The organism is uncultured Salinibacterium sp., from assembly GCF_963974405.1.
GTDB lineage: Bacteria > Actinomycetota > Actinomycetes > Actinomycetales > Microbacteriaceae > Rhodoglobus.
The window spans coordinates 57,672-170,570 of sequence record NZ_CAXBBH010000004.1 but is presented as its reverse complement, the minus strand read 5'-3'; the positions used below and the strand labels follow the sequence as shown (position 1 = coordinate 170,570).

Below are 112,899 nucleotides of genomic sequence, written 5' to 3'. Positions count from 1 at the left end.
GTACTGCAAGGGGGACCTTGTGGGAGAGTAGGACACCGCCGGACTTAAATTGTGAAATGGCCACCACTGTGTTTAATAGACACAGCGGGTGGCCATTTTGCGTTAAGTTTCATCCCTAATTCAGGAGCAACAGTGAGCGATTCGTCAGGAAACGACGGCCGGCGAGACAGCCGACCCCACGGAAGCCGTTCAGGCGCGCCGCGATCCGGAGGACGCCCCACAGGCGGTCGACCCGGCGAAGGTCGCCCCAGCGATGGAAAGCCGCGTCGCGACAACGCCGCTGGCGGACCCGCACGAGGCAAGCCAGCATCCGGCTCCGACCGCCCCTGGCGTAACAAGCCAGAAGGCGACGACCGCCGACCCCGCCGCGACGGCGAGAACAGCAGTGACCGTGCGCCCCGCCGCGACTACTCCGCAGGAGACGATCGCCGTCCGCCACGCTCCAACGACCGCGACCGCGACAGTCGCCCACCTCGCAGTGGGGACCGCGACGGTCGCCCGGCGCGTTCGGGCGACAGAGACTCGCGTCCACCCCGCTCTGGCGATCGTGATGGTCGCCCGCAGCGTTCCGACGATCGCCCCGATCGGGGAGATCGTCCAGCACGTCCGTTCCGTTCCGATGGCTCAGGGCGCCCCGAGCGCGGCGGACGTCCCGACCGTGGATCCGATCGCCGCGGAGGCGCCGACGAGAAGCGCTTGTGGACCAAGGGCGGTGCCCCCGCGCGTGGAGACCGCAATGCGAGCGAACGGGAGTCTGAAGAGGATCGCGACCCCTTCGGCATCCGGTCAGTCCGTGCCTTCCACCAGGCACCCGAGATTCCCGATGGGGTCACGCCCAAAATGCTCGACCGCGTTGCATCCAATGAACTCAAGACACTCAGTAAAGAAAACGCTGAAGGCGTCGCTCTGCACCTGGTGATGGTGTCGCAGCTCATTGAAGAAGACCCTGAGCTCGCCCACCAACACGCCATCTCCGCTGCGCGTCGTGCTGGACGCATCGGTGTTGTGCGCGAAACCCTCGCGATCACGGCCTACGCGACCGGTGACTACGCACTCGCCTTGCGCGAACTGCGGACCTACCGCCGCATCACTGGCCGTGATGACCAACTGCCGATGATGGTCGACAGCGAACGCGGACTTGAGCGTCCAGAGCGGGCTCTTGAACTCGGGCGTTCCGTGAAGCGCAGCACGCTGTCCATTCCCGTTCAGGTTGAGCTGGCTATCGCAATGTCTGGTGCTCGCCTCGACCTGGGGCAGGCTGAAGAAGCGCTCGTTGAGTTGCAGATTCCGCAGCTCGACCCCACAACGGCCTTCAGCTACAGCCCAGCGCTCTTCGGCGCCTACGGCACTGTTCTCGAGGAGTTGGGTCGTGACGAAGACGCCGCCACCTGGTTTGCGCGAGCGGATGTTGCGGCAGAAGCACTCGGCGATGATGACGACGACATGATCGAGGTCATCGAAGAGGACATTGAATTCGAAACTGAGGGTATCGATGGGGCTGTGGAGATCGTTGAAGACGCGGACGGGAACGACAGCGAAAGCACCGCACGTGACGAGTAAGACCCCGCTGACCGGGATCTCTCTCGTGTTGGCTGACCTCGATGGAGTGATCTATCGCGGCCCGCACGCTATTGAGCATGCCGTCGAGAGTATTAATGCGATTGAGGGCGCCCAAGTGGCGTACATCACCAACAATGCCTCGCGCACCGACGCATCCGTTGCAGAGCATTTGAGCGAGCTAGGGCTGCATGTCGAAGCGCGCGACGTTGTAACGTCGCCGCAAGCGGCGATGGGCCTGCTGCGCGATCTCGTTCCCGCTGGTTCAACAATCATGGTTGTCGGTGGCGACGGGCTCACGAGCGAACTCGAAAAGTCGGGTTTCGTGGTGACGCGGTCAGCGGATGATTCACCCGCCGCCGTTGTGCAGGGTTTTGCTCCGCACGTGGGCTGGAAAGATCTCGCTGAAGCATCGTTCGCCCTGGCTGGTGGCGAGAATGGCATCCCGTGGATCGCGACCAACACGGACTGGACGATTCCCCAAGCCCGGGGCACCGCTCCCGGCAACGGCACTCTTGTCTCCGCCGTACACTCCGCCGTCGGCCGTTTGCCGATCGTCGCCGGAAAACCCGAAGTTGCGATCTTCGAAGAAGCCTTCCGCCGCTACGAGTCGCGTTCCGCGATCATGATCGGCGACCGCCTCGACACCGACATCCTCGGAGCAAACCGGGCAGGCATCCCGTCGCTGCTCGTGCTGACAGGCATCGACCAGGCGAAGCAAGTGCTTGCGTGCATCCCGGAAGAACGCCCGACAATGATTGTCGACGACCTACGCGGGCTACTTGAGCCCTATCCGGAAACCGTGGTCACGCACGACGGCGCCGCCGTAGTGACGACAGTGGGGACGGCGACCGTGCGCCTCGAAGGACAGCGACTGACAGTGACGGCGGCCGGAACATCCATCGATCGTCTGCGGGCCGGAGCAGCAGCAATTTGGAATTCGGGGAGCGCCATCTACGCCCTTGAAGTGCCAGCGGAGCTATATTCGTGAGCATGGATGACGAATCGCCCGTTGACGGACTGATGTCACGACTCAGCCTGATCGAGGATCAGCCACTCGAAACTCGTGCTGCTTCGTTCGCTCAGATCCATGACCAATTGCAGCAGCAGCTCGAGGGCAAGGACGCGTTCTCGCGCAATGGCTAGCGTGCGGCTCGACGCGGCACTGGCTGCGCGTGGACTCGCGCGCTCTCGCACGCATGCCGCAAAGCTGATTGCCGATAATCTCGTGACCGTTTCGGGCGTCGCTGTGCCCAAAGCATCAACACCAGTGACCGATGAACAGACCATTGAGGTTGCGCAAACCGATCACTACGTCAGCCGCGCGGCCCACAAACTCGTTGCGGGTCTTGAGGCGTTCGCTATCGACCCCGCGGGGCGGCTAGCGCTCGATGTTGGCGCATCAACCGGTGGCTTCACGCAGGTATTGCTCGAACGTGGAGCTCGCGAAGTTATTGCGCTCGACGTCGGTCATGGACAGCTCGTTGATCTGATCCGGTCGGATGCTCGCGTGCGCGTTATCGAGCGAGAGAACGCCCGGTATCTCACCGCCGAATCACTCGCCGAACTGAGCGGGACATCCGAAACCCCGTCGCTTGTTGTCTCCGACCTGTCGTTCATCTCTCTGCGCACAGTGCTGCCTGCGTTCTTTGCAGCGGTCGGGGAGGGCGCTGACTATGTGTTGCTCGTGAAGCCGCAGTTCGAAGTGGGGCGCACAAACATTCGCGAAGGAATAGTGCACGGCTCGGCGCTGCGCGATGAAGCGATCATGGGCGTGTTGTGGGCCGCCTGGGATCTCGGACTCGGTACCGCTGGAGTCATCTCCTCACCAATCGCCGGTAACGCAGGAAACCGTGAGTATCTTGTCTGGTTGAGCGCACGATCAGGCAGCAATCCGACAGAATGGTTAACGCAGGTTTCTGCTATCGCCTAAAACCGTTACCCGGTGGCGATGAATCGAACACTCACTACGAATGAGAGGTGCACGGTGCAGTCCGAGAACTCTCATGCTTCTGACCGCCACATCCTGGTCATCGCTCACACGGGGCGCGCTGAGTCGCTCACCGCTGCCATTTCTGTGTGCCGTCAACTTATTGGTGCTGGCATTGTGCCTGTGCTGTCTCCGGATAGCTACGAAACTATCTCGCAAGCCGAACCTGACCTCTCGCCGGTGCGGCGCTTGGGCAACGAGGTTGAGACCGGAGAGCTTGAGCTCGTGATTGTGCTCGGCGGCGACGGCACCATCCTCCGCGCGGCTGAACTCACACGAGGCTGCAGTGCACCTCTGCTCGGCGTCAATCTGGGCCACGTGGGGTTCTTGGCTGAGAGCGAGCGCGAAGAACTCACCTCTACTGTTGAACGCGCTCTGGCGCGCGACTACCTCGTCGAAGAGCGCATGACTCTGTCCGTTCGGGTGAAGGTCGATTCCGAGGTCGTCTACGAAACGTGGGCTCTGAATGAAGCGACTGTCGAAAAAGCGAGTCGCGAGCGGATGCTCGAAGTGGTCATCGAGGTCGATGGTCGCCCGCTCTCGTCCTTCGGTTGTGACGGCGTGGTCATGTCCACGCCAACAGGGTCGACCGCCTACGCTTTCTCCGCGGGCGGGCCAGTCGTGTGGCCGAGCCTCGATGCTTTGCTTCTTGTGCCGCTGAGCGCTCACGCTCTCTTTGCGCGACCCCTCGTCGTGGGGCCTGATTCGGCGCTGGCCGTCGAAGTGCTTGGTCGCAACATGGGAACGGGTGTCTTGTGGTGCGATGGCCGGCGTGCCTACGATCTTCCCCGTGGCGCCCGCGTCGTTGTGCGCCGCTCGCCCGTGCCGGTGAGACTGGCCCGACTGTCGCAAGGTCCATTCACTGACCGTCTCGTCAAGAAGTTCAATTTGCCCGTCAACGGATGGCGTGGGCCAGCATCGGAGGAGGGAACCCACTCGTGATCGAAGAGATCTCCATTCGCGACCTCGGTGTTATCGCCTCGGCCCGGCTTCCGCTGAGCCCCGGATTCACTGCCCTCACCGGCGAGACCGGCGCCGGAAAGACAATGGTCGTCACCGCGCTTGGGCTGCTGCTGGGGGAGCGAGCTGACCCCACCGCTATTCGCGCTGACAGCGACCAAGCATCCGTCGAGGGCCGATGGGTCATCGATCCGGAATCGGCCGTTGCCGACCGTGTTCGCGATGCGGGTGGCGACGTCGATGAGGGTGAGCTTCTTCTCGTACGCACCGTCGCTCGTGAGGGTCGCAGTCGTGCCGTTGTCGGCGGCCGTAGTGCTCCCGTGGGTGTGCTGACCGAACTCGGAGATCAGCTTGTTGTGGTGCACGGGCAGTCCGAGCAAATTCGCCTCAAGTCGTCCACTGCCCAGCGCAATGCGCTCGATCGTTTTGCCGGTTCCGAATTGGCGACAGTTCTCGAGCAGTATCAAACCGTGTTCCGGCGCTGGCAAGCGGCTCAAGGAGAGCTCGATGTGCTGATCGCAGAAAGCGATCTGCGCAGTCGCGAAGCCGAGGAACTCCGGGTTGCTATCAACGAGATTGAAGCAGCCGAGGTGCGTCGCGGAGAAGACGTCGAGCTCACTGAGCGCGCCGACCGACTGTCAAATCTCGAAGGGCTACGGCTCGCGGCTGAAAGTGCCCACGCGGTCTTGTCTGCGGATGCCGCGGAGGAGGGGTCCGACGTGGTCGCGTTGCTCTCCAGTGCCCAGCGAGGGCTTGAGCGGGTCGCCGAGCATGACGCCCAACTCGCCGCCATTGCCGAAGCCTTGGCGGCAGCATCCATCACTCTGGGCGAAATCTCGACCGATCTCGCCGGCTACCTTGCGGGCTTGGATGCTGACGGCAGTCGAGAACTCGAACAGGTCGAAGAACGCCGCAGCCAGCTTTCCGCTCTCGTGCGCAAGCACGGCATGAGCCTCGACGATGTCGTTGATGTGCTCGACACCGGCAGCCAGCGACTTCTGGAACTCGATAACGACTCCACGCGCATCGACGAGCTGCGGGCGCAAGTCGAAGCTGACCAGACAGAGCTTATTGAACTTGCCGCGCGCGTCAGCGAGGTACGAACGACGAGTGCAGCACGACTGGCAGCGGATGTCAGCAACGAGCTGACTCATCTGGCGATGGCGAACGCCGAAATCGTCGTGACCGTCGAAGACCGCAGCGACTATTCGCTCAGCGGAAAAGACGAAGTCGCGATACTGCTGCGTCCTCACCCCGGTGCACCTCCGCGACCACTCGGTAAGGGCGCTTCCGGGGGCGAGCTTTCGCGTGTGATGCTCGCGATCGAAGTTGTTATCGCGGGCAACGACCCCGTACCGACGTTCATCTTCGACGAAGTGGATGCCGGAGTCGGCGGTGCCGCCGCAATCGAGATCGGTAAGCGCTTGGCTCAGCTCAGTCGCACCGCGCAAGTGATTGTGGTGACGCACCTAGCCCAGGTCGCCGCGTTTGCGGACAACCACCTCAGCGTTATCAAGGGCGACGACGGATCGGTCACGGCATCCAGCGTTCACAAGCTTGAAGGGGAGGCGCGCATCTCTGAAATGGCACGACTGCTCTCGGGCCTGCCCGACTCCGAATCTGGCCTTGCCCATGCTCGCGAACTTCTCCAGACAGCCAGTGAGCGTGAGACTGCGAACCGCTAAACCTCACGCAAGCTGTTAAGCCGATAACGAAACGCCCCAAGGCGGCGACAAATACGTCGGTCGTGGCATACGATAGAACCCCGTGGTGGACAATCAAAACGCGGTCGTAACAAAGCACATCTTCGTCACCGGAGGAGTTGTCTCTTCTCTCGGTAAAGGCCTCACGGCGGCGAGTCTCGGAAACCTGCTGACAGCACGCGGGCTCCGCGTCGTCATGCAGAAGCTGGATCCCTATCTGAACGTGGATCCCGGCACCATGAACCCCTTCCAACACGGTGAAGTCTTCGTCACCGACGATGGCGCCGAAACCGACCTCGACATCGGACACTACGAGCGCTTCCTCGACATCAAACTCAACCAGGCAGCCAACGTCACTACCGGACAGATCTACTCCGAAGTGATCGCCAAAGAGCGTCGCGGTGAATACCTCGGTGACACCGTGCAAGTCATCCCGCACATCACCGACGAAATCAAGCGCCGCATGCGCCTGCAGGCCGCTGGCCCGTTTAACGACGAGAACCCGCAGCCCGACGTCATCATCACTGAAATCGGTGGAACCGTCGGCGACATCGAAAGCCTGCCGTTCATCGAATCGGCCCGCCAAGTTCGCCACGAACTCGGCCGCAAAAACGTCTTCTTCGTTCATGTATCGCTTGTGCCCTTCATGGCAGCATCCGGCGAACAGAAGACCAAGCCCACCCAGCACTCCGTTGCCGCCCTGCGCTCGATCGGCATCCAGCCCGACGCGCTCGTGCTGCGCAGCGACCGCCCCGTCTCCGAATCAAACAAGCGCAAAATCGCGCTCATGTGCGACGTCGAAGAAGACGCCGTCGTCAACGCCACCGACGCGGCCAGCATCTACGACATCCCGGAAATGCTGCACAGCCAAGGTCTCGACGCCTACATCATCAACCAGCTCGGTCTCGAAGCTACCTCGGTCAACTGGGATGGCTGGAGCGAACTTCTCGAAGCCGTCCACAACCCCAAGCACGAGACCACTATCGGACTCGTCGGCAAGTACATCGACCTGCCCGACGCGTACCTGTCAGTCACCGAAGCGTTGCGCGCCGGTGGTTTCGCCAACAACGCCAAGGTCAACATCCGCTGGGTGCCCTCCGACGAGTGCGAAACTCCCGAAGGTGCAGCCAAGCACTTGGCCGACCTTGACGGCATCATCGTGCCGGGCGGCTTTGGCGTGCGCGGCATCGAGGGCAAGCTCGGCGCCCTCAAGTTTGTGCGTGAGAACGGCATTCCCGCTCTCGGAATCTGCCTCGGCCTGCAGTGCATGGTGATCGAATATGCGCGCGACATGGCTGGCCTCGAAGGCGCGTCATCCACCGAGTTCGACACGCACACGAAGTACCCGGTTATCGCCACGATGGCCGAGCAGGTCGACATTATTGCGGGCGGAGACATGGGCGGCACGATGCGTCTCGGTCTCTACAACGCGAACCTCGAACCCGGCTCGATCGTCGAAGAGATCTACGGCGCTCCCACCGCTGCCGAACGTCACCGCCACCGTTACGAAGTGAACAACGACTACCGCAAGCAAATTGCGGATGCCGGACTGACGTTCTCCGGAATCTCGCCCGACCGCACTCTCGTCGAGTTCGTCGAATTGCCGCGCGAAGTGCACCCCTACTACGTGGGAACGCAAGCACACCCCGAGCTTCTCTCGCGTCCCAACCACGCGCACCCGCTCTTCCGCGGCCTCGTCGCCGCTGCGCTCGAGCGCCAAAAGTCCAACCGCCTCTTTGAGGTGACCGAGCAGGATGATGCATAACCAACTCAGCGATGACCACGTAACACCCGAGCTTGTCGGCACCGAAACGGTGTTCGCCGGGCACGTCTGGAATGTGGACCGCGAGCGTTTTCAGCTCGGCGGAACCGCCATCACGCGCGAGTTCGTCAACCACACTGGCGCCGTTGCGGTGCTGGCCCTGGATGAGCGTGACCGTGTTTTGCTGATCAAGCAGTACCGGCATCCGGTGCGCTTGCGCGATTGGGAACTTCCGGCAGGGCTGCTCGACGTGCTCAACGAGTCGCCGCTCGTTGCGGCTCAGCGTGAGCTTGCAGAAGAGACTGACTTACAGGCCGAGTCGTGGCATGTGCTGAGCGAAATGTTGACCTCGCCCGGCGGCAGCAACGAGGCCGTGCGCATCTACCTCGCGCGCGGCGTAAGTGCGACAGGTGAAGTGTTCGATCGCTACGCCGAAGAGGCAGGGATCGAGTTGCGTTGGGTTCCGCTCGAAGATGCTGTGGAGGCGGTGCTAGAGCGTCGCGTGCAGAACTCGATTCTGTGCCTGGGACTCTTGGCGGCGCAATTGGGGCGCGACCGGGGCTGGAGCACGCTCGGTGACGCCAACGCGCCGTGGCCGCGGCATCCGCGTAACTACTCTGAGTAGCCTCTCGCGGTAGGTTGAGCGACATGACCGAGTCGACGCGTCCCGCAGCGAAGAACGCTATTGCGGTGGCTGCTGAGCGCTATCTACGGCATCTCGCGATCGAGCGCGGGCTATCGGCAAACACTCTTGCGGCCTATCGTCGCGACCTCGACAGGTATCGAGCGTTCTTGAGCGACCGCGGTCGAGCCGCTCCCGACATCGTGACAGCGGATGACGTCACCGCTTTTGCGCACAGTTTGAGAGCCGACACTGAGAGCCCACTCGCGGCATCGTCTGTCGCGCGCATGCTCTCGACGGTTCGCGGTCTCCACACCTTTTTTGTCGACGAGTCTCTTGCTGTCGAGGACGTTGCTCACACGGTGGCAATCCCGAAGCAACCCCTGCGCCTACCGAAGGCGATTTCGATTGAACAAATGACGGCAGTGTTGGGCTCGTTTCCCGGTGACGAGAGCATTTCTCTCCGCAATACCGCGCTGCTTGAGCTTCTCTATGCGACCGGCGCTCGAGTGTCGGAGGTCACGGCGCTCAACGTCGACGACATGATCGACGGCGATATTGTGCGCTTGCTGGGCAAAGGCAATAAGCAGCGAATCGTTCCCGTGGGTAGTTTTGCGCAGGCAGCGATTTCGACGTATCTGGTTCGTGCTCGCCCGGCGCTCTCAGTGAAGGGGGCTTCGACGCCAGCACTGTTCTTGGGGGCGCGCGGGGCTCGGTTATCGCGCCAGAATGTGTGGTTGATCATCCAGTCTGCGGCAGAGCGGGCTGAACTGGGGATCGATATTTCGCCCCACACGTTTCGACACTCGTTCGCCACCCATTTGCTCTCGGGCGGTGCGGATGTGCGTGTCGTGCAAGAGCTGCTGGGACATTCCTCGGTGGCGACGACCCAGATCTACACGATGGTCACCGCCGACACCCTGCGCGATATGTATACGACCGCGCACCCCCGAGCACGCTAGCGATGCCCGACGGGTTAGGGCGTGTCGCGCGTTCAAACCTTCAACCTTTGGTAGAGGCGACCCTGTCGTGTTCGCGCGTGGGAGCGCAGGCTGCAACGAAAGCGCGACGTAAACTTTTCGCATGAGTACACAGCGTGAGAACGAATCGACGCTGGCAGGGTTGGATGTTCAGGCAATGGGTCCAACCGGCCGGCCGATCACCAACTTTCCGGAACCGCCGCCGCTCGACGGTCACGGCCCGGCACGCATCATTTCGCTGTGCAACCAGAAGGGTGGCGTCGGCAAGACCACGACGACCATCAACCTCGGTGCTTCGTTTGCTGAATACGGTCGTCGCGTACTGGCAATCGACTTTGACCCCCAGGGCGCGCTCTCGGCAGGTCTCGGTGTTCCCACGCACGATGTACCGACCATTTACGACCTACTGCTGGGCACCATCAAGAACCCGGCAGAAGCGATCGTGCACACGAACGTGCCCGGTCTCGACGTCATCCCGGCCAACATTGACCTGTCGGCCGCTGAAGTGCACCTCGTCAACGAGGTTGCGCGCGAAACGATTCTGGCGCGCGTACTGCGCAAGGTCAGCGATCAGTACGACGTCATCCTGATCGACTGCCAGCCCTCGCTCGGCCTCCTCACGGTCAATGCGCTCACCGCCGCTCACGGCGTGCTCATCCCGCTCGAGTGCGAATTCTTTGCACTGCGCGGTGTTGCCCTGCTTGTCGAGACGATCGAAAAGGTTCAGGATCGCTTGAACCCCGCGATCAAGCTCGACGGTATCCTCGCGACGATGTTTGATGCGCGCACCCTTCACTCGCGTGAAGTGCTCGAACGCGTCGTGGAGAACTTCGGTGACGATGTTCTCGAAACCGTGATCGGTCGCACGGTGAAGTTCCCCGATGCGAGCGTCGCCGGTGCGCCCATCACGACCTTCGCCCCCGACCACTCTGCGGCGCACTCCTACCGCCAGGTGGCGCGAGAGCTGATTGCCCGTGGCGCCGTCGCCTAGCGACGTTGAGGCGCCGGCCGTCAGCGGTGCCGACGATGCCGAGACCCCGGCGACAGGATTCTCTGTTTCTCTCAGCAACTTCAACGGGCCCTTCGATCTGCTGTTGTCGCTCATCACGAAGCACGAGCTCGACATCACCGAGGTGTCGCTCTCCAAGATCACCGACGAATTCATTGCGTACCTGCGCGACTTCGAATCTCCCGATGGTGGGGATGACATCGACGAACTCGATCAGGCCAGCGAATTCTTGGTTGTCGCGGCCACGCTGCTCGACCTCAAGGTGGCCGGGCTCCTTCCTCAGGGAGAGCTTGTAGATGCCGAAGACGTTGCGCTTCTCGAAGCCCGAGACTTGCTCTTCGCGCGACTGCTGCAGTACCGAGCGTTCAAACAGGCCAGTGATTGGTTTGGTTCGCACTTTGAAGCCGAAGCGACCCGAACGGTGCGTTCGGTGCGGTTGGAAGAGAAGTACCGCTCTCAAACTCCGGAACTCGTGTGGACGCTGAGCCTCGACGATTTTGCTGCACTCGCGACTCTCGCGTTCACGCCGCGAGAGATTCCGAGTGTGGGACTTGACCATTTGCACGCACCGCTCATCAGCATCCGGGAACAGGCCGCTCACGTCGTCGCGCTGTTGCGCGCGGGGGAGCCGATGACGTTCCGCCAGCTCGTTGCCGGCGCCGAGCTCAAGGGCGTTGTTGTGGCGCGCTTCTTGGCCGTGTTGGAGCTGTATCGCGGGGCGAATGTGGCCTTTGAACAGATTGAACCCCTGGGCGAATTGACTGTCCGCTGGACCGCTGAGCACTGGTCAGACGATAGCCTCGCTAATCTGGGAGCTGATTATGGAAACTGAGACTGAGCAACCCGAGACTGAGCAGGCAGAGGCAGAGGCGGAGCAGGCGGCAGAAGAAGTCGCGGCTGGTCCCGTTGTCGATCTCGCCCGCGGGCTCGAAGCGATTTTCATGGTTGCCGATCAGCCGCAGAGCCTCGTCAGCTTGGCGACAGCGCTCAACGCTCCCGTTGCCGAAATCCGCGCGACGATAACAGCGTTGTGCGCCGATTTTGATGGTGAGGGCGATGGCCCACGTCGAGGTTTCGAACTGCGCGAGGTGGGTGGCGGATGGCGCATTTACGTGCGTGCCGACTACGACGCTGCTGTGCGCGATTTCGTCTATACGCAGAATCCAGCCCGCCTCAGCCAGGCTGCGCTCGAGACTCTTGCGGTGATTGCGTACAAGCAACCGATCAGTCGCGGGTCGATCGCTGCCGTACGCGCAGTGAATGTTGACTCGGTAGTGCGTACACTGCTGAGCCGAGGACTTATTACGGAGGCGTTTACCGACAACGAGACGGGCGCCATCCATTACGAAACAACGGAGCTCATGCTCGTGCAATTGGGGATCAACTCCATTGCCGAGTTGCCTCCCATCTCGCCACTTTTATCTGATGGTTCGGACGGTTTTGATGAACAACGCTAATGGCGCAGGCGCCGCTCACCCCGAAGGCGAACGCCTTCAAAAAGTAATGGCCGCTGCTGGAGTTGCCTCCCGCCGTGTGTCAGAAGATTTGATCTACCAAGGCCGCGTTGCCGTCAATGGCAAGGTCGTCGAAGAAGCTGGTCGTCGCGTGAAGCCGAGCGACCGTGTCACCGTGGATGGTTCGGCCATCCAACTCGACACGACTAAGCGCTACGTCATGCTCAACAAGCCTGTGGGTGTTGTGAGCTCGATGGCGGATGAGAGTGGTCGCCCCGATCTTCAGCAGTTCACCGGCAACTACGACGAACGTTTGTTTAACGTCGGTCGCCTCGACGTTCAGACCTCGGGTTTGATCGTTCTCACCAACGATGGCGAGCTCGCCCACGTCCTTGCGCACCCGTCGTTCGGTGTCACGAAGACCTACATTGCCAAGGTGGAAGGCATCGTGAGCGCGCAGACAATCGCGCAGCTCACTAAGGGCATCGAGCTCGAAGATGGCCCGATCGTCGCTGATAAGGCTCGCGCGATTGGTCGCGCTGTTAACGACGAAACGATTGTTGAATTGACCCTTCACTCGGGCCGCAACCGCATCGTGCGTCGGATGATGGAAGCTGTTGGTCATCCCGTGATTGATCTGGTTCGTCGTCAATTTGGTCCCCTCAACTTGGGCAGCCTCGGAGTGGGCAAAACCCGCAACCTCACCAAAGTGGAGCTGGGTGCGGTCTTGACGATCGCCCGTGACGCCGAGGAGCGCTCGTGAATCTAGGCCGCATCACTGGGCAAGTGCGCATCGTGGGTGCTGGACTTCTCGGTGCCAGCATCGGTCACGGTCTGCGGGCCAAGGGTGTTGACGTGATTCTGCATGATGCGTCGCGCACCAATTCGACCCTCGCAATCGACTATGGCGCCGGCCGTGCACCACAGCCCGACGACAAGCCTTCGCTCGTGATTGTGGCGGTTCCGCCGGATGTCACGGCTGACGTTGTCGCGAGCGAACTGCGAGCCTGGCCGCAAGCGACGGTCACGGATGTCGCCAGCGTGAAGGTCGGCGTGATTGACGAACTCATCGCGCTGGGTGCCGACCTCGATCGCTATGTCGGTTCGCATCCGCTGGCCGGACGCGAGCGCGGTGGGGCCATTTCGGCCCGCGCAGATCTTTTCATCGGTCGCCCGTGGGTGATTGGCAGGGGAGAACCCTTCCGTCGTCGCGCCATTGAAGATGTCGTGATTGAGCTTGGTGCTATTCCTGTCACAATGTCTGCCTCCGAGCACGACGACGCGGTGGCTCTGATTTCGCACGTTCCCCAAGTGGTGGCGAGTTTGCTCGCGCACCGGTTGGCGGGAGCATCCGATGCCGCTGTCGCTCTTGCCGGTCAAGGACTGCGCGATACGACCCGCATTGCCTCGAGTGCGCCCGAACTGTGGGTGCAGATTTTGGGTGCCAATGCTGGCCCCGTTGCCGAGGTTCTTCGTGAACTTCAGGCCGAGTTGGGCGTTGCTATCGAGGCGCTCGAGAATCCGGATGCTCCGGGCTCGCGTCGCGCTCTGGCCGAAGTGCTCGCGGGCGGCAACGCCGGGGTTTCGCGCCTTCCTGGCAAGCACGGAACGAGCAAACACTTCAGTCAGCTCGTCGTGATGGTCGATGACAAGCCGGGCGAGCTCGCACGACTGCTCACCGAAATCGGCGAAGCGAATGTGAACATGGAAGACTTGCGGCTGGAGCATTCACCGGGAGCCCAGTTCGGCCTCGCCGAAATCTCGGTACTGCCCGAGAAAGAAGCCACCTTGTTGAGCGAGCTCGAAGCTCGCGGATGGAAGATTGCAGAGACCTTCGCGTGAATAAGAACCCCTCCTTTGTTGTTGTGGCCGTCGACGGGCCGGCCGGCAGCGGAAAATCGAGTGTGTCGAAAGCGACCGCTCGCGAACTCGGGTTCGACTATCTCGACACCGGTGCCGCCTACCGCGGTTTCGCGCTGCACTGCCTCGAGCGCGGGGTGGACACTCTCGGTCCCGGTGACGTGATCGAAACGCTCCCGCGGTTCGAGTACATGATCGGCATCGACCCCGACAACTACTTTGTGAAGGTCGACTCGGAGATCGTGACCAACGACATCCGCGAGCCTCGCATCACGAGTGTTGTGTCCAACATTGCACGCGTGCCTGAAGTGCGCGAGTACATGGTGAACCTGTTCCGCAGCATCATGGCGAGCAGCGACAAACCCGGAATTGTGGTCGAAGGCCGCGACATTACGACGGTTGTTGCACCGGACGCTCAGGCTCGAATTCTGCTCACAGCCAGTGAAGAAGCTAGGATGGGAAGACGTGCGGCCGAACTCTCCGGAGAATCGAGCGCGACAACGGCGCAACAACTCAGTTATCGAGATGCGCAGGACTCCAAAGTCGTGGACTTCATGAACGCCGCCGAGGGAGTCATCACCATTGACTCCACCAATCTTGACTTCGATCAAACCGTGACGGCCGTCGCGAGTTTCGTTCGCTCCAGCATGTAAACAAAGGACTACCCATGGCCGATCATTCGCCCGCCGACGACGACTTTCCCGAACTAAACCCGGACCTCGTCGAGCGACTCTCCGGCATGAACGAAGAAGAGGCAGCCCAGCGCACCTCTGCTCTTCGTGCGGGATTGAGTGACTACGACCTCGACGACGACGATATTCAGGTTCTGGAATCGGCATCCGATGACCCGGATGCCATTTACTACCTGCCCGCCCTTCCCGTTTTGGCGATCGTTGGTCGCCCGAACGTCGGCAAGTCGGCTCTCGTCAACCGCATCATCGGCCGCCGTGAAGCTGTGGTGGAGGACACCCCCGGCGTTACTCGCGACCGCGTCAACTACAAAGCCGAGTGGAACAACCGTCACTTCACGATCGTCGACACCGGTGGCTGGGAGCCCGACGCTAAGGGAATCGACGCGTCTGTTGCTGCCCAGGCCGAGATCGCGATCGACCTCGCCGACGCTGTGCTCTTTGTCGTGGATGCCACGGTTGGCCCCACCTCGACCGACGAGCACGTCGTGCGCATGCTGCGTGCTACCAAGAAGCCCGTGATTTTGGTCGCTAACAAGGTTGACGACGTTCACCAGGAATCGGATGCCGCAGCGCTGTGGAGCCTCGGCCTCGGTCAGCCGTGGCCCTCCTCTGCGGTTCACGGCCGTGGTGTTGCTGACCTGCTTGACCACGTGCTCACCGTTTTGCCGGAGATCTCGACCGTTGCCAAGGAAGAAGTGGGTGGCCCTCGCCGCGTCGCTATTCTTGGTCGCCCGAACGTCGGCAAGTCGAGCCTGCTGAACAAGACTGCTGGCGAAGAGCGCGTTGTCGTCAACGATCTCGCCGGCACGACTCGCGACCCCGTCGATGAGCAGATTGAGCTCGGCGGCAAGTTCTGGCGCTTCGTCGACACCGCCGGCATCCGTCGTCGTGTTGCTTTGGCGCAGGGTGCTGACTTCTACGCAACGCTGCGCACGAGTGCGGCACTGGAGAAGGCTGAAGTTGCTGTTGTCATCTTTGACGTCAGCGAGCCGCTCAGCGTTCAGGACCTCAAGATTGTCGACCTCGTGCTCGAATCGGGCCGGGCGCTCGTATTGGCCTTCAACAAGTGGGACCTTCTCGATGACGAACGTCGCATGCTGCTCGAGCGTGAGATCGACAAGGACCTTGGCCACGTTGCGTGGGCTCCGCGAGTAAACATCTCGGCCAAGACTGGTCGTCACATGGAGAAGCTCGTTCCGGCTCTCGAATTGGCGTTGGAGTCGTGGGATACCCGCATTCCGACCGGTAAGTTCAACGCGCTGTTGGCAGAACTCACGCAAGAGCACCCTCACCCGCTTCGTGGTGGCAAGCAGCCGCGCATCCTCTTTGGTACGCAGGCATCGAGCCGCCCGCCCACGTTCGTGCTCTTCACGACCGGATTCTTGGACCCGCAGTACCGTCGATTCATTACGCGTCGGCTGCGCGAGATCTTTGGCTTCGATGGCAGCCCCATCCAGGTCAACATGCGTGTGCGTGAGAAGCGCAAGCGCAAGTAGGTTCGGCACAGTGGCTTCGGCGCACAAGCGAAACGGCGAGTCATTCTCTGAGGAGAGTGACTCGCCGTTTGGCGTTAACGCCTAGGTCGACGTGAGCGGGTGACGAGCGAGAGCTGCTGGGCTCTCGCTCGCACCGTTTCGTTAGTGCGCGATGGGGGCGTCGCTGGGCGCTGTCTCTGTGCTGTTGCGCTTGACGAAGAACGTCAGCACGATCGCGAAGAGCGAGATGATTCCTCCCGCCATGAAAGCGAGCTGCACGCCTCCGGCAAGGGCATGGGTTTCGCTTGACTCGTCTGCCGCGAGGGCGACGGACTGCACGGTGAGCAGGGCGATGAACAGTGCGGTACCGGCGGCACCGGCCAGTTGCTGCACGGTGCCGATGGTGGCGCTGCCGTGCGAGTAGAGGTGCGGCTTGAGGGCACCGAGCGCTGACGTGAAGAGCGGGGTGAACATGAATGCCAGTCCGATGCTCATCGGGATGTGGATCGCAACGACCATGAACGGCGAGCTTGTTTCGGAGAGCATCGTGAAGCTCCAGAGCGAGGCACTGACGACGATCGCGCCGGGGATCATGAGCGGCCGCGGGCCGACCTTGTCGTAGAGGCGACCGACGATCGGGCCGAGCACTCCCATGACAAGGCTGCCGGGCAGCACGAGCAGTCCGCTGAGGATCGGTTCAAGGCCGAGAACGTCTTGAGTGAACATGGGGAGCAGGATGATCGTGCCGAAGAGCGCCGCCATCATGATCATCATGAGAGAGATCGACACGGCAAAGCCGGGCGCGGCAAAGGTGCGCAGGTCGAGCAGCGCGCGATCGGTTTTCTGCAACGCGAGCTGGCGGATGATGAACAGCACGAGGCTCACGGCGCCGGCGGCAATCGGGATCGCGGGAGCAATCAGCACGTCACCGCTCGCAGATTCGCCCAAACTCGAGAGCCCATAAATGAGCCCTGAGAAAGCGATAGCCGAAAGGATGACGGACAGAATGTCAATCGAGACCTTGCGGGGGTCGGTGACGTTCCTCACCTTGGTGATGCCGAGCACGAGTGCGGTAACGGAGATGGGGATCATGACGATGAAGACCCAGCGCCAGTCAAAGACCGCCAACACGAGACCGGCGACCGTAGGGCCGACGGCGGGTGCCATCGACATGACGATAGACACATTGCCCATGGTCTTGCCGCGCGTAGCCGGGGGCACGAGAGTCATGACGGTGGTCATGAGCAACGGAAGCATGATTGCGGTGCCCGAGGCCTGAACCACGCGTCCCACAATGAGCAGCACGAACGTGGGAGCAATAGCTCCCAACAGAGTGCCAGCGGTGAAGAGGGACATCGCGGCGATAAAGATGCTGCGGGTCGTGAACCGTTGGATGAGGAATCCGGTTATGGGAATCACGACCGCCATCGTGAGCATGAAGGATGTCGACAACCACTGAGCGGTGCTCGGTTGGATGTTGAGATCTTCCATAATGCCGGGGATTGCGACAACAAGCGACGTCTCGTTGAGGAACACGACGAAAGTTGCCGCGAGCATGAGCGCGATAACGAGACGGTTGCGACCGCTGTTATCGACCGAGCTCGTTGAAGACCCCTCAGCCGAGCTGGGGAGGGGAATGCTGCCGGTGATCGGCGCGGTGCTAGTCATTAAAATCCTGTCGTGTTCTCAGCGGTCGGACGAAGCAGCAGCCGGTGTCGAATGGGCGCACAAATCAGTCGTCATCTTTATTCTTGCTCAGTGCAACGACATTCGTCAGCACAATAATTCCCATTTCGTGCTGAGCGGGGTGAATGGGAGCCCAATTCGGGGTGGATGCGCTCGCGCACTGCGCGCCCGCACGGAGCGGAAGGCCGATGACTCTGAACAGTCTGGTGCCCGTGTCCGAGCATCCGCCCGAACCGGTATGTTGGAAGAAATAACTTGTGACACGGGGTGCCCTGCGGGGCTGAGAACACACCCGTCGAACCTGATCTAGTTAGAACTAGCGAAGGGATGTCGCGCATGTCGCGTACGCCAGAACTGCTGTTGACCGCCACTCAAGACGCGCTCGAGGCGGTGAGATCGACGTCGCCACTCGTGCAGTGCATTACCAATAACGTGGTGGTGGGCTTCACCGCTAATACTCTGTTGGCCGTGGGGGCGGCACCAGCGATGGTGGACATTCCCGAAGAGGCGGGCATGTTCGCCGGGGTGGCCTCCGGAGTGCTCATCAATTTGGGCACGTGTCGCGAAGAGCAGCGCGCTGCCGCCCTCGAAGCTGCGCCGGCCGCCAATGCTGCCGGAACGCCGTGGGTGCTTGACCCGGTTGCCATCGGTGCTTTGCCGGTGCGCACGTCGCTGGCTCATCGTCTGCGTGATCTCGGTCCATCGCTAGTGCGAGGCAATGCCTCGGAGATTCTGGCGCTCGCCGAACTCGGAACGGGCGGTCGAGGCGTCGACAGTACGAGCAGCGTGGATGACGCCCTCACCGCCGCCCAGATGCTCGCGCGCGCGACGGGAGGCGCCGTCGCGGTATCGGGAGCGACCGACATGGTGACCGATGGCGTGAGTGTCGTGAGGCTCACGAACGGGCATCCGGTACTCACCAAGGTGACGGGCGGCGGTTGTGCGCTCGGGGCGATCATGGCGGCATTTGCGGCGGTGACTCCGGATGCGCTGACAGCGGCTGTTGCGGCGACAAGCGTCTACACGGTGGCGGCCGATCTCGCGGCGGAGCGTTCGGCGCTGCCGGGCAGCTTTGCGGTGGCCCTCTTGGATGCGCTGAGCGAAGTTTCGGCGGACGACATTGCAGCACGGGCGGTGATCGCGTGAGCTTCGACCTGTCGACATATTTGGTGACGGACTCAGCCCAGGCTCGTGCCGCTGGCCACGACCTTGTTGATCTCGTCTACGAAGCGGTGGCCGGGGGAGTGACGCTCGTGCAGTTGCGTGAGAAGAACATGCCGGCGCGCGAATTTCTCGATCTGGTGTTGCGGGTGTCGACGGCGGTAGCGCTGAAGGTTCCTGTGCTCGTGAATGATCGGGTAGACGTCTATCTGGCTGCCCGAGAAATGGGAGCCCGGGTTGCGGGCGTGCATGTGGGGCAGGGCGATCTGCCCGTCGCGTCGGTGCGTGCTCTCGTGGGTCCGCGAGCGATCGTGGGTCTGAGCGCGTCGACGGAAGATCAACTGTATGCGGCCAGTGTGCGTTCTGCCGGAGTCGACTATGTCGGCATTGGTGCGCTGCACCCCACGACGAGCAAGAAGGATGCTCCCGAACCGCTCGGGCACGCTCGTATGGCCGAGCTCATTGCGCTCAGCGGGTTGCCCGCCGTAGCTATTGGGGGAGTTGGTCAGGACGATCTCCCCCTGCTGCGGGCCAGTGGCGCTCGCGGTGGTGCGGTGGTTTCCGCAATTTGTGGTGCTGCCGATCCGCGCGAGGCGGCGCGGGCGCTCGCCGCAGCGTGGGCTGCCGACGCGGAGGTGACGGCGTGAGCGGGAGCGCTGTGGGCGGAGCCGGTGGGAGTGTCGTGCCGAGCGTGAGCGGTGTGGGTAGCGCGAGTGGGGTACGGATTCCCCGGGTGCTGAGCATCGCTGGCAGCGACCCGTCGGGTGGGGCCGGTATTCAGGCTGACCTCAAGTCGATTGCGGCCAATGGTGGCTACGGGATGGCGGCGATCACGGCATTGACGGCCCAGAACACTCTCGGGGTGCGTGGTGTTCACGTGCCGCCCGCTGATTTCTTGCGCGAACAACTCGATGCCCTGAGCGACGACATCGCTATCGATGCCGTGAAGATCGGCATGCTCGGCACCGTCGAGGTCGTGGACGTCGTTCGTGCGTGGCTTGAAAGAGTGCAGCCACCCGTGGTGGTGCTTGACCCGGTGATGGTCGCCACAAGTGGTGACCGACTGTTGGATGCCGAAGCCGAGCAGGCGCTGCGCGACCTCGTGCGGGTGTGTGACCTGGTGACGCCCAATATCCCCGAGCTCGCGATCATCGCCGCGGAACCTGCCGCCGAGACGTGGCCCGAGGTGCTGGAGCAGGCGCGGCGAGTCTCTGCCTCCTACGGGGTGCGCGTAGTGGCCAAGGGCGGACACCTGAGCGGGGCGGAGGCTCCGGATGCGCTCGTAGATGCGCGCTCGGGGAACGCACCCGTAGTGACCGAGTTTGGCGGCATCCGGATAGAGACCAGCAACACCCACGGAACAGGGTGTTCGCTGTCGAGTGCGCTCGCGACCCGGATTGCGGCCGGCGGTGATTGGGCTGCCGCTGTGGGGGAGTCGAAGCGGTGGTTGAGCGAGAGCATCCATGCCGGTGCATCGTTGCAGGTGGGTGGCGGGCGTGGACCCATTAGTCACTTTGCGGGGGCGTGGCACCGTGGGGGTGTGGAGACGGCGCCGACCGCGGCTGAGGTGCGGGAGCAGTGGTGGGCTGAGATCGCCTCTGTGCGGGCCCGGATCGATGGTGGTGACTTTGTGCGGGCGCTAGGGGATGGTTCTCTCGACCGGGGTGACTTCGTCTGGTACCTAGCTCAGGATGCCCTCTATCTGCGCGATTATGCGCGGGCGCTCGCCGAAGCCGCCCGACTGGCACCCACAGCCGCAGAGCAAGCCTTCTGGGCATCGAGTGCTGAGGGCTGCATTGTGACGGAACTGCAGTTGCACGAGTCGTGGTCTGAGGACGGTGAGCTGTTCGCAGCCGCCCCCAGTGCCACCACTACCGCCTACCTCAACCACTTGCTCGCGACAGCAGCCCGCGGTGACTATGCGGTGCTCGCTGCGGCCCTGTTGCCGTGCTTCTGGGTGTACCACGACGTCGGCTCAAGGCTGCACCCGCTGGCGCACGCTGCGCATCCTTACGCTGATTGGTTGACGACCTATGCCGATGAAGCATTCGCGGATGCCACACAGCAGGCGATCACGATAGTGACGGCGCTCGCGGCAGGCGCCACCCCGCAGGTTCGGGCTGCGATGCTGACCGCTTTCGTGGCATCCACGGAGCATGAACGCGAGTTCTTCGCTGCCGCACACCGGGTTACTGCGAACTGATTTCGTTTCTGTTGCCGTTTTGGCCCGTTTCGATCGCAATGTGAACATTAGCGCCCCGATTTCACGGTAAGCTATTCGAGTTGTCACGGGCTGTGGCGCAGCTTGGTAGCGCACTTGACTGGGGGTCAAGGGGTCGCAGGTTCAAATCCTGTCAGCCCGACCGAAAAGCCCTGATGAGAAGCAATTTTCATCAGGGCTTTGTCGTGTGAACAGTGGGTCAAAATGGCCAATGTACCCGCAAATGTACCCGCAAGGTTTTTTGCGAACTATCCCGACACTCCAAGCCTGTACGTGGCGCGCTCGCAAGGCAGGTGAGGCGAAGACCCTCGTGATTCTGGGGTTTATCTGCTCGCTGTAGTACTGGATTGCCCGGCGACTGGCCTATCGAATGACGTCTAACGACGGCGCAGAACCTCAGGTTTACATCCAATCGCTAGGCATGACGGTCCTTGTCAGGTGGGCATAGCCCACCTCGAGTGAATACTTGTCATACTGCCTAGGCAGCGCGCGTCCGACACGTAGTCGTATCCCGAGAGATCCCGTCAGATCCTGAATGATCCCGACCGACGTCCTGCGAAGCCCTGCGCGATCCCGAGAGATCCCGACGTATCTTGATCTCCATCCGGACCCTCGATGTGGTCCGCTCCATGAACCTGAGCCTAGAGCGAGGACGAGCTTTGTAGTGGCGACCGTAGCAGGGGGTTAAGCGATGCGCAGCTTCCAGCGATCTCTGGGCTGTCCACCCTGCTGCAGCTTGATGACGCCGGCGAGCTTCAGCCGGTCTACAACGGCTCTCAAGGACTGCGTATTGCCAACCTCGAACGCCTGACCCGCAGCCCCTGCGAATCCGGCGAAGTCGCCGGACATCGAACCGAGGATCCCCATGACCGTCTGCACGCTGATCGAACCAGCCTGCTCCTTCAGTTGCCACACGACATCCTCGTGGTTGCTGACAGCAGCGGCGCTTCGGCTGCTCACGTCAGCGTCGAACGTCGCATTGGCGAACCCGGAGGAACAGGTCTTCAACGCGATGATCGAGGGCTGGCGGAACCAGCAGTTGTCACGCGGGCTCCGCGAGCAAACGATTCGAAATCGGACGGCGACGGTGTCGCGGTTCCGTGATTTCGTGGACAAGCCCCCGTGGAGGTGGACGGTCGCCGATGTGGATGAGTTCACCGCGGAATCGGGCGGACGCACTCGCACGCTGTCGACGATGCGCGCCAATCACGGGTCCATCCGGGGATTCTGCGACTACCTCACGAACCCGTTGTACGACTGGATGGAGATCTGCGACCGGGAGTTCGGTGAGGTCCCGTCCCAGGTGTGTCTGCCGTGGAACACGGTCGCGCACCGGTTTGAGTTCGAGGGGGACGGGAAACGCCGCCCGTTCACGTACGACGAGATCGAGCGCCTGTTCGACACCGCCGACGCTCGCGTCGAGCTGCTCGTGGCGTCGGGCCGGAAGGGCGCTCTCGGGGCGTTGCGTGACGCACAACTGCTGAAGACGGTCTACGCGTTCGGGTTGCGCCGCACGGAGGCGGTGATGCTCGACACCGTCGACCTGCACCACAACGCAAAGATGCGCCAGTGGGGGCGTTACGGCGCGATACACGTGCGGTGGGCGAAGGCTGCAGGAGGTGGTGCGCCGCGGCGGCGGACGGTGCTGCTGGTGCCGGAGTTCGACTGGTGGGTGCCGGGCATGCAGCAATGGCTCGAGCAGGCCCGGGAACGCTTCGCGCCCGGAGTTGACCTTGACGCGCTCTGGGTGACCGAGCGTCGCACGCGTCTGTCCGCCGGGTATCTCGACCGGAGGTTCGCGGAGCTGCGGGACGAGGCTGGCCTGTCGAAGGATCTGACGCTGCACAGCCTCCGGCATTCCTACGTCACGCATTTGCTGGAGTTCGGCTATGCCGATCGATTCGTCCAGGAGCAGGTCGGGCACATGCACGCCTCGACGACCTCGATCTACGCCTCCGTCAGTTCGGACTACAAGAACCGGGTGCTCGCGGAAGCACTGAAGGCCCTCATCGAAGGAGAAGCTGATGACCGTTGAGCTCGACACCGGATGGAATCTCCGCAGAGTGATGGCTTCGCGCGGGATCTTCCAGACCTCCAAGCTGAAGCCACTGCTCGAGGAACGCGGGATCGACCTGTCCAGGGAGCAGGTGTATCGGCTGGTGACGCAACCGCCTCAGCGGGTGCGTCTCGACGTGTTGGCGGCGTTGTGCGATGCGCTGGAGTGCTCACTCGACGATCTCGTGACAATCGCTCGCCGAGAGGCATCGACCCCGGTGGCCGTGGGCGAGGAAGCGACGCGCGGGTCGATCGGTGATCTCCGTCCTGTCCGCGCAACCATCCGCCGTCCGCGTACGAAGTAGCCACGGTGGCCAAGCCTCCGCAGCAGCCGAGAGTCACGGAAGTTATCGACCTCGTGCGTCCCCTCGTTCCCGAGATCTTGCCCGAGCGTCTCGCTGAGATCGTGCATTCGGTTGCGCCAGTGCCCCTCACGCAGCGGCTTCTTGAGCTCGCGCTGATCAAGCAGCCTGGGGTCCTCGAGGGGCGGCATGCGAATGTGCCGGTGACCGTCCAGGATCTGGCCCGCGCGCTGGTAGAAGAAGGAGCAGACCGGGTAGTGCTGCCGACGTGCGAGTCCTGCGGCCGCTCGGTGAGAATGCCCCACAAGACGCCGAGCGGTGGTCGGCACTGCTCTCGTTGCGAGCGGAACGCCAGGTCCGTCTCCTGCGCTTCCTGTGGCCGGGTCCGACCCGTGCAGCGCACGATCGACGGACAGCGCTTCTGCCGCGAATGCTGGCGAGCCGACCCTCGATCGTTCGGTGACTGCTCGCGGTGCAGGCAGCACGCGACCATCATCGTCCGCCGCCCGGAACTCGTCTGCCTGGCCTGTTATACCGCACCGATCAAGACCTGCGGTCTCTGCGGAGAACCTGGCCGGGTCGCCTCCCACCTTGACGGGCGACGGGTATGCGCACGCTGCTATTACGCGATGCGTAGACCGCAGCCCTGTCCCGAGTGCGGGCGCAGGGTGTTCTTGACCGGTTTCATGAACGGTCAGAAGGTCTGCGCCGACTGCGCGGGCGCTCCGGTGACGATGGCCTGCCCTGGGTGTGGCTCGATCGAGGAGATCCGCAAGCATCATCTCTGCGTCGAGTGCCGCCGGCCCGTCGCGATCCAGCAGTTGCTCGCCGACGACGCGGGAGAGATCCGCGCGGACCTCCACCCCCTTGCGGACTATCTGCTCACGCACCACAGCAAAGCCGCATCGTTCGAACGCTGGATGCACAAGAGCAAGTGCGCGATGGTGCTCCGCGAGATCGCGGACGGAACCCTGCCACTCACCGCCGAGGCGATCATCACCCGAGCCCGGTCGGGACAGTCGGTAGCGTTCCTCCTCTCGCTTCTGGTCCGCTCAGGAGTGCTTCCGGAGATCGATGTCGAAGGCACGCGCTTCGACCACTGGCTCGATGGATGGTTGGCGGGCATCGAACATGCCGAGGACCGGCTGGTCCTGCGCCGGTACTGCACCTGGGAGCTCCTCCGGTCCACCCGGGCTTTCCGAGCGGTACCCCGCAGTACATCGAGTCCAGCCGCTGGCTTCCAAAGGCAACGGGCCGCGCTGAAGTACTGCGCCGCGCTTCTTCGAGAGATTCGGTCACAGCAAGAGACGCTGGCAACCTATCCGCAGCGCCGGCTCGACGCATATCTGACTGATTCACCGAGCCAGCGTGACGCGCTGGCACCATTCACTCGCTGGCTACGACGGCACCGGATGAGCACCCTCCGAGTCGAGTTCCGAGCCCATCGCCTCGAAGGGCGAAGCTACGCCTCCGACCACCGATGGCAGATGGCTCGCAAGTTCCTGTCGGATGCCGGCATGGACCCGAAGACCCGGGCAGCCGGGCTCCTCGTACTGCTCTACGGCATCCAGCTGACCCGCATCGTCACGATCACCCGGACACAGATCGATACGAGCTCGCGGCCCGTCACGCTGACCGTCGGGGCCGAGCCGATCGGGCTCCCCGAGATCCTTGGCGACGCCATCAGCGATCTCGCCGACGCCGCGAAGCACCATCCTGAAGGATGGCTGTTCCCCGGCCGGAACCCAGGCAATCACCTCACCCCGGGCCCGCTGAGCCGTCGTCTTCGCGCCGAAGGCCTGCTCGCGGGAAGCGCACGCACCACAGCGCTCATCGAGCTCACCCGGCAAATGCATCCCCTGATCGTCTCGGATCTCCTCGGCATCACGACCTCGTCCGCCGCCGCATGGTCGCGTCTCGCCGGCGGTGACTGGTCCGACTATCCGGCACTCCGTTCCGACCACGCCTGAACGAGCATCACACGTCAGCGCCCGGGCCGGAAATCGCTTCGCGTAACTGCTCGACGGTCGGCGACCCGGCGATCCCAGCTGGCGTGCGGAACATCCGGCAGGCGAGCCCGACGTGGGTACGCTCGTCGGCGAACGGGTCGATGCCGTCGACGAGCACGGTTGGGGAGCCGTGGAACCCGAGGCGCACGGCGTCCTCGGGGGTCTCGACCAGCTGACGTATGACCCTGACATCGGATCGGTCGTTGACTACTTCAGCGAGCCGCTGGTCGAGCACCTCCCAGTTGGGGCAGCCGTTGAAATACTGCAGGATGATCTCCATGATGGTCCTCTCAGTTCTCGTTGCCGCGGATCATCAGAAGCGCTCCGGCGATCGCGGCGGTGACGATCACGACGTCGGCGACGTTCCCGATGAACCAGTTCCCGTAGGCGAGGAAGTCCACGACGTGCCCCTGGGCGAACCCTGGAGCACGGAAAAGCCTGTCGCCGGCGTGGGAGGCGGCGGCCCCGCCAAGCGCGCCGATCACGATCGCCCACCCGGGGTGTCGGACACGGAACGCGAACACGATCGCGGTGACGGTGGCCGCGACGGCCACCAGCGCGAACACCCAGGTGGAACCCTCACCGAAGGAGAACGCCGCGCCGGGGTTGTAAGCGAGTTGCAGGCCCAGCAGGTCGCCGATCAGCGGGAGGCGCTCACTTACTGTGAGCGTGGCCTCCGCCCATGCCTTCGTCCCCTGATCGATCAGGAGGACGAGCCCGCCGAGCGCGAGTGCCCCCGCCGTGAGCCGCCAACGCCCCCTCTGCTGCCGCTCTCCCGACGTCAGCTCAGCATCGGCAGCCGCGTCCGGGGTCATGCGAGGACCTCGACGAGGCGGACGATGACGCCGGAATCGATCAGGATGAACAGGCCCAGGCCGATGAACACGACGGGTACGAGCCAGTGCTCGACGCGTTCAAGCGTTTCGGTGACGGCCTTGTGGGTTCCGATCAGGCGTCCAGCAGCGCACCAGACGGCGACGAGGACGAGGAACACCGCGATCATGACGACGACGTCGCCGGGCGAACTGGTGCGGAAGATCGGCGTGTAGAGGGAGATGTTGTCGGCCCCGTTGGCGATCGTGATCCCGGCGACGCCCCACAGCCCGACCGCGGTGATCTTCTCGTCGTCGTCATCGTCGTCACCGTTGCGTCGCAGGCCCCGCACGAGGGTCCAGATGCCGATGCCGAGCGGGATCAGGCCGAGGAAGCCCACCCATTCGTCGGGGACGATGGTCAGGCCGAGCGCGGCGATCACGCTGATCACGACGAGGGTGATGAACCCGAGGTACTGGCCTGCGACGATCTGCCACGGTCGCGGCTTCCCTCGGCTGGAGGCCAGGAACAGCACGGTCAGCACGACGATGTCATCGATGTTGGTCGCAGCAAACAAGCCGATCGCTGAGCCGATGGTCGCAAGCATCAGCTCTCCAGCCGTGGGGTACGCGTGCGGGCGGCGCGGAGTCCGTTGAGGATCACGACGACCTCGGCGATCTCGTGGACCAGCACCACAGCGGCGAGTCCGAGGACGCCGAACAGCGCGAGCGGCAGCAGCGCGGTGATGATCAGCAGCGACAGGACGATGTTCTGGTTGATGATGCGGCGTCCGCGGCGGGCGTGGTCGAACGCGCGCGGGATGAGGCGGAGGTCGTGGCCGGTGAACGCGACGTCGGCGGACTCGATCGCCGCGTCCGAGCCGGTCGCGCCCATCGCGATGCCGATGTCCGCGGCGGCCAGAGCGGGGGCGTCGTTGATGCCGTCGCCGATCATTGCAACCGACCCCGCCTTTGACAGCTCCCCGATCGCGGTCGCTTTGTCTTCGGGACGCAGTTCCGCGCGCACGTCGCTGATACCGGCCTGCGCTGCCAGCGCCCGTGCCGTGCGGGCGTTGTCGCCGGTGAGCATCGTCACCCCGACGCCCTGCGCCGCGAGAGTCCGCACCACTTCGGGGACCTCGGGACGCAGCTCGTCGCGGACGCCGATCGCGGCGACAGGGGCCCCGTCGCGGTGCACGATCACAACGGTCATGCCCTGCTCCTCCAGGCCCGCGACCTGGTCGCCGAGCACCCCGGCGTCGAGCCAGCGGGGGCTGCCGACGGTGATCCGAGTCCCGTCGATCTTGCCCTCGATGCCGTGCCCGGCCTGCTCGGTCACGCCCTCAGCAGCCTGGGCTCCGGGGGCTGCGGCGGTGATCGCCGCGGCCAGCGGGTGCGTGCTGTGCTGCTCCAGCGCAGCCGCCCAGGCCAGCGCCTGGGCGTCGGTCACGCCGTCCGCGGCGAGGACCGCGGTGACGGCGGGCTCGTTGCGGGTGAGGGTGCCGGTCTTGTCGACGGCGACGTGGCGGACCGTGCCGAAGCGCTCGAACACCGCGCCGGACTTGATGATCACGCCGAACTTGCTCGCCGCGCCGATCGCCGCGACCACCGTCAGCGGCACCGAGATCGCCAGCGCGCACGGGGAGGCGGCGACGAGGACGACGAGGGCTCGGGTGATCCACAGCTCCGGGTCCCCGAACAGCGAGCCGACCAGGGCGACCAGGGCCGCGAGGACCAGCACGCCCGGGACCAGCGGGCGCGCGATCCGGTCCGCGAGGCGCGCTCGCTCGCCCTTCTCCGCCTGCGCCTGCTCCACCAGCTCCACGATGGTCGTGAGCGAGTTGTCGGTGCCCGCCGCCGTCGTCTCGACCTCCAGCGCACCGGCGCTGTTGATCGCGCCGGCCGACACGGCGTCGCCGGGCTCGACCTCGACCGGGATCGACTCGCCCGTGATCGCCGAGGTGTCCAGGCTGGAGCGCCCCGCACGGACGACTCCGTCGGTCGCGATCCGCTCGCCGGGACGAACCACCATGACCTGCCCGACCGCGAGGTCCTTCGCCGCAATCTCCACCGAAGCGCCGTCGCGGCGCACGGTCGCGGTGTCGGGGACCAGCTTCAGCAGCGCTCGCAGCCCGCCGCGGGCGCGGTCCATCGCCTTGTCCTCCAGCGCCTCTGCGATCGAGTAGAGGAACGCCAGCGCCGCAGCCTCTTCGACGTAGCCGAGGACGACTGCGCCGACCGCGCTGATCGTCATCAGCAGCCCGATGCCCAGCTTGCCCTTGAACAGCTTCCGGATCGCGCCCGGCGTGAACGTCGACGCGCCCAGCAGCAAGCCGACCCAGAACAGCACCAGTGCCGGGATCTCCATGCCGGACCACTCAAGGATCAGACCAGCGAGGAACGCGACACCGGAGAAGACCGGCACCATGATCCCGCGGTCCCTCCACCAGGGCCGCTCCTTCTCCTCGCTCTCATCGACTGCCGTGGTCGTCGGCTCGTGCTCGCAGCCGCATGCCGCGCTCACGCGTCTGCTCCCGCTCCGCAGCAACCCGGAACGGTGCACGACGAGTCCACGCACGGAGCGTGCTCGTCGACAGCCAGAGTCACATCCACCAGCGCGATGAGAGCGGCCGCGAGGTGCGGATCAGCGATCTCATACCTAGTCTGGCGACCCTCCGGCTCAGCGACCACGATGCCGCAGTCGCGCAGGCAGGTGAGGTGGTTCGACACGTTCGAGCGAGTCAGCTCCAGCTCACGCGAGAGCACCGCCGGGTAGCTCGGTCCCTCGAGCAGGGTCATCAGGATCCGGGAACGCGTCGGATCCGCCATGGCCCGGCCGAGCCGGTTCATGACGTCGAGTCGAGAAGCAATAGTCAGCATGCACTGAACTATACAGCACAGGCTGATCAATCGCCGGATGCATCAGCCTCCGCCACAAGGCGAAACAGCAGTCGACATCTGATGAATACGCGACTCAGCAACAATCGGTGCTACCAGTACGTGCCAGCTCCTTGTGGAGCGCTCAAGCCCAAAATCCATGTACCCGCAAATGTACCCGCAAGCTCCGGGCTTTTGCCGGTTTTGACGGGATCTGACGGGTTGTGGGATCTCCCGACTTGCCTACTCCCGCAAGGGATCTACGGCTATCAAGCGTGACGGAGGGAGAACCCTTCTTCGACTCAAGGGGTCGCAGGTTCAAATCCTGTCAGCCCGACCGTGTGATCTCGCAAGACATAGGAAACTCTCGAACCCTCAGGGGTTCGGGAGTTTTCTTGTTTGTGGTTGGTAGTCGCGGGTGGTGTCGATTGTTAGCTCCCGGAGCAGTTCTCCGGTTTGAGCGTTGACGACGCGGACGTGGAGGTCGTGGGCGAGGATGATCACGGGGGTTCGGGCGTGGGGTCGGCCGATGCCGATGTGGTGAAGTCGTCCGTTGACGCGCAGGGTGATGCTGCCGGCGTCATCGACGCGGTCGCGTCGGACTCGTTCGTGGGCGTCGGTCTCGCGTGTGCCTGTTGGTGCTGCTTTGGGTAGTCGCTGGTAGATGGTCGCGGGGGTCGCTCGGTGGGGCAGGGAGCGGTGAGGGCGGTCGTGGTTGTATTCCTGCGCGAACCGGTCGAGCAACTGCTGCAATTCAGCGATCGTGGTCGGCTGCGCGTTGGCCGCGCGGAGCCAGTTCTTCATCGTTTGTTGGAATCGTTCGACCTTGCCCTGGGTCGTGGGGTGCCCGGGGCGGGAGTTCTTCTGGTCGACGTTCAGGTGTCGTAGTTCGGCTTCGAACGCGTTGCGGCCTCCTGCTCTGCCTATGCCGGAGAGACGGGTGGTGAATACCATGCCGTTGTCGGTCAGTGTTGAGGCGGGAATTCCGTGCTTTTCGACGACTGCACGGAATTGAGCGAGCACGATCGGGGTAGTGATTCGGTGGTGAGCGGTGATGTTCAGGGCGTAGCGGGAGCAGTCGTCCAGCCAGGTCAGGATCTCGACGTCGCGGTCGCCGGCCAAGCGGTAATGGGTGAAGTCGGACTGCCACGTTTCGTTGGGCATTGCGGCTTCGAAGCGGATGTAGGAGGAGCGGGGCTTCTTCTTCGGCTCAGGGGTGATCAAGCCCGCGCGGGTCAGGTAACGGCTGATCGTGGCCGGTGACACGGTCACCTTGTGGTGCTGGGTGAGGTGCCAGGCGATCGTGTCAGGGCCTGCGTCGTGACCGGCAGCGGCCAGCTGTGTGCGCAGAGAGATGATCAAATCGATCGTTCCCTGAGGCGTCTGGTTCGGGCTAGTGTGTGGTCTTCGGGATCGTGCGTCGAAGGCCGCTTCCCCCTCCGCCCGGTAACGCGCGACGAGTTTTGACACCCACCTTTTCGAGACCCGATAGTTGCGGGCAACGTCGGCTTGGGTTCGTCCCTCGAGTACAACGGCAGTGATGACAAGACGAGCTTTAGACACCCCATGAGCGTGGCCGAAAGTTTCCTATGTCCCGAGAGATGCGTTTCCTATATACTGAAAGAGAACACTGTCAGCCCGACAGATACGCAAAAGGGGCCGTCCTTAAGGACGGCCCCTTTTGCGTATCTCGAGGTCTTGCAGGTGGGGTCCCCGTCGCGCCGGTTCCGGCGCATCGCTGTCGCGAGATGCTCGTGATTTGGGTGTTGCTGCGATGTGACGGCCGTGCCGATGGGGCGCAGCCCGACAATCGTGAAGAAGGACCGCACTGAATGTGCGGTCCTTTTCGCGTTAACCTTGCGGTCTTTCTTCACGATTGTCGTGTTGGTTCGGACGCGAAGCTGCTCGTGGGCCCCCGCTGAGTAGTCCAGAAAATCGCGCCATCCCTTCTGCCAAGCACCAGCGCTTTGCTGCGCGGTTTTCTGGAGGCTCAGTAGGGGCGTCAAATCCTGTCAGCCCGACAATAATGAAGAAGGACCGCACTGAATGTGCGGTCCTTCTCGCTTTAATCTGGCGGTTGTTCTGCACGATTGGCAGGCCGGTTCAGACGCGAAGCTGCTCGTGGACGCCCGGTGAGCACTTCAGAACACCGAACGCGTCGTTGAGTCTAATCGCCTTGGTTCGGGGTCCACCCGAACCAACCGTTCGTCGCCTTCAGCACGGTCCAGTCATCGCAGACCTGGACTGTGCTGTTCTTCGAGTCGTAGACATCCGGGGCGCCGTCAATGGTCAGCAGGGGTGCGGAACTGCGTTCGGCTTCTGCGCACGACTCGGGCAGCTCCGAGGCTGACGTGAGGAGCACTACCGCGACGTCTCCAGCGTCATCCGCCGGTGTGCGCAGCGTGATGGCTGTGGCGTCCGATGGAATCCAGTCGGCATCCACCGAGGTCTCGGCGTCGAACAGCTCTTTGGAGTCGTAGGTTTGGGTCTCTTGACGGTGCACTAGATCATCGATGGCCGCGCATCCGGAGAGCGCTAACGTAGCCGCCGCTAGAACGATGACGGCAGCGGTGTGGGGTTTCTTGTTGTTCATTTTTGTTCCTTGAGTGAGAGTGTGAGACGACGACTGGGTTTGGGCGTGTGACGATGGGGTCATTCGCGACCACTGCTTTCTGCGGATCGAGTGATCCGATCGCCGACGCATGCCGAGAGCATGATCGAGACGACGACCATCAGGCCGGTGGCAGCGAGCGCTATACCGAGGAGGGAATCGGGCCAGCCGATGGAGCGATCCGAAAGGCTCGTGATGAGCATGTGCGCGGTGAGCCATCCGAGGAGGATGGCGGGCGCCAGAATGCTGAGCAGCGGCAGGAGGGTTTCCCACGACACGATCTTCGTCAACGTGGTGCGATGCATGCCGATGAGTTGCAGCAAACTGAGCGTGCGTTTGCGGTCGTAGAGCGCGGCGATGGTTGCGATAGCGAGCACAGCAGCAGCGAGGAGGGTGACGATCACAATCGCCAGCCGACCAATCTCGGCGAACTGCGATGCGAGGTCACTGTCTGCGTCGCCCACAAATTCGGCACGTGTCCATGCTCCCGCCGAACGATCAACGCCCTCGATGGTCAGGAGTGCGGTTCTGGTTGCTTCGATCGACGACGGTTCACCGTCGGTGCGCGCAATGATGTCGCTGATGCGCATGCCGTCGAGAGTGGGAACGTTTGCGTTCTGAAGTGCCGGTCCTTCGGGGGCGAGTGAGTAGACCCCGCCAGTCAGTTCGCCGATGTCGGCCGTGAACGCGTCAATGTTCAGTTTCTGTGCGTCGTCGCCGGCAATGTAGGCGCCATCGCCATCGGTGTACGTGAAGTACACGCCCGTAACGCCTGAGATCTGGCCGAGGCTCTCGTTGACTGAGGTAGCTGCGATGTCGGCGTCGGACCGGATGTTCGCCGCGAGAGCGTCTTCCGGTAGGAGCGGGTCTGCGGTGAACGAGCCTGCACCAACGCTCGCGGATGCGGAGAAAGCGAAGACAGTGATCACGAACGTTGCTGCGACGAGTCCGGCGACCGACCGGAATCCGGCGCGCGGTGTGCGCACCATCCGACGAGAGGCGATTACAGCGGCACCGGTACGAGCTAGTCGCGCAAGCGCCAGTGCCGCTAGCCAGGTAAAGTACGGGCCCGCGATGAGGAGACCGATCGCGATCAGGGCGAAGCTTCCGACGACCGGGATCGCGAGCGGCAGCGGGATCTGATCGGCGAAAGTGCTTACGAGGAAGAACAGCCCCACGCCTGTCAGCAGGGGGAGCACTCGAACAAAACGGGGCATTTTCTCAAAGACCGACTGGGTTGTTGCGTTGCTGCCGGTGCGGCGAGCGCTTCGTGACGCTGCGAATATTGCGCCGATGATCACGGCAACCGCGACGACGACAACAACCGTCGTGGACACGGTGAGGTCGCTCGCGACGAGTCGTTCGCCCGCGACGGGGAGGAACGCGAGCAGAGGGCGCAGGGCAAAGAACCCTGCCACGCCGAGAGCGGCACCCAGAATGGCGGTTCCTGCAGCTTCGGCCAGTGCGACGCGTTTCACCAACGCTCGGGAGGCGCCGATTGTTCGTAGCGTTTGCCACTGTTCTGCCCGTGCTGAAGAGCCCAAGGTCGTGGACACGGCGACGAGCAGGAAAGCGGGGGTCAGGATTGCCAGCGCACCAACCAAAGCGAGCGTCTGGTAGTTCTGGTTTCCGCCGAACGCGGAGGTGCCGAAGCTCAGTGCGACACCGGCAGACGAGAGCGCTGCAACATCCTCGGGGGTTGCGCCCACGACAACGACGAGCGAATCCGGGCTGGCCAACAGCTCATCGGGGATCGTGCCTGCCGGAGTACCGTAGCGGTTTCGCAACTGCGTGGGCGTCGAGGTTGTGATGAGTTCTTCAAGCGCTGGCGAAGCCACGTAGGTGCCCGGCGCCGGTGCATCCATTCCGGGAATTGTCGCGCTCTTACTGGTGGGCACGGCGATGTCGAGGCGGTCGATGCGTTGTCCGTCGAAAATGTCGCGAGACAGCGCGGCAATAGTGTCATCGTCCGTGGCGGTGCTCAGTTCGCTGAGCGACGGTTGGATCCACGAAGAGCGAACGTCGCGCGTCTCTAGCGCGTTCGCGCCTGCGACAAGCAATAGCGCGAGTAACACGCCGATGCCTACTCCGGCAGCGATTCCCGCGAGACGCCCCCAGTTGCCGCGTGTCCCGAAAATGAGGAGACGAAGCGGTTCCATTACTGTGCTCCTTGCAGGGCAGGGTTCGTCACTTGACCGTCACGAATAAAGATCTCTCGGTCGCTGTACGAGGCGACGCGTGCGTCATGGGTAACAATCACTAGCGTGGTGCCCGTGCTGCGCACCACGTCGGTGAGGGTTTCCATTACTCGCTCTGCAGTCAGCGAATCCAATGCGCCCGTTGGTTCGTCGGCGAAGAGCACGGCCGGGGCATTCACGAGGCCTCGAGCGAGGGCAACGCGTTGTGCTTGCCCGCCCGAGAGCTCAGAGGGTAGTCGCCGTTCCATGCCCTCGAGACCGAGTCGTTCCAGCCACGAGTGCGCCTGCACTAGAGCTTTCGCGCGCCTGGTGCCGGCGAGCATAAGTGGCAACGCGACGTTGTCCTCGGCGCTCAGTTCTGGCAGAAGCTGCCCGAACTGGAACACGAACCCCAGCCTGGTCAGGCGGAACCGAGATCGTTGATCTTCTTTCAGGGCGCTGATCTGTGTGCCATCAATAGTCACCTCCCCGCTATCGGGAGTGGTAACACCCGCGAGGCAATGGAGGAGGGTCGATTTGCCGGAGCCCGACGGGCCCATCACGGTCACGATTTCGCCCTGACGAATGGTGACGTCCACACCGCGAAGAGCGTGGGTCAGCCCGTGATGCTTATCAAGCCCGCGGGCGGTGATGAGTGCTGGCCCCGGGTTCGTCGCATCCGTGGGTATGAGGTGGGTCATGACAGAGATTCCTTTACATTGGTGAGTCGTACTTCTGCCATGTCGATCCAGCGGATGTCCGCCTCGATGCGCAGGAGGGCGTGGTCGTAAGCGAGCACATCTAGCAGCGCAGCCTGCTGTTTTGCTCGGGTGAGTTGTCTCATCGATTCGAGCAGAGCGCTGCGCTGCACGTTCAGGATTCGGGCGGCATCTTCGTCGAGCAGGAGGGCGATGACGACCTTCGCGAAGAGGTTGGTGCGGGAGGCGCTTGTGTCTTCGTCAGTCGTCGTCAGCCACTCGATGACGCGCTTTCGTCCTTCAGGTAGCCCGCGGTATTGCTTCCGCGATGGCCCTGATCCGTCTTCAACGCCCACCATTTCGACCAAATCGTCACGGGCGAAGCGGGCAAGCATCGCGTAGACCTGGCCATAGGCGAGAGGCTTTGAATCGCCGAAGTGTTCGTCGTAGAGCTGCTTGAGCTCATAGCCGTGTCCGGGCCGTGCCTCGATCAGGCCCAAGAAGGCCAATGAAGTGTCCATGTTTTTAACTATACACTCCGCGTATACGCAAGATGTATAGACGCTGTGAGCGAACGCGAGCGGATTGCTAGGATGGTTTTCGGAGTCAGCAGGCCCGACCGCTGCGGCTCGTCTAGTGACCGTGATCTGGCGCGAAGCGTGCTGAAAGGGCCCTGTGCAAACTCCTGCGAAAACCTCTGGCCCGAAAATTCTGACCGGGACCGCCGCGGTGGCGTGTGCCACAATGCTGCTCAGCGGCTGCACGGCACCGGCGAATGACGAGCTGTCCTCTGAGATTCAGGCGGTTATCGATGACCCGATGTTCACCGGGGGCGGGTGGGGCATTTACGCCGTGGACCTTGAGACGGGCGATCCCGTCTACGAGCTCAACTCCACGATCCCGTTCGTTCCTGGTTCGATTCAAAAATCGTTTACGACAGCGGCCGTGCTTGAGATCCTCGGCGGCGAAGAGCGACTGACAACTCCGGTGTATGGCACCGGCGAGATCGTCGATGGCACGCTTGACGGCGACCTGGTGCTTGTCGGAAGCGGCGATTTCAGCTTCGGCTTAAGAGACCTGCCCGATGACTCGCTGGAGATCACATCCTTCGATCACAACGAAGCGAACACCGGGCTTCTTCCTGTCGAGCTGAACTCGGGGGACCCGTTGAGCGCCCTCCGCTCGTTGGCGGGCAGCATCCTTGAGTCCGGCGTGAGCTCGATCACGGGTGACGTCGTCGTTGAGAATCAGTTGTTTGATCCGATGCTCGACTGGCCCGACGGTCGGATTGATTCCATCTGGGTTAACGAAAACGTGGTGGATGTCGAACTGACGGCCAACGAGGTCGGTGAACGCCCCGACATCCGGGTCATTCCCCATCTCGACGCCCTTTCGGTTGTCAACGATGTCACCGTAGTTGCTGGCGACGCCGTTGAGGTCGCGATCTCGATGAACGACATGACGGTGACCGCGAGTGGCACCATCGGGATCGACGCTGGCGTGACCGTGCGTAATACGCAGGTCCCCGACCCCGTGGCCTTCGCGGCAACGGCATTCCGGCAGGTACTCGACGAGGAAGGGATCGTCGTCAACGGTTCCGGTCTAGAGTCTAAAATTCCCTTCGATGAAGCGGCAAGCGAGCCGCTGGCCGAATGGGTCTCGCCGCCGCTGAGCGAGTTCGCTCGGGTGGTTCAAAAAATCAGCTACAACCGCGGGGCAGATCTTCTCGCGTGCTTGATCGCGGTCTCCGAGGAAAGTACGGACTGTGTGGATGGCGCTGCCACAGTTCTCACGGCTGTTGATGCGCGCAACGGCGAAAACGCGGTGAGACTGTTTGACCCGGCGGGGAGTGTCGACGAGAACCGGTCGAGCGCGCAGGCGCACGTCGACTTCCTCCGCAGTGTGCACGACGAGCCGTGGGGTGATCAGTTCGTTGATCTTCAACCCATCGCCGGCGTCGACGGCTCCCTCGTGTCCTTGGGAGTAGGCACGAGTGCCGAGGGCAACATTCACGCCAAGACCGGAACGCGCATCCACTGGTATCCGACGACGAAGCAACTGTTCTATTTGGCTCGTTCGTACTCGGGGTACGTCACAACGGAATCGGGCAGGGACCTCGCCTTCACCGTGATCTTCAACTCGACGACCGTGGATGACATTGATGGCGTCTTCGAAATCAACGACCGCATCGCTGACATCATTCTTGCCCTGCAGAAAAAGGGGTAACGCTTCTCGCGGTATCCCCAACCTAAGGTGCGATCTCTCGTAGAGAGTTGCCTATTCGGTGCGAACCGAGAACTGCGGTTCTGGGCGCTGTGCAACGTGGAACTTATAGGGCCGTCAGGTTAGCAAAAATCGACTTTTGCGGTCTCTGCGCGTCCGAGCAATGGAGGCATCCTTTGGATGCCGTGCCGTGTATGCTGATTCGGTAATGGATCGCCATGTTCACTGGCGCAGACGAGGGGTCACGGCGACATGCTCACGGTCGATTCGAATAGGCTTTGCCCTGATGTGCCGAGCTCGGTATGCGTGACATCAGGCGCACTTCTGGAGTCTCAGCAGTGAGGCGTCAGAGTCGCGCACTCGGCGCACTTATCGCCATTGTGACTCTCGTTGTCTCGACACTTTTCCTTGAGCTTCCGACAGCAGCCCAAGCGGCAGAAGCCGAGCCAGAGCTTGTCGCACACTGGACATTTGACGATGCCACGTTCGCGTCCGGTGCCGCTGACTCCTCGGCGAGCAATACTGCGACACTCAGTCCCAACTGCACCACTCCGACCCCCTCGACCAACGTGCCGCCATCGCTCGGGTCTGGTGAGTCGCGCAGCCTCAATCTCGATGGTCAGAGTTGCCTCGTCATTACCAATCCTTTCCGTGCCGTCGACGGCGGCCACGGCGTCATCAAGGACTTCTCAATTTGTGCATGGATCAACACGACCAGTCAGGGCACCGGTGTGAACCACTGGAATTCTGCTCCGATTCTGGACGGTGAGGTTAGCGGTGTGACGAACGACTTCGGTTTCGGCCTCAGCCAGACCGGCAAACTTACGTTTGGCACCGGGAGGGCGAACCGAAGCAATGACGAGCGGATCGACGGTGCTACTACCGTTAACGACGGCAGATGGCACCACGTTTGTGTGACGCGCGATTCCACAAAAGCCAGCGGTAACGTCGTTCTTTACGTTGACGGTCTCCGGGAGCAGAGCACGTCGAACAACGGGCGGGGCGGCAGCAATCAGGATGCCCCCACCGCGAGTCCGTTGGCGCACATCGGATGGGGTCAAGACGATTATCACAACCGCTTCGTCGGGTTCATGGACGAACTCCGTGCCTACGACGGTGTGCTTGACGACGCCGAGATTGGCAACCTGTACTCCGGTAGTGACGACTTGCAGTCGACCGCCGACGGCGAGGCAGCCGGTACGGGTGACGGCGTGGCCGCGTCGATCGAAGATGCCGCCCCCAACGGTGGCGATGCTAATGCCGACGGCATCGCCGACAGCCTGCAGCGAAACGTTGCCAGCCTGCCCAACGCCGTTGACAGCCAATACACCACCCTTGTGATGTCTGCAGTGAGTGGCGACTGCACGCTTTCGTCGGTCACGGGCCTAGAAGCGCCAGCTGATGAAGGGTATTCGTACCGCGCGGGGCTGACCACTCATGTGGCCGACTGCGACAACGGTTCGACGGCGCGCATCACGCTCTACCAGTATGGCGAAACGTGTAGCCGACTAGCGGTGCGCAGCTACGACTCAACGAGTGGCACCTACTCTACGGTCGACACTGCGACAATTCGGCAGACGACGATCGATGGCACAGTGGTAGCGGTCGGAACCTTCGAGGTTCCTGCGAGCGGAGAAATCACGGGTACTTTCGGCATCGCGCAGTCGACGAGTGCCTGCCCGGTGAGTCCGCTCAACCCGTTGCCGGTAATAACGATCGACAGCGCTGCCGCTCCTGACAGCCTGAGCGACCACACCGATACCAACACGGCCTGGAGTCTGGCGTTGGCCGCCACCGAATCTGGCCCATCGCCGTTCACGTGGAGCGTGAGCAGTCAGCCGGCGTTCGGGACAGCTTCGACCAGCAACTCGAGCGGAAGCGACGTTACGATCGACTACGTCCCGCAAAGCGGTTTCGTCGGTACCGACTCCCTGACCATCAGGCTCGCCAACGGCTCAGGCGGGTTCGACTATCTCATCGTGGAGCTCGCCATCGGCCCGCAACTCGCAAACGTCAGTGCGCCGGCGATCTCGGTGTCAGGCAGTCTCTACGTCTCAGACACATTGTCGATGGCATCCTCGGGCTCTTGGGATTTCTCGGGCACCACCGGTAGTGGAACCAGATACCAGTGGTACAAGATTCGCGGAGACAGTCGCACTGCGATCAACGGAGCCACGGGCCCAGAGCTCGTCTTGACCCCCGATCTGGTCGGCGCAAACATACTCGTCGAGGTGACCGCCTGGGCGAGGTACTACGCGCCCGCGAGTGTGGACAGCGACCCTGTCGGCCCCGTGTTGGCACTACCCTTCTCCGTTCTCGGAGCTCCGACGCTGAGCGGGACTGCGCAGGCAGGCGAGATGCTGACAGCTAACCCCGATTCTGCTGGTTGGTCGCCCAGTGCGGATACCTTCGCATACCGGTGGTACGCGGATGGGGCCGCAATTGCAGGCGCGACGAGTGCCGGCCTCGTCTTGACTGGCGATATGGTCGGCGCTGACGTGCTTGTCGAAGTCACAGCTGTTGCTTCGGGTTACGCGGCTACACGTGTGGCCAGTGCTCCGGTCTCTGTGCTGGCTGGGCGCTTTTCCGCTCTGGGCGCTCCGACTGTGAGCGGCACTGCGCGGGCTGGTGAAACTTTGACCGTTGATACGGATCCTGATGGGTGGACGCCGGTTGCGGATGGTTTTACATACCAATGGTATGCAGACGGTAGTGCAATCAGCGGTGCGACTGGCTCGTCGTTCCTCATCACGCCGAATCAGGTCGGTAGGCACCTCACTGTTGTCGTCATTGGCTCAAGGTTGGGCTGGTTGGACGCCAATGTGACGAGCGCCCCATCACCGATTGTCACAGCGCAGGCGACGGCTCTCGCTGTCACCGGCTCATCGATTCCTGCCCTCGCACCAGTCGCGTCCGCGCTCGCTCTGTTGGTCGGTGCACTCCTCCTCCTCCTCGGGCGGCGACGCCGGCGAGCGGATGCCGAACTGACGGCCGCACAGGCGCTTACGCGCGGATCGAACCTCGGGGCCTAGCTGCACCGATCGCTGGGCCGGAGAGGGTCACGGGCCCCTGCGCGGGGGAGGTGGCCGACGGGACGATGCCTCCGATCGCCGGCCCCGCGCCACCGCCCGACTTTAGTCCTTGCGCTTGTTTGCGGCCTTGTCTTTCTTGTCGGCGCGCTTCTCCTTGAGAGACTTGCTGGCTACAGTCTTGCCGCTGGATTTCTTGGGTGATTTATCGGCCATGACGTTGTCCTCCTGTGAGCCGAGTGGCTCGTGCCCTGAGCGTACCCGCTATTGCTGGTGGCGGGCGAGTCGCCGCAGACCCTCATCGATACTCACGGCGGGCGACCAGTTCAACGCTTCGCGAATCTCGCGCTGATCGAACCAGTGCGCGGTAGAAAGCTGCTCGGCTAAGAAGCGTGTCATGGGCGGCTCGTCGACTCCGGGGCGCACGGCCCACACTCGTTCGACGAGAGAGCCCGCGGTGCGCCCGAGGGCGGCACGGATGCTCCAGCGCGGAGGCTGAACACCCGAAGCAATGCAGATCCCGGCCAACATGTCGCCGACGGGGCGGGGTTCACCATTGGTGAGAACGTAGGCCTTGCCGTGGGCGACATCGGCGCGGTGCAGGGCGGCCACAATTCCGGATGCCGCATTGTCGATATAGGTCGTGTCGATGAGGGCGGTCCCGCCATTGAGCAGGGGTAGGCGTCCACGGCGAGCTCGATCGACGATGCGGCCGACGAGCTGGGTGTCACCAGGACCCCAGACAAGGTGCGGGCGAATGGCGAGGACGCGCATCCGCTCAGAATCGCACGCGAGGGCAAGCAATTCTGCTTGCGCCTTCGTGCGGGCATACTCGCTGCGGGCATGTTCGGGCGAGGCGGGTTCGGCACCAACGCCAGCTAGTGCAGAGCCCGAGTGTGCCACCGATGGTGACGAGACCTGCACGAAGCGGGAGACGCCCGCGGTCTCAGCCGCGGAAAGCACGAGACGAGTTCCCTCGACGTTGACGGTGTGAAATGCGCGTGGGTCGCCCGCGAGCGACACCTTCGCGGCGAGGTGGATGACGCCCTCGGCGCCCTCCATCGCAGTCGCGACGTGATCTGGGTCGGTGATCGAGCCAAGCATGTCGGTGACGCCCTCAACGCCTGACGGCCGTCGTTGCAGCGTGCGCACCTCGTGCCCCGCGGCGACGAGGTCGGTCGCAACGGCACGACCGAGAAATCCGGATGCTCCGGTAACGAGCACGATCACGGTGCAGTCGACTTTCCGCCGGCCAGCAGTCGCTCAGCCCACTTCGACAACCGCGAGCGGTCGATCTTGGAATTGTGGCGGATGTCGGTCGGAAGCTCAGGAACCGCAAGCACGGCCACGAGCGGAAGCGTCGTGCTCGCGCGAACAGCCGACGTCAGTTCGGGGCCGGCGAGCCCAGGCTTGCGGGTCGGCGAGATTGTTTCCACGACAGCGACGGCTTGGCGAAGCTGGTGCGGGCCAACACCCACAACGGCAGCACGGCGCACGGCGGTAACGCCCTCAACATCCTGCTCGGCGCCAACCGGAGCGATGGGGCCCGTAGCGGTCACGATCACGTGGGGCAGCCGGCCCTCGACCCAGAGGCGACCGAGTTCATCGAGGTGTCCGACGTCGCCGGTGCGGTGCCAGCGCGTGTGGGGTGCGGCCGGTGCAGCCGTCGCATCCGCAGCCGCGGCATACTCCGTGGCAGAACCCGCGGCATCCGCCTCGACTGACGTCTCGCGAGCAGCTTCGCGGTCGGTGAGCCACAGCCGGTCGTAGTGGTCTTTCAGGTGCGGTGCTGAGACGACGATCTCGCCGAGAATGCCGGGCTGCGAACTGGGCGACCCGGTCGCGGCACCGTGCTCATCGAGCGCGCTGATGCGGATACGGTTCTCGCCGATCGGCGTTCCTACGCAGACGCCGGTGTTGGCATCGCTGGCGGCGGCGCGGATGCCGTCGAGGGTGATGTCGGTCACGAGGAGGCACTCGGTCATGCCATAGGGCGAATGCGCCTTGGAGTTCGGCATGATGGTGCCGGCGGAGGCGAGCAGTTCCGCCCCGATGGGGGCACCGGTGGAGAGGAAGGTGCGCACGCGTTCGAGTTCGCTGCGGTCGTGCGGCGTGAGGTCTCCCGCAGTCGCCACCACATTGAGAATCGCAGCAGGGGAGAGGAAGACCATGCTGGCGCCGGATGCTTCCACTGCAGCAGCGACAGCGCGAGCGGTCAGCGTGCGGGGAGCCGAGACATCCATGTCGGGTGTCACCGATCGCGTGCCGAGTGCCGGACCCAGCAACGCGAAGGGCGCGAAGCCGGTGACGAGGCCGGTGTCGGCGGTGACCTCGAAGTGGCTCGCGAGCACATCGCGCAGGGCAGAGAGCTGACCGTGGCGGTAGACGACACCCTTGGCGGGGCCAGTTGAGCCCGACGTGAAGAGGATCGCTGCGTCATCCGCAGACCGTGGTTCGGTGGGCAGGGGAGTGTCAGCGCCGAGGGTGATGAGATCGCGAAGGCTGTAGGAGACGCCGAGAGCCACGGCGGAAACCTTGGGCAGTTGCGCGGTGGAAATGCGCACGCCAGGCCAGCCGAGGGTGCGGGCGGCGGCGAGGCCGGGGGCTTCGCCGATCACGAAGTCGGGGCGCGATCCGCGCACGGCACGGGTGAGTCCCTTGATGCCGAGTCCGGCATCCGCCACGACAACGACCGCACCAATGCGGAGACAGGCATAGACGACAGCGGTGAGGGTTGGCCCGGGCGGCACGAGCAGCGAGACCCGCTGGCCGGTGTGCACGCCAATGGCGGTGAGTCCGGCGGCGATGTCGTTGACGCGCTCGGCGAGCTGGTGCCAGCTGACCTGAAGCGGGCCGCGCGAGCCACGCGTCGACATGTCGATGACGGCGGTGGCCCGGTCGTCGCGGTGTTCGTCGAGCTTGCGCCACAGGGGGACGAAGTTCGAGTCAGGTGACTCGGCAGAATCGGATGCTGCAGCGATCGCTTCACGGGGCGACGACGAGGCGGTGCCGGGGCTAGCGAGATGCGCGGCGTTGTCGCAGACCCAGGTCAGTATCGATTCCGCGTAGGGCGTGTCTTCGGTGACGAGATGTCCCGCGCCCTCGAAGCGGTGCACGTTCGCGTGCGGGAGTCGCTCGATGAGATCGTCGAGGTAGTAGTCGCTGAAAATCGGATCGCGCGGACCCCACAGCATGAGTGCCGGCAGATCGAGCTGGGCGACACCCGTGGCGATGCGATCGAGCTCGCTGAAGCTCTCGTGCCGTGCGTCGACGGGGATGTCGGCAACGAAACCGCCAATGCCCCCGCGTCGCGATGCCGTGCGGTACGGCGCACGGTAGGCATCCTTCAGCGCTGGGTCGAGCGGATCGGACGTGAGCGCCAGCGTGGTCTCCAAGAACGCACTGGTGCGCACGGTGGATGCTGCCAGCATCCCGCGCGCCCGTGCCAGTCGCAACGGTGCCGGGATTGGCTTGCCGGCCTCGTGATGCACGGCCGTGTTGAGCAGCATGACGCCCGCAAGCTGCGCCGGGTGATCGACTGCCCAGCCGAGGGAGACGACGCCACCCCAGTCGTGGCCGAGCGAAATTATGGGTCCGTCGAGCGAGAGTGCGTCGGTGAACGCCGTCAGATCGGCGACCCGCTGCGCGAGCGGACGGTGGATGCCGGTGCGCTCCGAGAAGCCCATGTCGAGTTGGTCGACGGCGATGATCCGCCACGCCGGAGTCCCAGACTCAGCTCCAGCCTCTGCGGCTTGCAGCGATTGCGTGAGCAGTTCGCGCCAGTAGTACGACCAGGTGGGGTTGCCATGGACGGCCAGGATCGTGCCGATGACAGGGACGCCGAGCTGCGCCAACTCGTCGCCGGTGTCGAGGTAGTGCCAGTCACGGGTGAGTCCCGCATCCGCACCGCTTCCGGGCACAGAAGTAACTCGGCTGAAGCGCGGGTCGAGCCCGGGCAGGTCCGCTGGAGGGTGAGATGCGGCTTCGGTCACCATGCGAGTTCCATCATTGCCGTGTTGAGGCCGGAGCCCACACCCATGAGCAGAACGCGGTCGCCCTTCTTAAGGGAACCCTGGGCTTCAGAGAGGGTGATGGGAATCGATGCGGGGCCGACGTTGCCGTATTGCGGGAACGTGGTGGGCACGCGATCGCGGTCGAGTTTCGCGGCTTTGACGATGGCGTTGGTGTGCACTGACGACACCTGGTGGGTGACGTACAGGTCCATCTTCGACCAGTCCCATTCGGTGGATGCTTCTTTCCACGCCGAGACGACGAGGTCGAGCCCGCCTTTGAGCAGTGCTTTCGCGTCGGTGAACATGCCGTCGACGCTGCCGACACAGAGTTCGTGGAACTGGGTTGCCGCGCGCGTGACACCGCCGAGAATCGGATGACCGGCCGGATGTTCGTCGGTGCGGCCAAGCACCGCAGCAGCGGCCCCGGAGCCGAGCGTGAGTGACGCGAATTCGCTCATGAAGCCGTCGCGGTCACCGTCTTGCTTCAACAATCGGTCGATGGTGTTGGTCTGAATGGCGTCCGCGTCTTCGCCATTGACGATGATCGCGTACTTGATTTGGCCTGATTCGATCATGTTCGCGGCAAGATTCATCCCGCTCACGAAGCCGAGACACGCATTCGCGACATCGAAGTTGATGGCCGAGCTTGGCAGGTTGAGCCCGTGGTGCAGACGCACCGCCACCGACGGTTCGAGGTGTTTGCGACTGACAGACGTGTTGATGAGGAGGCCGACTTCTGAGGCATCCACCCCGGCGGCAGCCAGCGCACGTTGGCCTGCTGAGACGGTCGCGTCGTCGGATGTTTCGCCGTCAGCCCAATTGCGACGCTCGAGTACACCGGCCACCCGTTGCAGGAGTCTGCTGGGCAGCGCGAGGCGCGAGAACGCCGGAGCGAGACGCGACTCGAGGTCTTCTGATGTCGTTACCCGGCTGGGTAGTGTGCTCGCGACCGACAACAGTGACACGTTGGTGAAGCGAGTGTTGGCATTTCCGGCCACGAAACCTCCGTCGAGCGAGCCTCAGCGGCTCGATAAGCAAGAGGCCTAGTTTACGCCAGTCAGCGTGCCTTGCTTTCTGATGGCGGGAGAAACGCTCGCAAGCGCGGCGGATTAGAACGCGTTCTGGAGCTCGCAGACGACATCCGCTTCGATAGGGGTGCCATCTTCAAATGCACCGGTGAAGCGCACTTCGACGATATCGCGGCTGCCGTCGGCCGTTCGCGGGCCGAGCTCTGTCAGTGTGGAGATCGTGCCCTTGGCACTGCTGCCGACGCCCGCAGCTGCCTCTTGATCGCGGAATCTGAATCTTTCTTCGCTGGTCGCGATGTAGTTCATCAGCATGTCCTCGTGGGCTTTGACATTGTCGACAGCAATGATCGCCGAAATGTCGCCTTCGTTGAGGTCTCCGACGTCTTCTTTGCCAGCGAGTCGGCTGATTTCGCAGTTGCCGGTGAAGTCGGCAAATTCGACGCCGTTGATGCGGAGCGTGGCGTTGCCGACATCGTCGGAGCTGAGGCCACCAGCGGCGGGTTCCTCTGACGTCTCCTCGTCACCTGTGGTCTCATCCGTCGTCGTGGATTCTTCTGTCGTGCTTGAATCTGCGGGCGCGTCGGCGGCGGGGGAACAGGCGGCGAGTGTCGCGCTGACGGCGAGAACGAGTGCCGCGATCCGCGCTTTGCGCGCCCAGAGGAGCGACGAGGGCATGAGGGAGGAGCGCGCAGTAGTCATGGCATCAAGGTTCCTCGCCTGCAGCGCGGTTGGGCAATACGTCTTTCGGCGTAGCCGCGCGGGTAGGGTGTTGGAGCATGGGACTGAGCGATACTGACGCGCAAGCAGTGCTTCGGGTTGCCGGGCGGCTCACCGAGCATCCGCCGCTCGAATTTGCGGATGTTCTGGATGCTGTGCGCGAACTAATCGACTGCGACAGCGCATCCTTCAATGACATGGTGCTCGCGACGCGCGACTTTCGGTACGTGATGTCGCCCGCCGGCGAGATTGCGAAAGCGACCCGGCTGAAGCCGCAGTACGACAAGTACTTTCACGAGCACCCGCTGATCACGGCGGCGACGTCTACTCGCGGTCTCGGCGCCATCCGTTTCTGCGACGTTGACGGTGGCGCGGACTTCACCTCCACAGACTTGTTCCGCCACTTTTACGGGCCATTCAACGTGCGTTTTCAGCTCGTGGTGGAGCTGCCATCGCCGCCGGATGTCGTGGTCGGGTATGCACTCAACCGCAGGGAAGCGATGGGGGAGTTCAGCGATCGCGACGTTGCCGTGATGAACGCCCTGAGCGGTCATCTCGCGATGCATCATCGTTTTGCGCTCGATGTCGAGCGCTCCCGCCTCGTGGATGCGGAGATGGATCGCTACGCCTGGGCGGTCGTTTCGGTGCGCTCGGATGGTGTGGTGGAGGCGTCGTCGTCGACGGTGTTGGATGCCGGAGCCCGAGTTCCCGACAGCCTCGCGTCAATTATTGCCGACACCGCGCACGCGCCCGGCAGCGATTCTCGTCACGAGGTGATGATCGGCACACAGCGCTGGCATTGCATTGTGCATGCGGTGCGGATGGGGCCCACGGTTCTGTTGCTGCGTCGGCAACAAGATGTTGCAGCGGATACGGATGTGCTGATGGATGCCGGGCTCACCCCTCGCCAGGCCGACGTGCTGATCGCGCTCGCGCGCACCGGAGGCTCGAACAACGAGCTCGCGCAGGAACTTGGCATGTCAGAGTCGACCGTGAAGAAGCACCTCGAAGGGGTATTTCGGGCGCTTCAGGTCACGAGTCGTGCTGCGGCGGTGCTGCGGTTGCGCGAGCTCACGGAGTCGTAATCGTTGGTCCCTCGTTGACTCGGATGGGTGCGCCGTGGGTGATCGCCACGAGTTCGTCGAAGGTCAGCGGGAATACGGTGCGGGGTGTTCCGCCCGCAGCCCAGATCGTGTCGTAGTCGTTGAGAGACTCATCGACAACCGTTCGCACGCGCGAGGGGTGACCCACGGGGGAGACGCCTCCGATTGCTTGGCCGGTCACGTCGCGCACGAGTGCGGCGGGTGCCATCGCGACGGAGGTCGCGTTCAGTTGCTGCGCGAGAAAGTCAGTATCAACGCGGTGGCGACCGCTCGTCATCACCAGAGTCGGTTCATCGTCGACGAGGAAGAGCAGGCTGCTGGCGATCGCTCCGACCTCGCAGTTGAGGGCGGCAGCGGCGTCTGCTGCGGTTCGCGTGGAGTCAGGAAGTTCCCTCACCTGGCCGCTTATGCCCGCATCCGCGAGGTGTTGCTGAACGATTTGGCTGCGTTCGGGCAGTTGCTGGTCACTGGTCATGATGGGCGCCTTTCTGATTGACGGAGTGGGGGTAATGCATGATGAGGATGGCCTCGGCGTCGTTGCCGACGGCGGCGAACCCGTGCGGCTTGTCTCCGCGGTAGCGGATGCTCTCACCGGGCCCGAGCTCACGCTCCTGGCCCTCGACCCCGGCCTGCACGCGGCCGCTGATGACGGTTATCGTCTCCTCGACGCCGAGGTGGTGGGCATCGGAGCGCTGTCGATGCGTTGACACGGTTGTTCGGTACGTCTCGATCGTTCCCGCGCTGCTGGCCCATTTTCCGATGAGGGTGGCGGTGACCGACGTGCCGGAGACAACTGCGGCTGTCTCGTCGGCACTGTTCGGGAGCAGGGTGCCGAGAGGAACCTGCAGGGCAGTGGAGAGGGCGAAGAGGGTATCCAGCCGTGCCCCGCGGAGGCCGTTCTCCAGCTCCGATACCGTGCCTTTGCCAATCCCGCTCCTGCGGGCAAGCTCCGACAACGACAGCCCTCGGTCTTCGCGTGTCTGTCGGAGTTTGGTGGCGAGCGAGTCATCCATAAACATATTATCGTTCTGCTAACAGAACGATGCAAGAGGCGTGCACAGCGCACAGTAGAGGGACGGATGCCGTAGCTGTGCGCTGTACAGTGAAGACTGGCTATGGTGCGGCGGGCGCCACCACGCTGAGGATCCAGGTCACGCCGAACGGGTCGGTGACCATGCCGAATCCGGCGCTCCATGCGGAGGCAGCGAATGGTTCGACGATTGTCGCGTTGGCCTCTTGGAAGTCAACGAGTAGTGCTTCACGAGCTACGCGTCGCGCGGCTCGGGCTAGGGCTCAGGATCAGGATCAGGCTCAGGCTCAGGATCAGCGATGATCTCGGGCGAGAGCATCCGCCGCTTCACAAGGGCAGCTTCTGCAGCCAAGATACCCAGCACGACCACGGCACCGATGGCGAAGAGCAGCAGCACGAATCCGAAGTCGGATTCGGGAGCTAAGACTTCGCCCGACTCGGTTTGCCAGGGCCAGAGGGCGCGGAGTGAGCCGAGCATGAGGCCCGTCATGATGACGAGAGTGATGCGGCGGCGGTTCTTCAGGAGCCACTGCAGCCCCGAAACGAAGAGGCCAAGACCGACGATGGCGCCGATCACGAAGGCGCCGAGATAGCCAAAGTTGCGGTCATTCACGGCGGCGAGAGTGGGGGCATACATGCCCAAGATCAGTAGCAGGTAAGAGCCCGAAACTCCGGGCAACACGAGAGCGCAGACCGCGAGGGCGGCAGCGAGCGAGACGATGATGAGCGTGGGATCCGCATCGTTACCGCGCGGCAGGCTCGTGAGGGCAACCGCGACACCGGCAGCCAGGAGGCCGATCAGCACCTCGGGGGCCGTCCAACGACCGCCGACCATGCGAGCAGGCACGATGAGCGACGCCGCAATGAGTCCGGCGGAGACTGCACGCGTGCCGGTCGGGTATTGCTCGATCAGGGGAGCGAGCACCGCAGCGCCCGCAAGAATAGCCAGCAGCATCCCGCCACCGATCGGCAGTACGACGTTCCAGCGCACCGAACGGAAATGGGCGACAGCGCGGGAAAGCCCACGACCGCGAACGCCATCAGCGATCGTGAGAGCGACACCACGCGCGAGATGCCCGGCGCCATCGATGAGGGTGTCGTAGACGCCGACGAGGAGGGCGATGGTTCCGCCGCTGACTCCGGGAACGATCTCAGCGAAGCCGATCAGCATGCCGCGGAAGGCATCGCCAACAGTGCGTATGACGGGGTGAACTCGGGTCATCGCTTACTCGTTCTCATCTCATTGTGTCGTGCAAAAGGCCATGATCCTGCACTCCGCAACCCTAGATTGAGCGGCAATTGCCACCCGCAGAATTAGCCAGCACAGCAGCGCCGTGCAGATCAGTCGATCTAGTTTAGGTGGCCGCAACAGAATGAACAGCCGAGTATCGAATCCGGTGCTGTAGCCCTTAGCCTTGATGAGTGACTATGGGCAACAACAACCGACTTCGGGCACTCCAACAGCGACTGAGTCGATCCCTCATCACTATGGCCGGGGGAGCCCTGCGCACCAACAATGCGCCCACCCAACTCCTCTCGCTACCGGGCAACGAACAACAACTCTCGCAGCGTCACGCGCGCTCCGTTATCGACCTCTGCTTGCGTGCCGGCGAAGCAATGCTGGCGACCGGGGCATCCGCAGCCGACGTTGTTGCAACAGTGCTGCGCATCAGCAACGCCTACGGCGTGAGCGGGATGCACGTCGACATCACCTTCACATCGCTCACCGTCTCGGTGCACCGCGGGATGAACGAAGACCCCATGTCCATCATGCGCATCGTGAAAGTGCGCACCATCGACTACACGCGCCTGCAAAACGTGTATTGGCTTATCGACCAGATCACGGGCCCCGACGGTCCAGGCGATGTGGATGAAGCGCGCGAACAGCTCAGCGTCATCCTCACGACGCCGCATCCGTATCGCCGGTGGGTTGTGACCGCAGGCAAGGCAATCCTCGCGGCCGGTGTCGTCGTGATCTTCGGTGCCAGTTTCGTGCTGGTACTTGTGGCTGCAGCATCCGCCGCCATCTCCGACGTGCTCACGCGCCGACTCGAACGCCTGTCGGTTCCCGCCTTCTTCGCCCAGATCGCGGCCGCTGGCGTCATTACCGTGATCGCGGTCTTCATGTTTTGGCTGCGCTCCGTCGGCATCGACATCCCAGGTTCGAACAGCCCCACCGTCATCGTGATCTCCGGCATCATCATGCTGTTGTCTGGGGTGGGGCTCACTTCAGCCGCCAGCGACGCGATCGGCGGCTACTACGTCACCGCCACCGCCCGAGGCCTCGAAGTAATGATGATGACAGTCGGCCTAGCCGTCGGCATCTCAATCGTGCTCAGCATCTCTCTGCGCCTCGGCATCCCCGTAGCGGTCGGTGACTCGCTCGGTGACAGTCGCAGCGTTATCTCCGGGATGATCGGCACAGCGATCATCGCCGTCGGCTTCGCCCTGGCCTCCTATGTGCGGATGCGATTGCTGCCCATCATGGCAATGGGTGCCGCCCTCGTGTTTGCCGTCTACTGGTACGTGCTGCCCCTGATCTCCTCACCCGGACTCGCCCCCGCCGTCGCAGGAACCGCCGCCGGCGTCATCAGCTACCTCCTCTACCGCTGGCTGAAAGTGCCAGAGGGTGCCACCAACATGGTCGGCATCATCGCGCTGCTGCCCGGACTCGCGCTCTACCGCGGCATCTACGCGCTCATGGACTCCGAATACGGAGTCACCGAAGCGTTGCCGTCCATGGTCATGGCGCTTGCCACGGGGCTCGGCCTTGCCGCCGGCACCACGATTGGCGGCTTCATTGCCCGCCGCACGTTCGGCTTCGACCGCGCGGCCATGCTTGCGCTGAAGCGGTCGCGCACGCCGCGGTAGCTGCGTGATGACCAGTTAGGCCAGCTCATCCGCAACACTGGGATGAAGGTGCTTCGACTCCAGCGCGACCACCGCCTGCGATGCAGCCGCGGCAAGCGCCTCTTCGATTGTCGCGCCCGCCAGCGTTGAGTGCAGAAACCCGGCGAAGAACGCATCACCGGCACCATTCGAATCGCGAACGCGGGCAGGCTCCGCCGCTACCCTGTGGAGCCCCGCAGCATCGAACGCCACAGCGCCTTCAGCGCCCAGGGTGCACACTACCGCCGTGGCGCCCGCGTCGACTCGCGCACGCATGAAAGGCAGAGGGTCGGGCATCCCATCGGCGTTCATAAAAAGATACGAGGCGGCCCGAACAAACGGCTCATGGAAGTCTGATTTGTCGTCGTAATCATGCAGATCGGTCCAGATCGGAATGCCCAGTGTTGCCGCGTCAGGCAAGAGGGCTCTCGATGCTTCCGATAAATCCATCACCAGCGCATCCGCACCATGCCCCAAGTCGCGAAATCGTGCAGCATCCGGTTCAGCACACTCGGGCGTTGATAGGTAGAGAGACACTCGCTGGCCGTCTCGGGTCATCAGATTCAGGTGTTGCTCGCTCGCACCGGGTACGGAGTCGCTGTGAACATTGATCCCGGCCGCCTCAAGCACCGAATGAAGCCGCACAGCAGCGTCGTCGTCGCCGACCACAGTAAGGCAGGTGACTTGCCGCCCCAGCCCGGTCAGGTGCAGTGCCTTGCCAGCGGATGTCCCACCAACGGTCTCAAAATTCTCCAGCGCAAATTGCATGTGGGGGTGCGGTTCCGGCAAGTGATCGAGATAGACGATTCGGTTCCACGACACGGGGCCCGAGATGAGGATCTGGTTCGGCATCCTCACACAGTAGTGGCGTCAGACGCGTCGCTGAGTAGTAGCCGTGCGTTCGACTGGATTCGGAATTTTGCAAGCCCCAGACTGCTTGTCGTTTGTGTAACTTCGCGTCACACAACAATGGCGCAGCGAAACTCGCAATACTCTCGAAAGGTGACCGCTGTGGAAATCTTGCTGGTGCTTCTCGGCCTCGTAGCACTCGCTACGGTGCTTGGTCTGGTGTGGCGTGCTCAAACAGGCCGCGTTAAGCGCACTCGCCAGAGCGGCTTGAAAGACTCGACCGCTGCAGTTGACGACTCTCGAATTACGATTGACGGCGCCGCCCCCTTCGGTAGCCGCGTCACTCTGCTTCAGTTCTCCACCGCAACCTGCTCGATCTGCCCAACGACTCGTGCACAACTGAGCGCGCTGGCCGCCGAGCTCGACGACGGAACCGGCGCCGTCGTTCACGTCGAGGTGGATGTCACCTCTCGGCCCGAGATCGCCAACAAGTTCAAACTGTTGCAGTCTCCGACCACGTTTATCCTCGACGGCGACGGTGTGCTGCACGCACGCATCGGCGGAGCGCCCAAGATCAACGACGTCCGTGCCGAACTGCACCGGATGCTCGCGCCAGCGCTGGTCTAACGACTAGCCACCGCGGCCGCTAAACGTCCGACAGCGCCGCCAGCGCCACCTACCCCTCAGCCCCGAGACAGCACAGCACACCCGAGACAGCACAGCACACCCGAGACAACACAGCGAGAGACCCATGACGAACCAGAACAACGCGACCCCTGCGAGCCAGCTCCCTGCATCCAAGGCAGCACTCGCCGCCAAACTTGGCCAGCCCGGAATCGACCCTCGCGGGCCTCGTTTCGGCGCAGGCATCACCGCTGTGCTCTTGCTCACCGTGATCGGGCTGGGATTGGATTCCGCAGCGGCGCTCCCGGCCTCGATCGCCGACCGCGCCAGCCAGCCCGCCTTCATCCTGTTCGCGGTTATCGCCGCGCTCTTCGCGTGGGGCGCGTTTGCTGGTGTGCACCGTCACCCCTACGGTCTCTTCTTCAAGGCGGCCATTCGCCCCCGATTGAGCGCACCGAGCCACCTCGAAGACCCGCGCCCACCCACGTTTGCGCAGGGCATCGGCCTCCTCATCGCGGTGATCGGCCTCGCGCTACACCTCGCCGCCGTTCCCTACGCCCTCATAATTTTTGCAGGGATGGCGTTCATCGCGGCGTTCCTGAACTCGGTGTTCGATTACTGCCTCGGCTGCCAGCTCTACGTGCTGCTCGTGCGTGCCGGACTGGTGGGGCGCGGGCGCTCTGCGTCGTAGGTGTCACCTAAGTCGTGGCTGGCGAGCGGATGCCAGCGGTAAGTTGGAAACATGCAGCGCACGAGCATCGCCCTCCGCTTGATCATTCCGGCAGTCTGGCTGGGGCTGATCATCGCGATCTCGTTTTTAGAAACTCCGCTGAAGTTTCGCGCCCCCGGAATCACTCTCGAACTGGGGCTCGGAATCGGTCGACTCGTGTTCTTCGCCATGAACCTCACGGCGTTGGCGCTCCTCGTGATTCTCACGGTCGCGATGCTGCGTCCGCGCGCCCGGCGATTGCAATGGGGACTCCTTGCGGGGCTTTGGGTGACACTGTTGACCGAGATTTTCGTCATCCGCCCGCCGCTCAATGCGAGAACGGATGCACTCCTAGCTGGTCACGAATCTGCCGGCTCACTGTGGCACTACTTCTACATCGCCGCTGACGGAACCATCTTTGTGCTGCTGATCATTTTTGTGGTTGTGACTGCTCGTCAATTGATTCCTGCGGTTGCGTCGAGTCGTTCCGTCGACGACTGACACCCCACACGGTGAGAGCGATCGCGGCAACCGCAATGATCGCGACCACGTCGATGAGGGGGTTCGAGAGCACGCTTCCGCGCTCCTGGAACCACACCAACACATCGGTCGGGATGAGACTCGGCAGACTGACGAGACCGTTCGTGAACCAGAAGAGGGCACCAACGGCGACGATGAGAACCCCGGTGATGACCGACGTGCTGTGAAATTCGCGACCGAGCACGCTGAATGTGCGGCCACGCAGCACACCGCGACCTCGAACGCTCAATTTTTGCCACAGTGCCGCGATAACCACTAACGGCACGACCATGCCGAGGCCGTAAACAGCGAGCAGCGCACTCGCGTTCCAGAGGTTGGTCTGGCCGAAAGCAAGAGTGAGAATTGCGCCCAGAATTGGTCCGGCGCAGAACCCTGCGACGCCACCCAGAGCGCCAAGGAGCAGAGTGCGAAGCAGACCCGTGCGCGCGGATGCCGACTCCTGCAGCTTTGTGGCGCCCGGAAGGAGGCGGGATAGATCGAACCCGAATCCGAAGATCTGGGCGACACCAAGCACTACGAGCACGACTGCCGTGATCGCAATGATGAGGCCACGTTCGCTAATGAAGAATGATCCGAGTGCGCCCAGACCCAAACCGAAGGGCACGAGGGTGAGGGCGAGGCCGAGATAGAAGACCCCGCCGTGCACGAGCAGCTGAAGCTTGGTACCCACCGTGGAAGCGAAGAAGGCAGGCAACAGCAGTGCGCTGCAGGGGCTCAGCAGCGCAAGCATCCCGCCAAGGAACGCGGTCAGTAGCCCGATCTGCACGGCTTAGCCTTTCTGGGCTGTGTCGAGCGCCGTCTCAATGGCGTTGACAAACATGTCGGTCGGTTGCGCGCCAACAATGGGTAGCCCGTTGAGGAGGAACGAAGGGGTGCCGGTAACACCGAGCTGTTGCGCTTCAGCAGCGCGGGTAGCGATCAGCTGTGCCACAGCAGGAGAATTCATGTCGGCCACAAATTGTTCAGCATCGAGCCCGAGCTCGGCTGCGGTTGCCACAAGCGCCTCTTGGCTGAGTTCGGCCTCTGTGCGGTGGTTCCCGTCTGGATAGAGGGCGGTGTGGAACTCCCAGAACTTGGACTGGAGTCCAGCAGCGTGGGCGGCACGAGCGGCGCGATCGGAGGCCTCGCCATACATGTTGATGTCGCGCCACTCGATGCGTAGATCGCCGGCTTCGGCGAATTCCAGCATGACGGGCAGTGTCTGAGTGGTCCACTTTGCGCAGAATTGGCATTGGTAGTCCGAGAAAACGATGAGCCCGACGGGAGCGTCGACGGGGCCGGCAGCGTGAACATCGTTTGCGTCACGATACTCGTAGACCGTGAGATCGGGCGCTTCTGTGGGCGCTGCGCTACTCTCCGCTGACTCGTTGGCGGGAGCTGCTGCGGGCTGGTCCGGTCGCAGCTGCAGGAGCACGTTGGCCAAAAGGAGGCCCGCGATCACAATGATGCCGATCGGAACAAGCCACCCCCGCTTTCGACGTGGTTTCGTTTCGGTGGGGTTTGCGTGGTCGCTCATTCATGTTCCTCTCGGCGTGACACCAACTTCTAAACCTAGTCGACTATGCGGGATAGTAATGAAACGGGCATCATAGTTACTATGAATAGAATTCGTCGCTGGGCTCAGGCCTCGAAAGAGTCTCTAGTCTTCGCGGGGCAAGCGCTCACGACGTGGAATGCTCGACAGATTCTGGCCGCTGCCGGGGCGACGATTCTCGTGGGTCTTGTCATCGGAATCGCCACGGTTCTCATTCCGAACAGTATTTTCTCGCGCGACATCCCGCCCGTCTGGTGGAACTATCCCGTGTGGATCATCACCTCAGCCATGACTGGCGTGCTGATCGCTACTTACGTTCGCCCGTCCGGCCACAGCACGCAGGCAGCCGCGTCGCGCACACAACCCACCCAAGCTACTGATGTGGATGCCGCTGCCGACGGCCCCGTGCAGGCATCCGGTGATCAAGAGGAACGCCGTACGAGCCGGTTCGCCCTCGCCGGCAGCATGCTGGCCTGGTTCGCAGTCGGTTGCCCCGTGTGCAACAAGATCGCACTGCTTGCGCTCGGCTACTCGGGAGCCCTCACGTGGTTTGCGCCCGTGCAACCCTTTCTCGCGGTGGGCGCCCTCGTGCTCTCAGCGGTCGCGATGGTCTGGCGGCTCCGAGGACAGGTTGCGTGCCCGGTGCCCGCCCAGCCTGCCCAGCGCGACCTGGCGACCGCATGAGTGAGCAGCCGCTAGTGGATGCACCCTGCCGACCGTTACCGCTCGGAACGCTTGAGCAGCATGTGATGGACGCGCTCTGGGATTCGGGGCCTTGCACTATTCGCGAAGTGATCACGGCGCTGGGCTCTCGGCATGCCTACACGACGATCGCAACCGTGCTCGCAAACCTCGATCGCAAGGAGCTCGTCATCTCTGAGCGCGACGGTCGCTCTGTGACCTACTCGGCACGGTGCACGAGAGAACAGCATGCGGCACGACTGATGGAAATTGCCCTCGCGACAAGTCGTGATCGTGCGACCGCGATTCTGCACTTCGTCGCGACTCTTGAGCCGCACGAGCGCGAGCTGCTGCGCAACACGGCCCACGCCGAAGCGCGAAGCACGAGCTACTAACTACTGCTCGATGAGCATCGGGCGAGTCGCTTGACAGCACGTAGGCTCAACCCATGGCTATCTCCCGCATCGAAGAGCTCGACTTTCAAGAGACCCCGATGGGGGAACTCACGCTGCGGCGTCGACGTGAACCCATGCTTGAGGTTGATGTCTACGAGGTGAAGCTCGGCGAGGAATACCTTATGTCGAGCCTCTTCACCGTCGCCGAAATTGCGCTCTCCGACCTCGGGCTTGCTGCCGCCACGGGCGAGAAGCTGCGCGTCGTCAACGGCGGTCTCGGCCTCGGCTACACCGCGGTCGCCGCCCTCGCGGATTCGCGGGTCGCGTCGCTCGAAGTGATCGACGCCCTGCCCACGGTTATCGACTGGCACAAGCGTGGCCTGCTCCCGGCATCCGCGGAGCTCACGGGTGACAGCCGCACCACGCTCACGCACGCCGACTTCTTCGCCGTCATGCGAGCCGCGCCGACAGAACCGTACGACGTGATTCTTTTGGATGTCGACCACTCGCCCCGCCACCAGCTCGATCCCAGCCACGCCGACCTCTATACCGTCGACGGTCTTCGGCGTGTGCGGGCGCACCTCACCGACGGCGGCGTTTTTGCGCTCTGGTCAGATGACCCGGCCGACGACGAGTTTATGGAGAGCCTCGGGCAAGTCTTCGAGAATCCAACGGCCCATGTCGTCGACTTTGACAATGCTCTAACGGGCGGGGTGTCGTCCAACACGGTGTACGTCGGGACGCGGGGCGCTACTGTTCGTCAGCAGTAGGGTCTACATCGATGTTCAGCACATCGTTCATCGGGTTCAACTGTGCCAAGAGCACAGCAGCATTTTCGGCAACTCGACGGGCTGAAGCGCGGACAAGGTCGATTGCTTCTTCATCCACGCCTAGTAAGACTTCGGTCGCAATTGAGAACTCAATGTGGCCAGAGGCTTCCAAGTGACGAACTATCTGCTTATGAAGCCGTCGGCTTGTGCGCTGTGTGCTCTTTTCGCTGGCCGCATTGCGGTATTGCGACACACGCCTACGGAGGTTCTTCGACTCCCCGATGTAGACCTCATTTCGTCGGACGCCCTCACCGCCGACGAACGTGAATCTGTAAAGCCCTGGTTGGCTGGGGAGCGCAGGAAACTGAGGTCTGAGGTTGTCGTCCAACGACAATTGGCCCGCTGAAAGCCACGTGAATTGTAGAGCGGCGGTGACAGTGTCGGACTCGACCAATTGATCCGCATCGAATGTGATCGCACTTGGCGAAGTCGATCGCGTGACGGGGGAAGTTAGCTCCGCTCGTTCGTCGTGATCGATCGCGAAGCCGAGTCGCTTCAATTGTCGCCGCGCAGTCTGTGATTGAAACTGGCTATGAGAGAGTCCAGTTGCAATGCTGAAGGCCTGTTTGACGGGCCAAACCTGCGAATCGATAGTGACGGTGTACTGGTGCAACTTTGCGGGAGCGTGGTTCTTTGACTTTCTTCGAACCTCATCTGGAGACAGTGAAAACTCAGTGCCGTTTACCGTGAACTCCATAATTTCCCAGCTTCCTCAAGTGTGCAGGTGCTCACGAGGCTATCGGCTGCGACTGTCATCGCGACACGTCACCAATTCCAGTCGCGCAACGCAGCTAGGCCTTCATGACAACACGAAAAGTGGCGCCCAACCCGTAGGTTGAGCGCCACTCGTTCAGTTCATCGCGTTCTGGGGAGGTCGCGATGAGCTGCTCCTGCTGGCTCTACAAAATGCTGCGGTTAGACGCGTCCACCGGTCAGTTTGCGAGCGAGGAAGACGATGACTGCGAGCACTGCGAGGACGACTCCGACCCAGAGGAGGAAGTTCAGAGACTGAACCAGTCCGCCCGTGAGGAGCAGGATGACGGCGATGATCGCGACAATGATGAGGAGGGTGTTCATAGTGTGCCTTTCGGGACGAGAGTAGGGGGAGTGTTCCAGAAGCTCTGGAGGCTATTCTGAGAGTGCGTCCTTGACGTTCTCGCCGGCCGTCTTCAGGTCTGCCTTGGCCTGATCGGCTCGACCCTCAGCTTCAAGTTCTTCGTTGTCGGTAGCTTTTCCGGCTGCCTCTTTAGCCTTGCCCGTGACGTCTTCGGCAGCGTTGTCAAACTTGTCTGATGCGCTCATGTGAGTTCCTAATCGTGTGGGGGAGTTGGGTGGCGTGGCGTGCCTGCCAGCGCTGGCGTAGAGCGGCCGGCACGCCACAGGCTGAGAATATTCTGGATGCACGCTGCGGGACTTCACCCCTAGGGGTGAACTTTCCCCCACGGTCCCACGCAGGGACTTATCGTTGAGACATGAATCCTCTGCGCGTTGCTCTCGTCAACGATTACGAAGTCGTCGCGAGTGGCGTCGTGGGGATGCTGCGCTCGTACACCAACCGCATCCGCGTGGTGGAACTCGACCTTAATAAGCAAGTCGACGAGCATGTCGACATTGCGCTTTACGACACGTTCGCTGGCACTCAAGGCGACAGCGCGGCAGTGCATCAGCTTGCCGAAAACTCATCGGTTGGTTCGGTCGTGGTGTACTCGTGGAACCTCGACCCGGCGCATGTCACCGCGGTTCTGCGCAATGGCGCCGACGGCTACGTCTCGAAAGGGTTGCCCGCAGCCAAGCTCGTGGCAGCGCTCGAGGCAATCCACGCGAAGAGCGAACCGGTCCACCTCGGCCTGAACGCTCGCCCCGTTGTGGCCGGCGACTGGCCTGGCCGCGAAGAGGGCCTTACCGAACGCGAAGCAGAAGTGCTTGCCCTCATCACGCAGGGCCTGTCGAACTTGGAAATAGCCGAACGCACGCACCTCTCGATTAACTCCATCAAGACCTACATTCGCAGTTGCTACCGAGCGATTGGAGTGACAAGCCGCACCAACGCGGTGCTGTGGGGCATCGAGCACGGCTTTAGGCCCGATCGCGTGAGGGTCGAGCATCCGGAGCCTTCGCCGGGAACAGCCGAGATCGCGGTTAATGCGTGAAACAAGCCAAGCGCTCAGGATCGCAGACGACAGAATGCGCCCAATGAAAGACCGTGTAAAGCCGGTCACGGCAACAGCCAGGTGGTTGAGGTCCGGCGTGACGAGAACCCGCATCATGCAGGCCGCCAAGACCGGCCTCGCCGTCGCCATAGCCTGGATGCTTGCACCCTACCTTCCTGGCGTCGCCGATAACTATCCCTACTACGCACCCCTCGGTGCAATCGTGGCGATGTACCCCACGCTCATGGGGTCAATGAAAAACGCTGCCCAAACGCTCGGAAGCCTCGCCGTTGCAATCGCCTTGGCCGGTGCCGTCATCATCTTTAGTTCGCCTAGCGTTCTCACAATGTCGCTGGCAGTCGGCCTCGGGGCCCTCATCGCCGCTACGGGCTGGTTTGGTGCCAACCGTGAATACATTCCCGTCACGGTACTTTTTGTGCTGATCATCGGTGGACCGGATGCTGACGACTATTCGCTCGGCTACCTCGAGCAGGCCACCCTAGGCATTGTCGTCGGCCTACTGGTCAACCTGCTAATTTTTCCGGCGCTCACCCACAACGCGGTCGATCAACAACTCTCGAATTTCCGTCGTGTGCTTGCCGATCACCTCGCTGACATCGCGGAGGCTCTCGCCGAAAGTTGGCCGCCAGAACGTGACGGCTGGGCCTCTGCCAAAGACTCGCTCGTGGCAGTCTCGCGCCAGGTGCGCGAAGCAGTGCTCCTCGCTGACGAAAGTCGCAAAGCAAACCCCCGTGCCCGCCGCTACCGCCGAGATGTGAAAGCGGATTACGATGAGCTTGCTGCGCTCGAGAATGTGACCTTCCACGTGCGGGACATCACCGATGTGTTGACGGGAGCAGTGTGGGGAACCCCCATTAAAGTGCAGTTGAGACCCGAACTGCGGCCCGCACTGAGCGAGGCTCTGGCGGCCACCGCCGCAGTGCTTCGCGACTGGAATTCCGAAGACGCACGAAGTGCTTCCCACTCGGCCGCGACCGATGCCCTTGCTGCGCTCACTGCGGAAATCGACGACCGCAAAGACACTGCGTCGGCAACGACGATGGGCGCCTCTGCCGCGATCTCGATGGATCTTGCGCGCATTCTGGCGGCGCTCAACGAACGAATCGAACATGCTCAAGCGCTCAATGCGGAGGCTGCGGAATAGTACGGAGGTGGGCTCTACGATGATCTGCGCACCCACCGCGTGCAGGAGCAGCCCAGTGCTTGCAGCAGCATCCCAGCGTCGGAGGGAAGGATGAAGCCATGACTCCCGCAGGTTTTCCGCGTTCGTTGCCCCGCCCGAAGCCCATCACGCCCAAAGCCGGGCAAGAATCTGTGTGGGACTACCCGCGACCTCCTCGAGTGGAGTCGCGTTCCGAGCGCGTAGTAGTGCGGCTCGGTGGGGAAGTGATCGCCGATACCAGTGGTGCCGTCCGCGTGCTCGAGACGAGTCATCCCCCTGTCTACTACCTCCCGATTGAGGCGTTCGTCGACGGCGCACTTCGACCGGTGGAAGGGACAAGTTTCTGTGAGTTCAAAGGAGAAGCCCACTACTTTGACGTGCTCGGTGGGGGAGCCGTGGCCGCCCGTGCGGCATGGAACTATCCCGAGCCCGCTCGAGGATTCGACGCATTGGGCCCCCGCATTGCGCTCTATCCGGGGCAGATGGATTCGTGCGAAATCGATGGCGAGCGTGTGACGTCTCAAGTCGGCGACTTCTACGGCGGCTGGATCACCACCAACATCGTTGGTCCGTTCAAGGGCCCGCCGGGCACGATGGGCTGGTAGCTCACACCGGCGCTGCTTCTCTGCGAGGGTTACTGCGCGCCCGATCCGCACGGCCTCTCGCATCCCCTAGAGTGTGCAGAAAGGTGCTCCGCCAGAGCGCGACAGTGATGAGGCTCACGCCGGCTTTGCTGCTGCGCGAACGTGACTTCTCCGGGCGCCGCTACCGAGAAGAGTGACAATGAGCGACGCGGTTCCCATCGCCCCAGGCTGGTACCCCGATCCCGCGACTGGTGGAACGAGATATTGGGAGGGGTCGAGATGGACCGGTGATGTGCGACCGCGCCGTAAGCCGTTTGCGGCCTCGTCCAAATCCGGAGTAGCAGCGATCATTGCGATTTGGATGGGTGTCGGCTGGCTTCCCCTTGGAATCGGAGCGTATTCAGAGACCGGACAGGGAGGCTACATCGTTGCCGCGGTGCTAATTCCGCTCGTAGCGGCCGTAGTTGCCGTCTATTTCCTGCGGGGAAAGGGCCCGTCTACTCAAGAAGTTGAAGCGCGACTGGCTCAAGAGCGAAAAGAAGCGAAGGCAAAGAGGCGAGACGCAAATATCGCTGGCTTCGCGGCAAACATGTGGAGCCTAGTAAAACCGCGCCCCGAAGCGGCGCCGGCCAGTGGCGAATCAGCGGCAAGCGCTCAAATCAATGCGATCGCTGACCCCGAAACGGCCAAGGCCCTTCTGAAGCTGCAGAATTTGCAGTACACCCGCACGATCACTGACGACGAGTTTCAGGCGGCGAAAGATAAGCTGCTCGGCCCCGTGACGGCATTCGACTCGTTCTCGCAGATTGAGAAGCTTGCGGAATTGCACGAGGCAGGCATTCTCGGCGACGTTGAGTTCGCTTCGGCGAAGGCGAAGGCTCTCGGGATCTAGTCGCCAGCACCGTGCCGACTGCATCTCCGCCAGGATGTCGGTGCGCGGTCTCTGGTCTAACTCCTGACATAGCGCGCTGCTTTGTGGCTAGGATGCTGTGTGATCGTCACCCGCTGATGTGCTGACTTCTGCGGTGTTGAACTCAACACTTGCCGAGCGCTCGAACAGCAGTTGACCTGAACAACGACTCGATGGGGAAAATAAATGGGTTTCATTAAAGCTTTCGCAGGAGCAATCGGCGGTACATTCGCAGATCAGTGGAAAGACTTTTTGACCCCGCCGACCCACTTGGCCCCGACGGCAGCAATCTTCCCCGCAGTTGCGCAGGGAACAAATGCCGGTCGTGGTTCCAACACCAAGGCTTCTGAGAACATCATCACGAACGGTAGCCGTATCGTCGTGCCTGAGGGCTACGGGTTGGTCACGTTCCAAGATGGCCAGCTCACCGGATTCGTCGGCGAGCCTGGCGGTTTCATCTTCACGTCAGAAGACCAGAACGCCGAGTCTTTCTTCGCCGGCGACGGCATTATCAGCTCGACGGTGAAGACCTCGTGGGAACGCTTCAAGTTTGGTGGCCAGCCTGGATCACAGCAGTTGGCGTTCTACGTAAATCTCAAGGAGATCCCGAACAACAAGTTTGGTACCCAGTCAGAAATCTACTGGGATGACGCCTACCTCGGAACTCAAGTGGGAGCCATCACTCGCGGTAGCTACACGCTCAAGATTGTTGACCCCATCCTGCTGGTCAAGAACTTCGTTCCCCTTACCTACCTCAACAGTGACGCCAAGGTGTTCGATTTCTCTGATCTCGACAACGATGCAGCTAGTCAGCTCTTTAACGAGGTCGTCGGGTCGCTTGCTTCTGCGTTCTCCTATTACACGAACGACCCCAGCAAGGGGAACCGTATGGCGCGCATTCAGGGCGACGCCGTTGGTTTTGCTCAGTCGCTCAGCGCGGCAGTCGACGACGGCTACCAGTGGACGACTGACCGCGGTCTCACGATCGAAAAAGTCGCGCTTCAGTCAATCGAATATGACGAAGACACTCGCGCGCTGCTCAGCGATGTGAAGAAGGCGGATGCCCTCGGTGGTGCCCGCGGAAACTCGTTCATGCAGCAAGCGGCAGCCCGCGGTTTCGAAGCCGCCGGATCGAACGAGGGTGGCGGCGGAGGCGGCGCAGGAATGGCGTTCCTCGGCATGGGTATGAACGCTGCTGGTGGTGCCGCGGCTGGGTTCCAGCAGCCCAATGCTGCCCCAGCGCCTGCTGCGGCAGCTGCGGCCCCCGCGGAGGAAGATCCCATGGAGAAACTGCAAAAGTTCAAGTCGATGCTCGACCAGGGCTTGATTAGCGAAGCTGATTACGAGGCGGCCAAGGCTAAAGTCCTCGGGTTGTAGTAGGTCGTGGCAATGGACAACCTCAACGCAGACAGTCCACACACTGGCCACGCGGCTCCGGTGCCGGAGGCTGCTCCCTCCGCAGCGGAGGTTGCTCCTCCTGCAGCGGCAGAAGCGCCTCCAACACCGCCAGCGTCCGTTGACGCTGGCGGCAGCGCACCGGTAGCGCAGGAGGATGCTGGTGGCGATACTCCCCGCATCGTCCGGACCGATGAGGGAGCTGAAGACGGCCTCACGAAGTGCGCCCGTTGCGGTTCAACGGAGATTTCGCTCAACGTTGCCAGCGGAAACCTCCGCTGTGGTTTTTGCCGCTTCGAGTGGACCGCGGAGAATGCGCTGGAAGCCTTCGACCTCAACGGTGACATTGGCAAGCTTTCGGGAATTGTTGTGGGTTCCGGATCCAGTGACATCATCCCTTCGGTCGAGGAAGTGCTCACTTTCAAGTGCAGTGCGTGTGGCGCAGAGGTTGTCATTGATACCAACAACAGCACGCAAGCGCGTTGCCATTGGTGTCGAAACACTTTGTCGATGAACCAGCAAGTGGATAACGGTGCTGTCCCCGACATGATCCTGCCGTTCACGATTGAGAAGGCGTCAGCCGTCGAGCGCATCGCGAAGTTTGTCGGCAAGCGCAAGTTCTTCGCCCACCCGGAGTTCAGGCGAGAGTTCAACGCCAGCAACGTTATGGGGGTCTATCTGCCCTATATGGTCGTGGACATTAACGCGCATGGCCGCTTCACGGGTCAAGGCGAACACCAAACTCGCTCCTACACGGTGAAAGTCGGCGACAACGACCAGAGAAGATACGACGCTGATCGGTATAGCGTGATGCGCGAATTCGACATCCACGTCAACGACCTCACCGTTGAGTCATCGAGCGACCGTCTTGACCAGGACACCTCAAAGAACTCGAACAACATCATCAATACGATCATGCCGTTCGACATCGAGAACTCGGTTCGCTACGACTCGAACTACCTGTCGGGGTTTACCTCAGAACGTCGAGACAGCAACCTCGACCAACTGACTCCCATTGCCCACACTCAAGCGGCGGATGTCACTCGTCATCGTGTGAACGACACTCTCAAGTTTTACGACCGCGGAGTTCGTTGGGACTCAGAAGAAGTCGATGTGCGTGGGCAGCGCTGGGTATCGGCCTATTTGCCGGTCTGGCTTTACAGCTACCAGCAGAAGAAGTCGGGCGGCAAGACGTTCCTGCACTACGTTGCGGTCAATGGGCGCACGGGGGAAACAATGGGCAGTGTTCCTGTGCACCAAGGCAAGCTGCTGCTGGTGTCGGGAATCGTTCAGCTATTTGGCACCGTGATTGGACTGGTTTTAGTGGCGGTGGGAGTGTGATGATCAACTACACGCTGATGGTTGCCGCGGGCACCGAGATCTTCGCGGCAGGATCATCCGATGATGACTCCGGGGGACTGGGGCTCGTTTTCTTGCTCTCGGGTTTTGCTTTCTACACCGTGATCTACCTGCGATACCGCAACGTCGATAAACGTCATCGTCATGAAGCTGAAACCGAAGCCGTTCTCCTCAACCTTGAAGAGCAAGACGTCTTTGTCGCGTCAAAGAAGGGACTGACGAACTCTCGGATGTCAGGAGCGAATAGCACCAAGGTTCACGGGGCTCTGAGGAAGTTCTTCTAGCAGCGCTGGCGGCGCTGGCGGCTTCCGAGTCAGTCGAGTGACGAGCGGTTTTAGTCGCGCCCCTGGTTGCGGCGACGGACGGCTCGTGGAGCTCGACCGCCGAGGAACGACGCGCTTGAGTCAATGAGGAACCCCTGGCTGAGCGCTTCGCGGCCGATGAGCATCCGGAACCCCATATCGCTGCGGTCGGTGAGAGTCGTTTCGGCTGTGACGGTCTGCCCAAAGAGCTCAACGTGTAGAAGAACAACGATGCGGTCTTCGCTGTGACCGGAGGAACTGCGCACGGCGCGACGATCGTGAATCTGTCGTTCCACGATAGTGGCGTCGTCACCGGATTTCTGCCACGGCACGACCGTAAACCTCACCCAGTCGGTTTCGTCAGCTCCGACGAATTCTTCAATTTTCGTCGCGTGGATGGCAGAACTGTGCGCGCCAGTGTCGAGTTTGGCCTTAATCCACGAAACGCCGAGTTCGGGCAGGGCAACCCACTCACGCCAGCCCGCGACCGTGTTTGAATGGGTAGGTTCTATCACCCCCATATCTTGACAGGTCGCCCCATGAAACTCGCTATCCTCTCCCGTGCGCCGCATGCATATTCCACGCAGCGACTTCGCGCGGCTGCTGAGCAGCGCGGCCATACCGTCAAAGTTCTCAATACGCTTCGGTTCGCTATTGATCTCACCGGCGATGAACCTGACCTCCAATATCGCGGCAAGCTGCTTTCGGACTACGACGCGATCCTTCCGCGCATTGGAAACTCCATTACTTACTTCGGCACCGCCGTTGTGCGCCAGTTTGAGCAAATGGATGTCTACACCCCGAACACCTCGAGCGGAATCACGAACTCGCGCGACAAACTCCGGGCAACCCAGATCTTGTCGCGCCACGACATCGCTATGCCCGCGACTACTTTTGTGCACAACCGGGCAGACGTGGAGATGGCCATTGAGCGCGTCGGCGGCGCACCTGTCGTCATTAAGTTGCTCGAAGGCACGCAGGGAATCGGAGTAATTCTTGCTCCGGACACTCAGGTCGCGAAAGCGATCATCGAGACACTGCATTCGACGAAACAGAACGTGTTGATTCAGAGTTTCATTTCGGAAAGTAAGGGCCGCGACATCCGCGCTCTCGTTGTTGGCGACCGCGTAGTTGCGGCGATGCGCCGGGTGGCTGTGGGGGATGAGTTCCGCTCGAACGTGCACCGCGGTGGCAACGTTGAAGCTGTCGAGCTTTCGCCCGAGTATCACCGTGCTGCCGTGAAGGCCGCACAGATCATGGGCTTGCGGGTTGCCGGCGTCGACATGCTCGAAGGTAAAGACGGCCCTCTCGTTATGGAGGTCAACTCTTCGCCAGGTCTCGAAGGCATCGAGCGAGCAACAGAGTTGGATGTCGCGGGCGCGATCATTGACTACATCGCCAATCAGGTCGCGTTCCCCGAGATCGATGTTCGCCAGCGTCTCAGCGTGTCAACGGGCTATGGCGTTGCCGAAATTGTTGTCGGAAGCGACGCGGATTTTGTCGGCAAGCAGCTCGGAGAATCTGGACTCGGCGAGAAAGATATCACCGTGTTGACTCTGCACCGCGGTTCCGCCGTCGTGCCCAACCCGCGGCGCAGTACCGTGCTCGAGTCCAACGATCGTCTCTTGTGCTTTGGCAAGCTCGAAGAGATGCGCGCGATGATTCCGGCACGTCGTCGCCGTCGCGCGAAAGTGCGCAAGCTGCCGCCTGAGCCCGTTGCTGAAGACTAAGACTGACCCCGATCGCGCGCGAATCAGCGAATGACGAGGTGCGTACGCTCATGACAGGTGGGTGTGCATCCGTTCGCCCTCGCTATTGAAGATGCTGAGCACTTGGGCGGGCGCCGAGCCTGCCGCGCTGAGGGAATGGGGCACACGGGTGTCGAACTCGGCAGCCTCGCCACGGGTGAGCACGAGATCTTGCTCGCCTAAACGCAGTCGCAGTTTGCCGGTGAGCACGTAGACCCACTCGAAGCCGTCATGCACTCGCAATTCGGGGAGGGTGTCCATCGGCGGGTAGGTGATTTTGTAGGTTTGAATTGCCGAGCTATCGGGGGCAAGGGGGGCGATTGTGATTCCGTGGCGTGTAACAGCGGTGCGACGCACTCGCGGGTCGCGCACTTCGGGCTGGAGCAAATCATCGATTCGGATGCCCAATAGCCGTGTCAGCGGAACGAGAAGCTCTAGAGACGCCTGACGTTTGCCTGATTCAAGCCGCGAGAGCGTGCTCAGCGACATGTTCGCGCTGCGTGCGGTTTCTTCGAGCGTCAAACCGCGGTCTCTGCGGGCGGCACGGAGCCGCGGACCAACTTGGTCGAGTTCTTCGGGCACACCGCATCCTTTCTCAACGCCCGTCACGGCAGTGCCGCCACGAGTGCATATTTGCCAATACTGCAAACTAGATTGCTAAAATCATACAGTGTTCCGCAGACTGCTGCTATGAAACAGAATCAATGGGATGTCATCGTCATCGGCGCTGGGCCGGCTGGGCTGAGCGCAGCTTTACTTCTTGGCCGTGCGCGTCGCCGCACCCTCGTAATTGATGCGGGGGAGCCCCGTAATCGATTCGCTGATCACATGCACGGCGTTCTGGGCAATGAGGGAGCAACGCCACGAGAGTTGCGCGACCGGGGTGAGCGTGAGCTCGCGCTTTATGGTGGTGAAGTCGCTCACGGGCGTGTGGAGCGCGTCGACGACGAAGCAGATGGCATACGAGTCACACTCAGCGATGCAACGACTCTCGCCGCTCGCGCTCTCATCGTCGCGACGGGTATTACGGATGTGCTTCCCTCAATTCCAGGGCTGGCCGAACACTGGGGCACAGCCGTGTTGCACTGTCCGTATTGCCACGGTTGGGAAGTGAGCGACAAGCGGCTTGGTGTGGTTCCCACCTCCGCTCTCGGAACGCATCAGGCATTTCTTGCGCGTCAGTGGAGCGACGACATCACGGTCTTCACGGCAGGGCTCGGCGAGCTGTCGGAGGAAGCGCGCAACCGATTCCGCGCCCGCGGCGTGAAACTCGTTGACTCGCCGGTGGCAGAAGTGCTGGCGCAGCGGGGTCAGCTGACTGGAGTGCGCACAGTTGATGGCGAACATTGGGCACTCGACGCGATCCTGACTGCTGGAGCGCCGCATCCTCATGATGCCTTTCTTGAGCATTTAGACCTCGAACGCGCAGACGTTGTTGGCAGCAGCTTTCTGGCAGTGGATGCAGCGGGAAAGACCAGCCACGACCGTATTTGGGCTGTGGGCAACGTGGTGAACCCAATGCTCACGGTGCCCATGTCAATCGGGGCGGGCGCGATGACCGGTGCAGCTGTCAACGGCGCCCTGATCGGTGAAGACTTCGACATAGCAGAACGAAGTCAATCGCCCGCAGCCTTTTGGGAGACGAGATACTCGGGCGAGGCCCGTGTGTGGTCGGGGCGCGTCAATGCTGTACTCGCCGATGTGGTTCCTGATCTAGAGGACGCGACCACGCACGCCAGAACTGCGCTCGATCTCGGCAGCGGTGAAGGCGGAGATGCGCTGTGGCTTGCACAACGTGGCTGGGCGACCATAGGTTTAGATATCTCGCTCACGGCGATTGCGCGCGCGCGAGAAGCGGCGGCCCAACTGGGATTTTCGCATGATCGCCTCCAATTTAAGGTCGCAGACCTCTCTGACTTCGACTGCGTTGACACATTCGACCTTGTGACTGCGAGTTTCTTGCAATCGCCGGTCGAACTTGCGAGGACAGATATCTTGAGGAAGGCAGCGAGCATGGTTGCGATCGGTGGACACCTGCTTGTCACAGCGCATTCTCCTGTTTCCCAAAGAGCGACTGAGCATTCCAGTTGTGAGCCTGACTTGCAGCAGCCAGATCATCCCACGCCGGAGCAGGAACTTGAGATGCTCGACTTGAACCCCGCTGAGTGGACCGTCGTGCTGTGTGAGTTGCGTCCGCGTCAGGTCACACGATCCAGCGATGAGTCGTTCACGGTAGAGGACTCAGTGGTGCTCGTGCGACGCAACTAGAGGCGAGTCTCTGCGGAGCACAGCCTGCTAGGCGGCAAGATGGGTTCGGCGACGCCCGGGACGCGCTGTTGATGCAGCGACGAACGATTCAATGTGGGCGAAGTGTCCAGCGCCCCACGAGACTTGCTGGGTGGCGTGAGGAATGACCTCGTCGAACCAGGTCGTATCCGAAGCGCTCACGAAGACATCATGTTCGCCGCGCACGAGTGTGACGGGGCACTGGATGCTCGCCCACCGCGTTTCGTCGTACCGTCCTGCCGCCTTCGCTGCTCGCACGAAAGACGACGGTCGAATTTCAACGGCAAGGGAGTTGAAAACCGAGTAATCGAGCGCGCGCGTGTCGGCGAAGAGCGGTGAACTGAGGGGGTCGAGCAGGCGTAGGCGATGAAGGCCACGAACGAGGGCAGTTCCTCCCTTGCCGAGTGCGCGCAGAAAGTGCATCGCTCCCAGCATCCCCGCGAGCAGCGGCAGTGCGCCGAAATTGCGAACCGGATGCCGCAGCACCGACAGCGCTGCCGGGCCGGTTGCCGAGATAGCGGTGACGCTCGCGGTCTGGTCGGGGTGTCTGGAGGCGATCGTGAGTCCGAGGTGTCCGCCGAGCGAGTGACCGAACACGTTCCATCGAGTGAAGCCGAGGGTTGTGGCGACGTGGGCAACGGAATCCGCCATGTCTTCGACGGTGGCGCCGTCGGGGATGCTGCCGCTTTCACCCCAGCCGGGTAGGTCGAGAGCAACAATGTTCTGAAGTGGGCTGCCTATCCGATGGGATGCGCGGATGAGGGGGAGCCAGGTTGTCCACGAACCAGCAGCGCCGTGCAGGAGGAGAGTCGCGGTGTCGGAGTGCGCGGCGGCGTTGGGGTTGACGTAGGCAACCACATCGCCAAGTCTCGTGGAAACAACGACGCGTGACAAGCCAGCTGTAGCGCGATCGAACTGGTTGTCGGCACTGTACTTCGTGCTGGAGGCGGGTGTGGTGTTCACCTCAGTGGTTCGGAGCTGCGCCCCTCATCGATTGGCGTTGCGGCCAAGAAGGCAACGCTCGCGGCAGGGGTTCGAGGGCTACTGAACGATCTCGATTTGTGTTGAGGCTGTCGCGTTCCCGATGGAACCAAGGTCGATGACATTGTCGAAGCCGGCATTCTCCATCAGCGCGACTGCCTGACCGGAACGGTTGCCCGATTTGCAGTAGACGGCATACTCGGCGTCGGCATCGAGGGTGGGAAGCGCTGCTGCAAACTGTCCACCACTGAGGTCGAGGAGAATGGCGCCATCGAGGTGGCCTGCATCGTATTCTCCTGGCGTGCGAACGTCGATGAGGATCGTGTCGGCGCTGAGTTCGATGGGTTCGCTCGCTGGCGCGCATCCGGCGAGCGAGGTCGCGAGGAGAAGCGAAGCGGCGAGAGCGAGTAGTGAGCGTTTCATGCTCAACGTCCGAAGAGTCGCGCGAAGAAGTTGCCTCGGCTTGATTGTGCTTGCGCGATTTGGGACGCGGAATGCTTGCCGTTGCACCACTGTGACGCGGGAACTCGGCTCTTTACGGACTGGATGTGTTCGCCACATCCGGCCCACGTCGTCTTCTGGCATACGTTGCACGTGACGGCACGACACATAGGTTCTTCCTCTGATCAGTGGACTTCAAAAATACCCTAGGGGGTATCTAAAGACTATACCCCATGGGGTATCGGAGTGCATGCGCGCTCTGCCCTGCGGATCTACGGCGTGATGGAATCGAGAATCAGCCGCATGAGCTCGAGTACCGGTTGGCGCAGCGCCGTCGTGAGAATCGCGAACACGAGAATGTTGAGCACGACGGTGCCCCAGAATGCTTGCCGAAATACCGGCTTCTGGGTTTTGTGCCGCAGCCGCTGTTGGGCAACAAGCGCTCCCGGCCACCCGCCGAACAGGCCAAGACCGAGAAGAGCGCTTTCCGTCACGCGCCACTGCTTGGTCTGGGCAGCTTTCTTGTCTGCGGCGTAGGAAGCGTAGGTGATGAGGCTCACGACCAAGTACAGTGCCGCGAAAAGCCAAGGCAGGGCACCGATGGCCGTGACAATGCCAATAGCGACAGCGAAAGTGGCCAGCACCACGTAGCTCATCGTGCCCGCTCGACGTCGTCGCGAGTGAATCGGGCGACCAGAGGCAGAAAGGTAGCGGATGTTGCGGGCGCGAATTTTTCCTTCACTCGTGCGCTCGACACTGAAGCTGATGCGCTCGCCGGGAGTGGGACGGCTATCGCGCGGCGGGAAGGCCGAAATGTGAGCAAAGACCCGCTCGCTTGCTGCATCAGAGCTATCGGCATCGACGGCGCCGTCGACCTCGATGAATCCAAAACCACGCTCGTCGTTCCACGAAGCTAAGGCGCCTTCGCGTCGTGAGCGTCTGGAAACCATGTACTGAGAGTAACTTGCTGCCCCACGTACCCGGGCTATCGGCATACCCACAGTCTCGCGGAATTCTGGCGCACTAGTGGAGTTCGACTCCTAAACTGGCGGTGCGTCCCTGCGCTCTCGTGGGGGCGTGATTGAACGGATGACCTCAAACCGCACCAGTGTGAAGAAAGAGAGAATCTCGTGCCTATTCAACGCTCCGACTCCCGCCGATCGTGGTGCCTCCCGCGCGCCGGTGAGATCACTGCTCAGACGCTCGATCAACTCGATGCGTGGTGGCGCGCAGCAAATTACCTTGCAGTCGGCCAGATCTATTTGCTCGACAACCCGTTGCTGCGTGAGCCCCTTCGCCGCGAGCACACCAAGCCACGGCTCTTAGGGCACTGGGGCACAACGCCCGGCCTCAACTTCGTGTGGGCTCACTTGAATCGCATTATCCGGGAACGCGACACCGACACCATTTTCGTTGCGGGCCCGGGGCACGGTGGTCCCGCCGTAGTGGCCAGCGCCTATCTCGATGGCGCGTACAGCGAAACGTATCCCGACATCGATGGCAGTGCTGACGGCATCCGCAAGCTCTTCAGACAGTTTTCGTTCCCGGGCGGAATCCCCAGCCATGCTGCCCCCGAAACACCAGGGTCGATTCATGAGGGTGGAGAGCTCGGATACGCGCTCTCTCATGCCTACGGTGCCGCCTTCGATAACCCCCAGCTGCTTGTCGCTGCCGTCGTCGGCGATGGCGAGGCCGAGACGGGGCCACTCGCCACGAGCTGGCATTCCAACAAGTTCATCGATCCGCAACGTGATGGCGTGGTGCTGCCGATTCTGCATCTCAACGGGTACAAAATTGCTAACCCCACAGTGCTGGCCCGCATCCCTGAAGAGCAGCTCTGCGACCTGATGCGCGGCTACGGTCACACGCCCTACGTGGTTTCCGGTGGCTTCGACGGCGAAGACCCTCGCGCTGTCCACGAGCGCATGGCCGCGACCCTCGACGACATTGTTGACCACATAGCGCGTATTAAGGCGGATGCTGCCGCAGGAACACTCGAGGAGCGTCCGGCGTGGCCGATGCTGATTCTTCGCACGCCCAAAGGCTGGACTGGGCCCAAAGTGGTTGACGGGCATCCTGTCGAGAACAACTGGCGTTCGCACCAGGTTCCGCTCGCGAGCGTGCAGGACACCGAAGAACATCTGCAACAGCTCCACGACTGGATGGCGTCGTACCGACCCGAGGAACTCTTCGACGAGAGTGGTGCGCCTCGCGAATTGACGACGGCGCTCGCGCCGCACGGAGACCGCCGGATGAGCGCAAACCCTGTCGCTAACGGTGGGCTGCTGCGCACCCCGCTCAGACTGCCCGACTTTCGGGACTATGCGGTTGACGTGCCCAATCCCGGCGAAACAAGCAGTTCTGCAACGGGGGCGCTGGGGGAGTGGCTTCGCGATGTGGTGCGGGACAACCCAGAGAACTTTCGGATCTTTGGTGCCGATGTGACGGCATCCAATCGATTGAGCGCCGTGCTCGATGTCACCGACAAGCAGTGGGACGCCGAATATATGTCGATCGATTCCGATAATCATCTTGCGCGCGCCGGTCGCGTCATGGAGATGCTGAGTGAGCACCAGTGCCAAGGCTGGCTTGAGGGCTACCTTCTCACTGGGCGTCACGGAGTATTCAACTCTTACGAGGCGTTCATCCACATCGTCGACTCGATGTTCAATCAGCACGCCAAGTGGCTCGAGGGCGCGACTGACATTCCGTGGCGTCGCCCCGTGTCATCGCTGAATTACTTGCTGAGTTCTCACGTGTGGCGTCAAGATCACAACGGTGCATCGCATCAAGATCCTGGCTTTCTCGACTTAGTCATGAACAAGAAGCCCGATGTCGTTCGCGCTTATTTGCCCTGTGACGCCAACACCTTGATCGCGACGTACGATCATTGCCTTCGCTCGGTCAACAAAATCAATGTGGTGATCGCTGGGAAGCACCCTGAGAATAACTGGCTAGACATGCCCGCAGCGATCGAACATTGCACGCGAGGGATCGGGATTTTTGACTGGGCAGGCACCGAAGTGGTCGGTCAGGAGCCGGATGTCGTGCTCGCGTGTGCAGGCGATGTTCCCACCCTTGAAGTGCTGGCTGCGGCGCAAATCTTGCGGGAGCGCATCCCTGAGTTGCGAGTGCGAGTGGTCAACGTCATCGACCTGATGCGCCTGCACAGCGAGTCTGAACATCCTCACGGGTTGAGCGACGCCGAATACGACGCGATCTTCACGACAGACAAGCCTGTGATCTTTGCCCACCATGGTTACCCGTGGTTGATTCATCGCCTCACATATAAGAGAGCAGGGCACGCTCAACTCCACGTTCGCGGGTACAAAGATGAGGGCACGACCACGACGCCGTTCGACATGGTGATGCTCAACGACCTCGATCGGTACCACCTCGTAATCGACGTGCTCGAACGCGTGCCCGGCTTGACGTCGAGACATGCCGCGTTCTGGCAAGAGATGCACGACACTCGATTGCAGGCCACCCAGTACACGCGAGAACATGGCGAAGACATGCCCGCCGTTGCCGACTGGAAATGGAATGTGGCGCGCTAGCCGCCCGAAAGCGATTCGCGCGCCACAGTCTGAACGGTGAGCTACTTACTCTGCCCGTGCGGTGCGACGACGGCGCGTCCGGAGAGTTTGCCGGATTCGAGCTTCGTGTAGGCGTCGAGGGCATGTTCCATGTCGAAGATTTCGACATCGGGGGTGATTTTGCCTGCGCGGTAGAGCGCAACAACTTCGTAGAGTTCCTCGATGGTTCCCCAGTAGGTGCTGAGGAGTTCTGCCTCGTAAGGCACTGTGAAGAACCCCCAGTCGTAGACGCCGCCAGCGATTCCCACGATCGTGACGCGTCCCTGAACTGCCACGGACTGCATGGAGAGTGCCACGGTCGGCGCGATTCCGACAAAGTCGAAGACAGCGTCAACGCCGCGACCGCCCGTCAGCTCGCGAATGCGAGCCGCCTGGTCGTCTCCGCTGGGCACCGTGATGGCACCGCGGCTGGCCGCTCGCTCCATCGCATCCGGCTTGGAGTCGGTCGCAATAACTGTCGCGCCGGTGATGGCGGTCAGGATCTGCACGGCGAGCTGGCCGAGGCCGCCGAGCCCGATGACGAGTGCGGTCTTACCGCCGCCTTGAAGCTTCGGCAGTGAGTTCTTGATCGCGTGATACGGAGTCAGGCCCGCGTCAGAGAGGGGAGCAGCCGCAACCGGATCGGCATCACCAAGGGGCACAAGGTTTCGCGCAGGCACCGTCATGTATTCGGCCATTCCGCCGTTGCGTCCTAGTCCCGATGCCATGTACGGCATGTCGGCTTGGTTCTGGCAGTAGGTGTCTTGGCCCCGTGAGCAGGCAGGGCAGTGCCCGCATCCGATCGGTCCGTACACGAGAAAAGCATCGCCGATGGTGATTCCGGTGACGCCAGCGCCAACTTCTTCGACCCATCCTGAGTTTTCGTGGCCGAGGATGTAGCTGGGCTTGAGTTGCGGAGGCGCGCTGGTGTCATCCATGTCGTGGTAAACCGCGACATCGGAGTGACAAGCGCCTGCGCCTGCGACCTTGAGTAGCACTTCGCCCGGCCCGGGAGTCGGTTTTTCTACGTCCTCGAGAGTGGGAAACGTCTTCCATTGGTTGAACATGACAGCGCGCATGAGATCCTCCTCATGGGGTCGCATACGAAGCGCACGTTGTGAGCGCAGAGTGCGCATGTAACCCCGGTTTAACTGGGTTGCCTCCAGCTTATTAGTGCGAGCTTGACTATTTCCTGTGCCGCTCTAAAACAAGTGCTGGCGCACGCCACATTTTGTGTTTATGATTACCGAGACATCGTGGTGATGCCTCGCAATCGCGTCCATTCGGGAGTTCTTCCTAGGGCCGTCAGAAAGATCAAATCAAACGGGATGAACATCACCGATTTCGCTATTAACGCACTCGGATTCGTGGGCACTATCTTTTCGTTCCTGATGTGGGTGCCACAGGCCCGGACCACCTGGCAGAGCCGCAATGACGCCGTCCGACTTGCCGGTATTTCGCAAACAACGCAATGGTTGCTGGTCTTCGGCTACACCGTCTGGGGTGCTTACGGTCTGATGAGTGCATCATTGTGGGTTGCCGCCCCAAGCGCTGTCGCCATTCCGCTCGCTGCAGCAACGATCGTCGTGATTCGTCGAGGCCGACGCTTGCCCGACGACGGCCGCTCGTTTCCCATTTTCTCGAGCACGGATGCCGATCCGCTCGTCACCATCAGTGACGGCCTTGTGGCGCTCACCGAGTCAATCCCGATCATTTCGATGAGCAATGAGACGGCCACTGAGGCAGCGGTCAGCTCGCACGCCTCGTCGGACGTCTTGGGCGAGCCATTGCCCGCGTCGGCAGGATACGCAGCCACCGGCACGATCCCGATTCTTGCGTAGCTGGCGCACGCTAAGCCTCTTCTTCGATGTGTCGCCCTTCGACGTTGTCTCGTGGGGTCCCGTTGTTGCGGGAGTGAAGAGCGGCTGAATCTCCGCGCAGAGCTGTCGCGATAAGTGGAAATAGCAACACGGACAGCATGCCGGCCCCGACGAGAGCGGCGGCGGTGCCAGAACTGATCGCTTCTGTGTCCACTCCGATCGCGGTGACGGCGACGATGATCGGCAGGGCGGTTGCGCCGAGAAAGCCAAGCGCAACGCGGTCGCGACGGCGGGAGTCATCCGGGGCCGACAGCATCGAGGGTAGGCCTCGTACGATGAGAAGCAAGACGAGGAAGATCGGCACGAGAGCAGCGACGCTACCGTCGCTGAGCAGGGCGTTGAGGTCGAATGTCACGCCGGTATAGATGAAGAAGATCGGCACAAGAAAGCCAAACGCGAGCGCTTCGAGCTTGGAGTCGACTGCCACACGGTCGTGTTCGGGAGCCTGACGCATGATGATTTGCCAGAGCAAACCAGCAACGAAAGCGCCAAGAAGCATGTCGAGATCGAGCACGATACTCAGCACTACAAGACCGGCGAGAATCAGGATGACGATTCGGATGGCGATCTGACCAGAGGTGTGAAGTGTCGCGTTCACGAGCCGGTGAAGAGCGCCGTGCTCGAGTCGCGCCGCGAGAGCGATCAGCGCCACGGCGATAACAACAAAGATTCCCAGAACGACGGTCGAAATGCCGGGAGAGCTGGCACCCAAAAAAATCGAAATTGCGATCAAAGGGCCAAATTCGCCGACGGCGCCGACCGCAACGACCGCACCACCAAAGGGCGTTGGCAGTTCTCCGGCATCACGCATGATCGGCATAAGCGTTCCTAACGCTGTCGAGCACAGCGCAATGCCAATCACGACGGCGCCTGCTCCTGGCGAGACAATAAAGCCAATTCCGATGCCTGCAGCCAAGCTGATGAGCCATCCGAGGGATGCCCGGCCGCCGCTTCGCCCGCGAAGAACTCGAATCTGGATCTCGTTGCCAGCCATGAAGAAGAGCAGCGCTAGCCCGAAATCGGCGAGACGCTCAACAAACGCTGACTCGCTGACCCAACCGAGCACGCTGGGCCCGATGAGAATGCCTAATAGAAGTTCGAAGACAACTATCGAGATGCGCACAAGGGGCGATAAGGCTCGCGCCAGCAGCGGGGCGAGAACCGCCAGCAAGGGAATAAGCACCACTCCGGATTCAGATAGCGCCACGGTGTTCCCTTTGCTCGTGTGTGACCGCGTTTAGCGTGTGAGTAAGAAGCTGTTGAGTTCCGCGGCGATGACATCGCGCACCACTGAGCTGTCGAGGGTGGCAACTCCGTCGCCGGCTTGCACCCCGTAGTCGCCGAAGCTTGCGTGATTTGCTCCGTCGATCGGGAAGAAAGTTGTCGCTGTGGGCAGGAGGTGGGCGGCATTCATGATTTTTTCGGGAGTGCTCAGCAAGTCGTTGCTGCCGCTGAGGCTCAATACGCGAGTGTCGACGTCGGCGAGGTCATTGGCGCAGTAGCTGCCAAAGAGAACCAGTCCGCTGACATCAGGCTGTTCGGCATACTGGCAGGCGCGCACCCCGCCGAGTGAGTGGCCACCGACGAACCATTCGTCGATATCGGGCACCGCATTCGTGAAAGTATCGAGGCCGCGTTGATCGAAGAACGCAAGGTTCAGAATGGGTTTAGTGACCACGACTGTCAGCCCCGATTCGGCAACAGCCCCCGACAGCTTGTACAGGTAGGCATCCGCACTGACTTTCGCACCGGGGATGAATACGAGTCCTTCACCAGAGGCCTCAGCGGTGGGGGTGAGAATGAACGAGTTCTGATTTTCTGTGATGTGTACAGAGGGGTTGGTTCGCACACTCTCTAGCGCTGGCTGCTCGGCCTGCATGACTCCGACGTTGGCCCACAGGAGAATTCCGACAACGCCAGCGAGCACGAGCGCCGCAAGCGAGACGAGAACAGCGCGGATGATGCGGCGTGCGCGCGTGCGTGAAGTCGACCGGTGAGAGCGCGCCGACTCGGGCGTCGAGGCTGAACCCACTTTCTCGCTCGGTTCGTTCGAAGCGGATGGCGACGGTTCGGCAGCGTGCATCGCCCCAGTCTATTGAGTGCGGGCGCCGACCCGCGCGGCAGAATCTTCGCGTGATGACGGAAGCCGCGCTATGAGTGACACGGCGATCGCGGCGGCAGCCCCGGCAAACAGCACGCTCGTGACTGCGATGGTGGCGCCATCCGGTCGCACGATGGATTGTCCGCTGAGTGCTTGCACCGTCAGTAGCGCGGTGATGGAGCCGTAAAGGGTAGCGATGATGACCACGATGCGTAGCCGTACTGCGGGCAACAGAAGAGTATCGAAGCGACGCCCCAGTAGCTCTAGCACGAGCGCGCTGAGGGGCAGGATCTGAAGCGCATGCATCCCAATAAAGTGTGGCACCCGCAAGTCACCAGCGAGAGTGCTCCAACCGAGCAGTGGAAGGCCCGCGCCGCCATCCGGCAAGCCGACCGTGTGCGCTCCCGCAATTCCTTGAAAGTCATTGAGTTGTTCAGCGTTGGGGGAAGTCATGAAGAATGCCACGCCCATGCCGACTAGTCCGATGATGAGGCCAGACCGGATAGCAACTGCACGGGCGCGATCAGGTAGCTTTTGTCGCCAGAGCAGGATGGCGACCGCTATCGCGGCGCTCCACACGATGACAATGGAGACTGCCATCACCGACCACAGCGTGGTCGTAAGGGGTGTGCTGACATTGAAGTGACTTGTCGTGCCAAGCGCTGCGGCGCCGCCGATGATGACTATTTCTACGGCGAGAAAAAGAGCACTCAGCGTTCCTAGCCACCAGGTGAGGCGACGGTGGCTGTGCAGCATTCCTAGTAGCCACGAGAGTGTGAGCGCGTAGAGCGCGATTGATAGGGAGAACTTGAGTGGTTTAGCCCACAGTGGGGCGCCGGTAACGAGACGGGGGTCGATGGCGAGCCCAATTGTTGCCGCGATGCTGGCTCCCGCCATCAGCGCTGCGAGCCACAGAAGTGGTTGGTGAAGCGGAACGCGAGTAAGGCTGAGCGGGGAAGTGGGTGGTGTGATCATGGTTGCTCCTCAAGTCGATAGCAACACTATCGGATAGTTGCGCTATCCAAAACTAAAAAGGTGAAATTGCGCGTAATTTCACGGCCACCTTCCGCCTGCTTACTGCTGGCGGCCGGGGTATCCATAGCGACGCACGGATGCCGCCGCTTGAGCGCTCCGCCGAAGAGCGGCGAAGAGAGCGTCACCAAGAACGGTGCCGACAACCACCGTCTCTGCTCGCGTCTCTAGATCGCGGCGCGTCTCGACGAGGTCAAGATCTGCTTCAGCCACCACTAGAGCAGCCTGCGCGTACGCGTCGAGCCATGAAGAGCTAGCGCCTTGGCCAGTGTGGCGAAAATTCATGACGACTCGCGCTGCAGCTAGCCGACCAGAATCGTCGCTCGCGCACGCCCAATCGGCGATGACGCCATCAACCGTGGCGAGCGCATCCTCATCCAGCGAGTCCGGATCGACCTGTTCTGAGACCGTACTTTGGGCAATCTCAAAGGCATGGCTCAGTGGCAATTCCTTATCGATGGCTTCCGTTACTCGCTTAACGTCAGCGACGGAAAGCCCTCCAACATCTGTCAGTGCTCGAATCAAGTGGATGCGGCGCACATGAGCTTCACCGTAGGTTGCCTGATTTGGTGCCGAGCGTTCGCCCGCGGGCAACAAGCCCTCGCGTAGGTAGTACTTGATCGTGGGCACTGATGCCCCGGTGTGCTCGCTGAGCGCCGAAATCTTCATATGGACACCCTAGCTATCTGTTCGACGAGCGCGGTGTGACGAGCCAGAATCGACCGTGACGCTCAGGAATATCCCGCCCCCGGATGCGTTGAGTAGTAGTGATGACTACACCACTGCGCCTTTCCGTTCTTGACCTCATTCCGGTTCGTAGCAACCAGACGTCCGCCGATGCTCTCGCGGCGACGGTTGCTCTCGCCCAGCGAGCCGACGACTTGGGCTTCTCGCGGTACTGGGTGGCTGAACATCACAACATGAAAGCTGTTGCGTCCACGAACCCAGCGGTGCTGATTGGAATTTTGGCAGCGCAGACCACGCGCATTCGTCTAGGGTCTGGGGGAGTAATGTTGCCCAACCATGCGCCTCTTGTTGTCGCGGAGCAATTTGCCCTTCTCGAAGCCGCGTTCCCTGGACGTATCGATCTCGGTATCGGCCGCGCGCCGGGAAGCGATCCGGTGATTACGTCGTATCTGCGAATGACGGGCACAACGAGCGACGTTGATGCCTTCCCTCGGAATGTGGCCGACATTCGCAGCCTCATGCATCCGGAGGGCGCAACGCTCCAATTGCAGCAGGGGCGCACCTACGAGTTGACGGCGACGCCAAACGCGGCATCCGTCGCTGATCTGTGGCTCTTAGGCTCTAGCGATTACTCTGCCCGACTGGCGGCATCGCAGGGCATGCCGTATGTTTTCGCTCACCACTTCTCAGGTGAAGGCACCGCGCGCATCTTGGGTCTCTACCGTGACAATTTTGTGCCGTCAGAGCAGCAGAAGGCGCCTAAAACCTTCCTCACCTTGAACGTCGCAGTCGCAGAGTCGGCCGCGGCGGCGCGTGCCGCGGCTTTGCCACAATTGCAGCAAATGGCACGTCTACTCAGTGGTATGCCGCTCGGCCCTCTCGCCACGATCGAAGAGGCTGCGGCGACAGAGCTTGCAGCACCGCAGCAACAGATGGTTGATGACATGGCGGAGCGCTGGATCATTGACGAGCCAGCCGCTGCTGCGGCCCGCATCCGCTCGCTTGCCACTCGTTTTGGTGTCGATGAGGTGATGGTGGTTCCTGGTCTTTCGGCGAGCGCCGAAGACGCCCCCGCAACCTCACCCGCACGCGTTCGCGCCCTCGAGCTGTTGGCGGAACAACTGCTCGCCTAAGTTCGTCGGCGCACCTCAGTTCCTCGTCAATCATGAAACAGGTCTCGTCATTATTCAGGCTGAGCTGCTTTCGCGCGCAATCGCAGTTCTCGAACGCCGTTCCGTTCCCGCATTTCGACGTGTGAGCTGTGCGACGCGACGAACTCACTGAAGGTCTTGAACTTCAGAGCAGCCTCGTTGAATGACGGGTCTATTCTCAACATCTGGTTCTTAACACCTGAGCTGTTGAGCCACTCGGAGTCTTCCTTTTGCTGAACCAATCGCATCGCGCGCACGAGCATCGTGAAAGGCCGCATCCCGCTGGCCGGAGTTTCGGTCGTCGGTGGGGTCTTTGAAGTCGGTCCCATAGTCGTTTTCTCTTTCGGCGCGGTTGTTGCCGCACTCGGTGTGCCAGCCTGTGTCAGGGTGCTTGTCGTACTCTTTTTGGTGGGTGCGGGCGGCGTGAGCTTTGCGCTCGCCTGCGGCGGAGCCGAAGGAGCTCCGTACTGGATGCCCGGCAGCGAATCGTAATCTGCAAACTTGTCGCACGACGATGTCAGCGCTTCGCTTGTTCCGCCAGCCACACCAATTCCGACGACATAGCGACCGAGCGTTTTCGCGCGCTGAGCGAGCGCCACGTAGTCAGAGTCGCCCGCCACGATCACCACGTGGGTGATGTCAGGCAACCGGAACATGTCTTCCATTGCATCAACAGAGAGGCGGATGTCAGCGCCATTCTTCAACTGTGCGGTGAGCGGAAATAGCTGCACCAGTTCCACCGCGCGATTGACGAGTTGCTTCTGGTAGCCCGCGTTCACGGGTACTGACCAGTCAGCGTAGGCGCGACTGAAAGCGACGGTGCCGAAGGATGAGGCGTAGTCGAGGATCGCTTCGACATCCACCGTGGCTTCTCGCAGTTTGGTGCTGAGCACGTTCAATTCTGAGCGATCGGATCGGTAGATGCGGACCTTGTCTTTAGAGAACTGGCCATTGCCATGTTTTTGGTTGTAACGAGAGATCACGATGTTGTCGAAATCGATGTAGACGGCTACTCGGCCATCGCTTGAAACAGCCAATGTGGTCTCCTTGGGAAAAAAAGTTCTTCTCAGTCTTCTCGTGAGTCTCCCTCACGACAATCCCCGCTTTCGGGGCGATCGTTGGCAAAGGGGGCTGGCGACATTTGCTCGACTCACGGGGAGCGGTTGTGTTCCACATCGCGCAACATGGAATTAACATTCCAGGTGCTTCACTTTTAGCGCGGCGCTGTATAGAGTCCCTGACATGGAACGTAGTGCCACGTCGTATCATTCACAGGGCTTAGTCAAGGCTCTCAAGGTGCTCAAGGTGCTCGGAGCGCAAGAGAAAGCATTGAGTCTGGCCGAGCTCTCTGCTGAGCTGGAACTGCCCAAGTCAACCCTCATTCGGTTGCTTTCAGTGCTCGAACAAGAAGCATTTGTCTACAGAGACGGTGATCCTCCGGTCTACGCGCTCGGTCATGCGGTGCTGGATATCTCTGAGTCGTACCGACGGGTAGCGAATACCGCCGATGTCGCAGCGCCCTACTTGAAGACGCTCGCTCACGAAACAGGGCTCACCGCGAATCTCGGTGTTCTTGAGGGACGGTGGGCCTTGCACCTGTGCGTGCAGGAGCCTGACCGCCCTCTACGGTTCCGGTCGCGCGATGGCTCACTCGACTACACCTACTGCACGGGCATCGGGAAGATGCTGCTTTCGGAATTACCGAGTGGACACATCGGGGAGCATCTTCCTGACGAGCCCTATGCCCGTTTCACGGAGTTCACGATTGTTGATCGCGAACACATGGACGCTGAACTCGCCGCGATTCGCGAACGGGGCTACAGCCTCGATGACCAAGAGCGCGACCTTGGCGTCATTTGTTTGGCTGTGCCGATTCCTCTAGGGCTTGATGTTCCCGTCGCGATAAGTGTGTCGGGCCCCGCAGGAGAACTTGCGCCTGAGCTGCGCGGAGCGCTCTCTGTGCGAGTGCACGAGGTGGCGGCAACGCTCGCCGCAGACCCGCGATTTGTGGCCGCCTTTCGTGCTGAGCGGGGCGGTCAGCGAAAAGGAGAAAACCATGATCGTTGATGTTCACACCCATAATCACCAACCTGAGCACTGGGGTGACGAGCACAAAAAGAACTGGGAACCTGCCTACGGCGAGCCATACCCACGCATTTCACCTGAGATGTATGACGCCGCAATGACGAAGGCCGGCGTGGATGTTGCGATCGTGTTCGGTCTCGCGGCGACCCGCGCGGGAGTTCACACCCCGAATAGCTTCGTCGCTGATTACTGTGCACAACTCTCGACGCCCACTGTGGCGTTTACTGCCCTAGACCCGCTCGATACGGACTGGCGAGCGCAGCTCGATGAAGCCTACGAGCTCGGCTTCAAGGGAGTGAAGCTATACCCTGTGCTTTCGCTGTTCGACCCGCTTGACCACGCATTTGATGAGTTTTATCGGCTGTGTTCTGAACGCCGGATGACCATCCTGTGGCACATGGGAGCGACACCGAGTGCGCAGGGCCGACTCTCGCTCAGCCAACCGCTCGTTGTTGAAGAAGTCGCGCGCCGCCATCCGGAGCTTAAGCAGATCATGGCGCACATGGGGCACCCCTGGCAGCGGGATGCGGTCGTAGTGCTGCGTAAACATGCGAACGTCTACGCCGATGTCTCAGCAAGTTGGCACCGCCCGATGGACGGGTTCATGGCTCTCGTTAACGCTCAAGAGTGGGGGGTCGTCAACAAGTTGTTCTTTGGCAGCGACTATCCGCTCTGGGAGCCCGCTGACGCGATCGCCCGCTTTCGTTCCCTTGCCGACTTCCGTGCAGGAAATCTGCCCCATGTCCTCGAAGAAACAGTGGAGTCGATCCTGCACCAGGATGCTCTTTCTTTACTCGACATTCCTGACCCGCGTCTCGCTCGATAGCCGTCGCGACTACTACCCCACGATTGAAAAGGAGCAAGATACTGTGCCTACGACAGCCGCTGCGCTGATCAGCGCAGCCAAAGAGTTAATTCCCGGAGGGGTGAATTCGGCAACTCGAAACTTCGGCGCGCCGTATGCCTTCCGCGATTCTCAGGGTGCGTACCTGACGGACTATGACGGTCGTCGTTACGTCGACTACCACGCTGCTTTCGGTGCGATCTTGCTCGGTCATTCCGATGAGCGAGTGACCGCCGCTGTTACTGAGAGCTTGAAGGGCCTTGACCTTGTCGGTCTGGGCGTGAGTGAACTCGAAGTTGAGGTCGCTCGGATGGTTGCTGAGCTCATTCCATCGGTCGAGAAGTCGGTAACGACAATGAGCGGCACAGAAGCAACTATGCAAGCTGTTCGTCTTGCTCGGGGGGTCACCGGTCGCAAGTACCTCCTCAAGTTTCAAGGTTGTTTTCACGGCTGGGGAGACGCGGTTGCACGCAACGTCGCGTCGCCCGCAGATCGAATCGGAACAGTCGACCCGCTGTCGACAGGGATTCTCGAGGATGCTCTGGGCTCCACTCTCGTCGCAGACTTCAATGACCTCGATTCAGTACGCGCGCTCTATGAGCGCTACCCAGATCAGATCGCTGCGATCATTCTCGAGCCTGTGCCTCACAATGTTGGCGCGCTTCTTCCCGACCAGTCCTTCCTCGAAGGGCTTCGGGAGATCACCAAGGCCGAGGGAAGCATCTTGATCTTCGACGAGGTCATCACCGGGTTCCGTCACGCCCCTGGCGGGTACCAAGAGCTGTGCGGGATCACGCCTGACTTGACGAGTTATGGCAAGTCAATGGGAAACGGATTTGCGGTAGCGGGCTTGGGTGGTCGCGCTGACCTCATGGACAACTTCTCGTCCGCTGGCGGAGGAGTGATGCTCGCGGGCACGTTCAACGGCGGTCCCGTCTCGATGGCTGCGGCAATTGCCACGATGACCGTCGCGAGCGATCCACACGTGGGAATGCATGAGTACACCGGACGTCTCGGCGCACGGATGCGCGATGGACTCCGCTCGATCACTACCGAGCTCGGGATTGCCGCTCACGTCACGGGACTCGGCAGCGTGTTCATCTGCTATTTCATGGACCGAGAGCCTAAGAGTTACAACGATCTTCTCGAGAATAACGATGTTGCCTATGCCACGTTCCACCGTCGCATGACAGACCGTGGGTTCGTGATGTACCCGATGACGCTCAAACGTAACCACATTTCGCTCGCGCACACCGAAGCGGACATCGATCTCACTCTGGAGGCAGCTCGTGACGTACTGCAGGAGATGAAGAGCGAGGGAATGTTCGCATGAGCGCGCGCCGGGTCCTTGTCGTCGGAGCGGGGGTGATGGGTCATCGCCACGCCGCTGCAGTCCGCGCCGTTGGAGATCACATCGCAGCTGTTGTGGACACTGACCTTGCGCGAGCAAGTGCCGTTGACTCTGGCGCTAGCACCTATACCTCCGTGCAGGAGGCGCTTGCCCAGGGGCACGACTTCGATAGCGCGATTATCGCCACTCCTTCCGCGGGGCACCTTGTGCAGTCGACGGAATTGGTAGCAGCGGGGCTCGACGTTCTAGTTGAAAAACCCCATCGTGTTCCTGGGCAAGATCCTGCACCTCTAAGAGCCGCGCTCGCTCGAGGCGGGCGACTGTTTGTGGGAATGTCGACTCGCCACTGGGCCGGGGTGCAAGCAGTAGTTGACGCCTCTGTAAGTGGCGAACTTGGGGAAGTGCTCACCTACAACGATCGGATGCAGTTTCACCTCGAAGAAGACAGCCTTCCTAGTTGGTATTTCAACTCTGCCGTCAGCGGTGGAGGAGTGCTCGTGACGAATGGGGTGCATGCATTCGACCGCGCTCGCGCGATAACCGGGTCTGATCTCCGATTCCAGACGGCAGCGCTCAAGCGCGTTCACCCCGGGCACGAGACTGAAGACCACGCTAGCGTCGTCGCACGAGCTGGAGCGTCAACGATCGTGTCGATCGATATGTCGTGGCTTCCGTTTGAACCCATCGGTACGGGGCTCACCGTGATGGGAACCAAAGGATCGGCTCGGATCTACATGGACGGCTCGTGGTCAATATCCGGGATCGGAGTCGAGCGCAGTGGTCCTTCGATCGATATAGACCGCGCTCCGTTCATCCGTCAATGGTCAAGTTTTCGGGAAGAAGACGCGGGGTTTGGGCTCGACGACCTCGAACCAACTCTCCAATTGATTGAACAGATTTATCAGGAGGTTCCCGTTGTCTGAAGTATCGCTCATGATCTATCCCTGGGATGTCATTGCGGATGGCCCCGAACGCGTAGTCGAGACGGTTGCCGAGCTCGGTGTCGACCGTTTGGTCATCGCAACGGCTTATCACTCAGCGGAGGTCATTTCTCCGCGTCGAATGGATCGAGTGTCAACTGTCGCAGAAGCGAATACTAGCCACTTGCCGCTTGACCTCGACAATTTCAGTAACTTGTCGATTCCGTCCTCGCGAATTGCACTCGAGCATCCGGAGTTGTATCCCTCGCTTAAACGCGCTGCGGATGAGGCAGGTGTTGCCCTCAGCGGCTGGGGTATCGCGTTTCACAATTCGACAATGGCAACAGCTCGCCCTGACGCAGCAATCACAAACTGCTTCGGCGATTCATTCACGCATGGCCTGTGCCCTGCAAACCCGGACGCCGAGCGCTATGCAATTGAGCTTATGGGAGCGATCGCCGGCTCTGGATTATTCGACCGCGTGCTGGTCGAAAGTCTGTCGTACCTTCTCTATAACCACGGCCACCCTCATGAATTGTGGGGTGCTCGCCTCGACCCGACGACGCGGTACCTCTTGTCGTTGTGCTTTTGCGACAATTGCCATCGACAAGGAACACAGCGCGGAATCGATGTCGCAGCGCTTCGTCTGCGGGTATCCCGCGAGTTGTACCGCACCTGGAACGCCGAAGCGCCCACTGGCCGTGACTCCGACGATGGTGCCGAAATAGCCTCTCTCCACATGATGTGGCCCGACCTCGCCGCGTATACCCGGATGCGAAATGAGATTGTGACTGACCTCGCAGGTCACGTTGCTGAGGTACTTCATTCCAAGGGCGCAATGCTTGACTTGAGTGCAGCAGTCTGGGGTCGTCCGGCTTTCAGCAACTGGATGGAAGGCGTGGACATCGCGGCGAGCGTCGCCGTGGCCGATTCTTTCGTTCTCGAAAGTTATTACCCGACAGCGGGCGAGGTTGCGCGCGAACTTGACCACACTCTTGCAGCTGCCGCGCTGTCTAATCGCGGAGCTGAATCGCTAGCATCGGCTATCACGCTGTGGCCAAGCTTCCACCCGACCAAGGACAGTTTTCTGTCAAAGGTAGACGCGATCCGTGGTTCTGGAGTCAGCAAACTCGCGCTGTACAACTACGGAACCGCCACCGTACCGACGCTCTCGTGGATTAGCGATGCCGCCGAACTCATGAGGAGTGGATCATGACAGATAACGCAGCGTCCTTCGACATGATCGAAACTCCGGCACTTCTCATCGACCGTCCTCAGATGATGCGAAATATCAGCATGATGGCAGATTTCGCGACGGACGCGGGTGTCGTTCTTCGGCCGCACTTCAAGACCTCAAAAATGATTGAAGTTGCGCGACTGCAGCTTCAAGCTGGGGCTGTTGGATTCACGTGTGCAACGCTGGCAGAAGCTCAGGAGCTACTCGCGGCGGGAATCAATGACGTGTTCTGGGCCAATGCGCCGTCCTCTAGAGCGAAGGCTCGCTTCGTTGCTGAGGCCAACCTCACCGCACGTGTGGCAGTGGGAGTCGATTCAGTCGAATTATCCGCTGTTCTGTCTGAGGCTGCCGTCGATGCTGGGGCTGAGATCCCGGTCATCTTGGAGATTGATACGGGGTTGGCTCGTACCGGGGTGCTCCCTGCTCGAGCGGCCGATGTCGCGGCTGACATCGCGGCTCTTCCCGGCATCCTTCTGGATGGCGTTTACATGCACGAAGGTCAGCTCGCGAGCATCACCGGAGATCGCAATGAGGTCGTCGCGGCCGGAGTGCGCGCGTCCTCAACGCTCGTGGCCGTGGCGGAACAACTGAGAGAATCCGACCACGCCATCTCGGTGGTCTCGGTGGGTTCAACGCCCGGCTGGGAGTCTGCGCCGCGAGTCACTGGTGTTACGGAAGCTCGTGCTGGTACCTATGTTTTCTTTGATGCCAACCAGCTTCGCCTTGGTTCTGCCCTGAGCGCGCAGTGTGCTCTCACAGTGCTCAGCACAGTGGTCAGCTCGCCTGCTCCTGATCGTCGAGTGATCGATGCGGGTATCAAAGCAATGAGCTCTGACCGTTCGAATCGTGGCGATACTTTAGGGCTTGTTACGGCGCCCGCGGGAGTGCTTGCCGACAACATCGTGTTCGAACGCGCCTATGAAGAGCACGGCATTCTCAACGGAACTGGAATCGATGCCCTCGGCTTTGGCAATCGAGTGCGAATCATCCCTAATCATGCGTGCGGCGTCGTGAATATGTTCAGTCGCGTCCACGTCGTCGACGGCAACGAGGTCGTCGGCATTTGGAATCCCGTCGGCAGGCATTAGCAGACCAGCGGGTCACCGGTAACACCTCTGCACCAACCAAGAGAAGTAACAGAAAGGTAGCGCAATGAGTAACAAGTCACCATGGCGTCGGTCGTTGATCGGCCTTGCCGCAGTAAGTTCGCTCCTGCTTACAGGATGCGCTGCTGAGTCATCGTCCAGCGACGACCCAGCAGCGATCAAGGACGAGGTAGTCGTAGCTTTGGCGGGCGATATCGACAACTTCGATCCTCACACCAATCAACTCATTATCTTCGAATTTGCGATTCGAGAGCTCGTGTTCTCGACGCTCGTTGATTACGATGCAGAACTGAATTTTCAGCCTGATCTCGCAACGTACGAAGTAAACGAAGATGCGACGGTGTTTACGTTCAGCCTAGTGCCGGACGCGGTTTTCCACGACGGAACCTCAGTTGATGCCGCAGCGGTGATCGCTTCTATGGAGCGGGCGGGCACGGCGGAAGACTCGATCTGGTCGGGCCGTCTTGCTGACGTCGCATCCTACGAAGCTCCCGATGATCAGACAGTCGTCATCACCCTGAACAACCCGGATGCCACGTTCCTCGCGGGTTTGGCATCGATCGCGATCGTGGCTCCGTCGAGCTTTGATACTGCGACATCCGAACCGGTGGGTTCAGGCCCCTATGAATTCGAGAGCTGGACGGCGAACACTGAAATCGTGCTGACCAGCTTTGACGATTACTTTGGCGAGGTCTCACCGACGAAGACTCTGAGACTGCAGCCGATTGCAGACCAGCAAGTTGCTCTCAACAACCTGTACAGCGGAAGCGTCGACATTCTTGCCAGCGCCTCAGCTGCGACGGTTTCGCAGCTTGACTCCGCTCGCGCTGATCTTGTGGAGCCTGTTGCTTCCAACAGCCTTTCGTTGATCGAGTTCAATTCCTCAGGAAAGCTTGCAGATCCGATGGTGCGTCAGGCTTTGGCACACGCCCTCGATAAGGCCTCGATCCGAGAGATTGCCTACGGTGGTGGCGGTTCGAGCAGCTGGAGCCCGTTGCCCGAGAGCAGTTGGGCTTACTCCGAGCAGACTGGCTACGAGTATGACCTCGATAAGGCTGCGACAATGCTTGCCGCTGCTGGCGAGTCAGACCTCGAGTTCTCGCTCGAAGTTCCTTCTGGATTTCCCGAAGCTGAACAGCTCGCTCGTGTCTGGCAGGCATCGTTGGCCGAAATCGGTGTGACCTTGAACGTCAACATCACGGAAATCTCGGTGTGGCTTGACGCTTACGTCAGCCGCGGCTACGACGCCACCTGGAACGTGTTCAACGTTGGAGCGGACCCCCACTCCTTCTTTGACATCATCATGACTCCGCACCTTGCGGATGATTACCAGAACCAGACGGTGTCGGATCTCGTGCTCGACGCAACTCGAATCTCCGACGAGGCAGCTCGTTCGGAACTCTACAGCGAGCTCCAGCAGATCTTGGTTGACGAACTTCCGGTCATGATCGTGCAGTCAACCCCGGTTGCGTCGATCGCTGGACCGGATGTCTCGGGCTACGAGGTCAACCCGCTCGGCTGGGCTCTCCTCTCGCAGGTCACGGTCAGCAAGTAGCACCCCGCTCTACACAGCACTCAACGAAAAGCAGAAACGAGGGAGGCAGCATCGTGAAAATCATGCGACGCGCAGGAATTGAAGCGGCAAAGCTCGCTGTGGTCTTGTGGTTCGTCTCGGTGTTCGCCTTTCTCGCTCTTCGTCTCACCCCTGGGGACCCGGCAGTGTTGCTGCTGGGCCCCCAGGCTGGGCGGCCGGATGCCGCGGAGACTCTTGCCCGATTGCGAGCAGAAATGGGGCTCGACCAGCCCTGGCCCGTTCAGTACGGCATCTGGCTTGGCGATATCCTCCGCGGCGACTTCGGCGTCTCAAGCCGCAGCGGGGTAGCGGTAGTAGAGCTCGTTGCCGGCGCAGTTCCACCGACGCTCTTCCTCATTGTGGGAGCCGTCGTCATCGCGGTGCCGCTGTCAATCCTGTTCGGGATGGCCGCCGCTTACTTCCGCAACGGCATCGTTGACCGGGCCGTGCGTTTCGTCACGACACTCGCAATTGCGATTCCCGCAGTGTGGCTTGGTCTTTTTCTCATCATCATTTTCTCTGTCACACTCGACGTGCTTCCATCGGGTGGATTCACAAGCCCTTTCGATGACTTCGGTGAGTTCTTTATCCAGATGATTCTTCCTGTCACCACTTTGGCAATCTTCTTGGGGGGAGTGCTAACGAGGTTCGTCTACGCCGAGGCATCCGACGTCCTTCGACAGGACTACATGCGAACAGCGTTGGCCATGGGGATCTCGACACCGCGTCGCGTCTTCATCTATGCCATGCGGAACGCCGTCACGCCGATGATCACGATCGTCGGCGTTCAGATCGGAGCGCTCGTGGGTGGCGCCGTGCTTGTCGAGGCAGTGTTCGGCCTCGGGGGTATCGGTCAGCTTCTTCTCTCAAGCGTTCTCAATCGTGACTATCAAGTAGTGCAGGGTGCTGTGCTGCTCACCACGATCGTGGTGCTGCTCGTCGGCTACCTCGCAGACCTCGCCTACCGTCTCGTCGACCCGAGGATCACAGAATGACACTCACAGAACCGCGCACAAGCGCGACGACTTTTTCTCGCATCATTGCAAAGATTGCCGCCATTGGCCCGGCCAGACTCTCTCTCGTTGTCATCGGCGTCGTAGCCCTGCTCATGGCCGTGTGGCCGTCGATCTTCAGTCCGTACTCACCATCCGCAATCGATGCCTCGTCGATCCTTGTGTCGCCGAGCTTCGCCCACCCCCTCGGCACTGATGAGGCAGGAGCTGATGTCTGGGCTCGGCTCGTGTACTCCACTCGGCTGGAATTGGTCATCGCCGCTGGCAGCGTTCTCGTCGCCCTCGTCATTGGTCTTCCTACCGGTCTTATCGCGGGAAATGCTGGCAGATTCTTGGATGGCGCCTTCACGAGCGTCGCGTCGGCAACGCTCGCTTTCCCTCTTGTGCTCTTCGCCATTCTTATGGTCGCGAGCTTCGGCACTACGAGTTTGTCGCTCACGGTAATTATTGGTTTCCTCTTCTTCCCTCGCGTTTTTCTTCTCATGCGAGCACAAACCCGAAGTCTCAAGGAGCGGGAGTTTGTGACCGCTTTGCGTGTGGGGGGAGTTCGGCCCGCTCAGATTCTCGGTCTCCATGTGCTTCCCAACTCTGCTGGGCCTCTCTTGACATTGATTCCGACCCTCATGGCTGAAGCGATCCTGATCGAGGCCGGGCTGAGTTATCTCGGCTTAGGCGTTGACTTGCCCGCCTCAACCTGGGGAACGATTCTTGAAGCATCCAAGAACTACTACGTGACCTCGCCGTGGTACGCGATTTCGGCTGGACTCGTCATCACCTTCGTTGCAGCCGTGCTCATGTTTGCGGGAGAGCTGATTGCGGAGTCAGCCAATCCCATGAGACGGCGGCGTCGATCATGACCACAACCACTCTCTTGCGTGGAGGGCAAGTTGCCGACGGAACGGGCTCCCCACTGGTTACCGCTGATGTTCTTATCTCTGACGGGAGAATTGCCGGTATTGGCGAGTTCTCGGCGAGCGCCGCCGAGCACGTCATCGACTGCACGGGACTCGTCATCGCGCCGGGATTCATCGACATCCACACCCACTCAGATCTCACTCGCTTCGCCTATCCGGAAGGCGAGTCTCGAGTGCTGCAAGGGATAACGACCGAGGTCATTGGAAACTGCGGGTTGAGCCCGGCACCAATTCGTGGAAACACCGCTGATGTGAGGGCGATTATCGGACCCGTGGACATCGTTGCGGAGGTCGACGTGCCGTGGAGTTCCGTTGCCGACTACTTCAACGTCTTGGAGAACACTCCGGCCGCAACGAACGTCGCGCCACTTGTAGGTCACGGAACGATTGTGATGGCTGCTCACGCGCGTGTGGGAGTCGCGCCCGAGCGCGAACAGGAGCGACGGGGAGTCATGATCGCAGAGCTCGAAGAGGCTCTCGGGGCTGGAGCTTGGGGACTGAGCTTAGGGCTTATGTACTCACCGGGAGAATTGAGTTCTGGGACCGAACTCACGGATCTCGCGCACACAGTTTTCCAGCACGACGCTTTGCTCAGCATGCATTTGCGCGCGTATGACGGTGGCGGGCTTGCCGATGCAGTTAGTGAAGCGATTGCGATTGCAGCTTCGTCTAAGGTGCGATTGCAAATCTCGCACTTCCGCTCAATTCGCGACGACGGCACCGCTCTGAGTGAGGCTATCGAACTCGTGGAGAACGCGGAAGTGGATGTCGAAGCTGATGCCTACCCTTATCTCGCTGGCCACACCACGATGTTGCAATTGCTCCCGAGCGAACTGCGCGGCCTCTCCGTTGATCACATTGCGCAACATATTGCAGATGCCCCAGCCACGGTCGCAGCAATGATCGAGTCGAGTGCGGGCTTTCCTCCTGAAGCCATCACTGTGGCCAAAGCTCCGAAAACCCCGTTGGCAGTCGGCGTAACGCTCAGTGAACTGCTTCTGGGCTCCTCGCTTGAGTCGTGGGGTGCTCTCGCGGTCGAGCTTCTTCTGCGCAATGACCTTAATGTGGATGTCATTGTCGTAGGAACCCGACCCGAGGATGCTCTTCGGGTTCTACGGCATCCGCTCGTCTCTGTCGCGTCGGATGGGCTCGCGCTTAGCCTGACCCACAGCGCTAATTTGCCTCATCCGCGCTCTATCGGCACCTTTCCTCGCTCGTTCGACGAACTTGCGCGTTCCGGCATGTCCATTGTCGAAATCGTGCACAAGATGACGGCCAAACCGGCCGCTCGACTGGGAATCACGGATCGGGGCGTGCTCGCTGTGGGCGCCTTCGCAGACATCACCGTGTTTGATCCGCTGGCCATGGCCGACCGTGCGACCTATGCCACGCCGCTCGTTGAACCCGCTGGCGTATCTCACGTTTTTGTGAACGGCGTCCGCGTGGTGTCCGACGGCCGGCACACGCACGAATTGCCGGGCCGACTGTTGAGAAGGAGAAATGCATGAGCCCTTCACCGTTGCTAGAAATTTCAGACCTCACGGTCCGCTATGGCACGGGCAAGAAGAAGCCCGCCGTCGATAGAGTGTCGCTGTCTCTTGCCGCTGGCGAGACAGTGGGGCTTGTTGGCGAATCAGGATCCGGAAAATCAACGGTCGCTCGGGCTGTTCTTGGTCTGATGCCGTTCGAGGGCACGATCACCTATCAGGGAGAGAACCTTGCACAGGTGTCCTCTCGACGGATGCGCGCCATCCGTAGCGACCTGCAGATGATTTTCCAGGACCCGTACGCCACGCTGGACCCTCGCATGACTATTGGCCGGCAAATTGCGGAACCAATGCTCGTGCACAAGATCGTCTCGCGGTCAGGCATCGCCGCGCGAATCGGCGAGCTTCTCAACCAGGTGGGACTTTCCGCCGACATGGCCGGTCGTTACCCGCACGAGTTCTCGGGCGGTCAGCGCCAGCGCATCGCAATTGCGCGCGCGCTGGGGGTGAGCCCGTCGCTTATCGTGTGCGACGAACCGACGAGCGCGCTTGACGTTTCAGTCCAAGCGCAAGTACTCGAGTTGCTTCAAGAATTGCAACAAACTCAAGGAATCGCATACCTGTTTATCGCGCACAACTTGGGAGTAGTGCGGGCTATGTCCCATCGCGTCGCTGTCATGTACCTCGGTGAGATCGTGGAGTATGGCACGTCGGAGGAGGTCTTCGGCAACCCACAGCATCCGTACACTCAGGCACTGATTGAGGCGGTGCTCGAACCTGACCCGGAATCGCGGCATCGTTCAATGACGATTGACGCCGATCTGACCAGCCCGATCACGGTAATGAGGAAGCACGCATGAGCGATTCAGCACTCCTAGAAATCCGGGATCTCTCAGTGCAATTCTCAGCGTCAGCTCCGCCAGCTGTTCGTGGAGTTTCGATCAGCGTAAATGCAGGAACGCGCGTGGGGATCATCGGCGAATCGGGATCCGGTAAGTCCGTAACTGCCATGTCAGTTCTTCGACTAAACGATGAACGAATTGCTCACTATAGTGACGAGTCATCGATCACACTTGATGGTCGTGAATTGCTCAAAGCTCCACTCTCCGCGATCCAGGGTGTGCGAGGCGCTCAAGCATCGATGATTTTTCAAGACCCCATGTCAGTGCTCAATCCGGTGTTCCGCGTCGGCCATCAAGTGCGTGATGTGCTGATCGCCCACCGTCCTGAGCTTCGCAAAAAGGCTCGCGAACTTGTTATTGAGAGTTTGGACGCTGTCGGCATTAGAAATCCTGCAACGGTCTACCGCCAGTATCCGCACGAGCTGAGCGGAGGCATGCGTCAGCGAGTCATGATCGCGATGGCGATTGCTTCGTCTCCGCGGCTCCTCATTGCGGATGAGGCTACAAGTGCTCTGGATGTCACGGTGCAGGCTGCAGTTCTCGAGACCATCGGTGCCCTTGCCGATGATCGCGGAATGGCGGTGCTCATGATCACGCACGACATGGGCGTCGTCGCTCGGTTCTGCGACTACGTCTACGTGATGTACCACGGCGAAGTCGTGGAATCTGGGGCAGCGGCCGACATTCTCACTTCTCCACAGCACGACTACACGAAGAAGCTTCTTGCCTCTGTGCCTCGCCTTCACGGCGATCAATCCCGTACTGCCTAGTACGCACTACCCAACCAACACGATAGAAAGGCATCAATGTTCCACGCAATCACGACTCCGGACGCCCCTCAGCCCGCAGGCACCTACTCCTCTGCGGTAGTTGCGGGCTCGCTGGTATTTCTTGCGGGCCAAGGCCCGTTTGACAAGGACAGTAACCGCGTTGGCGAAACATTCGCTGAGCAGGTCCGCCAAACTTTCCGTAACCTTGAGACTGTTGCGCAGGCCGCAGGGACGAGCCTAGAAAACACCGTTCGCTACGGCGTCTACCTCAAGACTCTCGATGATTTCGCGGAGTTCAACGAGATCGCTGCGGAGTTCTTGACCGCGCCGTTGCCCGCGCGCACGACGATCCAGGCTAATCTTCGCGGTTTTGATGTTGAGCTCGATGCGATCGTCGCTCTTCCCGCGAAGTAGCAATGCGTCTCGCAGTTATTGAGGGACGCGCATCGCTACTTATCGACGGCACGATTGTCGATGTTGAGAGAGCTAGCGTTGGCCGATTCTCGACCGTTGTCGACGAGCTCTACCGTGACTGGTCGAGTTTTATGCAGTGGAGCACGGATGTTGCCGCGGGGGACCGTCTGGAGTCCGAACTGCGCTCTGCCCAGTGGGGTGCGCTTGCGCGGGCCCCACGGCAGATTTTTGCGGTAGGGCTTAACTACGTAGACCATGCTGCAGAGTCTGGCTTTACAGTTCCGGAACATCCGATGGTCTTTACAAAGTTCGCGTCGTCGATCGCTGGCCCCTTTGAACCGCTTAAGCTGCCGAGCGACAACGTCGATTGGGAAGTCGAGCTCGTCGCAGTTGTCGGGCATGGTGGACGGAACATCGCTGAAACTGACGGACTCGGCGCGATTGCAGGCTTCTGTATTGGCCAGGACTACTCGGCGCGCGACGTTCAAATGCGCGGCGTACCGCCGCAGTTCTCGCTCGGAAAATCCTTCGCGGGGTTCGCCCCGCTCGGGCCTGTCTTCGTGGACACCGCGACTTTCTTGCAGCAGTCTGATGTCACTCTGGACTGTTGGATTGATGACGCGATTGTGCAGAGCGCATCGATGAAAGACATGGTGTTCTCGGTGCCCAGACTCGTGAGTGAATTGTCGTCCATTGTCGACTTGCTGCCCGGTGATCTCATTTTCACCGGTACTCCTCCCGGGGTGGGCTTCGGCCAGCAGCCACCCCGTTACTTGCGAGCGGGTGAAGTTGTGCGAAGCACAATCAGCGGGCTGGGCACGATGTCTCAAGAATGCGTCGCTCACCGAGACGCGTCCTAGCCCCGCGCGCTGTGGGTGTGTTTGTCAGCCGGACAGGCAGGCCCACAGCGCTCGCATCGGTACGATGGATTCTCAAAGTAGTGCGAGTGGGGGATTCTGGTGACGTATAGCGCTATTCGTGTTCGAGAGACGCCCGGTCAGCCACGCTCCGGCCATGTCGGATCCTCGGTGATGGTCGCGGGCCTTGCCGTAGCGGCGTGGGTGGCTTTCGGCAGGCATCTCTTTGGCATCGGTGGCGATCTCACGATTGTCTACGCGACGACGTTGGGTGTTGTATTTGCCGTTCTTCTTACTCTTGTTGGTGCCGCGATTCGTCGAACCGGGCGCCGAGGCTTTTCAACGCGACCGGTCACGCACGCGATGGTGGTGTCGTCGGGAGTCTGCGCGTTTCTTTTAGGGCTGACGATCCCCGATACCACTGCGGCTGGCCTACAAACTATCGTGAGCGGTCCGAACGAACCTGCACTCGGGATTGCCATCGGTATCGCGAACCCTTTGGGCGTCGTGGGGATATCGACCGCGATTATCGCTCTTGTGCTCGCAATCAAGGAGTCTCGCGGGCGCATAACGCTCGTCGAGAGTTGGGGCGACGATGAGTCGTCAGTTGTCACAGCGACGTCGAGACTGTAGTCAGGTCTGCACGAGTTGGGAGTGCTCAGTCAGCGCGTGCCATTCCCTGTCGTGGTAAACCAGCGGAGGAGCGCTCTTATACTCATCCTGAATCTGGGCTTCCTGGGCTAGCACCACAATGAGCGATGCTGAGCCTGTATCGAGTTGGTTGATCCGCTGACCTCGAATCTTTACGGGCGCTGCGGGAAAGTAAGGTTCACCGGTGGGAAGTCGTGACCACTGTGTGAGATCTGCAAAGCGATCGACCCCGCTGGTTGCGCATAGTTTCGCGAGGTGAAGTTGTTCGCTCCCGAGAAAGTGCACGACGTACGAGCTCGCATGGCGAATACCCGCGGCAGTCGATGCCTTGTGGCCGATCGAGAATGCAAATAGCGGCGGATCTGCGCTCACGGACACTATCGATGTCACGGTTAGCGCGATTGGTCCCAGCGCAGAGTCAGCGGTAACGATGGCGACTCCGCCCGGGTGCTGGCGGAAGGCGGCCGCAAACTCCGCTGCGCTCAGCGCGATGTCGGCGCCCTCTGCATTAGGTGCGGGAGAATCGCTTGTTCTCGTGGTGGTGGCTGTTATCTGCATTCGTCCATCCAATGACTCGGGGATGTGGACTAGCGTGCACACACTCTCGATTCGAAGCGAGCATATGTCGATATATGACCTAGTGTTGCGCCTTTGTTTCACTCGCAGATGCGGGTTAGCGGTTATCGGCGCACGATGGGGTCATGCCTAGACAAATCCGTTTCAACGCCTTTGACATGAACTGCGTCGCCCACCAATCGTCGGGAATGTGGCGTCATCCTGATGACCAGTCCTGGCGATACAAGGATCTCGATTACTGGACTGAGCTTGCCCAATTGCTCGAAAAAGGAACCTTTGACGGCATTTTCATTGCGGATGTCCTCGGCACCTACGACGTGTACGCGGGGTCGAATGAAGCCGCGATCCGCCATGGAGCTCAAGTGCCAGTCAACGATCCTTTGTTGCTCGTTTCTGCCATGGCGCATGTCACGGAACATCTCGGTTTCGGCATCACGGCCGGCACGGCCTATGAGCATCCGTATCCCTTCGCGCGGCGTATGTCGACGCTCGATCACCTCACGAAGGGCCGTATCGGCTGGAACGTCGTGACCGGGTACTTGCCCTCGGCGGCGCGGAATATGGGTAATGACGATCAGCTTGAGCACGACGATCGCTATGACCACGCTGACGAGTGCCTTGAGGTGCTCTACAAGCTGTGGGAGGGGTCGTGGGAAGACGACGCGGTGATCCGTGACCGCAAGTCTGGCGTGTTCACCGATCCGAAGAAAGTGCACAACATCGAGCACAGCGGCAAGCATTTTTCGGTCCCTGGCATCCACTTGTCAGAACCGTCGGTGCAGCGAACGCCAGTGATCTATCAGGCTGGAGCATCACCGAGAGGTATCCAGTTCGCCGCGGGCAACGCCGAAGCAATCTTTGTTGCTGCTTCGACGAAAGCGGGGCTCAAAGCAACGGTGAGCCGCATCCGTGATGCTCTGGAGGCTGCCGGGCGTGATCGATACTCCGCCCGTATCTATACGCTTCTCACCATCATCACCGACGAGACCACAGAAAAAGCTCACGCCAAGTACGCCGACTACCTGAGCTACGCGAGCGAAGAGGGGGCGCTCGTCTTCATGTCGGGCTGGATGGGCATCGATCTCGCGCAATATGACCTTGATGAACCGATCGGTAACGTCAAGAGCAACGCTATTCAGTCAACCGTCGCCAACTTTCAACAGGCCAATAGCGACGGCAGTGAGTGGAAAGTGAGAGACATTGCTCGGCTCGGCGCGATCGGTGGCCTCGGTCCCTTCATCGTGGGCTCCGGTGAAGAGATTGCGGATGAGTTGGAGTCGTGGGTGGCGGAGACTGATGTTGACGGCTTCAATCTGGCCTACGCGATTACGCCGGGAACCTTCGAGGACGTCGTCGAGCACGTGATCCCGGTGCTGCGGGCACGCGGGTCATATCCCGAAGAATATGTGAAGGGAACCCTGCGGCAGAAGTTGCACGGTCGAGGTGATCGCTTGCCCGCCGAGCACGCTGGCGCGAGTTACCGCCGCTAATTTAGTAGGCGCTGCGGCGGCGGTTGAAAGCGGGCGCTTAGAGTTCGACGGAGTACTTGAAGCCGATGTGGGAGGCTTCGAATCCAAGCTTGGTGTAGAAACGGTGGGCATCCGTTCGTGCCTCATCAGACGTGAGCTGGATGAGGGACGCACCAAGCGTGGGTGCTGCAGTGTCGATTACCCAGCGCATCATCGCGCCGCCAATGCCACTTGAGCGTTTGCTTGCGGCAACTCGCACCGCTTCCACTTGCAGTCGGTGAGATCCTCGCCGGGCCATTCCGGGGATTGCCGTGAGTTGCATAGTTGCAACGACCTCGCCGGATGCTGCGACAACCACGAGAAGCGCATTCGCGGGAGTCGTGGCGATGGCGTGGAAGGCTTTTTCGTAGGCGGGACGGTCTTCAGGGCGCGCGGTATCTCCGCGTAAGGCGCTGACGGGGTCATCAGCAAGCAATTGCAGGATCGTGTCGATGTCTCCGAGTTCGGAGTAGCGAAGAGTCATTTCGCCTTCGCGAGTCTGCAGGGTCGTAGGAACTGTCACTTTAGAGAACACTCCTATGACGTTAGCAGCGCTCGCGTTGTTGCGAAGCTCGGCAACGCGGAGTCGTGCAAAGGTCGCCGGTGTTGTCGGGTCAACCTGGCCTTGCTACTTATTAGAACATATGTTCGAATAATCATCATGCGATGGAGTGGCCAACAAGTCAGCAGCGAAGCGCCCGATGCGTTGCCGGGGCTTGCCAAGCTCAACAATCTGGTGCGCACCGTTCGCACGCCAGAGTTTGACGGAGTGACTTTCTATGAGGTGCTCGCCAAGAGTGCTCTCAATAAGGTGCCGACAGCGAGCGATATGCCATTCGGTTGGACAATTAATCCGATGCGCGGTTGCCTGCACCAGTGCACCTATTGCTTTGCCCGACCGACGCATGAATTTCTCGATCTCGATGCGGGCAAAGACTTCGACACGCAAATTATCGTGAAAGTCAATGTGGCCGAAGTGCTCGCTCGCGAGCTCAGCAAACCACGCTGGGGGAGACACCCGGTAGCGCTGGGCACTAACACTGACCCATATCAGCGGGCCGAGGGTCGCTATCGACTCATGCCGGGCATCATTGCTGCTCTGGCTGGCTCAGGCACCCCGTTGTCCATTCTCACCAAGGGCACGCTGCTGCGGCGAGATCTCGATCTATTGGCTGAGGCGAGCTCGCACGTTCCTGTTGATGTCGGGATGTCGATTGCCATTTACGACGACGAGCTGCAGCAGTCCGTAGAACCTGGAACGCCTACGGCGAAAGCGAGATTGGCTACGGTCACCGCGGTGCGAAATGCTGGTCTGGATTGCGCCGTCTTCTTGATGCCGATTCTTCCGTTCTTGACTGACACGCAGGATCATCTTGAGCGCGCTGTTGCGCAGGTCAAAGAAGCGGGCGGCACGTCCATTGTCTACTCTGCACTGCATCTCAAGCCCGGAACAAAGGAATGGTATTTCACGTGGCTGGAAGGTGCGCACCCTGAATTGCTCGCACAATACCGCTCACTGTATTCCCGAGGAAACTACGCTCCGAAGGAGTATAGAAAATGGTTAGCGGCCAAACTGCAGCCGATCATCCGTCGCCACGGTTTGCAGCGCACCAAGCTTGACCCGGCCACGGGCATTGTTGGTTCTCGCGCGCAGCCACGCGTGCATTCTGGGTTGAGGGGCAACCCGGCGCAGCTCGGTCATTCGCTGATTGCAGAAGAGATGCCGCCAGAGCTAGCCGCCCGCGCAATGCCCCAGCCGATGCTGTTTTGAGCCGCCTCTGTGTCGAGCCGCCTCTGTGTCGATCCGCTTCTGTGTCGATCCGCTTCTGCTTCGCTCGGCGTCTGGGCGGTTCCTCACTGTTAGCTTCGGGGTTCCGTACAGTTTCGGCTCGCCTGTGTCTCGCTATTTAGGCTTGACAGAGGTGCGGCGCTCGATATAGCCGCGAAGCCTGAAGTGAGGAGAATCGCTGATGCCATCAACTAACAATTCACGACTCAAAGATCCGGAGCTCTATGAAGAGCTTCGCAGTAGTGGCGCGTCGAAGGAGAAGGCTGCCCGCATTTCTAATGCCGCCGCACACACGGGGCGTTCTGAGATCGGACGACGGGGTGGAGAGTCTGCTTCTTACGAAGAGTGGACTGTCAAGGATCTCAAGGAGCGGGCTCGAGAACTCGACTTGCACGGATACTCTTCATTGAAGAAGAGCGAGCTGATTGAAAAACTGCGTTCCCACTAATTCCGCTGAGCTTGAGAGCGATGCTGATTAGGCTGGTGCAGTGATGTCAACTGCGCCGTCGTATTATCTCCGCCATAGTGATTGTCGTTTCGAGTCGACGATCCACGCACAGGGTGCGTGGAATCCACGCGAGCAACACATGGCTCCTGTTGCAGGGATCATGGCCCATGCGCTTGAGGCGTTCGAGGCCCGCCCTGATTTACGAATCGCTCGCATTAGTTACGAGATCTTGGGGCTCATTCCCGATGGAGAGTTCGACATCGAGGTGTCGATGCTGCGACCGGGGCGCACCATTGAGCTCATTCAGGCGGAGCTGAGTGCGGGCGGGCGGGTGGCCGTGCGGGCAACTGCGTGGCGGTTGCACACCTCCGATACCGGTGCGGTTGCGGGCGTTGAAGACCGGCGGATGCCCGGCCCCGATCAGGCCGGCGACCCCGTCGATCTCGTGGAGTGGCCAGGCGGTTACATCCGCTCGATTGAGGCCCGTGCGCTTCCGCATCACGCAGCGGGACGGGGCCGCGTGTGGTTGCGCACTCCACTGCCGCTGCTCTCGGCTGAGCCAATCTCTGACTTCGCGCGGCTCATGGGGCTCGTTGACGCTAGCAACGGCATTGCTACGCGCGTGAAGCCGGGAGATGGCGGCTATGCCTTTCCCAACGTCGACCTTCAGATCCACCTGTATCGACTGCCGGTCGGTGAGTGGTTAGGCCTCGAGAACTCGGTGAGCTTCGGCAGCGACGGGGTCGGTCTCACCTCGACGGTGCTGCATGACGGCGAGGGGCCATTCGGACGCGCCGAACAGATTCTCACCCTGCGCAGGCTTTAGGCGTCGGATCACTCGACGAAATAGGTTGTTGCGCGTGTTCAGCGCGACCAGTAATCTACAACCAAATGGTTGTAGATGAACTTTCGGATGCTCAAGTCGATGCGATGTTTCGGGCGCTTGCGGATGCCACGCGACGCGACATCGTCACTCGCGTATTCAGCGAGGGTGTTTCTGTCTCGCAGCTCGCGCTCAAGTACGAGATGAGTTTTGCGGCGGTTCAAAAGCACGTCGCCATTCTGCACACAGCGGGCTTGGTAACGAAACAACGACAGGGCCGGGAACAGATTGTTCGCGGCGACGTGCGAACCATTCAGCGCGCGCAAGAGCTACTTGCTCGCCTGGAGGATGTGTGGACGCAGCGTGTGCTGCGCATGGAAGCTGTGCTCAACGCGGAGTAGCCGCGTGGAACTATCACGATGGGAGAATCCAATGAAGGTAACGACTCACACCGACCCTGAAGCGCTCGCTATGACGACGAGTGCAGAACTCAGCGCCTCAGCGGAGCGGGCATGGCAACTGGTGAGCGACCCCCGGAAGCTAGAGCGATGGTGGGGACCGCCCGAGTGGCCAGCTACCTTTGTGCGGTTTGATTTTGAGCCCGGCGGACGCGCGCACTATTACATGCAGGGTCCTGATGGTGAACGTCTTCACGGCTGGTGGAAGTTCGTCTCGATCGCGGCTCAGACGGAACTGTTTATCGAAGACGGCTTTGCCGATGAGAACGGCGAACCCTCAGGCGATCTCGGTGTGACGACAGCGCGAGTGACGTTTGAACCGACTGACTCTGGAACTCGACTCACCATCCTTTCGCAATATCAATCCCTTGATCAGCTCGAAGCAATGTTGGAGATGGGCATGGAAGAGGGAATGCGGCTTGCCGTTGGCCAGATTGAATCGATCCTGCGCGATGAACCGGAGGGGAACTAAGCAATGTCGTTTCAGGCATACCTCGACACTGTCGAGAAGAAGACCGGGCTCACGCCTCGCGAGCTCATTGCAATTGCGCGCGATAAGGGGCTCGCCGACGAGTCAGTGAAAGCCGGTCAGATTCTTGAGTGGCTTGCGCACGACTATGGGCTTGGGCGAGGACACGGGATGGCAATGGTTCATGTGATCACGAAGGGCGCCGAGATCGACGCAAAGCACGTCGGCACGGCAGGCGTTCATCGGGATGAATCGGCTGTGCTGTGGTTGGACGGCGTGGCGACACGACCGCTTTAGTAATCCTCGTCGTACTCGCGAGGCTCGTCGCGCCCGCGAAGTTTGTCAATTTCGCGTCGTTCTCGCTTCGTGGGGCGTCCAGCGCCGCGGTCGCGCAAGGGCGCGAACGCGCGCTCTTCGCGCGAGGGTGGCGGGGGAGTCTCATCGATATAACTCTCAGCAGCAGTCACCGCTGACACACGTTTCACAATGGTTTGCTTGACAACAAGGATGCGGTCGAACCCTGCAATGCGAATCCGCACCTGATCCCCGATGCGAACAGGTTGAGCGGCTTTGACGCTTGCCCCGCCGATCTTCACGTGACCGGCACGGCACGCTGCAGTCGCTTGGGATCGGGTTTTATAGACGCGAACCGCCCACAGCCAGCTGTCAACGCGAACCGTTCCCGCGGCCATTAAGCGGTCGCTAATTCAGTTTTCCACTGAACGAGGCGCTGCACCGTGGGGTTGCCGTCGGCTGCGAGGGTGCTCATGGCGTCATCCGGCACAAAGAAGTTGATGGCGAGGAATCCACGCACGACCTCCGAGGGGTCATCGACGAGCATCCGAAGAACATCGCATGGAGCGTGCTCATTGCGGGCGACGCACGCTCGAACGCCCTCATCGCTATCGCGGGCGAGCGCTTCAAACACATCAAGCGGGGTGTTGTGATTGCTCGCAGCGCTCTCGCGAATCTTGGGATTGGAGTCGGCAGCCAGCAGTCGAAGGCGTGCGATCTTACTTTCAGTTACCTCGGGGGCGGGGTGCAGCGCGGCGGCTTCCTCAGCGGTGAGCATCGAGGGTGCCATAGCTCGCAGCTGGGCCCGTTGGGCGGGAGTGTTGAACCGGATGCATGACATGGTTTCGAGGATACTCGTGCGCTCCTGCGAGACCGCGCCGCATTGTCGGCATTTTGGATGCGGATGCTCGATAGACTCAGGATGTGGCCACGCACAGTTCACCCGAGATCAGCAACCGTGTGTGGACTGTGCCCAATATCTTGAGTTTCATCAGGCTCGGGCTCGTGCCGGTGTTCTTGTATTTCATCGTTTCTGCGCAAGACGCGTTGGCGCTGATTGTCTTGGTTTTTTCGAGCCTTAGCGATTACCTCGATGGCTTCATTGCGCGACGCTTCAACCAGATGACTCGGTTGGGACAGTTGCTTGACCCGGCCGCTGACCGCCTCTTCATCTTTGCTGCGCTCATTGGCTTGGCCGCTCGTGGCGTGATTCCCTGGTGGTTGTTTGTCGTTATTGTCACGCGTGAAGTCATGCTTGCGGTCTTAGGAATTATTTCTGCAAACTATGGGTTTGGGCCGCTTCCCGTGCACCACTTGGGCAAAGTGGCGACGGCGGCGTTGTTCTATGCGCTTCCAGTGTTGATGTTGGGCCAAGCATTTCCTGCCATCGCGGAGGTGACTGATCCGGTGGGGTGGGCGTTCGCGCTCTGGGGTGCGTTCTTGTATTGGTGGGCCGGATTCATTTACGTCGCACAATCTGTCCGAATTTCTCGCCTTCCGAGGGTCTGAGGAGCGTCCCGATCCGATACGCTGGTTAGTCAGGGAGGTTTGCGATGGTTGAGTCAATGAATAATGGTCACGGCGCCGACGTACAGTCGGCAAACGAGACGTCCGCGCAGCCTATTGTCGAGCGCACCGACACCACTGCGACGTACAATCACGAGTTTGCGGCTCAAGTCGCCGCAATGGGCGCCGATGTGTCGGCCGATGAACAATCCGCGATCGCTGCTTTGCCTTCGGGCTCTGCCTTGCTGATAGTTCGTCGTGGACCCAACGTGGGTGCCCGCTTCCTTTTGGATGCTGATCTCACGACTGTGGGGCGTCATCCCGAGGCAGACATTTTTCTTGATGACGTCACGGTTTCTCGTCGTCATGTTGAGTTTGTGCGCAATGAGAAGTCGTTCGAGGTCAAAGATTTGGGTTCGCTCAACGGCACCTATCTTGGCGGTGACCGTATTGCGGCAAGTGCAACGCTTCGCGATCGCGCCGAAGTTCAAATAGGCAAGTACAAGCTCACTTTTTACGCCTCGCGCCGCGATCTTGCTCCTGCGGCTGGCAATTAGTGGCTGAGGTAGCGCGTCAAGCGCGTTCAGCGCCGGCGCCGGCGCTACTGAGTATTGGCCAGGTCCTTGCCAAGTTGAGTCCTGAGTTTCCTGATCTCACGCCATCGAAATTGCGCTTTCTAGAGGAGCGCAAACTTGTCGCTCCGGCTCGTACTGCGTCGGGGTACCGCAAGTTCTCGCCTGGCGATATGGAGCGCTTGCGGTTCGTGCTCACTATGCAGCGTGACCACTATCTTCCCCTTAAAGTCATTCGTGGCTACCTAGAAGAAATGGATGCGGGGCGCACTCCGGAGCTCCCCGGTGGCGCGGTCGCTGCAGCCTCTATGCTCTCGGCAGAGCGCAAGCTCACTCGCGACGAACTCATCCGCGAGGCTGGGGCAAGCCCCATGTTGCTTGGCGATGCTGTTTCGTCATCGCTCATTGTGGCATCCGATGTTTTTGGCGAAGACTCCCTCGCGGTGCTCAAGTCGCTTGTGGAACTTCAGCGCAGTGGCATTGAACCACGACACCTTCGTGGCTTCCGTGCGGCTGCAGAGCGCGAGCTGGGGCTCATTGAGAGCGCGTTAATGCCTGTTGCACGACGTAAGGATGCTTCGAGTCGCGCTCGCGCCGCTGAGATGGCACGTGAAATTGCGGGCCAGTTGGAGATTGTTCGAAGCAGTCTTATCCGATCTGCCCTCAGTCGACTCGATTCGTAGTACGGTCGATCTGTTGACCGTTTTCGGCTCACGCCGTTGACGGTTCAGTGAGGTTGGCCCAGTTTTATCCAACTGAATCCGACACGCCGTCGCGTTTTTGCGAATGTCGTTGATCGAGGCGGTGGGCGTGACTACCGTGGGGTAACACGAAACACTAAGCGTCAACTTCAACATGAAGGTTCGTTGTTTTGTGCTGATCAATCAGAACTAAAGGGGCAAAGCCATGAGTGAAGTGAACCGTAGCGAAGAGTCACGCTACGATCTTGGCCTCCTCTTTACCGACGGGATGCCCGACCTCGATGACACCGCAGGCTACCGAGGCGCCGTGGCGGCTCGCGCCGCTGGCATTAGCTACCGGCAACTTGACTACTGGGCCCGCACTCAGCTCGTAGAGCCTACTGTTCGTGGAGCCGCAGGCTCTGGCTCGCAGCGCCTGTATGGCTTCCGGGACATTCTTGTCCTCAAGCTCGTGAAGCGACTCCTCGATACCGGAATCTCCCTTCAGCAGATCCGTATTGCCGTCAATCAGCTACGCGAATCGGGCATTCATGATCTTGCTCAAACCACTCTCATGAGTGATGGAGCCGGCGTTTATCTCTGTACATCGAACGACGAGGTCATTGACCTCGTGAGCCGCGGTCAGGGCGTCTTCGGCATTGCTGTTGGCAAGGTTCTCCGCGAAGTGGAAACTAGCCTTATTGACCTCGACACAGTCAAGGGCGAAGACCCTATGGATGAGCTGGCCAAGCGCCGCGCATCCCGCGCATCGTAGAAAACGTTTCGTCAGATTTCTTGCGTCGGCATGACTATTTTGCCGCGATGCCGTCGAGCACTTGTGTTGCGCGAACTATCGCTGTGCGCGCTAGTTGCTAGCGATTAGCAGATGATTGTGCGCCGTGAGGTGGTCACTGTCCACCGTTATATTCACCCATGCGAGCTGCCCGCATGACACGGTCAAGAATCTGGTCAAAGTAGCGCGCCATTTCTTGCGCGCTTTCGCCTGGCCACACGTGCAACGGTTTTGCGGCACCTTGGGCTTGCTGCAGTGACGTGCGCTCGGGAAGCTGGGGCGATAGTACAAGCGGACCAAACATGTCGCGCAGTTCTTTGATGCGGAACTGGTGCTCGAGAGATTGCGAACGCAAACGATTCACGATAATTCCGAGCGGCTGCAAGCGAGGGGAGAGCCCGCGGCGAATCTCTTCGATCGCGCGTAGTGCACGATCGGCAGCGGCGACCGAAAACAGGCCAGGTTCGGTAACAATCGACACACGATCGCTCGCGGCCCAGGCGGTGCGCGTCAGGGCGTTGAGCGAAGGGGCGCAGTCGATGAGCACGAGGTCGTAGTCCGCTTCGACATTGGCGAGCGCCTCTTCGAGCTTCCAAATATCGCGAATGCTGGGGTGCGGCCCATCAAAGTTGATGGCAGACGGCGAGCCGATGAGAACGTCAATTTTTCCCGGTCGACCTCGAGTCCAGCCGCTTGGTGCTATCGCGGCGCGCACGATCTTTTCCTTAGGAGAAGCCAGCACGTCAGCAACATTGAGGTGACCGGCGACATCAATGTCCATTCCGGTCGAAACATCGGACTGTGGGTCAAGGTCGACGACGAGAGTTCGAAGACCGCGAGCAAAGGCTGCCGAAGCGAGCCCAAGCGTGACGGTCGTCTTTCCCACGCCCCCCTTGAGGGAGCTAACGCTAAGTACGTGCACGAGTAACGACGATACCTTCACTACTGTTAAGAAACCTAAAACTCCGCCAACTTTTGCGCACCCTTGAGGAAACTGCCAGAGTTCAATCACTCTAGGCTTGGTTTTTGTCAGGAAGGACCGAATGTTCAAGAAGATTCTCGTTGCCAACCGAGGTGAGATTGCGATCCGCGCTATGCGCGCGGCTGTCGAGCTCGGGGCAAGAACCGTGGCCGTTTTTCCGTACGAGGACCGAAACTCGGTTCATCGTCTGAAAGCTGATGAGGCATATCAGATTGGTGAAGAGGGGCATCCCGTTCGTGCTTACCTCGATGTTTCGGAAATTATTCGCGTTGCGAAAGAGTCGGGTGCCGACGCGATCTACCCCGGCTACGGCTTCCTCTCCGAAAACCCTGATCTCGCTCGGGCTGCCGCGGAGGCGGGAATCACCTTCATTGGCCCTCCAACCAAGGTGTTGGAGATGGCCGGCAACAAGGTCACCGCAAAGGAACACGCCATTGCTGCGGGAGTTCCTGTGTTGAAGTCCACTCCAGCAAGTACCGACCTCGAAGCTCTTCTTGCCGGAGCAGAAGAAATCGGTTTTCCCGTTTTCGCTAAGGCCGTCGCCGGCGGTGGCGGTCGTGGAATGCGCCGCGTGGATAAGAAGGAAGATCTCCGAGGTGCGCTGGAAGAAGCGATGCGCGAAGCGGACAGCGCATTCGGCGATCCCACGATGTTTATCGAGCAGGCTGTGGTCCGCCCCCGTCACATCGAGGTGCAGATCCTCGCTGATTCTCACGGCGGAACGATTCACCTCTTTGAGCGTGACTGCTCAGTGCAGCGACGCCACCAAAAGGTTGTCGAAATTGCTCCCGCTCCCAATCTTGACGACAACATCCGTCAAGCGATGTACCGAGACGCTATCGCTTTCGCCAAGTCAATCGACTACGTGAACGCCGGAACTGTCGAGTTCTTGCTCGACACCGCGGGAGAGCGCAAGGGCGAACACGTTTTCATTGAGATGAACCCGCGCATTCAGGTCGAGCACACGGTCACCGAAGAGGTCACTGATGTCGATCTCGTCCAGTCTCAGATGCGAATTGCTTATGGCGAGTCACTTGATGAACTGGGATTGCGTCAAGACGAGCTCAAGTTGCGTGGAGCAGCGCTGCAGTGCCGCATCACGACAGAAGACCCAGCGAGCGGGTTCCGTCCCGATACGGGAAAGATCACGACGTACCGTTCGCCTGGTGGTGCTGGTATCCGTCTCGACGGTGGAACAGTTTCTGCCGGTGCGCAGATTTCGCCTCATTTCGACTCCATGCTCGTCAAGATGACATGCCGTGGGCGCGATTTTGCGTCGGCAGTGCGCCGTGCGCGTCGCGGCCTTGCTGAGTTCCGTCTTCGTGGTGTCACCACGAACATTCCGTTCTTGCAGGGGGTGCTTGACGATCCCGAGTTCATCGCTGGCGACGTGAGCACCGCGTTCATTGATGAGCGTCCGTGGCTAGTCAACTCGCACCGCTCGAAGGACCGCGGAACCAAGATCCTTACGTGGCTTGCTGATGTAACCGTCAACCAGCCCAACGGCGATGGTGCGGGAATCATTAAGCCGCAGTTGAAGCTTCCCGAGGTCGATCTCGCGACGGACGCTCCCGCGGGTTCGCGTCAGCGACTGCTTGAGCTCGGTCCAGCTGGCTTTGCGTCCGCATTGCGCGAGCAGAAGTCGCTTGCTGTGACGGAAACCACTTTCCGGGATGCTCACCAGTCGCTCTTGGCGACTCGCGTACGCACTCGCGACCTCGTCGCGGTCATGCCGCACGTTGCGCGCCTGACGCCGGAGTTGCTGTCGGTCGAGGCCTGGGGTGGGGCAACGTACGACGTTGCGCTGCGCTTCTTGGCTGAAGACCCTTGGGAGCGTCTTGCCTCGATGCGTGAGGTGCTGCCGAACGTGGCGATACAGATGTTGCTGCGTGGCCGCAACACCGTGGGCTACACGCCCTACCCCACAAGAGTGACGGATGCCTTCGTGCGCGAAGCTGCTGACACCGGGGTTGATATCTTTCGTATTTTCGATGCGCTCAACGATGTTTCGCAGATGCGTCCGGCCATCGATGCGGTTCTCAGCACGGGCACGGCTGTCGCTGAAGTGGCGCTCTGCTACACGGGCGATCTCCTCGACCCCAAAGAAGATCTGTACACGCTTGACTACTACCTCACGCTTGCCGAGCAGATCATTGAGAGCGGCGCCCACGTGCTCGCGATCAAAGATATGGCCGGCTTGCTACGAGCAGAAGCCGCTGAGACGCTTGTAACGGCGCTTCGTGAACGTTTCGACGCTCCGGTCCACGTTCACACGCACGACACCGCTGGGGGCCAGCTGGCGACTCTCCTGGCTGCGTCGCGTGCTGGTGCGGATGCCGTCGACGTCGCTAGTGCTCCGATGGCGGGAACCACGAGCCAGCCGTCGATGTCAGCGCTAGTCGCCGCTCTCGCGCACACGGAACGTGACACCGGAATTTCTTTGGATGCGGTGTCTGACCTTGAACCCTACTGGGAAGCAGTGCGACACACGTACGCGCCGTTCGAATCGGGACTACCCGGGCCGACGGGACGTGTTTACCACCATGAGATTCCCGGTGGTCAGCTTTCCAACCTGCGTCAGCAGGCAATCGCTCTTGGCCTTGCTGACCAATTCGAGACTATTGAGAACCTCTACGCTGCTGCCAACAAGATGTTGGGTCGCCCGCCGAAGGTGACTCCGTCGTCCAAGGTCGTTGGTGATTTGGCTTTGGCGCTGGCTGCGGCAAACGCTGACCCAGCTGACTTTGAAGAGAATCCCGATAAATACGACATCCCAGACTCGGTGATCGGGTTCATGGCTGGAGAGCTGGGCGAGCTTCCCGGTGGTTGGCCGGAGCCGTTCCGCACGAAGGTGCTCAAGGGTCGTAACGTCAAGATTGGTGTTGAAGAGATCAGCGCTGATGACCAGGCCGCGCTTGACGGCGAGCCCAATGACCGCCGATCGGCGCTCAATCGCCTCTTGTTCGCTGGACCGACTCAGATCTTTGAGACCGCCCGCGAAACCTACGGCGACTTGTCCCAGCTCGACAGCACTGACTACCTGTACGGCATCCAGCAGGGCAAAGAGCACGTCGTAGAGATCGAAAAGGGCGTACAGCTCTTCGTGGGCCTCGAAGCAATCGGTGAGGCTGATGAGAAGGGCATTCGCACGGTCATGGCCACTCTGAACGGTCAGCTGCGTCCCGTATTTGTGCGTGATCACAGCATTAAGGTTGATTCAACGGCCACCGAGAAGGCAGATGCCTCGAAGCCGGGTCATGTTGCAGCACCTTTCTCTGGTGTTGTCACGTTGCAAGTCGAAGAGGGCGCCTCTGTGGAGGCAGGCCAGGCCGTTGCGTCGATCGAGGCAATGAAAATGGAAGCGGCGATTACTGCCTCCGTTGCCGGTACAGTCAAGCGTTTGGCTATACCCAAGACTCAGCAAGTAGATGCCGGTGACCTTCTTGTGGAAATTGAGCCGAGCTAACATCCCAGTTTTTGTAGGGTAGGGACGTGACCGTTGTGTATGCAACGGTCACGTCTTGCTCGTTAACGCGGTAAAGTGGTGTGTTTGCTTTCTGAAAGGGATCGCCACGTGACTACCAAGCGCAATGAACCAGATGTGCAGTCGTCCGACGACGCGCACTCTTCGTCGACCGATCACGACACGAAAGACTCGACAGTCGAACAGGCCCCACAGCCCGAGAGCGTAACTTTTACACTCTCGTTGCCTGTTGCGGTCCGTGAGACGCCGGAGCATGAAGCCGCCGTTGCGATTGATGACGTCGCGATTACTGCTCATGACGTCGATCCCGCCGCGATGGCGACAACGACAGTCGCTTTCGCACCAGAGTCAGTTGTGACAATCCCTGCGGAAGCAGCGCCCGAGGTTGCCGTTATCCCAAAACTGCCGCCGGCTGATCGCCCGACCACTCGACGGGGGCGACAGCGCACTGAGGTCCGTGCAACTCCAGAAACGGCAACGATGCTTACGGCCGAGCGCTTGATCAATCAGGGTAAGAAGAATCGTCGACCAGCGCCCGAAGGCTTCCTGCAAGAGTTGATCTACGCTGCAACTTTTCACCTCGTTAATCTGGGGGACTCCTACCGGGTGCGAGAGCGTAAGGCGCTAGAGGCTCGTGTCACTAAGACATTCATCGGAGGCACGCGATTCGTTCCTGTCCTCACTCGCAAGGGTGGAGTAGGAAAGACGACGATCACCGCGTTGCTCGGTATGGCATTGGCCGACACTCGCGAAGACCGCATCATTGCGATCGATGCGAATCCCGACCGCGGAACGCTCGCGGAGCGAATCGACAAGCAGACCCGCGCGACGGTTCGCGATGTTGTGATGCGGGCTGACTCCCTTCACACGTTCAGTGAATTCCAGACCGTGGTGTCTCGAGATGAGACTCGACTCGATGTGCTCGCTTCTGATACCGACCCTCATGTTTCCGAGGCCTTTGACGAAGACGACTACAACGTGGTCGCAGATATGGCTGAGCGGTTCTATTCCGTGGCAATCACGGACTGTGGAACCGGAATTGTCCACTCAGTCATGCGAGCGACACTGCAGCGCGCAGATTCAATCGTTATCGTCTCTGGTGGCAGCGTGGATGAGGCACGTTTGGCGTCAGAAACATTGACTTGGCTCGAGTCGAACGGTCATGAGGACTTGGTAAAGAACGCGGTTGTAGCTATCAATACGGCGACTCAAGGTACAAACTTGGTGAAGCTTGAAGAGATTGAGGCTCACTTCAAATCACGCGTTCGTGAGATTGTGCGCGTTCCTTACGACCCCAGTCTGGCAACAGGTTCGGTTGTGCATTACCGCGACCTCAATAAGCTAACGAAGGCAGCCGCGACGGAACTCGCGGCCGTAGTCATGGATGGCCTTCCCGCGGTTCGGATCAACTGACACTATGGCTGTTCGTGAGATTCGTCTCTTCGGCGATCCCGTTCTTCGTTCGGCGTGCGATGCGATAGTGATTGGCGACCCGCGTGCCGCGGCACTGGTTGATGACCTTATCGAAACCGTGAAACTTCCCGGACGTGCTGGGCTCGCTGCCAATCAGATCGGCGTTGGCCTGCGTGCGTTCAGCTACAACATCGATGGTGACATCGGTTACATCATCAACCCTGTGCTTGTCGAGGTATCAGGGGAGCCGGAGCTAGTTGATGAGGGCTGCCTCTCCGTGCCTGGGTTCTATTTCTTGCGTCGACGGTACCCGTTTGCGCGTGTTACTGGCGTGGATCTTTCGGGGGA

At 61.1% G+C, this 112,899-nt stretch carries 114 protein-coding genes, 1 tRNA gene, 1 pseudogene and 1 riboswitch (1 of these 117 cut by a window edge); of the genes and pseudogenes, 74 read left to right on the top strand and 42 right to left on the bottom strand.

All coding sequences use genetic code 11. From position 1 onward, the window contains the following. Positions 1-132 precede the first annotated feature (132 nt). The 16 genes from AACZ26_RS13190 to der all read left to right on the top strand — a co-directional run bounded on the left by AACZ26_RS13190 (position 133) and on the right by der (position 16,085). Positions 133-1,560 carry a primosomal protein gene (locus AACZ26_RS13190; protein WP_339622250.1) on the top strand — a complete coding sequence of 476 codons (1,428 nt, stop codon included), beginning with the start codon at positions 133-135 and terminating at the stop codon, positions 1,558-1,560. Beyond that, the gene (locus AACZ26_RS13185; protein WP_339622248.1) at positions 1,550-2,548 is read left to right on the top strand and encodes an HAD-IIA family hydrolase; all 999 of its coding nucleotides are present in this window, start codon (positions 1,550-1,552) and stop codon (positions 2,546-2,548) included. Before AACZ26_RS13190 ends, AACZ26_RS13185 begins: the two co-directional genes overlap by 11 nt. A gap of 2 nt (positions 2,549-2,550) precedes the next feature. After that, positions 2,551-2,703, top strand: a complete 153-nt coding sequence (locus AACZ26_RS13180; RefSeq protein ID WP_339622247.1) for a hypothetical protein — start codon at positions 2,551-2,553, stop codon at positions 2,701-2,703. Further along, positions 2,696-3,490, top strand: a complete 795-nt coding sequence (locus AACZ26_RS13175; RefSeq protein WP_339622245.1) for a TlyA family RNA methyltransferase — start codon at positions 2,696-2,698, stop codon at positions 3,488-3,490. The genes AACZ26_RS13180 and AACZ26_RS13175 overlap by 8 nt, the downstream gene beginning before the upstream one ends. A 54-nt stretch (positions 3,491-3,544) precedes the next feature. After that, a complete protein-coding gene (locus tag AACZ26_RS13170; protein ID WP_339622243.1) occupies positions 3,545-4,489 on the top strand; it encodes an NAD kinase in 945 nt (314 codons plus the stop codon). Then, positions 4,486-6,192 carry a DNA repair protein RecN gene (gene recN / locus AACZ26_RS13165; RefSeq protein ID WP_339622241.1) on the top strand — a complete coding sequence of 569 codons (1,707 nt, stop codon included), beginning with the start codon at positions 4,486-4,488 and terminating at the stop codon, positions 6,190-6,192. The genes AACZ26_RS13170 and recN overlap by 4 nt, the downstream gene beginning before the upstream one ends. An 82-nt stretch (positions 6,193-6,274) precedes the next feature. After that, entirely contained in the window at positions 6,275-7,975 is a 1,701-nt protein-coding gene (locus AACZ26_RS13160; RefSeq protein ID WP_339622239.1) for a CTP synthase, read from the top strand. Next, positions 7,965-8,597 carry an NUDIX hydrolase gene (locus tag AACZ26_RS13155; protein ID WP_339622237.1) on the top strand — a complete coding sequence of 211 codons (633 nt, stop codon included), beginning with the start codon at positions 7,965-7,967 and terminating at the stop codon, positions 8,595-8,597. Before AACZ26_RS13160 ends, AACZ26_RS13155 begins: the two co-directional genes overlap by 11 nt. Positions 8,598-8,620: 23 nt before the next feature. Then, positions 8,621-9,556, top strand: a complete 936-nt coding sequence (locus tag AACZ26_RS13150; protein WP_339622236.1) for a site-specific tyrosine recombinase XerD — start codon at positions 8,621-8,623, stop codon at positions 9,554-9,556. A 121-nt stretch (positions 9,557-9,677) separates the two neighbouring features. After that, the gene (locus AACZ26_RS13145; RefSeq protein WP_339622235.1) at positions 9,678-10,565 is read left to right on the top strand and encodes a ParA family protein; all 888 of its coding nucleotides are present in this window, start codon (positions 9,678-9,680) and stop codon (positions 10,563-10,565) included. Then, positions 10,549-11,415: a ScpA family protein gene (locus AACZ26_RS13140; RefSeq protein ID WP_339622233.1), complete on the top strand. Its 867-nt coding sequence runs from the start codon at positions 10,549-10,551 to the stop codon at positions 11,413-11,415. The genes AACZ26_RS13145 and AACZ26_RS13140 overlap by 17 nt, the downstream gene beginning before the upstream one ends. Further along, positions 11,405-12,040, top strand: coding sequence for an SMC-Scp complex subunit ScpB (locus AACZ26_RS13135; protein WP_339622230.1), 636 nt, complete (start codon positions 11,405-11,407; stop codon positions 12,038-12,040). Before AACZ26_RS13140 ends, AACZ26_RS13135 begins: the two co-directional genes overlap by 11 nt. Continuing rightward, positions 12,027-12,800, top strand: coding sequence for a pseudouridine synthase (locus AACZ26_RS13130; RefSeq protein ID WP_339622228.1), 774 nt, complete (start codon positions 12,027-12,029; stop codon positions 12,798-12,800). The genes AACZ26_RS13135 and AACZ26_RS13130 overlap by 14 nt, the downstream gene beginning before the upstream one ends. Further along, complete coding sequence (locus AACZ26_RS13125) at positions 12,797-13,879, top strand: prephenate dehydrogenase (protein WP_339622227.1); 1,083 nt, start codon at positions 12,797-12,799, stop codon at positions 13,877-13,879. The genes AACZ26_RS13130 and AACZ26_RS13125 overlap by 4 nt, the downstream gene beginning before the upstream one ends. Continuing rightward, positions 13,876-14,550, top strand: a complete 675-nt coding sequence (gene cmk / locus AACZ26_RS13120; RefSeq protein WP_339622226.1) for a (d)CMP kinase — start codon at positions 13,876-13,878, stop codon at positions 14,548-14,550. Before AACZ26_RS13125 ends, cmk begins: the two co-directional genes overlap by 4 nt. Before the next feature lie 14 nt (positions 14,551-14,564). Next, entirely contained in the window at positions 14,565-16,085 is a 1,521-nt protein-coding gene (gene der / locus AACZ26_RS13115) for a ribosome biogenesis GTPase Der (RefSeq protein ID WP_339622225.1), read from the top strand. Between the two features lie 141 nt (positions 16,086-16,226). Here the strand turns inward: der and AACZ26_RS13110 are convergent, their stop codons facing one another. Further along, positions 16,227-17,732 (bottom strand): MDR family MFS transporter, encoded by a 1,506-nt coding sequence (locus AACZ26_RS13110; RefSeq protein ID WP_339622223.1) that lies wholly within the window; start codon positions 17,730-17,732, stop codon positions 16,227-16,229. A gap of 271 nt (positions 17,733-18,003) precedes the next feature. Beyond that, positions 18,004-18,095, top strand: a riboswitch (TPP riboswitch). On the opposite strand from AACZ26_RS13110, the gene thiM reads away from it, so the two are divergent. From thiM to AACZ26_RS13090, 4 genes are all read left to right on the top strand, one after another. Beyond that, positions 18,087-18,896, top strand: coding sequence for a hydroxyethylthiazole kinase (gene thiM, locus AACZ26_RS13105; RefSeq protein ID WP_339622221.1), 810 nt, complete (start codon positions 18,087-18,089; stop codon positions 18,894-18,896). (Overlaps the previous riboswitch by 9 nt.) Positions 18,897-18,919: 23 nt before the next feature. Continuing rightward, on the top strand, positions 18,920-19,558 hold the full coding sequence (thiE, locus tag AACZ26_RS13100) for a thiamine phosphate synthase (RefSeq protein WP_339622219.1): 639 nt from the start codon (positions 18,920-18,922) through the stop codon (positions 19,556-19,558). Continuing rightward, the gene (locus AACZ26_RS13095) at positions 19,555-21,114 is read left to right on the top strand and encodes a bifunctional hydroxymethylpyrimidine kinase/phosphomethylpyrimidine kinase (RefSeq protein WP_339622218.1); all 1,560 of its coding nucleotides are present in this window, start codon (positions 19,555-19,557) and stop codon (positions 21,112-21,114) included. Before thiE ends, AACZ26_RS13095 begins: the two co-directional genes overlap by 4 nt. An 86-nt stretch (positions 21,115-21,200) precedes the next feature. Continuing rightward, positions 21,201-21,274, top strand: a tRNA-Pro gene (locus AACZ26_RS13090). A 542-nt stretch (positions 21,275-21,816) separates the two neighbouring features. Here AACZ26_RS13090 and AACZ26_RS13085 read toward each other — a convergent pair. Then, the gene (locus AACZ26_RS13085) at positions 21,817-22,092 is read right to left on the bottom strand and encodes a hypothetical protein (RefSeq protein ID WP_193128229.1); all 276 of its coding nucleotides are present in this window, start codon (positions 22,090-22,092) and stop codon (positions 21,817-21,819) included. Between the two features lie 19 nt (positions 22,093-22,111). On the opposite strand from AACZ26_RS13085, the gene AACZ26_RS13080 reads away from it, so the two are divergent. From AACZ26_RS13080 to AACZ26_RS13070, 3 genes are all read left to right on the top strand, one after another. Beyond that, positions 22,112-23,167: a tyrosine-type recombinase/integrase gene (locus AACZ26_RS13080; protein WP_131491372.1), complete on the top strand. Its 1,056-nt coding sequence runs from the start codon at positions 22,112-22,114 to the stop codon at positions 23,165-23,167. Then, entirely contained in the window at positions 23,157-23,492 is a 336-nt protein-coding gene (locus tag AACZ26_RS13075) for a helix-turn-helix transcriptional regulator (RefSeq protein WP_026936353.1), read from the top strand. The genes AACZ26_RS13080 and AACZ26_RS13075 overlap by 11 nt, the downstream gene beginning before the upstream one ends. Positions 23,493-24,157: 665 nt before the next feature. Beyond that, positions 24,158-25,459 (top strand): hypothetical protein, encoded by a 1,302-nt coding sequence (locus AACZ26_RS13070; protein WP_125107298.1) that lies wholly within the window; start codon positions 24,158-24,160, stop codon positions 25,457-25,459. Between the two features lie 7 nt (positions 25,460-25,466). On the opposite strand, the gene AACZ26_RS13065 is transcribed toward AACZ26_RS13070, so the two are convergent. The 10 genes from AACZ26_RS13065 to AACZ26_RS13020 all read right to left on the bottom strand — a co-directional run bounded on the left by AACZ26_RS13065 (position 25,467) and on the right by AACZ26_RS13020 (position 35,194). Further along, a complete protein-coding gene (locus AACZ26_RS13065; RefSeq protein WP_026936351.1) occupies positions 25,467-25,778 on the bottom strand; it encodes a hypothetical protein in 312 nt (103 codons plus the stop codon). 10 nt (positions 25,779-25,788) lie between these two features. Continuing rightward, complete coding sequence (locus AACZ26_RS13060; protein WP_026936350.1) at positions 25,789-26,313, bottom strand: signal peptidase II; 525 nt, start codon at positions 26,311-26,313, stop codon at positions 25,789-25,791. Continuing rightward, positions 26,310-26,918: a cadmium resistance transporter gene (locus AACZ26_RS13055; RefSeq protein WP_026936349.1), complete on the bottom strand. Its 609-nt coding sequence runs from the start codon at positions 26,916-26,918 to the stop codon at positions 26,310-26,312. Before AACZ26_RS13055 ends, AACZ26_RS13060 begins: the two co-directional genes overlap by 4 nt. Further along, complete coding sequence (locus tag AACZ26_RS13050; protein WP_028707591.1) at positions 26,918-28,834, bottom strand: cation-translocating P-type ATPase; 1,917 nt, start codon at positions 28,832-28,834, stop codon at positions 26,918-26,920. Before AACZ26_RS13050 ends, AACZ26_RS13055 begins: the two co-directional genes overlap by 1 nt. Then, positions 28,831-29,190 (bottom strand): helix-turn-helix transcriptional regulator, encoded by a 360-nt coding sequence (locus tag AACZ26_RS13045; RefSeq protein WP_026936347.1) that lies wholly within the window; start codon positions 29,188-29,190, stop codon positions 28,831-28,833. The genes AACZ26_RS13050 and AACZ26_RS13045 overlap by 4 nt, the downstream gene beginning before the upstream one ends. Positions 29,191-29,562: 372 nt before the next feature. Further along, positions 29,563-30,750, bottom strand: a complete 1,188-nt coding sequence (locus AACZ26_RS13040) for an IS481 family transposase (RefSeq protein ID WP_339622197.1) — start codon at positions 30,748-30,750, stop codon at positions 29,563-29,565. A gap of 604 nt (positions 30,751-31,354) precedes the next feature. After that, the gene (locus AACZ26_RS13035) at positions 31,355-31,780 is read right to left on the bottom strand and encodes a hypothetical protein (RefSeq protein WP_339622196.1); all 426 of its coding nucleotides are present in this window, start codon (positions 31,778-31,780) and stop codon (positions 31,355-31,357) included. A 59-nt stretch (positions 31,781-31,839) separates the two neighbouring features. After that, positions 31,840-33,957: an ABC transporter permease gene (locus tag AACZ26_RS13030; RefSeq protein ID WP_339622194.1), complete on the bottom strand. Its 2,118-nt coding sequence runs from the start codon at positions 33,955-33,957 to the stop codon at positions 31,840-31,842. Beyond that, the gene (locus AACZ26_RS13025) at positions 33,957-34,676 is read right to left on the bottom strand and encodes an ABC transporter ATP-binding protein (protein WP_339622193.1); all 720 of its coding nucleotides are present in this window, start codon (positions 34,674-34,676) and stop codon (positions 33,957-33,959) included. Before AACZ26_RS13025 ends, AACZ26_RS13030 begins: the two co-directional genes overlap by 1 nt. Continuing rightward, positions 34,673-35,194 (bottom strand): PadR family transcriptional regulator, encoded by a 522-nt coding sequence (locus AACZ26_RS13020; RefSeq protein WP_339622191.1) that lies wholly within the window; start codon positions 35,192-35,194, stop codon positions 34,673-34,675. Before AACZ26_RS13020 ends, AACZ26_RS13025 begins: the two co-directional genes overlap by 4 nt. A gap of 154 nt (positions 35,195-35,348) precedes the next feature. Here AACZ26_RS13020 and dacB point away from each other — a divergent pair, with 154 nt between their 5' ends. Beyond that, complete coding sequence (dacB, locus tag AACZ26_RS13015; protein ID WP_339622190.1) at positions 35,349-36,899, top strand: D-alanyl-D-alanine carboxypeptidase/D-alanyl-D-alanine-endopeptidase; 1,551 nt, start codon at positions 35,349-35,351, stop codon at positions 36,897-36,899. 335 nt (positions 36,900-37,234) lie between these two features. Beyond that, positions 37,235-39,928, top strand: a complete 2,694-nt coding sequence (locus AACZ26_RS13010) for a LamG-like jellyroll fold domain-containing protein (protein WP_339622188.1) — start codon at positions 37,235-37,237, stop codon at positions 39,926-39,928. 261 nt (positions 39,929-40,189) lie between these two features. Here the strand turns inward: AACZ26_RS13010 and AACZ26_RS13005 are convergent, their stop codons facing one another. From AACZ26_RS13005 to AACZ26_RS12990, 4 genes are all read right to left on the bottom strand, one after another. Further along, a complete protein-coding gene (locus AACZ26_RS13005; RefSeq protein ID WP_339622186.1) occupies positions 40,190-41,155 on the bottom strand; it encodes an NAD-dependent epimerase/dehydratase family protein in 966 nt (321 codons plus the stop codon). Further along, a complete protein-coding gene (locus AACZ26_RS13000) occupies positions 41,152-43,920 on the bottom strand; it encodes an alpha/beta fold hydrolase (RefSeq protein WP_339622185.1) in 2,769 nt (922 codons plus the stop codon). Before AACZ26_RS13000 ends, AACZ26_RS13005 begins: the two co-directional genes overlap by 4 nt. Further along, positions 43,914-44,936, bottom strand: a complete 1,023-nt coding sequence (locus tag AACZ26_RS12995; RefSeq protein WP_339622184.1) for a 3-oxoacyl-ACP synthase III — start codon at positions 44,934-44,936, stop codon at positions 43,914-43,916. Before AACZ26_RS12995 ends, AACZ26_RS13000 begins: the two co-directional genes overlap by 7 nt. 111 nt (positions 44,937-45,047) lie before the next feature. Further along, a complete protein-coding gene (locus tag AACZ26_RS12990; RefSeq protein ID WP_339622182.1) occupies positions 45,048-45,665 on the bottom strand; it encodes a hypothetical protein in 618 nt (205 codons plus the stop codon). Between the two features lie 77 nt (positions 45,666-45,742). Here AACZ26_RS12990 and AACZ26_RS12985 point away from each other — a divergent pair, with 77 nt between their 5' ends. Further along, the gene (locus AACZ26_RS12985; RefSeq protein WP_339622180.1) at positions 45,743-46,768 is read left to right on the top strand and encodes a LuxR C-terminal-related transcriptional regulator; all 1,026 of its coding nucleotides are present in this window, start codon (positions 45,743-45,745) and stop codon (positions 46,766-46,768) included. Here AACZ26_RS12985 and AACZ26_RS12980 read toward each other — a convergent pair. The 4 genes and pseudogenes from AACZ26_RS12980 to AACZ26_RS12965 all read right to left on the bottom strand — a co-directional run bounded on the left by AACZ26_RS12980 (position 46,755) and on the right by AACZ26_RS12965 (position 49,038). Then, positions 46,755-47,261: a YbaK/EbsC family protein gene (locus AACZ26_RS12980; protein ID WP_339622178.1), complete on the bottom strand. Its 507-nt coding sequence runs from the start codon at positions 47,259-47,261 to the stop codon at positions 46,755-46,757. The genes AACZ26_RS12985 and AACZ26_RS12980 overlap by 14 nt on opposite strands. Beyond that, a complete protein-coding gene (locus tag AACZ26_RS12975; RefSeq protein ID WP_339622176.1) occupies positions 47,251-47,799 on the bottom strand; it encodes an XRE family transcriptional regulator in 549 nt (182 codons plus the stop codon). Before AACZ26_RS12975 ends, AACZ26_RS12980 begins: the two co-directional genes overlap by 11 nt. A 100-nt stretch (positions 47,800-47,899) precedes the next feature. Further along, positions 47,900-48,013: pseudogene (locus AACZ26_RS12970) on the bottom strand (VOC family protein); the annotation flags it as partial. Between the two features lie 59 nt (positions 48,014-48,072). Further along, the gene (locus tag AACZ26_RS12965) at positions 48,073-49,038 is read right to left on the bottom strand and encodes a DUF368 domain-containing protein (protein WP_339622174.1); all 966 of its coding nucleotides are present in this window, start codon (positions 49,036-49,038) and stop codon (positions 48,073-48,075) included. Between the two features lie 206 nt (positions 49,039-49,244). Here AACZ26_RS12965 and AACZ26_RS12960 point away from each other — a divergent pair, with 206 nt between their 5' ends. Then, complete coding sequence (locus tag AACZ26_RS12960) at positions 49,245-50,687, top strand: threonine/serine exporter family protein (protein WP_339622260.1); 1,443 nt, start codon at positions 49,245-49,247, stop codon at positions 50,685-50,687. Between the two features lie 15 nt (positions 50,688-50,702). Here the strand turns inward: AACZ26_RS12960 and AACZ26_RS12955 are convergent, their stop codons facing one another. Continuing rightward, positions 50,703-51,557 (bottom strand): carbohydrate kinase family protein, encoded by an 855-nt coding sequence (locus AACZ26_RS12955; RefSeq protein WP_339622173.1) that lies wholly within the window; start codon positions 51,555-51,557, stop codon positions 50,703-50,705. 150 nt (positions 51,558-51,707) lie between these two features. Between AACZ26_RS12955 and AACZ26_RS12950 the strand changes: the two genes are divergently transcribed. The 3 genes from AACZ26_RS12950 to AACZ26_RS12940 all read left to right on the top strand — a co-directional run bounded on the left by AACZ26_RS12950 (position 51,708) and on the right by AACZ26_RS12940 (position 53,388). Then, entirely contained in the window at positions 51,708-52,181 is a 474-nt protein-coding gene (locus tag AACZ26_RS12950) for a thioredoxin family protein (protein ID WP_339622172.1), read from the top strand. Between the two features lie 124 nt (positions 52,182-52,305). Next, complete coding sequence (locus AACZ26_RS12945; RefSeq protein WP_339622171.1) at positions 52,306-52,869, top strand: DUF4395 domain-containing protein; 564 nt, start codon at positions 52,306-52,308, stop codon at positions 52,867-52,869. 51 nt (positions 52,870-52,920) lie between these two features. Then, entirely contained in the window at positions 52,921-53,388 is a 468-nt protein-coding gene (locus tag AACZ26_RS12940) for a hypothetical protein (RefSeq protein WP_339622170.1), read from the top strand. Here the strand turns inward: AACZ26_RS12940 and AACZ26_RS12935 are convergent. Then, positions 53,318-54,193 (bottom strand): cytochrome c biogenesis CcdA family protein, encoded by an 876-nt coding sequence (locus tag AACZ26_RS12935; protein ID WP_339622168.1) that lies wholly within the window; start codon positions 54,191-54,193, stop codon positions 53,318-53,320. The two genes, AACZ26_RS12940 and AACZ26_RS12935, sit on opposite strands and share 71 nt — an antisense overlap. A 3-nt stretch (positions 54,194-54,196) precedes the next feature. Then, complete coding sequence (locus AACZ26_RS12930) at positions 54,197-54,943, bottom strand: thioredoxin domain-containing protein (RefSeq protein WP_339622166.1); 747 nt, start codon at positions 54,941-54,943, stop codon at positions 54,197-54,199. An 81-nt stretch (positions 54,944-55,024) separates the two neighbouring features. On the opposite strand from AACZ26_RS12930, the gene AACZ26_RS12925 reads away from it, so the two are divergent. The 3 genes from AACZ26_RS12925 to AACZ26_RS12915 are packed head-to-tail and all read left to right on the top strand — an operon-like array spanning position 55,025 to position 56,807. Beyond that, positions 55,025-55,645, top strand: a complete 621-nt coding sequence (locus tag AACZ26_RS12925; RefSeq protein WP_339622165.1) for a hypothetical protein — start codon at positions 55,025-55,027, stop codon at positions 55,643-55,645. 14 nt (positions 55,646-55,659) lie between these two features. Beyond that, positions 55,660-56,037: a BlaI/MecI/CopY family transcriptional regulator gene (locus AACZ26_RS12920; protein ID WP_339622164.1), complete on the top strand. Its 378-nt coding sequence runs from the start codon at positions 55,660-55,662 to the stop codon at positions 56,035-56,037. Positions 56,038-56,090: 53 nt separating this feature from the next. Then, on the top strand, positions 56,091-56,807 hold the full coding sequence (locus tag AACZ26_RS12915; protein WP_339622163.1) for a spermidine synthase: 717 nt from the start codon (positions 56,091-56,093) through the stop codon (positions 56,805-56,807). On the opposite strand, the gene AACZ26_RS12910 is transcribed toward AACZ26_RS12915, so the two are convergent. The 3 genes from AACZ26_RS12910 to AACZ26_RS12900 form a co-directional block, all read right to left on the bottom strand. Then, positions 56,788-57,564 (bottom strand): GIY-YIG nuclease family protein, encoded by a 777-nt coding sequence (locus AACZ26_RS12910; protein WP_339622162.1) that lies wholly within the window; start codon positions 57,562-57,564, stop codon positions 56,788-56,790. The two genes, AACZ26_RS12915 and AACZ26_RS12910, sit on opposite strands and share 20 nt — an antisense overlap. 218 nt (positions 57,565-57,782) lie before the next feature. Beyond that, positions 57,783-57,944 (bottom strand): hypothetical protein, encoded by a 162-nt coding sequence (locus AACZ26_RS12905; protein ID WP_339622161.1) that lies wholly within the window; start codon positions 57,942-57,944, stop codon positions 57,783-57,785. Positions 57,945-57,995: 51 nt separating this feature from the next. Next, the gene (locus tag AACZ26_RS12900) at positions 57,996-58,169 is read right to left on the bottom strand and encodes a CsbD family protein (RefSeq protein ID WP_339622160.1); all 174 of its coding nucleotides are present in this window, start codon (positions 58,167-58,169) and stop codon (positions 57,996-57,998) included. 170 nt (positions 58,170-58,339) lie between these two features. Between AACZ26_RS12900 and AACZ26_RS12895 the strand changes: the two genes are divergently transcribed. The 7 genes from AACZ26_RS12895 to AACZ26_RS12865 all read left to right on the top strand — a co-directional run bounded on the left by AACZ26_RS12895 (position 58,340) and on the right by AACZ26_RS12865 (position 64,732). Continuing rightward, positions 58,340-59,017 (top strand): response regulator transcription factor, encoded by a 678-nt coding sequence (locus AACZ26_RS12895; RefSeq protein ID WP_339622159.1) that lies wholly within the window; start codon positions 58,340-58,342, stop codon positions 59,015-59,017. A 97-nt stretch (positions 59,018-59,114) separates the two neighbouring features. Beyond that, positions 59,115-60,182 (top strand): aromatic acid exporter family protein, encoded by a 1,068-nt coding sequence (locus tag AACZ26_RS12890; protein ID WP_339622157.1) that lies wholly within the window; start codon positions 59,115-59,117, stop codon positions 60,180-60,182. 98 nt (positions 60,183-60,280) lie between these two features. After that, positions 60,281-60,805 carry a DUF427 domain-containing protein gene (locus AACZ26_RS12885; protein ID WP_339622156.1) on the top strand — a complete coding sequence of 175 codons (525 nt, stop codon included), beginning with the start codon at positions 60,281-60,283 and terminating at the stop codon, positions 60,803-60,805. A gap of 178 nt (positions 60,806-60,983) precedes the next feature. Then, positions 60,984-61,676 (top strand): SHOCT domain-containing protein, encoded by a 693-nt coding sequence (locus AACZ26_RS12880; protein WP_339622155.1) that lies wholly within the window; start codon positions 60,984-60,986, stop codon positions 61,674-61,676. Between the two features lie 204 nt (positions 61,677-61,880). Then, on the top strand, positions 61,881-63,071 hold the full coding sequence (locus tag AACZ26_RS12875) for an SPFH domain-containing protein (protein WP_339622153.1): 1,191 nt from the start codon (positions 61,881-61,883) through the stop codon (positions 63,069-63,071). Between the two features lie 12 nt (positions 63,072-63,083). Next, positions 63,084-64,430: a TFIIB-type zinc ribbon-containing protein gene (locus AACZ26_RS12870; RefSeq protein ID WP_339622152.1), complete on the top strand. Its 1,347-nt coding sequence runs from the start codon at positions 63,084-63,086 to the stop codon at positions 64,428-64,430. Beyond that, complete coding sequence (locus AACZ26_RS12865) at positions 64,430-64,732, top strand: hypothetical protein (protein WP_339622151.1); 303 nt, start codon at positions 64,430-64,432, stop codon at positions 64,730-64,732. The genes AACZ26_RS12870 and AACZ26_RS12865 overlap by 1 nt, the downstream gene beginning before the upstream one ends. A 50-nt stretch (positions 64,733-64,782) precedes the next feature. Here the strand turns inward: AACZ26_RS12865 and AACZ26_RS12860 are convergent, their stop codons facing one another. Next, positions 64,783-65,271 carry a RimK/LysX family protein gene (locus tag AACZ26_RS12860; RefSeq protein WP_339622150.1) on the bottom strand — a complete coding sequence of 163 codons (489 nt, stop codon included), beginning with the start codon at positions 65,269-65,271 and terminating at the stop codon, positions 64,783-64,785. An 18-nt stretch (positions 65,272-65,289) separates the two neighbouring features. Between AACZ26_RS12860 and AACZ26_RS12855 the strand changes: the two genes are divergently transcribed. Continuing rightward, complete coding sequence (locus AACZ26_RS12855; RefSeq protein WP_339622149.1) at positions 65,290-66,480, top strand: RimK family alpha-L-glutamate ligase; 1,191 nt, start codon at positions 65,290-65,292, stop codon at positions 66,478-66,480. A gap of 48 nt (positions 66,481-66,528) precedes the next feature. On the opposite strand, the gene AACZ26_RS12850 is transcribed toward AACZ26_RS12855, so the two are convergent. Beyond that, positions 66,529-67,080 carry an XRE family transcriptional regulator gene (locus AACZ26_RS12850; protein WP_339622147.1) on the bottom strand — a complete coding sequence of 184 codons (552 nt, stop codon included), beginning with the start codon at positions 67,078-67,080 and terminating at the stop codon, positions 66,529-66,531. A gap of 108 nt (positions 67,081-67,188) precedes the next feature. Here AACZ26_RS12850 and AACZ26_RS12845 point away from each other — a divergent pair, with 108 nt between their 5' ends. Beyond that, positions 67,189-68,766, top strand: a complete 1,578-nt coding sequence (locus tag AACZ26_RS12845; RefSeq protein WP_339622146.1) for an FAD-dependent oxidoreductase — start codon at positions 67,189-67,191, stop codon at positions 68,764-68,766. A gap of 27 nt (positions 68,767-68,793) precedes the next feature. Here AACZ26_RS12845 and AACZ26_RS12840 read toward each other — a convergent pair whose 3' ends face one another. From AACZ26_RS12840 to AACZ26_RS12830, 3 genes are all read right to left on the bottom strand, one after another. After that, a complete protein-coding gene (locus AACZ26_RS12840) occupies positions 68,794-69,747 on the bottom strand; it encodes an alpha/beta hydrolase (RefSeq protein ID WP_339622145.1) in 954 nt (317 codons plus the stop codon). Positions 69,748-69,825: 78 nt separating this feature from the next. Then, positions 69,826-70,188 (bottom strand): rhodanese-like domain-containing protein, encoded by a 363-nt coding sequence (locus AACZ26_RS12835; RefSeq protein ID WP_339622144.1) that lies wholly within the window; start codon positions 70,186-70,188, stop codon positions 69,826-69,828. 290 nt (positions 70,189-70,478) lie between these two features. After that, positions 70,479-71,156 carry a DUF1294 domain-containing protein gene (locus AACZ26_RS12830; RefSeq protein WP_339622142.1) on the bottom strand — a complete coding sequence of 226 codons (678 nt, stop codon included), beginning with the start codon at positions 71,154-71,156 and terminating at the stop codon, positions 70,479-70,481. A 180-nt stretch (positions 71,157-71,336) separates the two neighbouring features. Between AACZ26_RS12830 and AACZ26_RS12825 the strand changes: the two genes are divergently transcribed. Continuing rightward, positions 71,337-73,763 carry a phosphoketolase family protein gene (locus AACZ26_RS12825; protein ID WP_339622140.1) on the top strand — a complete coding sequence of 809 codons (2,427 nt, stop codon included), beginning with the start codon at positions 71,337-71,339 and terminating at the stop codon, positions 73,761-73,763. Between the two features lie 41 nt (positions 73,764-73,804). Here AACZ26_RS12825 and AACZ26_RS12820 read toward each other — a convergent pair whose 3' ends face one another. Beyond that, a complete protein-coding gene (locus tag AACZ26_RS12820) occupies positions 73,805-74,860 on the bottom strand; it encodes an NAD(P)-dependent alcohol dehydrogenase (RefSeq protein WP_339622138.1) in 1,056 nt (351 codons plus the stop codon). Between the two features lie 249 nt (positions 74,861-75,109). On the opposite strand from AACZ26_RS12820, the gene AACZ26_RS12815 reads away from it, so the two are divergent. Next, positions 75,110-75,622: a hypothetical protein gene (locus tag AACZ26_RS12815; protein ID WP_339622137.1), complete on the top strand. Its 513-nt coding sequence runs from the start codon at positions 75,110-75,112 to the stop codon at positions 75,620-75,622. Between the two features lie 10 nt (positions 75,623-75,632). Here AACZ26_RS12815 and AACZ26_RS12810 read toward each other — a convergent pair whose 3' ends face one another. The 4 genes from AACZ26_RS12810 to AACZ26_RS12795 all read right to left on the bottom strand — a co-directional run bounded on the left by AACZ26_RS12810 (position 75,633) and on the right by AACZ26_RS12795 (position 79,463). Further along, positions 75,633-76,868, bottom strand: coding sequence for a cation:proton antiporter (locus AACZ26_RS12810; RefSeq protein ID WP_339622135.1), 1,236 nt, complete (start codon positions 76,866-76,868; stop codon positions 75,633-75,635). A gap of 30 nt (positions 76,869-76,898) precedes the next feature. Beyond that, complete coding sequence (locus AACZ26_RS12805; RefSeq protein WP_339622134.1) at positions 76,899-77,744, bottom strand: alpha/beta hydrolase; 846 nt, start codon at positions 77,742-77,744, stop codon at positions 76,899-76,901. A 9-nt stretch (positions 77,745-77,753) separates the two neighbouring features. Next, positions 77,754-78,737, bottom strand: coding sequence for a hypothetical protein (locus AACZ26_RS12800; protein WP_339622132.1), 984 nt, complete (start codon positions 78,735-78,737; stop codon positions 77,754-77,756). Between the two features lie 99 nt (positions 78,738-78,836). After that, positions 78,837-79,463: a MerR family transcriptional regulator gene (locus tag AACZ26_RS12795; RefSeq protein ID WP_339622130.1), complete on the bottom strand. Its 627-nt coding sequence runs from the start codon at positions 79,461-79,463 to the stop codon at positions 78,837-78,839. A 101-nt stretch (positions 79,464-79,564) separates the two neighbouring features. On the opposite strand from AACZ26_RS12795, the gene AACZ26_RS12790 reads away from it, so the two are divergent. Further along, positions 79,565-80,614: an LLM class flavin-dependent oxidoreductase gene (locus tag AACZ26_RS12790; RefSeq protein ID WP_339622129.1), complete on the top strand. Its 1,050-nt coding sequence runs from the start codon at positions 79,565-79,567 to the stop codon at positions 80,612-80,614. 50 nt (positions 80,615-80,664) lie between these two features. Here the strand turns inward: AACZ26_RS12790 and AACZ26_RS12785 are convergent, their stop codons facing one another. Further along, on the bottom strand, positions 80,665-81,669 hold the full coding sequence (locus AACZ26_RS12785; RefSeq protein ID WP_339622128.1) for an NYN domain-containing protein: 1,005 nt from the start codon (positions 81,667-81,669) through the stop codon (positions 80,665-80,667). 205 nt (positions 81,670-81,874) lie between these two features. Between AACZ26_RS12785 and AACZ26_RS12780 the strand changes: the two genes are divergently transcribed. From AACZ26_RS12780 to AACZ26_RS12710, 15 genes are all read left to right on the top strand, one after another. After that, positions 81,875-82,699 carry an IclR family transcriptional regulator gene (locus AACZ26_RS12780; RefSeq protein ID WP_339622126.1) on the top strand — a complete coding sequence of 275 codons (825 nt, stop codon included), beginning with the start codon at positions 81,875-81,877 and terminating at the stop codon, positions 82,697-82,699. Continuing rightward, on the top strand, positions 82,689-83,543 hold the full coding sequence (locus AACZ26_RS12775) for an amidohydrolase family protein (protein WP_339622125.1): 855 nt from the start codon (positions 82,689-82,691) through the stop codon (positions 83,541-83,543). Before AACZ26_RS12780 ends, AACZ26_RS12775 begins: the two co-directional genes overlap by 11 nt. Then, positions 83,497-84,894, top strand: coding sequence for an aspartate aminotransferase family protein (locus AACZ26_RS12770; protein WP_339622124.1), 1,398 nt, complete (start codon positions 83,497-83,499; stop codon positions 84,892-84,894). The genes AACZ26_RS12775 and AACZ26_RS12770 overlap by 47 nt, the downstream gene beginning before the upstream one ends. Next, positions 84,891-85,835, top strand: coding sequence for a Gfo/Idh/MocA family oxidoreductase (locus AACZ26_RS12765; RefSeq protein ID WP_339622122.1), 945 nt, complete (start codon positions 84,891-84,893; stop codon positions 85,833-85,835). Before AACZ26_RS12770 ends, AACZ26_RS12765 begins: the two co-directional genes overlap by 4 nt. Then, on the top strand, positions 85,828-87,048 hold the full coding sequence (locus tag AACZ26_RS12760; RefSeq protein ID WP_339622121.1) for a hypothetical protein: 1,221 nt from the start codon (positions 85,828-85,830) through the stop codon (positions 87,046-87,048). The genes AACZ26_RS12765 and AACZ26_RS12760 overlap by 8 nt, the downstream gene beginning before the upstream one ends. Further along, a complete protein-coding gene (locus AACZ26_RS12755; RefSeq protein ID WP_339622119.1) occupies positions 87,045-88,157 on the top strand; it encodes an alanine racemase in 1,113 nt (370 codons plus the stop codon). Before AACZ26_RS12760 ends, AACZ26_RS12755 begins: the two co-directional genes overlap by 4 nt. Before the next feature lie 64 nt (positions 88,158-88,221). After that, entirely contained in the window at positions 88,222-89,730 is a 1,509-nt protein-coding gene (locus tag AACZ26_RS12750; protein WP_339622117.1) for an ABC transporter substrate-binding protein, read from the top strand. A gap of 62 nt (positions 89,731-89,792) precedes the next feature. Continuing rightward, entirely contained in the window at positions 89,793-90,743 is a 951-nt protein-coding gene (locus AACZ26_RS12745; protein WP_339622259.1) for an ABC transporter permease, read from the top strand. Then, positions 90,740-91,618: an ABC transporter permease gene (locus AACZ26_RS12740; protein ID WP_339622116.1), complete on the top strand. Its 879-nt coding sequence runs from the start codon at positions 90,740-90,742 to the stop codon at positions 91,616-91,618. The genes AACZ26_RS12745 and AACZ26_RS12740 overlap by 4 nt, the downstream gene beginning before the upstream one ends. Then, positions 91,615-93,183: an amidohydrolase family protein gene (locus AACZ26_RS12735; protein ID WP_339622115.1), complete on the top strand. Its 1,569-nt coding sequence runs from the start codon at positions 91,615-91,617 to the stop codon at positions 93,181-93,183. The genes AACZ26_RS12740 and AACZ26_RS12735 overlap by 4 nt, the downstream gene beginning before the upstream one ends. After that, positions 93,180-94,022, top strand: a complete 843-nt coding sequence (locus AACZ26_RS12730; protein ID WP_339622114.1) for an ATP-binding cassette domain-containing protein — start codon at positions 93,180-93,182, stop codon at positions 94,020-94,022. Before AACZ26_RS12735 ends, AACZ26_RS12730 begins: the two co-directional genes overlap by 4 nt. Continuing rightward, positions 94,019-94,834 carry an ABC transporter ATP-binding protein gene (locus AACZ26_RS12725; RefSeq protein ID WP_339622112.1) on the top strand — a complete coding sequence of 272 codons (816 nt, stop codon included), beginning with the start codon at positions 94,019-94,021 and terminating at the stop codon, positions 94,832-94,834. Before AACZ26_RS12730 ends, AACZ26_RS12725 begins: the two co-directional genes overlap by 4 nt. A 36-nt stretch (positions 94,835-94,870) precedes the next feature. Then, positions 94,871-95,248, top strand: coding sequence for a RidA family protein (locus AACZ26_RS12720; protein ID WP_100389123.1), 378 nt, complete (start codon positions 94,871-94,873; stop codon positions 95,246-95,248). A 2-nt stretch (positions 95,249-95,250) separates the two neighbouring features. Continuing rightward, complete coding sequence (locus AACZ26_RS12715) at positions 95,251-96,108, top strand: fumarylacetoacetate hydrolase family protein (RefSeq protein WP_339622109.1); 858 nt, start codon at positions 95,251-95,253, stop codon at positions 96,106-96,108. A 99-nt stretch (positions 96,109-96,207) separates the two neighbouring features. Beyond that, the gene (locus AACZ26_RS12710) at positions 96,208-96,738 is read left to right on the top strand and encodes a hypothetical protein (RefSeq protein WP_339622107.1); all 531 of its coding nucleotides are present in this window, start codon (positions 96,208-96,210) and stop codon (positions 96,736-96,738) included. Here AACZ26_RS12710 and AACZ26_RS12705 read toward each other — a convergent pair whose 3' ends face one another. Next, the gene (locus AACZ26_RS12705) at positions 96,739-97,314 is read right to left on the bottom strand and encodes a flavin reductase family protein (protein WP_339622106.1); all 576 of its coding nucleotides are present in this window, start codon (positions 97,312-97,314) and stop codon (positions 96,739-96,741) included. 143 nt (positions 97,315-97,457) lie between these two features. Here AACZ26_RS12705 and AACZ26_RS12700 point away from each other — a divergent pair, with 143 nt between their 5' ends. Further along, a complete protein-coding gene (locus tag AACZ26_RS12700) occupies positions 97,458-98,822 on the top strand; it encodes an LLM class flavin-dependent oxidoreductase (RefSeq protein ID WP_339622104.1) in 1,365 nt (454 codons plus the stop codon). A 37-nt stretch (positions 98,823-98,859) separates the two neighbouring features. Here AACZ26_RS12700 and AACZ26_RS12695 read toward each other — a convergent pair whose 3' ends face one another. Beyond that, positions 98,860-99,324 (bottom strand): GNAT family N-acetyltransferase, encoded by a 465-nt coding sequence (locus AACZ26_RS12695; protein WP_339622257.1) that lies wholly within the window; start codon positions 99,322-99,324, stop codon positions 98,860-98,862. 177 nt (positions 99,325-99,501) lie between these two features. Here AACZ26_RS12695 and AACZ26_RS12690 point away from each other — a divergent pair, with 177 nt between their 5' ends. The 6 genes from AACZ26_RS12690 to AACZ26_RS12665 all read left to right on the top strand — a co-directional run bounded on the left by AACZ26_RS12690 (position 99,502) and on the right by AACZ26_RS12665 (position 103,124). Next, a complete protein-coding gene (locus AACZ26_RS12690) occupies positions 99,502-100,611 on the top strand; it encodes an Rv2578c family radical SAM protein (protein WP_339622103.1) in 1,110 nt (369 codons plus the stop codon). Between the two features lie 199 nt (positions 100,612-100,810). Further along, entirely contained in the window at positions 100,811-101,077 is a 267-nt protein-coding gene (locus tag AACZ26_RS12685; protein WP_339622101.1) for a Rho termination factor N-terminal domain-containing protein, read from the top strand. 43 nt (positions 101,078-101,120) lie between these two features. Continuing rightward, complete coding sequence (locus tag AACZ26_RS12680) at positions 101,121-101,903, top strand: thioesterase family protein (protein ID WP_339622255.1); 783 nt, start codon at positions 101,121-101,123, stop codon at positions 101,901-101,903. Positions 101,904-101,968: 65 nt separating this feature from the next. Continuing rightward, entirely contained in the window at positions 101,969-102,301 is a 333-nt protein-coding gene (locus AACZ26_RS12675) for an ArsR family transcriptional regulator (protein ID WP_339622099.1), read from the top strand. 31 nt (positions 102,302-102,332) lie between these two features. Then, the gene (locus AACZ26_RS12670; protein WP_339622097.1) at positions 102,333-102,830 is read left to right on the top strand and encodes an SRPBCC domain-containing protein; all 498 of its coding nucleotides are present in this window, start codon (positions 102,333-102,335) and stop codon (positions 102,828-102,830) included. A 3-nt stretch (positions 102,831-102,833) separates the two neighbouring features. Further along, positions 102,834-103,124 carry a DUF4287 domain-containing protein gene (locus AACZ26_RS12665; protein WP_339622095.1) on the top strand — a complete coding sequence of 97 codons (291 nt, stop codon included), beginning with the start codon at positions 102,834-102,836 and terminating at the stop codon, positions 103,122-103,124. On the opposite strand, the gene AACZ26_RS12660 is transcribed toward AACZ26_RS12665, so the two are convergent. Continuing rightward, positions 103,121-103,519 (bottom strand): RNA-binding S4 domain-containing protein, encoded by a 399-nt coding sequence (locus tag AACZ26_RS12660; RefSeq protein WP_339622094.1) that lies wholly within the window; start codon positions 103,517-103,519, stop codon positions 103,121-103,123. The genes AACZ26_RS12665 and AACZ26_RS12660 overlap by 4 nt on opposite strands. Next, a complete protein-coding gene (locus tag AACZ26_RS12655) occupies positions 103,519-103,962 on the bottom strand; it encodes a hypothetical protein (RefSeq protein WP_339622093.1) in 444 nt (147 codons plus the stop codon). The genes AACZ26_RS12660 and AACZ26_RS12655 overlap by 1 nt, the downstream gene beginning before the upstream one ends. An 83-nt stretch (positions 103,963-104,045) precedes the next feature. Between AACZ26_RS12655 and AACZ26_RS12650 the strand changes: the two genes are divergently transcribed. The 4 genes from AACZ26_RS12650 (at position 104,046) to AACZ26_RS12635 (ending at position 106,654) form a co-directional block, all read left to right on the top strand. Next, on the top strand, positions 104,046-104,630 hold the full coding sequence (locus AACZ26_RS12650; protein ID WP_339622091.1) for a CDP-alcohol phosphatidyltransferase family protein: 585 nt from the start codon (positions 104,046-104,048) through the stop codon (positions 104,628-104,630). A 44-nt stretch (positions 104,631-104,674) separates the two neighbouring features. Next, on the top strand, positions 104,675-105,184 hold the full coding sequence (locus AACZ26_RS12645) for an FHA domain-containing protein (RefSeq protein ID WP_339622089.1): 510 nt from the start codon (positions 104,675-104,677) through the stop codon (positions 105,182-105,184). Further along, a complete protein-coding gene (locus tag AACZ26_RS12640) occupies positions 105,184-105,882 on the top strand; it encodes a MerR family transcriptional regulator (RefSeq protein WP_339622087.1) in 699 nt (232 codons plus the stop codon). The genes AACZ26_RS12645 and AACZ26_RS12640 overlap by 1 nt, the downstream gene beginning before the upstream one ends. A gap of 223 nt (positions 105,883-106,105) precedes the next feature. After that, positions 106,106-106,654: a MerR family transcriptional regulator gene (locus AACZ26_RS12635; RefSeq protein ID WP_339622085.1), complete on the top strand. Its 549-nt coding sequence runs from the start codon at positions 106,106-106,108 to the stop codon at positions 106,652-106,654. Between the two features lie 133 nt (positions 106,655-106,787). Here AACZ26_RS12635 and AACZ26_RS12630 read toward each other — a convergent pair whose 3' ends face one another. Next, complete coding sequence (locus AACZ26_RS12630; protein ID WP_339622253.1) at positions 106,788-107,594, bottom strand: ParA family protein; 807 nt, start codon at positions 107,592-107,594, stop codon at positions 106,788-106,790. Between the two features lie 121 nt (positions 107,595-107,715). Here AACZ26_RS12630 and AACZ26_RS12625 point away from each other — a divergent pair, with 121 nt between their 5' ends. From AACZ26_RS12625 to AACZ26_RS12615, 3 genes are all read left to right on the top strand, one after another. Further along, positions 107,716-111,120, top strand: a complete 3,405-nt coding sequence (locus AACZ26_RS12625) for a pyruvate carboxylase (RefSeq protein WP_339622083.1) — start codon at positions 107,716-107,718, stop codon at positions 111,118-111,120. Positions 111,121-111,228: 108 nt separating this feature from the next. Continuing rightward, on the top strand, positions 111,229-112,551 hold the full coding sequence (locus tag AACZ26_RS12620; protein ID WP_339622082.1) for a MinD/ParA family protein: 1,323 nt from the start codon (positions 111,229-111,231) through the stop codon (positions 112,549-112,551). 4 nt (positions 112,552-112,555) lie between these two features. Next, on the top strand, positions 112,556-112,899 hold the 5' portion of the coding sequence (locus AACZ26_RS12615) for a peptide deformylase (protein WP_339622081.1). 148 nt of this gene lie beyond the right edge of the window; the window shows 344 of its 492 coding nt (coding positions 1-344); its start codon is at positions 112,556-112,558; its stop codon lies off the right edge, out of view.

Coding starts and splice junctions, on each gene's coding strand:
- AACZ26_RS13180 (WP_339622247.1), top strand. CDS start 2,551: ATGGATGACGAATCGCCCGTTGACGGACTGATGTCACGACTCAGCCTG.
- AACZ26_RS13175 (WP_339622245.1), top strand. CDS start 2,696: ATGGCTAGCGTGCGGCTCGACGCGGCACTGGCTGCGCGTGGACTCGCG.
- AACZ26_RS13155 (WP_339622237.1), top strand. CDS start 7,965: ATGATGCATAACCAACTCAGCGATGACCACGTAACACCCGAGCTTGTC.
- AACZ26_RS13150 (WP_339622236.1), top strand. CDS start 8,621: ATGACCGAGTCGACGCGTCCCGCAGCGAAGAACGCTATTGCGGTGGCT.
- AACZ26_RS13145 (WP_339622235.1), top strand. CDS start 9,678: ATGAGTACACAGCGTGAGAACGAATCGACGCTGGCAGGGTTGGATGTT.
- AACZ26_RS13135 (WP_339622230.1), top strand. CDS start 11,405: ATGGAAACTGAGACTGAGCAACCCGAGACTGAGCAGGCAGAGGCAGAG.
- AACZ26_RS13130 (WP_339622228.1), top strand. CDS start 12,027: ATGAACAACGCTAATGGCGCAGGCGCCGCTCACCCCGAAGGCGAACGC.
- der (WP_339622225.1), top strand. CDS start 14,565: ATGGCCGATCATTCGCCCGCCGACGACGACTTTCCCGAACTAAACCCG.
- AACZ26_RS13110 (WP_339622223.1), bottom strand. CDS start 17,732: ATGACTAGCACCGCGCCGATCACCGGCAGCATTCCCCTCCCCAGCTCG.
- thiM (WP_339622221.1), top strand. CDS start 18,087: ATGTCGCGTACGCCAGAACTGCTGTTGACCGCCACTCAAGACGCGCTC.
- AACZ26_RS13075 (WP_026936353.1), top strand. CDS start 23,157: ATGACCGTTGAGCTCGACACCGGATGGAATCTCCGCAGAGTGATGGCT.
- AACZ26_RS13065 (WP_026936351.1), bottom strand. CDS start 25,778: ATGGAGATCATCCTGCAGTATTTCAACGGCTGCCCCAACTGGGAGGTG.
- AACZ26_RS13060 (WP_026936350.1), bottom strand. CDS start 26,313: ATGACCCCGGACGCGGCTGCCGATGCTGAGCTGACGTCGGGAGAGCGG.
- AACZ26_RS13055 (WP_026936349.1), bottom strand. CDS start 26,918: ATGCTTGCGACCATCGGCTCAGCGATCGGCTTGTTTGCTGCGACCAAC.
- AACZ26_RS13045 (WP_026936347.1), bottom strand. CDS start 29,190: ATGCTGACTATTGCTTCTCGACTCGACGTCATGAACCGGCTCGGCCGG.
- AACZ26_RS13035 (WP_339622196.1), bottom strand. CDS start 31,780: ATGAACAACAAGAAACCCCACACCGCTGCCGTCATCGTTCTAGCGGCG.
- AACZ26_RS13030 (WP_339622194.1), bottom strand. CDS start 33,957: ATGGAACCGCTTCGTCTCCTCATTTTCGGGACACGCGGCAACTGGGGG.
- AACZ26_RS13025 (WP_339622193.1), bottom strand. CDS start 34,676: ATGACCCACCTCATACCCACGGATGCGACGAACCCGGGGCCAGCACTC.
- AACZ26_RS13020 (WP_339622191.1), bottom strand. CDS start 35,194: ATGGACACTTCATTGGCCTTCTTGGGCCTGATCGAGGCACGGCCCGGA.
- AACZ26_RS13000 (WP_339622185.1), bottom strand. CDS start 43,920: ATGGTGACCGAAGCCGCATCTCACCCTCCAGCGGACCTGCCCGGGCTC.
- AACZ26_RS12990 (WP_339622182.1), bottom strand. CDS start 45,665: ATGACTACTGCGCGCTCCTCCCTCATGCCCTCGTCGCTCCTCTGGGCG.
- AACZ26_RS12985 (WP_339622180.1), top strand. CDS start 45,743: ATGGGACTGAGCGATACTGACGCGCAAGCAGTGCTTCGGGTTGCCGGG.
- AACZ26_RS12980 (WP_339622178.1), bottom strand. CDS start 47,261: ATGACCAGTGACCAGCAACTGCCCGAACGCAGCCAAATCGTTCAGCAA.
- AACZ26_RS12975 (WP_339622176.1), bottom strand. CDS start 47,799: ATGGATGACTCGCTCGCCACCAAACTCCGACAGACACGCGAAGACCGA.
- AACZ26_RS12965 (WP_339622174.1), bottom strand. CDS start 49,038: ATGACCCGAGTTCACCCCGTCATACGCACTGTTGGCGATGCCTTCCGC.
- AACZ26_RS12960 (WP_339622260.1), top strand. CDS start 49,245: ATGGGCAACAACAACCGACTTCGGGCACTCCAACAGCGACTGAGTCGA.
- AACZ26_RS12955 (WP_339622173.1), bottom strand. CDS start 51,557: ATGCCGAACCAGATCCTCATCTCGGGCCCCGTGTCGTGGAACCGAATC.
- AACZ26_RS12945 (WP_339622171.1), top strand. CDS start 52,306: ATGACGAACCAGAACAACGCGACCCCTGCGAGCCAGCTCCCTGCATCC.
- AACZ26_RS12940 (WP_339622170.1), top strand. CDS start 52,921: ATGCAGCGCACGAGCATCGCCCTCCGCTTGATCATTCCGGCAGTCTGG.
- AACZ26_RS12930 (WP_339622166.1), bottom strand. CDS start 54,943: ATGAGCGACCACGCAAACCCCACCGAAACGAAACCACGTCGAAAGCGG.
- AACZ26_RS12925 (WP_339622165.1), top strand. CDS start 55,025: ATGAATAGAATTCGTCGCTGGGCTCAGGCCTCGAAAGAGTCTCTAGTC.
- AACZ26_RS12915 (WP_339622163.1), top strand. CDS start 56,091: ATGGCTATCTCCCGCATCGAAGAGCTCGACTTTCAAGAGACCCCGATG.
- AACZ26_RS12910 (WP_339622162.1), bottom strand. CDS start 57,564: ATGGAGTTCACGGTAAACGGCACTGAGTTTTCACTGTCTCCAGATGAG.
- AACZ26_RS12905 (WP_339622161.1), bottom strand. CDS start 57,944: ATGAACACCCTCCTCATCATTGTCGCGATCATCGCCGTCATCCTGCTC.
- AACZ26_RS12900 (WP_339622160.1), bottom strand. CDS start 58,169: ATGAGCGCATCAGACAAGTTTGACAACGCTGCCGAAGACGTCACGGGC.
- AACZ26_RS12895 (WP_339622159.1), top strand. CDS start 58,340: ATGAATCCTCTGCGCGTTGCTCTCGTCAACGATTACGAAGTCGTCGCG.
- AACZ26_RS12885 (WP_339622156.1), top strand. CDS start 60,281: ATGACTCCCGCAGGTTTTCCGCGTTCGTTGCCCCGCCCGAAGCCCATC.
- AACZ26_RS12880 (WP_339622155.1), top strand. CDS start 60,984: ATGAGCGACGCGGTTCCCATCGCCCCAGGCTGGTACCCCGATCCCGCG.
- AACZ26_RS12875 (WP_339622153.1), top strand. CDS start 61,881: ATGGGTTTCATTAAAGCTTTCGCAGGAGCAATCGGCGGTACATTCGCA.
- AACZ26_RS12870 (WP_339622152.1), top strand. CDS start 63,084: ATGGACAACCTCAACGCAGACAGTCCACACACTGGCCACGCGGCTCCG.
- AACZ26_RS12865 (WP_339622151.1), top strand. CDS start 64,430: ATGATCAACTACACGCTGATGGTTGCCGCGGGCACCGAGATCTTCGCG.
- AACZ26_RS12860 (WP_339622150.1), bottom strand. CDS start 65,271: ATGGGGGTGATAGAACCTACCCATTCAAACACGGTCGCGGGCTGGCGT.
- AACZ26_RS12855 (WP_339622149.1), top strand. CDS start 65,290: ATGAAACTCGCTATCCTCTCCCGTGCGCCGCATGCATATTCCACGCAG.
- AACZ26_RS12845 (WP_339622146.1), top strand. CDS start 67,189: ATGAAACAGAATCAATGGGATGTCATCGTCATCGGCGCTGGGCCGGCT.
- AACZ26_RS12835 (WP_339622144.1), bottom strand. CDS start 70,188: ATGAAACGCTCACTACTCGCTCTCGCCGCTTCGCTTCTCCTCGCGACC.
- AACZ26_RS12830 (WP_339622142.1), bottom strand. CDS start 71,156: ATGGTTTCCAGACGCTCACGACGCGAAGGCGCCTTAGCTTCGTGGAAC.
- AACZ26_RS12820 (WP_339622138.1), bottom strand. CDS start 74,860: ATGCGCGCTGTCATGTTCAACCAATGGAAGACGTTTCCCACTCTCGAG.
- AACZ26_RS12815 (WP_339622137.1), top strand. CDS start 75,110: ATGAACATCACCGATTTCGCTATTAACGCACTCGGATTCGTGGGCACT.
- AACZ26_RS12805 (WP_339622134.1), bottom strand. CDS start 77,744: ATGCACGCTGCCGAACCGTCGCCATCCGCTTCGAACGAACCGAGCGAG.
- AACZ26_RS12800 (WP_339622132.1), bottom strand. CDS start 78,737: ATGATCACACCACCCACTTCCCCGCTCAGCCTTACTCGCGTTCCGCTT.
- AACZ26_RS12795 (WP_339622130.1), bottom strand. CDS start 79,463: ATGAAGATTTCGGCGCTCAGCGAGCACACCGGGGCATCAGTGCCCACG.
- AACZ26_RS12790 (WP_339622129.1), top strand. CDS start 79,565: ATGACTACACCACTGCGCCTTTCCGTTCTTGACCTCATTCCGGTTCGT.
- AACZ26_RS12780 (WP_339622126.1), top strand. CDS start 81,875: ATGGAACGTAGTGCCACGTCGTATCATTCACAGGGCTTAGTCAAGGCT.
- AACZ26_RS12775 (WP_339622125.1), top strand. CDS start 82,689: ATGATCGTTGATGTTCACACCCATAATCACCAACCTGAGCACTGGGGT.
- AACZ26_RS12770 (WP_339622124.1), top strand. CDS start 83,497: ATGCTCTTTCTTTACTCGACATTCCTGACCCGCGTCTCGCTCGATAGC.
- AACZ26_RS12765 (WP_339622122.1), top strand. CDS start 84,891: ATGAGCGCGCGCCGGGTCCTTGTCGTCGGAGCGGGGGTGATGGGTCAT.
- AACZ26_RS12755 (WP_339622119.1), top strand. CDS start 87,045: ATGACAGATAACGCAGCGTCCTTCGACATGATCGAAACTCCGGCACTT.
- AACZ26_RS12750 (WP_339622117.1), top strand. CDS start 88,222: ATGAGTAACAAGTCACCATGGCGTCGGTCGTTGATCGGCCTTGCCGCA.
- AACZ26_RS12745 (WP_339622259.1), top strand. CDS start 89,793: ATGCGACGCGCAGGAATTGAAGCGGCAAAGCTCGCTGTGGTCTTGTGG.
- AACZ26_RS12740 (WP_339622116.1), top strand. CDS start 90,740: ATGACACTCACAGAACCGCGCACAAGCGCGACGACTTTTTCTCGCATC.
- AACZ26_RS12735 (WP_339622115.1), top strand. CDS start 91,615: ATGACCACAACCACTCTCTTGCGTGGAGGGCAAGTTGCCGACGGAACG.
- AACZ26_RS12730 (WP_339622114.1), top strand. CDS start 93,180: ATGAGCCCTTCACCGTTGCTAGAAATTTCAGACCTCACGGTCCGCTAT.
- AACZ26_RS12725 (WP_339622112.1), top strand. CDS start 94,019: ATGAGCGATTCAGCACTCCTAGAAATCCGGGATCTCTCAGTGCAATTC.
- AACZ26_RS12720 (WP_100389123.1), top strand. CDS start 94,871: ATGTTCCACGCAATCACGACTCCGGACGCCCCTCAGCCCGCAGGCACC.
- AACZ26_RS12715 (WP_339622109.1), top strand. CDS start 95,251: ATGCGTCTCGCAGTTATTGAGGGACGCGCATCGCTACTTATCGACGGC.
- AACZ26_RS12705 (WP_339622106.1), bottom strand. CDS start 97,314: ATGCAGATAACAGCCACCACCACGAGAACAAGCGATTCTCCCGCACCT.
- AACZ26_RS12700 (WP_339622104.1), top strand. CDS start 97,458: ATGCCTAGACAAATCCGTTTCAACGCCTTTGACATGAACTGCGTCGCC.
- AACZ26_RS12695 (WP_339622257.1), bottom strand. CDS start 99,324: ATGACTCTTCGCTACTCCGAACTCGGAGACATCGACACGATCCTGCAA.
- AACZ26_RS12690 (WP_339622103.1), top strand. CDS start 99,502: ATGCGATGGAGTGGCCAACAAGTCAGCAGCGAAGCGCCCGATGCGTTG.
- AACZ26_RS12685 (WP_339622101.1), top strand. CDS start 100,811: ATGCCATCAACTAACAATTCACGACTCAAAGATCCGGAGCTCTATGAA.
- AACZ26_RS12680 (WP_339622255.1), top strand. CDS start 101,121: ATGTCAACTGCGCCGTCGTATTATCTCCGCCATAGTGATTGTCGTTTC.
- AACZ26_RS12675 (WP_339622099.1), top strand. CDS start 101,969: ATGGTTGTAGATGAACTTTCGGATGCTCAAGTCGATGCGATGTTTCGG.
- AACZ26_RS12670 (WP_339622097.1), top strand. CDS start 102,333: ATGAAGGTAACGACTCACACCGACCCTGAAGCGCTCGCTATGACGACG.
- AACZ26_RS12665 (WP_339622095.1), top strand. CDS start 102,834: ATGTCGTTTCAGGCATACCTCGACACTGTCGAGAAGAAGACCGGGCTC.
- AACZ26_RS12660 (WP_339622094.1), bottom strand. CDS start 103,519: ATGGCCGCGGGAACGGTTCGCGTTGACAGCTGGCTGTGGGCGGTTCGC.
- AACZ26_RS12655 (WP_339622093.1), bottom strand. CDS start 103,962: ATGTCATGCATCCGGTTCAACACTCCCGCCCAACGGGCCCAGCTGCGA.
- AACZ26_RS12645 (WP_339622089.1), top strand. CDS start 104,675: ATGGTTGAGTCAATGAATAATGGTCACGGCGCCGACGTACAGTCGGCA.
- AACZ26_RS12635 (WP_339622085.1), top strand. CDS start 106,106: ATGAGTGAAGTGAACCGTAGCGAAGAGTCACGCTACGATCTTGGCCTC.
- AACZ26_RS12625 (WP_339622083.1), top strand. CDS start 107,716: ATGTTCAAGAAGATTCTCGTTGCCAACCGAGGTGAGATTGCGATCCGC.